We start from the raw sequence: 115,343 nt of genomic DNA on the forward strand, positions 1-115,343 counted from the left end.
GTAGCTACTAATACCTTACCTGCTTTATTCACCACGATACCAACAGTTGCAACCATCTTATCGTATACAACGCTAGAATCTGTGCCACGGATTTCTTCTACATGGTAGAGATGAGTTCCTTCTTCACCACGTTTGAATTCAAGATTTGAGAAGGTGATCTTACCAGCCGCATCATTGGTTACGGTTTCGATCACATTTCCTTTTTCGTCCTTAAGAACGAAGCTGAATTCACCAGCCTTCAATGCACGACCTTCCAATTTCTTAGTGAATTGGAATTGAACCTTAACTGGAATGTTGACTACACGTTTTTCAGTTGGTTTTTCTGGTTTTTCTACAGTCTTCTTAGTTGGATCGTATTGGTGTACGATTTGTGAAGCTGTATTTTCAATGTCCACACCATCTTGAGCAGATTGTTTAATTTCTGCAGGAATTTCAAACTTGTAGTAACGTCCGAATGCCAACTTAGTTGTGTCGATGACTTGTGTATTTTCTGCGTCTCCAAGTGACTTAGTCAAGTCTGCTTTAGAAGTTGCAGTAATCACACCGTTTTCAACCTTGATATCAAACTTAGCTGTTACATCTTCTCCTGTTACAGAGTCGTATGCCTTAATATCAGCTCCGTTGACAGTCAAGTTCGCACTGTCATATTTATCTGTAACACCAACAGATTGAATATTGTGTGCTTCAGTGAATTTAGTTGTATCCAACCATACTTGGTAGTATACTTTATCACCTTTCTTGAGTGTCTTCGTATTGATGTTTTGAGCTTCGTTGTTGGCAGTACCATCCGCATATGGGTTGGCATTTGTGTCCGCAACTTTATGTTCTAACTCGTTATCATCATCGAGAAGTTTCACACCTGTAAGATCGAATTTAGATTCATTCAGGATATACTTCTCTGGGTTGAATTCTGGAGTTTCTGGAGGTGTTACACGGTTGTTGAACTCTTTATCCGCTGGATCTGTTACGTTAGTGATGAGAGCTTTCGCTGTTCCGTCATGTTTAACTTCTACAGTTACTACTGCTTTCATCGCATCATAAGTGACAGTTCCGTCAGTACCTTTGACTTCTTCAACTGTGAACTTGTGTTCGCCTACTTGTTCTTTCTTGAATTCAAGTTTAGAGAACTTAACGTTACCAGATGCATCATTGCTTACAGTTTCAACTTCTTTACCTGTTGAATCTTTCAGTACGAAGCTGAATTCGTTGGCTTTAAGCTCACGTCCTTCTAGACGTTTAGTGAAGTTGAATTCTACTTGTACTGGTACGCTGTTTACACGTTTTTCAGTTGGTTTGTTTGGTTTTTCAACAGTCTTGCTTACTGGGTTGTAGTAGTTGACTACTTGAGCCGCAGTATTTTCGATGTCTACTCCACCTTTAACATCCGCTTTAACAGTTGCTGGAATATCAAACTTGTAGTAACGTCCGAATTCGAATTTAGTTGTGTCGATCACTTGTGTGTTTTCCGCATCGCCAAGTGACTTAGTGAAGCCATCTTTAAGAGTTGCAGTAATCACACCGTTGTTCACAGCGATATCGAATTTAGCTGTTACATCCGCACCAGTCTTACCATCGTATGCTTTAATAGCTGAAGCTTCAACGTCGACTTTTGCCTCATCGTAGTCATCTGAGATTCCTACTGATTGGATATGGTCTTTGTTGTTTGCATCAAATTTAGTTGTATCCAACCATACTTGGTAAACAAGTTTTTCACCTGGTTTAACTGATTTAGTGTTAATGTTTGCTGCTTCGTTGTTAGATGCGTCGTCCGCATATGGGTTCGCATTTGTATCTGCGTACTTGTCTGCTAATTCTTTATCATCATCTAATAATGAAGTTCCTGTTAAGTCAAATTCTTTTTCGTTTAGAACGTATTTCTCTGGGTTGAATTCTGGAGTTTCAGGAGGAGTTACACGGTTGTTAAATTCTTTATCCGCAATGTCGCCTACAGTCGCGATCAGAACTTTAGCTGTTCCGTCGTGTGATACAGTGACTGTTACATTCGCTTTCATTGTGTCGTATGTAACGGTTGCGTCTGAACCTTTAACTTCTTCTACAGTGTAGTTGTGAACACCTTCGTCACCCTTCTTGAATTCAAGAGCTTTGAACTTAACGTTACCAGATGCATCATTGCTTACAGTTTCAACTTCTTTACCAGTTGAATCTTTAAGAACGAAGCTGAATTCGTTGGCTTTCAGTTCACGGCCTTCCAAGCGTTTAGTGAAGTTGAATTCTACTTCAACTGGAACGTTGTTTACACGTTTTTCAGTTGGTTTGCTTGGTTTTTCAACTTTCTTAGTTGTTGGGTTGTAGTAGTTTACAACTTGAGCCGCAGTATTTTCAATATCTACACCACCAGGTACATCAGCTTTCACTGTTGTTGGGATGTCGAACTTGTAGTAACGTCCGAATTCGAATTTAGTCGTGTCAATGATTTGAGTGTTTTCTGCGTCGCCAAGTGACTTAGTGAAGCCATCTTTAAGGGTTGCAGTAATCACACCATTGTTCACAGCGATATCGAATTTATCTGTTACTTCTGCACCTGTTACTGAATCGTAAGCTTTGATCTTAGTAGAATCAAGTTCCAACTTAGTTTCATCGTAGTCATCTGAGATACCTACTGATTGGATGTTGTCCTTGTTAGTTGCGTCGAATTTAGTTGTATCCAACCATACTTGGTAAACCAACTTGTCGCCACGTTTAACAGTCTTGGTATTCAAGTTTTGTTTTTCGTTGTTTGATGCATCGTCCGCATATGGGTTCGCATTGGTATCTGCGTACTTGTCTGCCAACTCTTTATCATCATCAACGAGCTTGTCACCAGTGATATCGAATTTCTCTTCAGAAACAACGTATTTCTCTGGTTGGAACTTAGGTTCTTCTGGAGGAGTTACACGGTTGTTAAATTCTTTATCCGCAATGTCGCCTACAGTTGCCACAAGAACTTTAGCAGTACCATCGTGTTTAACTGTGACTGTTACATTCGCTTTCATTGTGTCGTATGTAACGGTTGCGTCTGAGCCTTTAACTTCTTCTACAGTGTAGTTGTGAACACCTTCGTCACCCTTCTTGAATTCAAGAGCTTTGAACTTAACGTTACCAGAAGCATCATTGCTTACAGTTTCAAGAGTCTTACCTTCTGAATCTTTAAGTACGAAGCTGAATTCGTTAGCTTTAAGCTCACGACCTTCCAAACGTTTCGTAAAGTTAAATTCTACTGGTACTGGGACATTGTTTACACGTTTTTCAGTTGGTTTGCTTGGTTTTTCAACTTTCTTAGTTGTTGGGTTGTAGTAGTTTACAACTTGCGCTGCAGTATTTTCAATATCTACACCAGCAGCAACATCAGCTTTCACTGTTGTTGGAATGTCGAACTTGTAGTAACGTCCAAATGCGAATTTAGTTGTGTCGATAACTTGAGTATTTTCTGCATCTCCTAGAGATTTAGTGAAGCCAGCTTTAAGAGTTGCTGTGATTACTCCGTTATTAACTGTAATATCAAATTTATCTGTTACTTCTGCGCCTGTTATTGAATCGTAAGCTTTGATCTTAGTTGAATCAAGTTCCAACTTCGCTTCATCGTAGTCATCTGAGATTCCTACAGATTGGATGTTTTCTTTGTTAGTTGCTGAGAATTTAGTTGTATCCAACCATACTTGGTAAACCAACTTATCTCCACGGTTAACAGTCTTGGTATTGATGTTTTCTGCTTCGTTGTTGGTATCTTTGTCAGCATATGGGTTGGCATTTGTATCTGCATACTCATCTGTCAACTCATCATCATCGTCAGCAAGTTTTGATCCAGTGATATCAAATTTTTCTTTATTAAGAACGAACTTCTCTGGTTGGAACTTAGGTTCTTCTGGAGGAGTTACACGGTTGTTAAATTCTTTATCAGCAGCATCTGTTACATTCGCTACGATTGCTTTAGCTGTACCGTCGTGAGAAACCACAACTTTCACAGTTGCAACCATTGGGTCGTAAGAAACGGTGCTATCTGTACCACGAACTTCTTCTACAGTGTAGTTGTATGTCTTACCAAGATCATCTTTACCAAACTTAAGTTGAGTGAAGTTAACCTTACCAGTCGCATCATTCTTCACTGTTTCGACAACATTGCCATCTTTCTTAAGAACGAATGTGAATTCTTGATCTTTCAATTGACGACCTTCAAGAGATTTCGTGAATTTAAGATCAAGTGGAACTGGAACACTGTTGACACGTTTTTCAGTTGGTTTGTTTGGTTTTTCAACTGTCTTGCTTACTGGGTTGTAGTAGTTAACAACTTGCGCTGCTTTGTTTTCGATATCAGAACCAGCTACGACATCGTCTTTCACTGTTGCTGGGATATCAAATTTATAGTAGCGTCCAAATTCAAACTTAGTTGTATCAATGATTTGTGTATTTTCAGCGTCGCCAAGTGACTTAGTGAAGCCATCCTTAAGGTTAGCTGTCAGAACACCATTGTTATCAGAGATATCAAATTTAGTCGTAACATCTGCACCAGTAACTGAATCGTAAACCTTGATATCTGAAGCATTAACAGTCAATTTATCCTTGTCGTAGTTATCTGTGATTCCTACTGTTTGGATGTTATCTTTGTTGCTTGCGTCAAATTTAGTTGTATCCAACCATACTTGGTAGTAAAGTTTTTGACCACGTTCAACAGTCTTGGTATTCAAGTTTTCATCTTCGTTGTTGGCAGTTGTATCGACATATGGATTTGTGTTTGTTTCACCATATTTATCTGTCAATTCAGAATCGTCATCAACGAGCTTCGTACCTGTGATATCGAATTTCGCTTTAGAAACAACGTATTTCTCTGGTTGGAACTTAGGTTCTGTTGGTGGAGTGACACGGTTGTTGAATTCTTTATCGGCAGGTTCTGTCACGTTTGTGATCAAGGCTTTCGCAGTACCATCATGACTGACTTTAACAGTTACAACTGCAGCCATTTCATCGTAAGTAACAGTTGAGTCTGTACCCTTAACCTCTGTTACAGTGTAAGTGTAAGTACCTTCTTGACCCTTCTGGTATTTAAGGGCAGTGACAGTTTTACCAGCTTTATTTGTGTAGTCAACTGGAGTGAACTTGAAGTTACCGCTTGCGTCGTTGGTTGCAGTCGCAATCACAACATTGTCGCTATCTTTCAACTCGAATGTGAATTCGCCAGCTTTAAGGTCGCGACCTTCCAATTTCTTAGTGAAGTTAAATTCTACTGAGATTGGAACATTGTTGACACGTTTTTCAGTTGGTTTTTCAGGTTTTTCAACTTTCTTAGTCGTTGGGTTGTAGTAGTTTACAACTTGAGCCGCAGTATTTTCGATATCTGCACCAGCTACGACATCGTCTTTCACTGTTGTTGGAATGTCGAACTTGTAGTAACGTCCAAATGCGAATTTAGTTGTATCGATCACTTGTGTGTTTTCTGCATCGCCAAGTGACTTCGTGAAGCCAGCTTTCAAGTTAGCAGTGATCACACCATTGTTCACAGTAATATCGAATTTATCTGTTACTTCTGCGCCTGTTACAGAGTCATAGGCTTTGATGTCAGCTTTATTAAGATTTAATTTAGCTTCATCATAGTTATCTGAGATACCAACTGTTTGGATGTTGTCCTTGTTAGCTGCATCAAATTTAGTTGTATCCAACCATACTTGGTAAACCAATTTAGAACCACGTTCAACAGTCTTGGTATTCAAGTTTTCTGCTTCGTTGTTGGATGCATCGTCCGCATATGGGTTCGCATTTGTATCTACGTACTTGTCTGCCAACTCTCTATCATCGTCAACGAGCTTGTCACCAGTGATATCGTATTTTTCTTTAGAAACAACGTATTTCTCTGGTTGGAACTTAGGTTCTGTTGGAGGAGTTACACGGTTGTTGAACTCTTTATCAGCGATTTCGCCAAGCTTAGCCACTAAAACTTTAGCTGTACCTTTGTGTTCAACAGTGATAGCTACAGTTGCTTTCATTGTGTCGTATGTCACAGTAGCATCTGTTCCTGCAACTTCTTCAACAGTGTAGTTGTGAACGCCTTCTTCACCCTTTTTGAATGTAAGAGCTGAGAACTTCACATTACCATCTTTATCGTTGCTTACAGTTTCAACAACTTTACCTGTTGAATCTTTCAATACGAAGCTGAATTCGTTAGCTTTAAGCTCACGACCTTCCAAACGTTTAGTGAAGTTGAATTCCACTTCAACTGGAACGTTATTTACACGTTTTTCAGTTGGTTTGCTTGGTTTTTCAACAGTTTTGCTTACAGGGTTGTAGTAGTTGACTACTTGAGCTGCAGTATTTTCGATGTCTGATCCACCTGGTACATCAGCTTTAACTGTTGCTGGGATATCAAATTTGTAGTAACGTCCAAAGGCGAATTTAGTTGTGTCAATGATTTGAGTGTTTTCTGCATCGCCAAGTGACTTCGTGAAGCCAGCTTTAAGAGTTGCAGTCATCACACCATTTTCAACCTTGATGTCGAATTTGTTTGTTACATCGTCACCAGTTACTGAGTCATATGCTTTGATTGCTGAACCATCTACATCAACTTTTGTTTCATCGAAGTCATCAGTAATTCCTACTGATTGAACGTTTTCTTTGTTAGTTGCTGAGAATTTAGTTGTATCTAACCATACTTGATAGTAGAGTTTATCTCCGCGGTTAACAGTCTTCGTATTGATATTTTCTGCTTCATTGTTGTTTGTTTTATCAACATATGGATCAGTATTTGTTTCACCATATTTATCAGTCAACTCAGCATCATCATCAAGAAGTTTGTTATCAGTGATTGAGTATTTAGCTGTATTCAATACATACTTCTCTGGTTGGAACTTAGGTTCTGTTGGAGGTGTTACGGTATTGTTGAACTCTTTGTCAGCTGGTTCAGTTACGTTAGCAACCAATGCTTTAGCTGTACCGTCGTGAGATACTGTTACAGTTACTTCTGCCTTCATTGTATCGTAAGTGACAGTTGCGTCTGTACCTTTCACCTCTGTTACAGAGTAAGTGTAAGTACCTTCTTGACCCTTCTTGTATTTAAGGGCAGTGACTTTTTCACCAGCTTTATTTGTGTACTCTACTGGAGAGAATTTAATCTTACCATCTGCATCGTTGGTTGCCGTTGCGATCACAACATTGTCGCTATCTTTCAACTCAAATGTAAATTCGCCAGCTGTTAGCGCACGACCTTCCAAACGTTTTGTGAAGTTGAACTCTGCAGTGATTGGTACACTGTTCACACGTTTTTGAGTTGGTTTTTCTGGAGTTTCAACAGATTTGCTTACTGGGTTGTAAACGTGAACGATTTGGTTGGCTTTGTTTTCGATGTCTACCCCACCTGCAACGTCTGCTTTAACAGTCGCTGGGATATCGAATTTATAGTAGCGACCAAATGCAAATTTAGTTGTGTCAATAACTTGAGTGTTATCAGCATCACCTAAAGATTTGTTCATAGAAGCTTTAGATGTCGCTGTAATGACTCCGTTAGCTACTGTAATATCAAATTTAGATGTTACATCAACTCCTGTTACGCTATCGTATGCTTTAATGTCAGCAGTGTTAACAGTCAATTTATCTGCATCGTATGTATCAGAAATACCTACAGCTTGGATGTTGTTCTTGTCAGTGAAGTTCTTAGTATCCAACCATACTTGGTAAACTAATTTATCACCACGCTCAACAGTCTTCGTATTGATGTTTTCTGCTTCATTGTTCTTGACTTGATCAGCATATGGATTTGCATTTGTTTCTGTGTACTCATCCTGAAGCTCATCGTCATCGTCCATTAATTTTGTACCTGTTAGGTCAAATTTTTCTTTATTAAGGACGAATTTTTCTGGCTGGAACTCAGGTGTTTCCGGAGGAGTGATTTTGTTGTTGAAGACTTTATCTTCCTTACCATCAGTTGATGCTCCGTTATCATCTACACCACCTGTTGATGATACGTTTGTTACAGTTGTAAGAGCATGACCATTCTTAGCAACTTCAACAGTGATCGTTGCCTTCATAGTGTCATACGTCATACCTACTTCTTTAGTTGCAGGGATCACTTCTTCTACTGTATAAGTATGAGTACCTACTTTAGTGTTGTCAAATGAAATTTCTGTAAAGGTTACAGTTCCATCTTTTTTGTTGGCAACAGTTTCAACTTCTTGTCCGTTTGCATCTTTAAGAACGAATTTAAATTCTCCGTCTTTAAGTTCACGTCCAGCTAATTTTTTACTGAAGTCAAACTTAGTCTTAACTGGTGCTACAACATAGTTGTTGAAGACTTTATCATCTGCGCTTGATTTGAATCCACCTTCAGCACTGTATTTAGTCGTAGCTACTAAATCACCTTGAGCGTTCTCAGTTACAGTAACAGTCATCGTAACTGTCATTGCATCGTAGTCAACGTTTGCATCTGAACCTGGAGTCTCAGTGATGGTGTAAGTGTAAGTTCCCGCTTTGTTAAATGTTAATTTGCTGAATGTAGCTTTACCGTCAGCTTTGTTCGTTACAGTTTCTTCATGAGCTGGAAGCGATTTATTTGGTTGTACCTCTTTTAGTTTGAATGTAAACTCACCATTTGCTAATACACGTCCTTCAAGTTGTTTTTCAACTTCTGGAGTTACTTCAACTGGCTCTTGTTTGACATAGTAGTAAATTGGTTGTTTATATGGTGTTAACGAGTTTAATAAGTCAACGTTTGTACCAATACCTTCTACTCCACGTTCTAATTGAGCGTTAGCTGAACCGTGTCCAATTCCATCTCCTAAGAATGGTACGAATACAGTTTTATATGGTGTATATCCAGAAGCTGTTTGAAAGTTAAATGGAACTTCTTTACCATTAGGATATTGTGTGACTGCTCCAGTTTTTGGATTAGTTTCTGTATGTGGAATAGTTGTAAGAGGTGATTTCTTAACAGCTAATTCTTGAGTATTAGCTTCACCTGGCTTAATTGGTTTAGTTTCTGCGATTAACATATAACCATCAGTACTTAATGATCCATCTGAACGTTTGCTTTGTTGTCTTGGATCTAGCAAGTAAACACGAATAACTACTGAACCGTCTTCTCCAACTACTTCTTTAATACGTTTAATACCATAACGGTCCGCATCCATGAATTTAGTTCCAACTTTGTAAGGGCGACTTACATAACCTGATTTGTCATTTGCGTCAGCTGTTTGATAAAGTTTATATCCATCGAATTGACGTTCACCAGATGCTGTGAAAGTTTGTCCTTCTTCAGCTTTAAGAGTATATCTAGCTAAATCTACTTCATTACCATTTTCTTTATAATCTTGAACAGTTTTATCTGTTTTATTAGCGTTAAATGTTGGATTATTTTTATCAACTACTTTATAGTAAGTTGTTTTATTAATTGTTTCTGGTATTTTAGCATTTGAATCAGTAATTGTACGACCGTTATAAGCTGGTTCTACAACGTTTAGTATATCTGTTGTAGTACGGGCGTTGTAAACCGCAGTATAAAGTGCTTGTTCAGCTGGTGTAAGGGTATGTCCAGTTGCTACTAAATCTGTGATACTTTTCCCAACTTCATAACCATTTTGAATAAATGGTTGAGGGTCTTTACCATTTTCAGTAGTACCAGATTTATAATCTATTTGGAAAGTTAATTGACTATTAGATGCTGCTGTAGTAGTAGTGAATTTTTGAACTCCACTAGATGAAGTAACAGTTCTTGTTTCTACTACATTACCAGTTGTTTTATCAATTAAATCAACAGTTGTATCTGTAGATTCATCAAATCTCTTATACGCACGTGCATAGTATTTTGTACCATAACGTTCATTGAATCTAGTTAAATCCCAGATAGCGTATGTGTACCAGTCTCCTTCTTTTCCTGCGTAACCAGATGGTACAGGTTGAGAGCTTACAGTTGCACCGTTAGCATCTTTAATTTCTGGAGTTACTTTTTCCCCATCTTTTAAGTAAGTACTTACGGCTACCGGGTTAGAGTTGTGGTCTCCAGTGACAGCTTCGTCAGTAACAGCGCGACGACTACGACGACGGCCGCTTATTGCTAATGCTCCTGCATTTGTACGTTCTGTAGCAGCGTTTGCTACAGCCACAGTTGCATCTGCATCTGTACTTGCTGAACTTTCTGCTTGCGTACCAGTGATCGGAGCTGCTGAACTTACAGTAGCTGAAAAAGTAGTCGTTCCTGCTGGTGTAACTGCTTCTTCTCTTGCAGCTGCTCTTTCTGAGCTTTCACCTGCTGCAGCACGAGTTGAAGTTGTTGGTGCTGTAGTAGTAGCTGTTGTAGAGGCAGGTTTAGAGCTTGCCTCTTTTTTCTCAACAGGTTTGCTTGTCGCTGTTGGTGCTTTTGGAACTTTTGGAGCTTCTTCAGCTTTAGCTGGTTTTGCAGCTTCTTCAGCTTTAGCCGGTTTTGCAGTTTCTTCAGCTTTAGCTGGTTTTGCCACTTCCTCAGCTTTATCCGCTGCTTTGTTAGTCTCAGATTGCTCTGAGACTTCCTTCGCAGCACTTGTATTTGCTTGATCGACATTTGTTACTGGAGCATTATAAGATGCTTCAGTAGAAGAGGCAGTTGTTTCAGCTGCTACTGTGCTATCAGATGCAGACTCCGTCGAAGCTGACGTTGATGCACCTGAAGAGGCAGCTGTTTCCTCCGCAGAAGCCGTATTAGCTCCTGCAGCAAAGAGCGCTGTTCCTAAGAGAACAGAACAAACCCCAATGCTATATTTTCGTAAAGAAAAGCGTTGGCGTCTATTGAAAATATCCTTCATTTATAGGATCTCCTTTTTCATATTTCATGATTCCATGATACAAATAAAATTGTAACATTATTGACATCAAGAGTCAATCTGTTGAAATTTAATTGTAATATTCTTGTTAAAATGTTATATTATACCACATATTTTTTAATATTTTGTGCCAAATTGTCACATTTTTTCCTATTTGGTTCAATTTTTTTATGCCAATAAAAAAGAGTTCAAGAAAACAAAGTCGTTTTGTTTTCTTGAACTCTTCTATTTTATTTCACTTCGGAGATCAATCCGGTATCCACATCATACACAGCTCCTGAAATCACTACATCCTCTGGAATCAAAGGGGAAGCTTTTAAAAGCTCCATATCTTCACGGACACTCTCTTCAATGTCTTGAAAGGGGAGGAAGTCGCGCTCTCCCACATCTACTCCCAGTTCTTTCTTTAGATGCTGCCGGAAAGCTTCGTTTTCAAAGGTTTGTGCGCCACAGTCTGTATGGTGCAAGACGACGATTTCGCGGGTTCCCATCTGTTGCTGGGAAATAACCAAGGAGCGGATCATGTCATCTGTCACGCGCCCTCCAGCATTCCGCAAAATATGGGCATCTCCAAGAGCCAGGCCCAGTGCTGGTGCCACGTGAAGGCGGGAATCCATACAGGTCACGATGGCGACTTGTGTTTTGGGCTTAATCGGAAGACGGAGGTCTCCATGCAACGCCACATAAGCTTGGTTGGCTGTTAAAAAATTATCAAAATAAGACATGGTCTCTCCTTTGTTCCTTTGAAATTCAAATCATCTATTATTTTACCACATCTCGCTATTTCTGTCAGAGAGGATCTCCCGTTATCTGTCACATCTGAAAAAAGAGAGTGGGACAGAAATCGGTCATTCGTTAGAATTCGATTTCGTCGTCCCACCTCCGCACAGTTGAGTAGGGCTGTAAAAGCTGATGGGATCAGCGTAGTAGAGCCCACTCAACCACTGCGTCTTGCTCGACAATTCAAAAATAATTGAGAGGCTAGGACTTTCGTCCCAGCCTCTTTTCTTCTATTAAAATACTTTCTTCAAGACTTCAGCTAGTGTACTCACTCCGACCACTTGGATACCTGATGGTGTCGTGATCCCCGTCAGAGAATTTTTAGGTACATAAATCTTGGTAAAACCGAGCTTAGCAGCTTCATTGATTCGTTGTTCGATCCGATTGACTCGGCGGACTTCTCCGGTCAAGCCCAACTCTCCAACGAAACACTCTTGCGGGTTGGTTGGCTTGTCCTTGTAGCTGGAAGCAATGGCTACGGCTACGGCTAGGTCGATAGCTGGTTCATCCAACTTGACACCACCTGCAGACTTGAGGTAGGCATCCTGATTTTGAAGGAGCAAACCCGCTCGTTTTTCTAGCACTGCCATGATGAGACTAGCTCGGTTAAAATCAAGCCCTGTTGTCGTCCGCTTGGCATTTCCAAACATGGTCGGTGTCACCAAGGCCTGCACTTCAGCAAGAATTGGACGTGTCCCTTCCATGGTCACTACGATGGACGAACCAGTCGCACCGTCTAAACGCTCTTCTAGGAAAACTTGACTCGGATTAAGAACTTCGACCAGCCCACCTGATTGCATCTCGAAGATCCCAATCTCATTGGTGGAGCCAAAGCGGTTCTTGACTGCTCTCAGAATTCGGAAGGTATGGTGGCGTTCGCCCTCAAAGTAGAGGACCGTATCCACCATATGTTCCAGCATCCGAGGACCTGCCAAGGTTCCTTCCTTTGTTACGTGCCCGACGATGAAGATGGCGATGTTATTGGTCTTGGCCAGCTGCATAAGCTCAGCTGTCACCTCTCGTACCTGAGATACTGACCCCTGCATCCCTGAAATTTCAGGAGACATAATCGTCTGAATGGAGTCAATGATCAGAAAGTCAGGTTGGATGCGCTCTACTTCTGCTCGCACACTCTGCATATTGGTCTCGGCATAGAGATAAAACTCACTGTCGATATCCCCCAAGCGCTCTGCTCGAAGTTTGATCTGCTGGGCTGATTCCTCTCCACTAACATAGAGAACCGTTCCCACTTGAGATAGCTGGGTCGACACTTGAAGGAGAAGGGTCGATTTCCCAATCCCAGGATCCCCACCGATGAGGACGAGACTTCCTGGGACGACACCGCCTCCAAGGACGCGGTTGAATTCCTCCATCTCGGTCTTAGTACGATGGACATTAATAGAAGTTACTTCAGCCAATTTCATAGGCTTAGTTTTCTCACCTGTCAAGGACACCCGGGCATTCTTAACTTCTGCAACTTCGACTTCCTCCACAAAAGAAGACCAAGAACCACAGTTAGGACAGCGCCCTAGGTATTTGGGTGAATTGTAGGCACAATTTTGACAAATAAATGTCGTTTTTTTCTTAGCGATGATAAACCTCTTTCTAAATCTCTATCTCACACTCAATCACTTGGCAAAAATCAATGGTTTCATTCGGTACAAATTGACGAATGAGCATGCGATGGGCTACAACTACCACAGTTTGATGTTCCCGATACTTAGCCATGCATTCTAGAAAACGAGACTTCATCTCTACAGCTGTCTCATATTGAACAGGAGAATTTGGGAGCAACTCCCCCTTGTTTTCTAAAAACAGACATCTAGCTGTCTCAAAGTTCTCTATACCTGTTTCATAAACCTGCCATTCGTGCAATAAAGGCTCTACCCTCAAAGGAAGGCCCGTAGCACAAGCCAGATAAGAAGCTGTTTCTAAAGCTCGCGTCACTGCTGAAGCTACTAGCAGATCAGCTGATTGGAACAAGGGGTTTTGGCAAAGGTCCTGAGCCTGTTTCCTTCCCTTCTCAGATAAGGGCGCCAAGTCTATCCCAAATCCCGTATAAGAACGCTCCTCTAACTCACGGTAATCTGGCTCTCCATGACGGATAAAAATAATTTTCATATTAAGATCCCCATAAAACTATTAATTCTCCTTGGTAGCTGACAAAACGGAAGCCTTAACACAGCCTTTGCCATCTACCCCTATAAACTCTATGCTTTTAGCACCGTTTTCCTCTAAAAAATCTTTTAAATCTGGATTAGTAAAGCAAGAAGCCCGACGCTTCTCAAAGATACGAGAAGATACAAGCAGCAAGCCGGTCGCAAATTTCTTCTTTCTGTCTTTTCTCCCCCGTCAAGGACACACGCGCATTCTTGACCTCTGCAACCTCAACCTCCTCAACAAAAGAAGACCAAGACCCACAGTTTGGACAGCGCCCTAAATACTTGGGGGAATTATATTCACAATTTTGACACACAAATGTCGCCTTTTTCTTTGCGATAATAAAGCTCTTTCTACATCTCTATCTCACATTCAATCACTTGGCAAAAATCAATCTTCTCGTCTGGTACAAATTGGCGCATGAGCATTCCGTGAGTTACAATGATAATAGTTTTATAATCTTTATATTTTTCCAAAGCTCTTAAAAAACGATGACGCATCTCTAGATCAGTTTCATAGCGATAAGGAGAATCTTCAGATAAAACTCCTTGATGTTTTAGATAATATTCATGAGCTACCAATACACTAGTTAAATCAGAGTTAGTACCATCTAAGTCTGGACGCCACTCATGAAAAAACGGCTCCACAAATAAGTCCAATCCTGTTTCAACTGCTATATAATGTGCTGTTTCTAAAGCCCTCGTCACAGACGATGAAATAATAATCTCTGCCTTTCCAAAACATGCAGTTTTAGCAACTTCTTTTGCCAGACTGCGACCTTTTTCTGTCAATGGTGCTAAATCACGACCAAAACCACTATAGAGTCGCGGATTTTCAAGTTTATCAAGCATACTATAATCTGGCTCCCCATGACGGACAAAGATAATCTTCATCCTAGTGCCCTGTGCTTCCAAATCCACCAGTACGAACTCCGTCTGCTTCATCTCCATCTACGATTAAAAATGGTGCAAAGACAGCCTGAACCACACGTTCGCCGACTTCAAGAACAACTTCCTGATCGGTAATATTTTTCATCTGAGCAAAGATATGGCCTTCATTTCCTGGATTACCATAGTAGTCGCCATCAATAACCCCTACAGAGTTGATCAAGACCAGGCCTTTTTTGCGAGGGTTAGAGGAACGGTCATAGAGATAGAGCACCTCCCCCGCTTGCATATAGGCCTTGACCCCAGTTGGGACGAGGACGATTTCTCCTGGTGCAATCACTGTGCGCTCGGCTACCTTCAAATCATAGCCAGCCGCATGGGCCGTCTCCCGTTTTGGAAGCAAGTCCTGATTGGTATAGCTTGATACAAGTTCAAATCCACGAATTTTTGTCATCATGATTCCTCTTTCATTCTAAATAGTTTCTATCTCTTCTATTATACCATCACTTTGCCCTAGCGTCTCCTCAATTCTACTATTCGTATTCTTTCAATAAAAACTTACTTTTCCGTCCTTCTTTTTTGTAAATCGGTTGGTATTTTCATGGTTGTTTCCTGAAAGAGAACAAAAGTTGATGAAATCTCTTAAAAGTTCGTAATTCCTGCCTCATTTCATCAATTTTAGCTTGAAGCTACTCATTATTTTTGCTATAATTCCCTGTGTAGGGAATAATTTTAAAAGTAAAATATTTTACCCTATAGAATTATTTTATGGAGGTCGTGTCTCAGCACTCAATTCTTATTACCAACAGATTGGATTTGAACGTTCCTATCTTTAAAAGTAATCAGGCATTGATAACTAGGCACTAATTTTTTATGAAAAGGGAAGATAAGATGAAGAATAGGAATATCAAAATTTTCTCATTTGTCCTTTGTTTAGTGGCCATGCTTTTCGCTTTAGGTCTGAATCGCACTTCAGCAGAAACTCCTGGAGTGACAGTAAGCGGAAAATGGGTCGATACAATTTCAAACATACAAGTTTCCAATAATGAAGGCGGCAACCTTGATTGGGAATTAGGACAATGGGCAACGTTCCGTATTAATGCAACATATGATTTAACAGGTAAAAATGTTAAAGCAGGTGACCAAACTACAGTTACCGTACCAGATGCATTAATGATCACATCCGATAGTTTTGAAATTCGCGATATTAACACAAATGAAATTATCGCTCATGCTACTGTTGATGCTGAAAATAAAAAATTAACATTAACGTATACAGACTATGTTGAAAAACATTCCGATACAAATGGATCGTTCTTCTTCTATGCCCGTATCGACTTCAAAAAGCACCCTCAACAAGGAGAAATTCCGGTTGAAGTGACGGTTAACAACAAAACAATTATTGCAGGTAAAGTTACCTTTAAAGGGGTTGGTGATGGTGATCCAAACCTTTTAAAGAAAACAAGTTGGGTTCACAAAGATGACCCTAAGACTATTTCCTATACCATTTCTGTGAACCAACTAAAGCAAAATATTAAAGAGGTTACAGTAGAAGACACATTGCAATTTACCAATGCTTCTTATGTTAAAGATAGTTTTCGTGTGACAAAAGGTGAGATGTCTTATGTCGATGGTGGATGGCAATTTAATAATACTAAGGATGTAACCAATGAACATCCTGTAACTGTTGGTGAAAATGGTCAATCATTTGTTGTGAATCTTGGAGATATTAGTGAGACGGATCAATACCGTATTACGTATGATGTTCATTTAAATTACTCACCAGCCGATGGGGAAGTCTTAAATAACCAGGCTACTTTAAAAGGTAAGAACATTAAGACTAAAGAAGCAGTAAATAAAGCTGCCGTTCAAATTGCTGGTGGTTCTGGTGTTGGTTATGTCTTTACCATTCATATTCACAAAGTAGATGATGCTAACCAACCACTTGCTGGAGCTAAATTCAAAGTGGTACGTCAGGCCAACAACCAAGTAATCGGGGAATATGTAACAGATGATAAAGGTAACATTACAGTCAATGGTCTTTTAAAAGATAAATACATCTTAACTGAGTTACAAGCACCTGAAGGTTATACCATTACTACTGCTGATACCCCAGTTAATGCTGAAGACTTTAGTGGAACTGATAAATCAGTGACGAAGACAATCGTCAATCCAAAAGCAAAACCTAAAGCAACTCAAGCTACCATCGAATTAGATAAAACTCTTATAGGACGTGATCTAACAGATGGTGAATTTAGCTTTGAATTGTACGAGGGTGCTAACAAGCTTCAAACTGTTACAAACAAAAACGGAAAAGTAACATTTGCACCAATTGAGTACACCGAAGAAGGTGAACACACATACACTGTTAAGGAAGTAGCTGGAAATACCCCAGGTATTACCTATGACAAGACTGATAAACAAGTAACTGTTAAGGTGAAAAAAGATGGCGACAACCTGAAAGCAGATGTTGCTTATCCAGAAAATAAAACCTTCTCAAATACTTATACGGCTCCTCAACCAGCAAAAGCTAAAATTTCAGCTAGCAAGATTTTAGAAGGTGCTGAATTGAAGAATGGCGAATTCAATTTCCAATTGTTGGATGAAACCGGAAAAGTTCTTCAAACAAAACAAAATGCTGCAGATGGTACAGTAACCTTTGATGATATTTCATATTCATCAGAGGACGCAGGAAAAACCTTCCACTACACGATTAAAGAAGTCATTCCTGAAAGCAAAGCAAAAGGAATGACCTACGATGAAGGAAGTATTGATGCGACTGTAACTGTCACAAAAGATGATGCAAGCAATACACTCAAAGCTTCTGTGACATATGGTGATAAGAAATCATTCACTAACAAATTGGTAACAACTTCAATTCCACCAACTCCTCCGACGGTTGACAAACCTGAATTGAAACTCTACAACATTCAATTGCACAAAGCTAACGCAGATGGAAATGCTCTTGCAGGTGCTGTATTTGGTCTCTTTGAAGCCGATGGTACGACTCCTGTAGCAAATCCTTATGGAGAAGGGCAAGCGACCGCAACTTCTGATTCAAATGGTCTTGTAACTTTTACAGGATTTGAAGCAAAAGATTATGTGGTGAAAGAATTGACTGCTCCAGAAGGTTATCAACTATCATCAGATGTGATTAAAGTTTCTGCTAGCGAGTTGAATGCTGCGACTAACCTCGTCGTAGACAAAGGAACAGTGGTCAACAAACCGTTCACTTCAATTCCACCAACTCCTCCGACTGTTGATAAGCCTGAATTGAAACTCTACAGCATCCAATTGCATAAAGTGAACCAAGAAGGGAAAGCTCTTGTTGGTGCTGTATTCGGGCTCTTTGAAGCTGATGGTACGACTCCTGTAGCGAACCCTTATGGTGCAGGTCAAGCAACTGCTACCTCTGATGCGAATGGTCTTGTAACCTTTACAGGATTAGAAGCAAAAGATTATGTGGTGAAAGAACTTACAGCTCCAGATGGCTACCAGTTATCAGATGAAGTCATCAAAATCTTAGCTAGTGATTTGGTTGTTTCAAATAGTGTAGTGGATAAAGGAAATGTCGTTAACAAACCATTTACTTATATCCCTCCAACTCCTCCAACTGTTGACAAACCCGAGTTAAAACTTTACAACATCCAATTGCATAAAGTGAATCTAGTAGGTCAAGACCTTGCAGGTGCTGTATTTGGTCTCTATGAGGCAGATGGTGTGACACCAGTTGCCAACCCATATGGCGAAGGCCAAGCGACTGCTACATCCGATACCAATGGTCTTGTTTCCTTCACTGGATTGGAAGCAAGAGATTATGTTATTAAGGAGTTGACAGCGCCAGCTGGCTACCAATTATTAACGGATGTTATTACTGTATCTGCTAGCGAATTAAAAGCTGCACCTAACCTTGTAGTAGACAAGGGGACAGTTATAAACTATCTAACACCACCAAACACACCACCAAACACACCACCAACTCCGCCTACTACACCGTCAACAGACAAACCAAAAGGAGATAAACCTTCTGGAAGTCAACCAAAAGAAGATAAGAAACATACCCTTCCTTCTACAGGTGAAACAGTAAGTGCTGGACTTGTTGCAGCAGGACTTGCGCTTGCAGGAGCTGGAAGCATGCTCGTTGCCAAAAAACGCGACGAATAATTCTAAAACAGGTTTTCATCTAGCATTGCTAGATGGACCTGTTTTTTTATTGATGACCGTCCTGTTTTCTGATCTTATTTCCAGTATTTTTGCGTCCTTTCTAAGACACAAAAAAGAGATCGGCTCAAGTCCAACCTCTAATTTCATTATAATTCCTGTAATAAATAACGGAAGAGTTCTAAATTCCCTTTTTCTTCATTGACCAAGTATTCTGGATGCCATTGCAAGCCCATAATGCGATGACCATCTACAGCTTCAATGGCTTCGATGGTGTGATCGCGCGGATCAAAGGCGGTCGCACGGAAATTCGGTGCGAGATCCTTGATACTTTGACGGTGCACGGAATTAATCCGACTGGCCTGACCAAAGAGTTGTTCCACCACACTGCCTTTTTTAGTCTGGATAGAATGGGAAGTCCCAAACGGAAGTCCTTGCCAATGCCCTTCGATCTCTTGGTTGAGTGTTCCTCCAAAAGCCACATTGATCAACTGAACCCCACGGCAGATTCCTAGAACCGGTTTGTTTTGGCGTACTGCTTCCTTCAGTAGGGCAAGCTCAAATTGGTCCCGTTCGATATTGTAATCATCACTTTCGATGGTTTTTTCTTCGCCATAGAGACGAGGATCGACATTTTGGCCTCCACTTAAGATCAATTTGTCAATCGTTTCAACATAGTCCTTAACTAAGGAAGGATCCCCCATCGGGATGACCATTGGAAGTCCACCTGCTTGACGAATCCCTTCCGCAAACTGACTAGATACAGAGGAATGAAGGTTTTTCCCTTCCGGGTCCACCGGACAGAGATTAGCGGATACTCCAACAATTGTTCTGCACATATTCATTCCTCCTTCATTTTTACTAATACTTATGTTACCACCCATTAGTGATAGTGTCTAATATGTATTTTTTAAAACCGTGATAGATTTTATTTATCACCCTCACCTTCCTCACAAAACAATTGATGATCATACAAGTTTTTTTACCTATATTATGTTAAAATAAAGAGGAAAATAGAATCGTCCTTCAAGGCACACATTCGGCCGTTTCGAAGGCGCAAGCGCTAGATTTCTAGCCTTGTTGAAAAAATAGACATAGAAATGGAAGATACAATGGAAAAACAAACCGTTGCAGTATTGGGTCCTGGTTCATGGGGAACAGCCCTTTCACAAGTCCTCAATGATAACGGCCATGAAGTCCGTCTCTGGGGAAATATCCAAGAACAAATCGATGAAATCAATACCGCTCATACCAATCAACGCTATTTCAAAGACATCGTTATTAGCGAAGAGATTACTGCTACGACCGATTTGAAAGCAGCTTTGGACGGTGTGGACGCTATCCTCTTTGTCGTTCCTACAAAGGTGACCCGTTTGGTGGCGAAACAAGTCGCTGAAACACTGGATCACCCTGTAACAGTCATGCACGCTTCCAAGGGACTAGAACCTGGTACACACAATCGGATTTCTCAAATCCTTGAAGAAGAAATTCCTGCTTCTCTTCGCAGCGAGGTGGTGGTCGTTTCTGGACCTAGTCACGCCGAAGAAACTATCGTACGGGACATCACCCTCATTACAGCTGCCTCAATAGATTTAGAAGCTGCACGTTATGTTCAAGAACTCTTTAGCAATCACTACTTCCGCCTGTATACCAATACCGATGTTATCGGAGTGGAAACTGCTGGAGCCTTGAAGAATATCATCGCTGTCGGAGCTGGGGCCCTGCACGGTCTTGGTTATGGTGACAATGCCAAAGCAGCTATCATCACGCGCGGTCTCGCTGAAATCACGCGCCTTGGCGTTAAGCTAGGAGCTAGCCCCTTGACCTATAGTGGTTTGTCTGGGGTTGGTGACTTGATCGTTACCGGTACTTCTGTTCATTCCCGCAACTGGCGAGCTGGGGATGCTCTCGGACGTGGTGAAAAATTGGAAGACATCGAAGCCAACATGGGCATGATCATTGAAGGGATCTCTACGACCAAAGTCGCCCATGAACTGGCACAAGAATTGGATGTCTACATGCCGATTACACAGGCCATTTACCAAGTCATCTACGAAGGAAAAGATATCCGCGAAGCTATCCACCACATGATGAGCAATGAATTTAAAGAAGAAAACGAGTGGAAATAAGTCAACCACCCTAACACCAATCCTACCTTTTAGAAAGGAAACTATATGACTAAAGTTAGAAAAGCAGTCATTCCTGCGGCTGGTTTGGGGACACGCTTCCTCCCAGCTACCAAAGCTTTGGCAAAGGAAATGTTGCCAATCGTTGACAAACCTACGATCCAATTCATCGTAGAAGAGGCTCTGAAATCTGGAATTGAGGAAATTCTTGTCGTAACAGGGAAGGCCAAACGTTCGATCGAAGACCATTTCGATTCTAACTTTGAATTGGAATACAACCTCGAGCAAAAAGGTAAGACTGACTTACTCAAGTTGGTCAATGATACAACAGCGATCAATCTTCATTTCATCCGCCAAAGTCACCCTCGAGGTTTAGGAGACGCTGTTCTTCAGGCGAAAGCTTTTGTTGGGAATGAGCCTTTTGTTGTCATGTTGGGAGATGACCTGATGGACATCACCAATGATGATGCCTTGCCATTGACCAAACAATTGATGAACGACTACGATGAAACCCATGCATCCACTATCGCTGTGATGGAAGTCCCTCACGAAGAGGTTTCTTCTTACGGTGTGATCGCACCTCAAGGAGAGGGCATCAATGGTCTTTATAGCGTTGAAACTTTTGTCGAAAAACCAGCTCCAGAAGATGCACCGAGTGATCTCGCCATCATTGGCCGCTACCTCTTGACTCCTGAGATCTTTGATATTCTTGCAAATCAAGAACCAGGTGCTGGTAATGAAATTCAATTGACGGATGCGATCGACACCCTCAATAAGACCCAACGAGTCTTTGCCCGTGAATTTAAAGGCCAACGCTACGATGTAGGTGACAAGTTTGGTTTTATGAAAACATCGATTGATTATGCTTTGAAGCATCCACAGGTTAAAGAGGATCTCAAACAGTATATCATTGATCTTGGAAAACAATTAGAAGAAACTGAACAAACTGCAGACTAATCATTCCCAAATCAAAAGAATACAAAAAGACTGGCCATATCATGTAAGGGCTTTGCTACCTTACAATGGTCAATCTTTTTTTCGTAAAAAAGAGGCTGGATAAAAATCCGGCCTCTTTTGTTTCATTGGACTTGGTCCAATTCACATTTTAATTCTTATTGTTTAAGGATGAACATTGTAAGAATAGTTTGTATTTGAGTAAGTTTCAATTTCACCTGGATTGAAATTAGATCCGAAGCGATTATTGTTGTTTACACTATTTCCTGCTACAGGAGCTTCAGTTGGAGCTTGAACTTTTTCTTCTGGCTTCACAGGAGTCTCTACTTTAGGAGATACAACTGGTTGTTTCTCCTTGTTAGCAGCATAGCCAAAGCGATTGTTTGGATTTCCTTCTGCATTAGCAGGAATATCACGTGTAGAAGATGTTGCTACATAATTTGGCGCTGGGATGTAAACTTTGTTCGCATCTTCACGGATTTGTGGTTTTTCTGGAACCGTTGGTGTGTCTGGTTTCTTAGGTTCTTCAGGATCTTTATAGTTATCTGGTTTAGAAGCACGATAAGGATCAGACTTACGTCCAGCTGCCTCTAATTGTTTTTCCATTAATTTTTCATAATCTTTGAAGTGTTGGAAGAGACGATCAGACAATTCAAGGGCATCTTTTGTCACCTTATCTTCAGCAGCTTTTGCAGCTTCAGGTTGATCTTTCAACGCATAATATTCAATATCTTTCTTCTCTTGATCAACAATAAATTGTTTTTCCAGAGCTTTCCAGTGATCTTGAACTGTTTTTCCAAAGACATCTTGGTTATTGATCGCCATGTTGTCAATGTGCCATACTGTCCAATACCATGAATTTGGATCATAAGTTGCTGTTTGAGGTTTGAAGGCTTCGTAAGTATCTTTTAGATTACCATAGAATGGAACATAAGGTGTGTTCCGAGATGGTCCCATACCAAGCCATAAAGTACCACCAAATGATTTTGGAAGTTTTGGATTGATTTGGTAGACATGGGCATCAATAACGTTTTCATTTCCTAAAGCATACTTGTATTGGTCTTTACGAACAGCATCATTGCTACCATTATCACCTTGTTTCTTCACTCCAATTTGATCGTCCGGTACGAAGCGACCATTTAAGTGTTCAAAGCGATTCCGTTGCATAGCAAAGGCATCTTCTAAAGTAAATTTCTTATTTGGATCAGTTGGAGAACGGAATAGTTCGTATTCGTCATCCTCGTAAGTCACTTTCGATTTTGGATCCAAAAGGGTGATTCCTGCGTAAGTACGTGAACGGTCTCCTTCAGCATATTTTTCTGGTCCATAAGATTTAGCGATATGGAAGTTACCATCTTTATCTGTCTTGTAGTTACCAGATTCTTTAGCTACTTTTTCGACATCTTTCGAAGCGATCACATTTTCCTTGTCATTCAAATCTACATGACCAAGGTAGTAGGTATTGGCAAAGACTGCATATTTGTCTTCTGGGACTTTAACAGCTACATATTGGTGACCAGAAAGAATTTCCATATACCAAGTTTCTTTTTGGTCCGCAATAACAACTGTATTCCCCTCAGCTGAACCTTTTTCTTCAATGACTTTCGCAAGTAATTCGATTCCTTCACGAGCAGATTTTGCACGAGGTAAAATTACATCAAGCATGGCAGCTTCTGGGAGACCGTTTTCTGTCAATGGGTCAGTCTTCAAGACTTTTTTGTTTGGAATGGCTGTAACAGTTGAGGTCATAGAAACGCCGGCTTCGTTAAATCCATGTTCCCCAAAGGCACCGTTACTACCATCTCCACGAGCAGAGTCATAAGTCGCTGTGTATTTCATTTCACTGGCAGCATGTGGATAGGTAAAACCATTAGATTCGTCTTCCAGTTGATCCCCTTCCTTATAGTTCTTCGCATCAACAACTACAAAGTTTTTGTTGTGCTTTCCACCATTTGGATAGTAAGGGTAGTCTTCTGTCCGACCAAAGAGAGTGGTCCCATCCTTGGTCAATTGGCGACCAATGATAAAACCGCAACAGGCTTGAACAGCTTGAATTGGTAGGAGTAAGAGTGTCATCGCTACCAATGAGAGTTTTAACAACCATTTTTTCATGGCAAATCTCCTTTGTTTTTGCACTACTTTTGACAAAATAGCACTATTTTTGGTTTTTATATCTCCAGTTTACACCTTTCTCAATCCTTTTGCAAGCGCTTTCTAATTTGCGTTTTTATACCTTTTTACCTATGATTACCTTCTCTATGGGCCTACCAATAGTGGGTTCACTCGGCTCCTGCAAGTATATTATGATAAATATATACAATTCTTTGTATTTCAAACAATTTTCTGTTAGTTTACGATTTCGCTACATTTTTTAGAAAAAAAGCCCTTCTCTGTGAGAAGGACTTCTTAAAATAGATTCAAGATTTTACCTAAGAAATAAAGGAAAAGCAGGAGATAAGATAAAGCTGCACTAATCTGATAGGTTCGGTTCATAAAGCGCGCCTCTCCTCTTACTGGAAAGACATAAGCCAACATGACTCCAGCCACTAAGCCACCGATGTGCCCCGCCATACTGATTCCTGGCATGAAGCTAAAGATCAAATTGACCACAATCAAGCTGGTATAGGACTGACTCAAGTGACGAATATAGGGGCTTTGGACAATAAAGCGCAAAGCACCAATGGTCCCAAACAGTCCAAAGAGGGCTGTAGAAGCTCCTGCTGCAATCACATCTGGCGTAAAAATAGCAACAAAGACATTACCCATCATGCCTGATAAGAGATAAAGAGCTAAGAAAGCCTTCGATCCAAAGAGATCTTCTGCCAAACGTCCTAAGTAATAGAGGGTGATCATATTGAGCACAAAATGTTCTAGGCCGATATGAACAAATGTAGCTGTCACTATTCGCCATAACTGGCTAGGATCGACTTTCACAACCTCTCCAATAATACCACCGCTATAGTAAATAGCAGCACCTGTTTGGTAGTCGCCTCCAAATCGGATAAACATGGAAAGAAAGACTGCCGTTGTGACGAGCAACAAGAGGCTGGTCACAGGATAACGACGATCAAAGAGTAACTTCATAGACTAGCACCTCCTGAACTGCCTGATCAAACGTATCTGGCTGGAACTCCTTCTGCTGGATGGAATAAATCGTACTAACCGTTTTTCCAGTAAAATCTTCCAAATAACGATCATAATAGCCACCACCATAGCCAATTCGGTAGCCTTTTGACTGGAAGACCACGCCTGGTACATGGATCAGATCAATCTCTGACTGTTCCACAAGCTTTCCTTTTTCATTGGGCTCCAGCAAACCAAAGCGTGTCTTTTCCAAAATGTCAGGATCGTATTCCACAAATTCCATTCGCCCTTGTGGATAGGTACGGGGAACACAGACGCGTTTTCCAAGTTGAAGAGCTGCTTGAATCAAGCCAGCTGTGGAAAATTCATGCCCCATGGACAGATAGGTGGCTAGGGTCTTGGCTTCCTGAAAGGCTGGAAGCTGGATGAAACGCTGGGTTAATTGGCTATCTGCCTCCGCTTTCACTGATTGAGGCAACTCTTTCATGGCTGCAATGGTTTCTTTTCGTAGTGTTTTCTTCATGCCTACTCCTTTTGTCTAGCTTTTATTGTATCATTTTTTAGGAAAGATCCGAACAGTTTTTATACAACAAAATAAAAATCCAACTCCAGACGGAGTTGAATCATTCCTTTATTGGTTAGCTTTCATTTTCAAAAATTTACCAATGTTTTCCACAGCAAAGGGAAGGGCAGCCTCATTTGGGCTCATCTTCGGATGGTGCAGGGCATAAGGGGTATCAATTCCCAGCCAGAACATGACCCCAGGGACCTTGCTCAAGAGAAAGCCAAAGTCTTCTCCTGTCATCGCAGGTAGGATATCAATCAGGTTCACATCTTCCTCAGCTGTGAAAAAGTCCATGAGTTCTTTGGCCAACTCTGGTTGGTTTTCCACAGGCAAGTAACCTCCTTGCTTGAGTTCCAAATCTAATTCTACCTCAAAAGCGGCTGCAACCCCTTCCGCAATCGTTTTGACCCGTTTTTGAGTCAGTAGGTTCATCTCCATGGTCAAGGTCCGGATGGTCCCATGAAGGAAGGCTGTCTCAGCAATCACATTATTGGTGGTTCCTGCATGCATGGAACCAAAGGTCACCACAGCCCCTTCAATCGGATCGACATTTCGACTCACGACCGATTGGACTTGGGTAATGAAGTAAGAGGCTGCTACAAGAGCGTCATTGGCCTCATGTGGAAAGGCGGCATGCCCTCCCTTTCCTGTAAAGGTGATCTTGACTTCACAGGTCCCCGCAAAAAGGGTACCCGTATTGGTCGCAATGTCCCCCACCTTCAAATCAGGGCGCACATGCAGACCATAAAATTCATCAGGGAGCCAGTCGCCAAAAGCATTGTCCTTATACATGAGCATTCCACCAGCCTCATTTTCTTCAGCTGGTTGGAAGAGAAAGAGCAGGTTATTTTTGGGTTGCACTTGAACCAGTTGATCTAAAAGTCCAAGGGCTGTCGTCATGTGCATATCATGACCACAAGCATGCATCCGTCCTTCATGTTTGGAGGCAAAATCAAGGCCCGTTTGTTCTACAATCGGTAAGCCATCGATATCCGTCCGCCAGCCGATAGTTTTTTCAGGTGCAGACCCATGGAGATAAACTAGGATCCCTGTCCGCCAAGTCCGTTGCTCTACAAAGTCCTTGCCTGCTGTGATCTCTGCGATCCGCTCTAAGAGGTAGGCTTGGGTTTCAAATTCTTCTAAGCCAATTTCAGGAATTTGGTGAAGGTCTCGTCTGATTTTGATCAAATCCAGTGTCATAGTTGTCTTCTTTCTATTAGAAATAGAGACCTCGTGGCCTCTATCTTTCATATCTTATAAATTACGCAAGGCGTCTTCCAAGGCTGTTTTTTGTTGTGTTTTTTCATCAATTTCCTTGATGATGCGAGCTGGTACACCAGCTACAACCACATTTTCAGGGACATCTTGAGTAACGATCGCGCCAGCGGCAACGACAGAACCGTTTCCAACTTGAACCCCTTCGATCACAACAGCATTAGCACCGACCAAGACATTATCACCGATCCGAACAGGCTCAGCAGAAGCTGGCTCAATGACACCCGCAAGAACGGCACCCGCACCGATGTGGCTGTTTTTACCAACTGTTGCACGGCCACCAAGAATAGCTCCCATATCGATCATGGTTCCTGCACCGATTTCAGCACCGATGTTGATCACAGCCCCCATCATCACGACAGCATTATCTTCGATGGTCACTTGGTCACGGATGATAGCGCCTGGTTCAATCCGCGCATTTAGGTAACGTTTATCCAGTAATGGGACAGCTGAGTTACGGCCATCTTGTTCGACCACATAATCCTTGTTCTCTGTTAAGTTGGCAAGAAGGGGCTCGATATCTTTCCAGTCACCGAACAACACATTGCCAAGCTTGGTGACAGAAGCTGGAACAGCTATTGCCAATTCCCCTTCAAAGGTTACTTTCACATTTGTTTTCTTTTCTGCATTTCCAATAAAAGCGATAATTTCTTGAGCAGACATTTTTTGTGCTGTCATGAGATTCTCCATTCATTTCAATTAAAGGTATCCATATTATACCACAATCCCAAAGAGATGAACACCTAAGGCGATGTGGATGTCGCCGGATCTTCGAGACCCTTGATTTCACTAATAGTTCGATTACTTCCAAAACGAATAATGACTGATCGCGAATCAGAAAGCTTATAGTAAAAGGTTAAGAAGGACTCTGAACCCAGCATACTCCCAAGAAACACTGCTAGGAATTCCTACTGTATTCACAAGATCTGAATAGCTCGTTCCTATTTTCATATTGGCAAAATCTTCTCTGTTTAAGCTACCATTTTTATTGGCTAATCGCTCACTGTTTAAGTTTTTAAAATCAAGAGAAGATAAACGATCAACACCAATTTTTGAAAGTAAAACGGTTACGGAAGAAGGGGACCCTTCAGACTGATACTCCAATTGTGTCATAAAAGGACTGACACCACCTTCTTGGTAGGTTTCTTCTCCACTGCTAGCCTTCCCCAGTACAGCTACCACATCCTGTGGAGACAGAGAAGTTGAAGAGTAACGTTCTTGATCTCCCTCACTTAAACCAGGAATCAGGGAAATGGCCTTCTCATAGGTCACTTGAAACTGAAATTCCCTCTCCGGAGCAATCAAGCTACTCGTACCACCTCTCAAGGTTTCCTTTCTAGTTCCATAAGACAAGCTAGTGCTTCCGTATTCACTAGTAGTAGAAGAAGGATGTTCCTCGCTATGAATACCTCCTGAAGCCAGATAGGCAAATAATCCCAGCATGGCCAATAAACCAAAAAAGGCTGCCAGCGAAGACCCTTCACTCTTAGAGGAAGGGGAGTAGGTTTTCGTCCTCTCCGATTGGGAGTCTAGTACCGTTTGTCTTGGTTCTGAATGCCTGCCTCCCCCTATTGAAGCAAGGTCAGCTTCTGAAATCAAGCGGCTCCCACCCTGGTGAGAGGAAGCTGCCTTGATGTCTGTCCGTTGATCGTCCAATGATATCTCCTTTCTTATACCAACACTAATTTCTTGGCTTTTTTCTTGAATTCCATCACCACTTCTGGCTGCCCTGGTAGCTGGTAAGTCGCGCGATAGCCCATTCCGCCATCTGGCATTTCCCCCCAGACCAAGCGTTGAGGATTTCCTAGTTGCTGAATAAGCTGGGCGAATTCTGTACCTTTTTTCTCTTTTTCAGTAGTGATTTCTTTCTCACTGCTTGTCTTCTCTTTTGCGTCCAACAAATTCGTCGCATCCACTGTCGTCAAGCGATACCCCTGGTCTTTTTCCTGTTCAAACCACAAGGCTACACTTTTCTTTCCCTGATCGGTTTGCTTAGCCGCATAGGTCAAGACGAGAACCGTTTTATCCCCTTGAGCTGTCTTTGTATACTTAACTTTTTGGGCTTTCCCCCATTCCGTCACAACTGTTTCCAAGCGGGTTCCTGGTTGCTGAGTCTGCTTGAGACGAACTTTCAAATTCGCCACAGCTTCGATGGTCCATTTAAACTGCTTGATTTCTTGTTCCTTGCTGACCAAATTCTGATAATCCTTTGGCTGGAAATGGGCAAGTGTTTGGTCCTCCTTGGTATCGGTTCCTTGCTCTTGCACCTGGATGCTTGCAATCGCAAGTAACACTCCTAAAACAAAACACAAAAACGGCAGCAAGAGTTCTTTTCGATTCTTTTTCATCCACTCGATCATCTGCTTCACCCCTTCTTCGTCAAACGATACTGACCAGTCTGGTCACGTTCAAAGGTTAAAGAGACCAGTCCATCTGTCACCTGATAAGACAGGGCTAGGACTTGCTTGTCCTTTTCAGAGGTCAAACTAAGAGAATTGGGAAGACCTGATTTTTTCAAGACATCTTCTACTGCTGTCCCCTTTTCCTTTTTTCCATCTAGTGTCTGATAGCCTGTAAAATCTACCAGTTTTACGTTCTTTTTGCTCTGATAGTGAGACGACTTTGGTGCAAATCCTTGAATCGAGCTCAAATAAAAATCATCATCCTGCTTTTGAAATTCTATGGTATAAGGATAGAGCCCCTTCACAGAAGCCCCATAGCCTAACTGGACTTGTGCTCCAAAACTCGTATCTTCTTGTGTAAAGCTCGCTGCTTTTCCAAATTTTTTGACGAATGCAGACAAAGTCACCCAACTTTTTTGTACCTTTCCTTCTCCCCTTGCAAGCTCTAATGACAACAAGTCTTCTAGAGCCGGCTCTTTTGAAGAAGGAGCGACAAATTGTTGGCTTGCTTCTTGCATTCGAGATAGGCTCAGCAAACGGTCTTTTGGTAAGGTTTTAACCGGATGAATCATAAACACCAAGCAAGCCCCAACGACAAAAGCTAGCAAAGCCCCTGCAGCTTTTTGGAGGATCCGCTTATGACGTTCTATCCACTGTTTCATTTCTTCCATCCTTCATGCTCTTTCTATTCAAACTCTTTCTATTGTATAGAAAATTAGCGTATTTGTCTCGTCTTATCCCAAAAAAGAGGCGCTTGCCTCTTTCTTGTCTTATCCTTTTAATAGCTGTCTTTACTACTCAAGAGGAAATCTCCATTTTCTTGGCGAATAAAGGTCAAATCTACATAGTCCCCGTTTTTCTTTTGGAAGTCCATGACCAACTCTATCTCGTCTGAATCATCAGATGAACTCACCGTAAGATTGACCGCATCACCGTATTTTTCTAAAAGCTCTTTGTAAGAGGTTCCTCCAGCACCGGTCTCACTATTTCCAACTTTGAATCCATCTGCAAAGTTGTCCTCAACCGTAAGATTTTTCCCAAATTGATTAAATTCAAATTTGACAAGCTGGAATTCTTTCCCGTTCTTAGAGTAAGTCGCTTTGACCTCTTTATTATAAGAGTTATCATCCCAGAATAATTTCAATTCTCCACTTTCAAATTGAACGGAGCTAGCTTTCCCATAAGCTTCAATCATTTCCTCAGGAGTCTCCCCAGCATCCTTTCTAGTCAAAAACTGAAGTTGTTCGATATCAGATTGTTCCCAGCTAAAATCAGCTTCCGCATCTTCAGAAGTCAATTGCTCCAAATCGATATTGGAAGAAGAACCAGACTGGTTACCTGACCAAGAAGTCTGCTTTCTAGATGATGACGTGCTAGGGCTAGCATGACCAATCAAATAGCCACTGACTCCACCGATAAGAATCCCAACTAAAATCCCAAGGGCAAAACGAATCGCCTTCTTGTCTGCAGTATCCATCGGTCTTCCAACAGGAGAAAGAGGAGCTTGTGGAATAGGTGTCTCAGGAACAGGCACTGTTTGCGGACCAATTGGTTCAGCTGCCATGTTTTGAGGAGCTTGAGGCGCAGGCTGAAATGGAGGAGTCGATTGGGGAGCAGCAACTACATCCCGATGTTCTCCAACAGTTGCTTCATCCACCTTTGGAGGCTCCACTGTTTCTGAAATAACTGGCTCGTCTGCTTCTTCTTTCATTGCTTTCGTCTCCGTCACTGAAAGGCCACTAGCTTCTGGAACGACCAAGTCTTCGGCTTCTTCTTTTGGGACAAAGGCTGGCGCAGCCACATCAAATTGAGGCGCACCCTCTACGGGAGTATGTTTCATAAATTGTTCTTGATCTTTCTCGGACATTTCGAATTCTCCTTTTTATTCTTCTCTTCTACTATAACATAAAACCAAGCAAGGACCAACTCCTGTCTTGATAGACTAAAAAAGATCGGAGAGATATCCGACCTTTTAGAAACTTATCTTAAAATTTCTTGCGAAGGGAGACAATAGCAATCAGTTAACCATATGATTGAGAAACATAACTAGATCGTGTTTTTATAATTGATTCCAGGGGACAAAAATATGAGTTTGTTTAGCAAGTAAAAAAACGACCTCTTGCGAGATCGTTTTGTTGTCTATTATAGACGAGCGTTGAGTTCTGCTCCAAGTTCTTCAAATCCTGGTTTACCAAGAAGAGCAAACATATTTTTCTTGTAGGCTTCAACACCTGGTTGGTCAAATGGGTTGATCGCGTTCAAGTAACCTGAAAGGGCGATGGCCAATTCGAAGAAGTAGATGGCATAACCAAGAGTGAAGGCATCTTGCTCAGGAAGAGTCACGTACATGTTTGGCACGTCACCGTCAGTATGGGCAAGGAGAACTCCGTCAGTTGCTTTTTTGTTTACGAAGTCAACGTCTTTTCCTTGAAGGTAACCAAGTCCGTCAAGGTCTTCTTCCAAGGTAGGGATGATCACGTTCTTACGTGGTTTATCCACACGGACAACTGTTTCAAACATGATACGAGTTCCTTCTTGGATAAATTGCCCCAATGAGTACAAGTCTGTTGAGAAGTTTGCTGAAGTTGGGTAAATACCTTTTTGGTCTTTTCCTTCTGTTCAGGCACTCCTTGTGGATCCATCTGCTGGGAATTCCCTTGCACTGGCTGGCTAGTTTGATTGACTTGCCAATCAACCACTGCGTCATCTATTTTTTCTAATTTAGACCCAGAAGCCTGGACTTTTTGTCCAAGCTCTGAATCAATTTTTTAGACTTTTATTTTTCTAAATTGCTTGATTTTAAATTTTGTTATGGTCAAGCAGTTTCGAAAATCTGAATGGTAGAGTCCTTTTCAATTACTACTGCTTGGTCTGCTGCAACATGGAGAGTGCCCGGCAGGCTGCCCTCTTTTGAACCATCAAAAGAAATCGTGATATGGCCCAGTCCAGTTAAATTTTTTTCTACTACATTTCCTACGGCAGTAATCGAATATTCCTGACTATCTACCACCAGCTTTCCACCTTCTAGTATTGCACCTAGAAGATTTTTGTTATCGATTTTAAAACAATACTCTGCTAAGTCTTCCGGAGCTTCTTCTCCAAACAAAATGAGCATATTGGCATCTTGAATCATATTCTGAGCTTCAGGCCCCACTTGAATTACTTTAGCTTCAAAAATTTTCTTCATCTAATTCCTATTCATCCTTTCTCAAATCTGTCATAAACTTATGCTTATAGATAAGTTTAACATAATAGTTGCTATGTTTACGTGCATCTATCAAAAGTTTACTGATAAAGGCCAATACTAGCTATCCAAGCTACTAGCACCCGCGGAACACCATTGAGAAAGCGTGAATAAAGCACAGAAGGGACACCAACCTCAACTGTTTCAGCCTTGGCTTCAGATAGACCGAGTGCTACAGGAATGAAATCACAACCGTTTTGAGTGTTGATAGCAAATATAGCTGGCAGAGCCATTTGGGGCGGAATAGTCCCTTTGCCGATTTCAACTCCAATTAAGGTTCCAATAATCTGACTGATAACAGCTCCGGGGCCTAACAAAGGAGATAGGAATGGCAAGGAACAGATAAAGCCAATCAAAATGAGTCCCCAGATGTTCCCAGCTAGGGGAACCATTAATTTTGCCAGCCAATTTCCAACACCTGAACCTTGAATAACCCCAATCAGCAAGGAAACAAAGGCCATGAAAGGAATGATCGTGTTGAGCATTGTTTGGATGGCTTCACGAGCAGCCTGGTTGAAAGTCGCAACGACCTTCCCAGCGCCCATCCCAATTCTTGCTACAATACTTGTTTCAGCTTTTTGCTCTGTAATTTTTTTACTAGTATCGTAAGTTGGCTTTTCTGTTACCACAGTTGTCGCTTTTTCGTCTTCATTAGCAGCAGAAATTTGATTAAGGCCAACTGCTGACACATAGATTTCCTCGGTTATATATTGAGCTAGAGGCCCACTTTTCCCTGTAGCGACAATATTTATTGTAGGGATCCCCTTTTTAGGATAAATACCACAGCGAAGAGTACCGCCACAATCCACGATTGCTAAAGCAATTTCCTCATCTGGGATAGAAGTTTTAAACCCATTAACAGCTTCCATACCGGTCAAATCAGCAATTTTATCTACAATATCTGGCTTTTCTCCTCCGCCAGTGATATAGATGAATTTATGCTTAGCTTCACTAGGTGTAATGACCAAAGGTCCTCCGAAACCGCCATTTCCTTTAACAACTTTTATACTCTTATATGACATAATTTCACTCTTTCTATCAATCAAATGTTTTACTCAAGGTAACACCTTGCTGTTTTGCTACATAAGCAGTTGTAAAATCGGTCACCCAACCGCCTACAAAGTTCATGACAAGCCCAACAAGCATGTAACGAATGGCTAAGTCCATTTGACTTAAACCTAAAGTTTGAATTCCTGTTGCAATTCCCATCCATACAAACAATTCCCCAGGATTGATATGCGGAAATACACCATTTGAAGTGTGGCAGAACTGCATCTGAGCTGCTACAAAACTAGGTTTATAATATTCTGGTAAGAAACGTCCCATACTGATTGCCATCGGATTCCCCAGCATAAAGGCTGAAATGAAAGGTAAAATCATATACCGGCTAACAGGATTTTTGGCAGAAATCTTAGCCAGGGAATTGACCTTCTCTTCTCCCAAGAAAGCGATAAGGGTATTCATTGCAATCAATAGCATTAAGACAAGCGGTACAATATTTGTCATCCAGCTAATAAAGGTTTCTCCACCTAATTGGAAGAGTTTCATAAAACTCTCTGCAAAATTTGTAATGTGATTCATAAGGAACTCCCTTTCTTATTTTTTTTAAATAACTGTTTAATAGATAATTGTAAGTAATTCGCATAAAAGCCGAATCCCAGAAAAGAATCAGATGAACTTGTCTCTTTCTCAATACCTGCCTCATGCCAAAGATAGACTTTTCTAGCATCTTCTATGGCTGATTGCATCAACTTATTTTCTTTTCTCACAAGAGGATTATACTTGTCAAAATAATGGATGTCTTCTCCAACATAATCGTCCATATTTTGAAAACGTGCTAAGATTGTGACTCCTTGCATTTTGCTAGCTTTAAGAACCCGACCGTTTTCATCAACCGCGAACATGACAATCGTACCGGATTTGATTCTTCCGGACTTCCTGCCAATCGCTACGCGCCCCAGTCTTCGGAGCATCGTATAGGTCTTATTGAAGTCTTTGAGTTGCTGCCAGCCGAGGAACATTTGAAATATATAAGCTGCCATGACAAATACAGCGAAAATTATTAGCGAATTCATTAAAATACTCCTTTGCTCTTAGAAAATGATAGAAACTCTGTCTCTGTTTCTACAGCCCTCAAAGCTTCTTTTAGAGAAGGCTCTCCTGCAATTCGAAAAATGTCGTCATACAATTCCAGCAATTCACTCTCCATTTTGCTTTCAATTTCTGAGGGAATGGCGACTAGAAAGATAAATTCAATCCAATCATCTCCTTTTTGATAAGGCTCTTCTAGCTTTCCAAACATTAAAATAGTCTTTGCATAACCCTGGTTAATTGTATGGGGGAAGGCAATTCCTCCACCAAAAATGGTTGATTGTTTTTTCTCCCTATCAATTATCCGATTTCTAAAACCTTCATCAATCATCTGAAGTTTCTCTAACTCTGCAACCATATTTAGCAAGTATTGCTGATAGGTTTTTTGGGGACTCAACCGAAGAAAACGTAAGCTGACTGTTTCTAGATTTTTTTGATGAAAAGCATTGGCCCTCTGCCATTCTTCCCGCAGCCATTGATCATCAAAAAGATGATTAACTTGAATGACTGGAGATTTAGAATCTTTATATTTTAGAGGAACTGTCGTAAAAATCGCGAAATAGTCCTGATTCAAATCCAGATTAAAATCCTCTTCAGAATACTGAGTAATGTCTACATCATTTCCAAGGATTCGTCTGAGTTGCTGAATAATCATCGCAGCAGTTCCTCTTCCTGTTGTGCAAACTACTGCTATCTGCTTGCGAGAACCATTTACAACAGAGTTTTGCTTTCTTAAAATCATTTCAAAATACAAAGCCAGATATCCGATTTCAGATAATTCCAATTCAGAACCAAAAATTGCAGACAGTTCTTCTCCAGCAATTTTCGCCATTTCAAAAGCAAAAGGATATTGAGTTTGAACCTCGCCATGGAATATATCATTAGCTTGCACATGGAAAATCAGTCGATTGATTAAGGGGCCTAGATGAGACTTGATTTCTTCAAATAATTCTTCATCATCAAAGTTAACCAACATTGTTTCTTTGACTTTCTTGACAATCCCTTGAAAAATGTTTGCAAGCTGTTCAGATTGATAAGACGGCTTGCTTAAAGTGTCAATAAAACGGATATTAAACGGAAAACACAAAAAGTCTATTTCAAACTGACTGAGGGAAATCTTATAAGTCATCTCAATATGATAGATTAATTTTTCAACCAAAGGTGTCTCTGTTAAATCATTCCTATAGTAAGGAATAGGGCAACTCAACACCCTAGATGCATAAATACGCTCCACCATAATTGAAATTGTCTTTCGAAGGAGTTCCTTTGTTTCTTTCGGGATTTTATACTCCTGGAGTAGCGTCTCCAGAAAAGAAGATGTTGCCTCGGTGAGTGTCTTTCCTTCAAAGTAAGGGGCCACTTGGTGAATATAGAGCAAGCGCAAATTCAGCTCGGACCCCAAGACCTCCAGCCCACGGTTGGGCTTTCCTGAAATAGTGATAGAGTAACTCTCTGCCAAAGATTTTACTTGTTTTAAATCCTTATTAAGGGTACTTCTACTAACACCTGCCTCCTCAGCCAAGTCGTCAATAAGAAGAGGGGAGGTTGACTTAATTAAACGTTTTAGTAAATAGGCAATTCTTTTACTGGAAGAATTGAAGTCACTCTCCCGTTTTAAACTACCAGATAAAATCCTTTCCAACTCAGTATAGTCATACACCTCTAACATTAACTTATCATCTTGTGAGATAATCTGGATACTCGGAGCCAAAACATCATTTAATTGTTGGATACTCTTTTGCAAGGTTTGCATACTAATATCCAGCTCTGAGCGCATATCTACCAAGGAATAAGTTGGCTGTGAGACCATTTTTTCTAAAATGTTATACCATCGATTTACTATGGTCAACTCTCTTCCTCACCTTCATTTTTTTAACCGCGAGTTTTCCCCCCGGCAATATTTGTAGTGACTCCAGTTATATAGCTAGAACGGTCTGAAATATAGAATGCTACAAGGTCAGCTACTTCCCGTAGTTTACCACTTCGTCCCAAAGGAGTTGTTGAAGTTGAAGCATAACCAGCTCGAATATCTTCTACCGTCTTTCCACGGGTATAAGCAAGAGCTTCCTCATAAGAAAGAGTTCGAAGTCCCGTAGCTTCCATAATTCCTGGAGCAATTCCAACCACACGTACACCATGCTTACCCAGCTCTTTTGCCCATGAACGAGTGTAACTATAGACTGCTGCTTTTGTGGCAGCATAGGCACTTTGTCCTTCAGAACCTTCCAAGCCTGCTTCTGAAGCCATGTTCACAATTACACCTTTTCCATTTTTCACTAAAATACGTCCCACTGCCTGACTAACCAGATACAAACCTTTTTGATTAATCATCGTTACTTTTTCGAACGTCTCATCGTCCAATTCGTAAGGACCTTTAGGATTTTCTGCATCGATTAATAATCTAGGGATATTAATCCCTGCATTATTGACCACTGCATCAATATTGCCAAATCTTTCAACTATTTTGGCAACACCCTCTTCTACTTCAGAGCGAGAAGTTACATCAACTTTTACAAATAATAGATTTGGATGACGCAAATCGTTGTCGCTAAGATCGAAATTCGCTACATTGACTCCTAATTCCAGCAATTCTTCAACGATTGCCTTACCGATCCCAGATGACGCGCCAGTCACAAGAACTGTTTTGCCTTTTATGTTTAACCAATCATTCATTTTGATACCTCTCAAATTTTATTTACAAGGCAATTATACAGCGCTTTCATAAAAGAATTAAGACACTCTTTTTTATACTGTTCAAAAAAATAATAAACTAATTATGAGGCTTGTACTAAAAAATCCACAAGAAATGAACTTGTGGATCTCTTTTTATACTCTAAATGAACTCAAGGCATATAAGAATCAAAGGCGTGCATTCAGCTCAGCACCCAGCTCTTCAAAGCCTGGTTTTCCAAGAAGGGCAAACATGTTTTTCTTATAAGCCTCAACTCCAGGCTGGTCAAATGGATTGATACCATTCAGGTAGCCAGAAAGAGCAATAGCCAACTCAAAGAAGTAAATAGTGTAGCCCAAAGTGAACTCATCTTGCTCAGGCAGTGTCACAAACATATTTGGAACTCCACCATCAGTGTGTGCTAACAGCACTCCATCTGTAGCTTTTTTATTGACAAAGTCAACATCTTTTCCTTGCAAGTAGCCAAGACCGTCCAAGTCTTCTGCCAATTCAGGAATCAGCACATTTTTGCGAGGTTTATCTACACGTACAACTGTTTCAAAGAGGATACGGGTACCTTCCTGGATAAATTGTCCCAGAGAGTGCAAGTCTGTTGAGAAGTTGGCTGAAGTTGGGTAAATCCCTTTTTGGTCTTTCCCTTCTGACTCACCAGCCAGTTGCTTCCACCACTCAGAGAAGTATTGTAGAGATGGTTCATAGTTAGCTAGAACTTCTGTCAGATAACCTTTACGGTACAAGATATTGCGTACAACTGCATATTGATATGCTTCATTTTCAGCCAACTTATCAGAAGCATAAGCCTTGCGAGCAGCATTTGCTCCTTCCATTAACTTGCTGATATCAGCCCCTGCAGCTGCGATTGGCAAGAGTCCCACTGCTGTCAATACTGTAAAACGACCACCTACACTATCAGGCACTACAAAAGTATCCCAGCCATTAGCATCTGCTTCAACCTTAACTGCACCTTTAGCGCGGTCTGTAGTTGCATAAATCCGTTTATTTGCTTCTTCCTGACCATACTTCTTAACCAAGAGTTCTTTGAAGACACGGAAAGCAATAGCAGGCTCTGTAGTCGTTCCTGACTTAGAAATAACGTTGACAGAGAAATCTTTGTCTGATACATAGTCTACCAAATCAGCCAAATAGCTTGAAGAAATAGAATTTCCAGCATAGAGGATTTGAGGTGCCTTGCGTTCTTCCTTGCTTTGTAGATTTACAAAAGAATTATTCAAGAAATCAATAGCTGCACGAGCTCCTAAATAGGAACCACCAATACCGATTACGATCAATACCTCACTATCAGATTGGATTTTAGCAGCAGCCTTTTGAATACGAGCAAATTCATCTTTGTCATATTCTTCAGGCAAGTTCAACCAGCCAGTCATTTCTGCCCCAGGACCTGTACCATTTCGCAGAGCAGAATCTGCAGCAGTCACTTGAGGCTGCATATAATCTAGTTCATGTGGTGCTACAAATTTATCTAACACCTTTGAGTAGTCAAATTTAATATGTGACATGTTTATCCTCCAATTGTTCTTTTCTTTTATGATAACGCTTTAAGAAAAAATAAGCAAGTGCTTTCGCTATTTTAAAACGTTTACATTTGTATTCTATACTATTTTTCTAAATAAGCTAACCTTAGGACATAACCGAGAGCACTCGTTTGCGTAAGTCAACAAATTTTAGGCCTATTTAGGCCTATTGAGAAGAACAATTTTGATTGACAAGAAAACAAATATGCTTCTTAAGATTGGATGTCAGCTGAATTCATTTCAGGTCCGTTCAAACTAGATTCGCTGCTCCAATATTCATCTGCACCTTTTAGGCTTGACTCATCAAGAGCAATAGAAAAGAGCACACAGCTCACTTCGCTTAGGGCTGCTGGATTCCTCCCCTGACCCGCTTCACGCAGAACTGTTGCTCCGATAGGTATTATATCATAAATTGTGGATTTTGCAAAGGTCTGGTTTTTATTCTTGTGTTTCGGCCTTAGCTGCGAGCTTGGCTTGTTTTTTTCGTTCTCGACCTTGGCGGAAGAAGGTCTGCATGATGGCTGCACATTCTGCTTCCAAGATTCCTGTTTCCACTTCCACCCGGTGATTGAGGCGCTCATCTGTCAAAATGTCGTAGAGACTTCCTGCTCCGCCAAACTTCTGATTGGTCGCCCCGTAAATCACCTGGGGAATCCGAGCTAGACCAATGGCACCACTACACATGACACAGGGTTCAATGGTCACAAACAGAGTCGTATCCAGCAAACGCCAGCTCTCTTCATGCTGATTGGCTTCCTCGATCGCCATGATTTCCGCATGCATGACCGCCCGCTGCAGCTCCTCACGCGCATTATGTCCACGCCCGATAATCTGACCATCCTTGACCAAGACACAGCCAATCGGTATTTCATCATTGGCGAGGGCAATCTCCGCCTCCTTCAGGGCTTCCCTCATAAACATCGCTTTTTCCTCTATCGTGTAGTCCATCTCTTCCTTCTTCCTTTTAGTTTCTTTGTTCATTATACCATAGGCAGCTTACGACTCACAAAAAAAGCCGCCGATTGGGCGACTCTTATGGGAGATTATTATGAAAAAGTTTAGGAGGTTTAAACAAAGTTAGGAGGTCTTTGTTTATGCTTCTAGTATAGCTGGCCTATCTTAAATAAAGCTTAAGTTCTCTGAGTATTGATGATTTTGGAAATATCACCACTTAGAATCTCAAAAATATCTGACAAATTGCTGGCTTACTACTATCCGCTTTGTCGCAGAACCAACTATTGTGGCATCGCTCATCCTTTACGTAACTCAAGGATTTGGTCATAGCGCTCTTCTTCATCAATATGATGGGCTATTTCTAGTACCGTGATCGGCAAAGAAAAGATTAGGTCTCTAACCAGACGACTATTTTTTTCGTCCAAAGCTGATGTCACTTCGTCCGCTAATAAAATATCCTTCTCGCGTAAGAGAAAACGAGCCAACTCTAATCTGACACGCTGACCTCCTGAAATGTTTTCACCATTATTATGAATTTCTACATTCAAAATATCCTGAAATTCATCTATTAAGCCAACTCGGTCCAATACCTCCAATAATTCATGGTCCTGAAAGGGCTGACCAAAAGTTAGATTATAGCGGATAGTATCGTTAAACAGGAAGGGATGCTGGCTAATTAAACCGATATTCCCTTGGAAATGACTCGTTATTTGATTTCCATCATACTGAACGAAAATGTCACCCTCATCACATACTTCTTCTCCTAAAATCAAACGAAAAAGAGTCGTCTTTCCAGACCCGCTCGGTCCTTTGATTAAGACCTTCTGACCTACTGAAATCGTCGCCGTCAAATCAGAAAAAAGCTGACGTTCAGCAAAACTTTTTGAAATATGATTTAAGCGCAACGATTCGAGATTTTCAACAAATTGATCCTTTGTCTCTTCGAAATCAGGTTCTTCCTCGATAATCTTAAACAGGCGGTTCGCAGTCGGCAAGGCACCTTGGAGATTGGCTGCACTGTACATCAGAGTTTGGATCGGTTCTACCAGCATCCCCGCAGCAACATACATAGAGATGAGGCTTGTAATAGAAATAGAATTTCCCTGTAAACTCAAATAAAAGCCTAAAGCAAGAGGAACAACCTGACTAAAAAAGACTATAAATCCATTAAAGAAAAAAATAATATTATGTGTGAAACAAAATCTTTGGATGGCTTTTTGATATTCTCCGTTTAAATCATTCACGCGCTCTTCATTCAGCCTCATGGCCTGATTAATCCGTAAGGTTTGGCTGCCTTGCATACTATCCGAGACAAGCCCATGTAATTTCGTTCTAAGCTTGGACCAGCTGTCTCCCGAATCTTGTAAACGACGATTCATGATGAACTGAGGAATAGGTCTCATAATCGTAAAAATGACAAAAATAAGTCCTAAGAGAAAATTTTGTGAAACAATATAAATGGCTGTAACAAGGGCGACAAATCCCCAACTCACCATAACATTTATATTTTCCAAATAATTATCGCCCACATATTCCATATCTTGAGTTAGCAGACTAACTTTTTCATCATTGGAAAATTTAGGATTCAATATGACTTTCTTAAATAAAAGGGCACGGACACTTTTGTTGATTTCTCTTCGGAATATATTGTGCGAATAGTTTGAAAACAGCATCAGACTATAAATAACAAGATAGACAGACAAACCAAATAAAACAAAATTGAGAATTTTTCCATAAGAAAGGCCGTCTTGATCTAACTTCAAGGCCTTCGTTAAAATCAGAGGTTGCGCCAACACCAAACCACTATTCACAATACGCCCTAAAAAAATAGGAAAAAGATACTTCTTATCAATGTACTTATAAATATTTCTCATAATTATCATCCATCAAAATAGAGGGCTAGCACAACCCTCTTCTCTAATTTATTTAAAATCGTGATTATTTACAATCACAATTATAGTTAAATACTCTAGGTTTAGCATTCATTTTGTCATCGAATTTGTTATTCACTTTAACCTTCACCGAAAATTACAATCTCCATGTGTCAAAATTGTTAGTTCCAATAATTCAGCATCTGTATCGCTTATTTTAGATAGATACTTTTCGACCTCATACTCACCCTCACTTAAATATTTATTTTTATCAAGATAAGCATGAAACTCTTTCCTAATCACATCATTGCTGTCGACTACTCTATTCAATTCATTCGTAAGAAAAAATGAATGATTGGTTTTAGTATTAAAATACAACGTACCATCATCAGTACTATATTTTAATATATATCGTGACAAATTCATATTATCACCTCTTAATCTGTGTGACTTAACCTACAGTAAGTATACACCGATAGAAATATTAAATAAAGCAATATTCAGCAGATTAGAAAAGTTCCAACTTTTAATATTTTGGAAAAGGTTATCCTATAAAAGCTGCAATTTCGCCAACTTCTTGAGCAATATAGGTGGCGCCGGCTTCTTCCAATTCTTCCCTGCTTCCAAAGCCATAAAGGACACCGATAGAATCAAACTTTTGCGCTTGAGCGCCAAGCACATCGTGCTCCCTGTCTCCAATCATGATGGTATGCGCCAAATCTGTAATCCCATTTTGCTCCAAGGCATACTGGATAACATCGCTTTTTTTACTACGTTTTCTATCCATGGTCGCACCAGCGACAAAGTCAAAATAATCATACAAACCAAAGTGTTTGAGAATTTGAATGGAAAATTCTTCAGGCTTTGACGTAGCTACAATCAACTGTTTGCCAGCCTGCTTGAGAGAAGCCAGCAAGTCAGGAACGCCTAGATAGACCTCATTTTCATAAAGGCCTTTTTCGGAAAAATACTCATGATAGTAGTCAATGGCCTTTAAACATTCTTCCTTAGAAAATCCATAAAAGCGCTCAAAAGACTCCTGCAAGGGCGGACCGATGAAAACTCTCAATGCTTTCTTGTCTGGCACTTGAATCCCATATTTTCCTAAGGCATAGGCCACCGAGTTGGTAATCCCTAGTTCTGAATTGGTCAAGGTGCCGTCTAGGTCAAATAAAATCGTTTGATACATTTTTTCCTCTTTCTGCTTTCAAAAAGAGGCTGGGACAAAAGTCCTAGCCTCTCAATTGTCTTTGGATTGTCGAGCAAGACGCAGTGGTTGAGTGGGCTCTACTACGCTGATTTCATCAGCTTTTACAGCCCTACTCAACTGTGCGGAGGTGGGACGATGAAATCGAATTCTAACGAATGACCGATTTCTGTCCCACTCTCTTATCTTCATTTGCTTATAAACTAGACCAAACACTTTCCAAGATATTGGTTTGCTCGCGACCTGGTCCGACTGAGAAGGTCGAAATGCGGACTCCAACCAGTTCGCTGACACGGCGAACATAATTGCGGGCATTTTCTGGAAGCTCATCCAAGTGGCGGACACCTGTGATGTCTTCTGACCAGCCTGGTAATTCTTCATAGATTGGTTTGCAACGTTTGAGTTGCTCCAAGCTTGCTGGGTAGTGGTCGATGCGTTCCCCATCCAAGTCGTAGGCTACACAGATTTTCACTGTATCCAAGCCGGACAGAACGTCGATCGAGTTCAAGCTAAGGTTGGTAATTCCTGACACGCGGCGGCTATGGCGCATGACAACTGAGTCAAACCAACCAACACGACGAGGACGACCGGTTGTTGTCCCATACTCATGCCCCACTTCACGGATCCGGTCCCCCACTTCATCAAAGAGTTCTGTAGGGAATGGTCCGTCACCGACACGGCTGGTATAGGCTTTACATACACCGACAACCTTGTCGATCTTGCTTGGGCCGACACCTGATCCGATGGTCACCCCACCAGCAACTGGGTTTGATGAAGTAACAAATGGATAAGTTCCTTGGTCGATATCCAACATAACCCCTTGGGCTCCTTCAAAGAGCACGCGCTTGCCGTTATCCAAAGCATCGTTCAAGATGACAGAAGTATCGGTTACATATTGTTTGATTTGTTGACCATATTCATAGTATTCTTCGAAGATATCGTCAAAGGAAAGAGCCTCTGCTTCATAGAGTTTGGTAAATTGACGGTTCTTTTCTTCCAAGTTGATGCGCAGGCGTTCTGCAAAGACGTCGCGGTCCAAAAGATCCGCGATCCGGATTCCCACACGCGCAGCCTTGTCCATGTAAGCTGGTCCAATCCCTTTGATGGTCGTTCCGATTTTGTTGTCCCCTTTTGACTCTTCTTGGAGACGGTCCAATTCGATATGGTAAGGGAGGATGACATGGGCGCGGTCTGAAATGCGCAAACTGTCTGTTGTCACACCTTCTTCATGAAGATAAGCCAACTCTTTGACCAATGATTTAGGATTGATCACAACCCCATTCCCAATGACAGAAATCTTTTCAGGGAAGAAGATACCTGAAGGAATCAAGTGCAACTTGAATTTTTTGCCGTCGATCACGATGGTGTGACCGGCATTGTCCCCACCTTGGTAGCGAGCAATGACTTCTGCATTGGCTGATAGGAAGTCTGTAATCTTCCCTTTTCCTTCATCTCCCCACTGGGTTCCTACAACAACTACTGATGTCATATCTTTGTCTGAGCTATATAGCTCGTCCTTTCTTGAAAAGCAGGCAGGAATCTCACCTGCGATTATGTTTTATACCTCATTATATGAAAAATTTGACAATTTTTCAAGGAGGGTTCATCATTTCATTTGTTTTTTCTCTTATGTAGACGAATTACATTTTTACAAAATATGTATTTTCTGAATTTTAGTACTTAATTTAAAATAAAAGTTCGGAATTTTTGTAAAATCGTAGCGGAAATTTGCTTTCTTTTTCCGTTTGTAATAGACTAAAATAACTACCATAGGACGGTGAAACGATGACGATTAATCAATTACTGCAGAAACTGGATACATCAAGCCCTATTCTCCAAGCGACCTTTGGTCTGGAGAGGGAAAATCTGCGAGTGACAACTGATGGACACTTAGCTCAAACTGCTCATCCGAGTCAGCTTGGTTCCCGCAATTTCCACCCGACCATCCAAACAGACTTCAGCGAACAACAACTGGAACTAATTACACCTATTGCTCACTCTACTAAGGAAACGCGGCGCTTACTGGGAGCTATCAGCGATGTGGCAGGCCGCTCAATTGACCAGAGTGAATGCCTGTGGCCTCTGTCCATGCCACCGCAGCTGACTGAAGAAGATATTATCATCGCCCGTCTGGAAAACGAATACGAACGCCACTACCGAGAGGGTTTAGCGAAAAAATATGGCAAAAAACTACAGGCCATCTCTGGCATCCACTACAACATGGAGCTAGGGAAAGATCTGGTCGCTGCTCTCTTTCAAGTCAGCTCCTATCATTTACTCAAGGACTTTAAAAATGACCTCTATCTCAAACTGGCTCGAAACTTTCTGCGTTTCCGATGGCTCTTAACCTATCTCTACGGTGCTGCTCCTCTGGCAGAAGCCGGCTTCTACAGTCAGGAATACCCGCAGCCTATCCGCTCTTTTCGCAACAGCGACTATGGCTATGTCAATGACGAGAATATTCAGGTGTCCTACACTTCTTTGGAGCAATATGTAACCGATATTGAAAACTACGTTCAGTCTGGCGAGCTCAGTGCTGAAAAAGAATTTTACTCAGCCGTTCGCTTCCGTGGACAGAAGCACAATCGCGCCTATCTGGAGCAGGGTATCACCTATCTGGAATTCCGCTGCTTCGATCTCAATCCTTTTGACCATTTGGGCATTAGCCAAGAGACCTTAGATACTGTCCATCTCTTTTTACTGGGCCTGCTCTGGCTAGATGATGTAGAAAATGTTGATGCAGTATTAAAAGCTGCCCATGATTTGAACCAGAAAATTGCTTGTAGCCACCCGCTGACTGCCCTGCCAGATGAGGCAGACAGCTCAGCCCTTCTCCAAGCCATGGAAGAGCTCATCCAGCATTTTGAACTGCCAACTTACTATCAAACTTTGCTGGACCAGATGAGAGAGGCTCTCTTACATCCTCAGCTGACACTGTCAGGACAGCTCCTGCCCCATATCCAGCAAGATTCCTTAACAGCTTTTGGTCTAGAAAAAGCAGAAGAATACCACCGCTATGCCTGGACTGCTCCTTATGCCCTCAAAGGCTACGAAAATATGGAACTGTCCACCCAGATGCTACTCTTTGATGCTATTCAAAAGGGGCTAAATGTCGAAATTTTAGATGAAAAGGACCAATTTCTCAAGCTTTGGCATGGTAGTCATGTAGAATATGTCAAGAACGGCAATATGACCTCCAAGGATAACTATGTCATCCCTTTGGCCATGGCCAATAAAACAGTCACCAAAAAGATTTTGGCAGCAGCTGACTTTCCCGTTCCGGCTGGAGCAGAATTTTCTTCTCTAGAAGAGGGACTGGCCTACTACCCTTTGATTAAGAACCGAGAAATTGTTGTCAAACCCAAGTCAACTAACTTCGGACTGGGCATCTCTATCTTCCAAGAGCCAGCTAGCCTGGAAGCTTATCACAAGGCTCTGGAGATTGCTTTTTCAGAAGATGTCGCCGTCTTAGTGGAGGAATTTATCGCTGGAACGGAGTACCGCTTCTTTGTCTTAGACGGACAATGCCAAGCAGTCCTCTTGCGAGTGGCGGCCAATGTCGTCGGAGACGGTCAGCATACCGTGAGAGAATTGATTGCCATCAAAAATGACAATCCTCTGCGGGGCCGAGATCATCGTTCACCGCTTGAAATCATTGAACTGGGGGACATTGAACTGCTCATGCTGGACCAGCAAGGCTATGGACCAGATGATATCCTGCCTGCTGGAGTCAAGGTTGACTTGCGGCGCAATTCCAACATTTCTACTGGCGGAGACTCGATTGATGTCACAGACAGCATGCACCCATCTTATAAGGAACTCGCTGCGGACATGGCAAAGGCTATGGGAGCCTGGGCCTGTGGCGTTGATCTCATCATCCCTGACAGCTCTGCTATTTCCACAAAGGAAAATCCCAACTGTACCTGCATCGAGCTCAACTTCAATCCTTCTATGTATATGCACACCTATTGTGCTGAGGGGCCGGGACAAAGCATTACTCCGAAAATACTAGCTAAACTTTTCCCAGAAATGGACCTATAAAGTAAGAAAACGCAGAAGATGTCTCTGCGTTTTTGTTTTGTAACCGAGGTAGAGTTTTAGATGATAACCTAAAAAGATTAAGCATGGTCCTCCTACAAGTTTAAAATAGCAAGTCATTTGCTGTAAAATCATCCTCTAACAAGCAAATTTCAAACCTCTCCTGCATATAGCAGAGGAAATCTTCCCTTTTTCCCAAAAAGAATCATAGGCCGCGAATACAAGGCTAGTATCATCTGAACAAGTTCCAGCCAGTTACTGTTGGCTTCCATAGCCCACCATCTCAATCGCTTTAAAACTGCCTCGGGTTAAAAATTCATACGGAACCCCTAATGCATCAGCTACCGCCAAACCATAGACTGCCGCTTTCAAAGATTGGTTCATGCTAGCCTCCTTTGTTTTATTATACTATTTTTGGTCTTAAAATTCTTCCTAACCCCAAAAAACAAGCGCAGGCCTGCGCCTGTTTTTCTATTTTGTGTTAAAATAAAAGGTATGGACAAAATTATCAAAACTATCTCAGAAAGCGGCGCTTTTCGTGCCTATGTACTAGACAGTACAGAAACCGTACGAACAGCCCAAGAAAAACATCATACACAAGCTAGCTCCACGGTCGCACTTGGCCGTACCCTGATCGCTAGTCAAATTCTCGCAGCCAATGAAAAGGGAAACACCAAGATAACAGTGAAAATCCTGGGCACTAGCTCACTTGGTGCTATCATCACTGTGGCAGATACTCAAGGAAACGTCAAAGGCTACGTGCAAAATCCTGGTGTGGATATCAAGAAAACAGCGACCGGTGAAGTCGTGGTCGGACCATTTGTCGGAAACGGGGAATTCCTAGTGATTACCGACTACGGCACAGGCAATCCTTATCATTCCATGACACCTCTCGTCACTGGAGAAATCGGTGAAGACCTAGCTTATTACTTGACTGAAAGCCAACAAACGCCATCTGCGGTTGGGCTCAATGTCCTCCTTGATGAAGAAGACAAGGTCAAGGTTGCCGGTGGTTTCTTGGTGCAGGTCTTGCCAAATGCCAAGGAAGAAGAAATTGCCAGCTTTGAAAAACGGATCCAAGAAATGCCGGCCATTTCTACCCTTTTAGCCTCTGACGACCATATTGAAGCCCTTCTTACTGCCATCTATGGTGACGAACCATACAAGCGTCTCTCAGAAGAAGAGATCCGCTTCCAGTGTGACTGTAGCAAGGAACGCTTCATGAATGCCTTGGCAAGCTTACCAGCCAAAGACCTTCAAGAAATGAAGGACGAAGACCATGGCGCGGAAATCGCTTGCCAATTCTGTCAGACAACTTACCACTTTGATGAAAACGACTTGGAGGAACTCATTCGTGACAAATCTTAATACACCTTTTATGATTGGGAACGTCGAGATCCCAAACCGGACGGTCCTAGCCCCCATGGCCGGAGTGACCAACTCAGCCTTCCGGACCATTGCGAAAGAACTGGGGGCGGGGCTCGTTGTGATGGAAATGGTCTCTGACAAGGGGATCCAGTACAACAATGAAAAAACTCTGCATATGCTCCATATCGATGAGGGAGAAAATCCTGTATCGATCCAGCTCTTTGGGAGCGACGAAGATAGCTTAGCACGCGCAGCAGAATTTATCCAAGAAAATACCAAAACTGATATCGTGGATATCAACATGGGCTGCCCGGTAAATAAAATCGTCAAGAACGAGGCGGGTGCTATGTGGCTTAAAGATCCCGATAAGATCTACTCTATCATTAACAAGGTTCAATCCGTCCTTGATATCCCTCTCACTGTTAAAATGCGGACAGGTTGGTCTGACCCTTCTCTAGCAGTTGAGAATGCCCTCGCTGCCGAAGCTGCAGGTGTCTCTGCCCTTGCCATGCATGGACGGACTCGGGAGCAAATGTATACAGGTCATGCGGATCTTGAGACCCTTCACAAGGTTGCACAAGCTCTGACCAAGATTCCATTTATCGCAAACGGAGATATCCGTACGGTTCAAGATGCCAAACAACGGATCGAAGAAGTCGGTGCCGATGCGGTCATGATTGGTCGCGCTGCTATGGGCAATCCTTATCTCTTCAACCAAATCAACCACTACTTTGAAACAGGAGAAATCCTGCCTGATTTGACTTTTGAAGACAAAATGAAGATTGCTTACGAACACTTGAAACGCTTGATCGATCTCAAAGGTGAGCACATTGCCGTTCGTGAATTCCGTGGTCTCGCCCCTCACTACCTCCGTGGTACCTCAGGTGCAGCTAAACTACGCGGCGCCATCTCCCAAGCTAGCACTCTGGCTGAGATTGAAGAACTCTTACAATTAAAAGCATAGAAACGCAAAAAACAGGACCTCATGTGAGGTCCTGTACTATTTTTAAATAAGTTAAGCAATTCGGCAAAGAAATATAAATATGTTTTAATTTTTTGAGCGAATCAAAAAAATACCGAAACTTTCCGCTGTGAGAAAAGTGCCTGAAACACGATTGTTTCAGGCACTCGGGAGTTTTGAGACCTTAGGCTCAAAACTAAGTCATGGAACTTCTTCGAAGTTCGCTGACGTCCGTACTCACCTAAGGAAAGTTTCTAAGATGGCTTTGTCATTAATCTAAAACAGGACCTCACACGGGGTCCTGTTTCTATAGATTGTCTGTTTGCAGGCCGAGTTGTTTGACTCTGGCGGTGTAGTAGGTCATGATCAAAAAGAGGTTCACTGTGATCAGCCAGATGGCCCATTTGTGAATAAAATGCATGAGGATGGCTACACTAATAGCTCCCGCAACAAAGCTTCCAACGACAATCCCGTAATTCATAGCCTGCCTGCGATACTCGTCCAAATCTCCCTTTCCTCGAGTGATTCGGTACAAGGCCGTCAGCATCTTGCGATAATTTCCGGAAGTCATAAAGATCACATAAGGGTGATTTTCGATGAGGCTCCCTGTAAAGGTCAACATCATCATCCCTGTTCCAAAAGCAATAAAGGGAACTTCTACAGGTGGTATGACAGACACCAAGGGAATCAGGAGTGTTACCACAAACAAAGGAATCAACATCTTGGTCCGCCAAAAGGCTGTCTTGCGATACTCTTTGATATGGAGGGCAACCAAAAAGCCGATCGAGAAAAATAGAATAGATGAAAAACGCATGATGGTATTTTCGACACGGGGATCGTGCCAATCAGCGATGAGAAGCAGGAGGTTCCCCGTTTGGGTCGCGACCAAACTCCGGTAGTGCATGTGGCAAAAAACATCGAGGCCCCCTCCGATAAAACCAAGCAGAGCCCCCATCAGTCGTGTATTTTGTGGTAAAATTATTTTTTCTTCCATAGTCTTGTCTCTTTTGATTTCAATTATGATTATTATACCACTTTGCACACAAGTGGAGCAGGAAAAATCAGAAAAAGCCCTTCCGTTACTAAAAGTAAGGGAGGGCTGGTAGAATGAACCCCGCTCGATCTACTGTTTTAAGCGATAGGTCTTGCGTGGTTTTTTCTTAGGAACCCGCTTGACACCCACTTCCTCCACGAATTCTCCGAATTTTACGAGGAAGTTATTGCTAACGATGGGGCGTCCAGGATTGATCAGATTGACCAACTCGGTTGCTTCATAAACGGTGAAAGGCTCCTCTAACAGATAGAGGAAGGTTGGATTCCAGTCTAGACGACCCTGAATCCGCTTGATCGATTCTTGAATAATCTGATAGTGGTCAAAGGCAAAATCAGAAGCAGCTAAGGATTCTCCATCGAGCAAGCACTGGGACTTTTTGAAGTCGACATCGAGAAAAACGACTTCCTTGGCATCGTCACCTGCATGAGCTAAGTCTACTGCTTCTGCTGGCAGATAGACCAGATGGGCAATGGTAATGACCCAGCCTCTGGGGTCCCGCCCAGGGGTGGAAACTGTCATGAGTTGTTCCACCTTATTCACTGGAAGATCGAGCCCAACTTCTTCTTTGACTTCTCGGATACAGGCATGAGTCGCATCTTCATCCTTGTTCACAAAGCCCCCCACCAAGGCGAGGCGGTGTTGATAAGGGTGGGCCTTGCGGCGAATGGCTAAGAGCTTGAGCTGGCCTTCAACAAAACAGTAAGCTACCATGTCCGCTGTGACACTTGGAGTTTCATAAGTCGGCAGGTCTTGCTCCTTGTACCACTTGAGAAAGTCTGCTTCACTAGCGGCCGTCTCAAAATACTCTTTCTCCGTCATTCCTGCTGGAATTGAGAGACTTGCCATCTAAGCCACCTCCTTCTTGAGGGCTTTGGTCCATTGGTACCAGCCCACTAGGCTATTCAGCGTGTAGACCCAGTACATCCCTTGGATGTGAAGGCTCTGATCCCACCAGAGATAGATACTAAAGACGTTGGTCGCAATCCAGAAGATCCATTGCTCCCGGTAAAGGCGAGTCATTAGGAGCTGACCGACCCCATTGGTCGCATCGGTGATACTATCGCGGAAAGGGCGAGCGCTATGGATGCTCTGATACGCAAAGCCCATACCAATCCAAATAACAGCACACAAGGCCAAGTAGCGCATCCACTCAATCAAGTTCAATTTCTTGGCTTCAAAGTGAGATTCTTCGACCTTACCTTGATCATTGATCCGATTAGAGAGCCAAACATAGAGACCGATCGGTTGCATGATGAAGAAATAAAGAGTTGTCAGAACTTCCCCGTAGAAGTTCTTATTGAGGGCTAAAACGAGGTAGATCGCTGAATTCACTGCTCCAAAAAGGTAGTTACTAGCACGCCCTTCTGCAACCAGGATGACGCAGACAATGCCTGTCCAAGAGGCAAACAGTCCCAGCCAATCATGCTGTCCTGTCCGATTGGTCCATTCTAAGAAGAAGGGAACACTAGAAAGAAGGAGGAGATAAATCCATTGAAAGGCTGTGCGTCCTACAAAAAGGTCCTTCCATAGAAGTTTCATAATATTGACAAAGCCTTGCTTTTTCGCTTCTCGGTGAACATTTCTAAAGTCTTGGCTAAAAGTTGCGAATTTTTCAGATAGGTTTTTCATAAGCTGCTCCTTAGTCGGCTTGGTAAATGGCATCGATCACCTTCTTGGCTTCTTCGTAGTTGCCGAGGTAGTCTGATGCGAGGAAAGTGGTCGGAATGTTTCCTAGGTATTGCTGGCGCAATTGGTCCAGGTAATTTGAAAAGCTGGTGCGGATCTCTTCGTCAGCCATGGTCATGTCTCGGAAACCATCATTGACATAGGAACCGATCGGCTGGACAAAGAGGATCAAATCCCATTTTTCTTTGGAGAGAATACTGACAAAGAGGTTGTCAAAGGTATCAGTCATGCTGGTATCCTGACCTTCGACCTCCATGTAGTAGTCGTAATAACCCTTGGTCACTAGGGAATTGGTATCTGCGATGACAAGGCCTCTATTGGCACTACTATCGATGAGCTTAGAGGTTTGATCATACTGTCCTAAGAGTAGATAATAGTAATCTTTTGGCGTGAGCTCATCATCTCGAACATTGTTCTTGATCTGGTATTCACGGGCATACTCAAGACTAACAGGTGCATCGTAAAAGCGGGCTAAGTCCTTTGCAAGGGTCGTTTTCCCGTTGCTGGCGCTCCCCATGATCAAGACTTTTTTCGTGAACTGGCGACGGAAGGGCTGGGCAATGTATTTCCAGTATTTGCTGGGATTTTCCCGGATCATGGTAGCAGAGATCCCGAAGCGACGCTCTTCTAAGTGAACTTCAAACCCTCTAGCTTCCAACTCTTCCTTGTAGGCTTTCTCCCCTACATAAAAGATCAACTCTTCTGTCTCTGTTTGATACTGGATGGTGTCTAGGGCTGTCTGTAACCAAGGCTCCCAGCCCAAGGGATAACGAGGAAGTTCTGTCTCATCTAACTTATAGACTTGGGTCAACTCATCATTTGAGAAAGCTTCGCGGATATAACGGAAGCGTTTTTGTAAAGGCAGTCCCACTTCTTCGCCACGATCCCCTTCGTAACCAGAAACGATGACACGAACGCGATCACACTGACGCTTGGCCCGCTGGATCAGGTCAATATGCCCTTGATGAAGAGGCGCAAAGGTTCCAAAAACCAGGGCAATTCTTTCTTTTTTCATATAAGCTCCTTTTTATAATTTTTTATAAATAGATTTTCTTTATGTTTTTATTATAAACTATATTTTCTATCTGTCAATAGTTTTTTATAAAAAAATATATTTTTATTCAAATCAACAAAAAAAGATCTGAAAAGAGATGCTTATCCTTTCAGATCTTTCGAATTTTATTCACGAGTGAGGGAGTGGCTGACACCGTCTTTCAAAACCGTCACACTAGATACCGAGCCATCTTTTCCAACTACGATATCTAGAGTCGCTGCAGATCCATCGCCTGCTGAGAGATTAGCATGGTAATGACCATCATCCAAGGTATAGTTATAAGCGCTGATACCATAGGCTACGGGTTGGCCCCCAGGAAGTTGGATGGTCACTTGACCACCTTGGCCAATAGTGACTCCAGTGTCGCGTTTGTCAGACCAATTCCCAGCTGCTGCAGAGAAATCCCCTGCTGCTACAGAATAGACTCCCTTGTATTGGGCATTCTCTGTAGCAGAAGCTTGCTTCTTAGCATGGGCATGGCCGTCTTCTAGACTTGGCAATTTTGCTTTCGCTGGTGTTGCTGGAGTGGCTACTTCTTTTGTTACGGGTGCTGCTGGTGTCGCTTCTTTAGCTGGAGCAGGTGTTTGACTAGCTGCAGCTTGGTTATTTTTGCTACCAACGGTATGACTTTCTTCTGATTTGCTATCAGAGGATGAAGAGGCAATGGGATCTTTACTAGTGATCACTTTTTTCTTAGAAGAAGAGCTGGTTTGTTTAACCAGACTGGTCTTTGAACTACTTGCTTCTGAAGTTTTTTCTTCTTTATTCCCGCCACAAGCTCCTAGGAAAAGACTAGCTGTCAAAGCTAGGGCTGCTAGGGAAATGATTTTTTTGTTTTTCATAACAGAACCTCTTTTTGTAACATTTGTAATATTTTGTAACGTTATTGTAACACTGTTATATGAGGCTGTCAATAGTTTCTCAAATATTTTTCTAATTTGAAAGAAATTTTAGGTAAGTTCCTAAACTTTGCAAAAAAAGCCGGACATACTGTCCAGCTTTTCTTATTTATACACTTCTTGATAGAATTCGATCTTGTCCCCTTTTTTAACGGTGGTTTCTGCAGCACCTTTTGGAGCCATTTCGCCATTGATCTTGTACATCCAGTAAAGACCTTTGGCTTCATCTTGGCTGTGACCGTCAATCGAGGTGATCATGCCATTTTTTTCTTCAATCTTGTAGTTGGCTTTGAGCACTTTCATGAGGTTGCTCTCTTCTGCTACTTTCAAGGTTTTCGATTGCGCTTTTTGACCTTCTGGCGTCACGCTAATCGTAATCGAAATTTCGTTTTTCTTGGCAACTTCTGTGCTAGAAGCACTTGTTTGATGGTTTGTGCTATGAGACGAAGCGCAACTCGCTAAAAGAAGAGCTGCAAGTAAGGTCATCAAGCTAGAAATGGTTTTTTTCAACATAAAATCTCCTAAAGATTTGATAGATAATGGGATAGAAAATGATCGTCGACAGAGCATGGGCAAGGTTAAAACTAAAACCATTGACCAAAGCATAGGTCCACCAAGGAATATGGTATATCAAGGCATAAACACTATCGATCAAGACCCCATAAGCAAAGGACAGTAGGCCCACAAAAAGGATCTGAAGGACAAAGGGCAACCACTTGTAACTGATGCGCCAAATGAGCATCAAACAGCCAAAGGCGACAATCTGAAAGAACACAATCAGGCTCATCCCCAGGAAAAAGGCGGAGACAAACATGGTGATCATCATCACAAGAAAAGCAAAGCTATACCCTTCAAATATCACCAAGAGAAAAAAGATGGCAGAAATAGGTTGGACATTTGGGAAAGGGGCAAAAGCCTGACGTAGAGCGACACAAAGGGCCGCCAAAAGCGAAATACGGGTTAATCGCTGAAGCGTCATGACATCCTCCTAGACAATCTCAAACTTGATCGTTCCGGCTGTCGTTCCAACCTTGATCGTTTGTCCTTCTTGGGCTTGGCCTTTCAGCAATAGCTCTGCTAGTTGATCTTCCACTTCGGTCTGCAAGACACGACGCAGTGGGCGAGCTCCCATTTCTGGATCGTACCCTTTGGTTGCTAGCAACTTGAGCGCTGAAGGCTGGAATTTGAGGGTCATGCCTTGTTCTGCCAAGGTCGCGATGAGCGGTTTGACCATGACTTTCACTACCTGCTGCATGTCCTCGCTTGAGAGACTATGGAAGACCACCTTTTCATCAATCCGGTTGATAAACTCTGGACGATAGGTCTTCTTCAACTCTTCAAACATGCGTTTTTCCATATTGGCTTGGTCAAAGCGGATATCTTTAGCACCAAAGCCAACTGTCTTATCATCCCGAAGGGCTGTTGCTCCCAGGTTTGAGGTCATGATGATGATGGTATTGGAGAAGTCGATCTTCCGGCCTTTGCTATCGGTTAAGACTCCGTCATCCAAGACTTGCAAAAGGACATTGAAAATATCTGGGTGGGCTTTTTCCACCTCATCAAATAAGAGAACTGAATATGGTTTGTTGCGGACTTTCTCGGTCAACTCGCCTCCTTCTTCGTAGCCCACATAGCCTGGAGGAGCTCCGTTGAGGCGACTCGCCGCGAATTTTTCCATGTACTCACTCATATCAAAACGGATGAGGGCCGATTCATCATCAAACAGAACTTCTGCCAAAGCTTTGGCTAACTCTGTTTTTCCGACACCGGTAGGTCCTAGGAACATGAAAGAACCGATCGGACGTTTATTGCTACGGATACCTGATTGATTGCGTCGAATAGCCCGACTGATACTCGAAACCGCTTGGTCTTGACCAATCACGCGCTTGTGCAATTCTGCTTCTAAGTTTAGGTACTTCTTGGCATCGGTTTGAGTCAGTTTTTGAGTTGGAATACCAGATAATTGGCTCAAAGTCACCAAGACATCTTGGTCAGTGACTTCTTTTTTGTAGACAATGGGAGCGGCCTCTACTTCTAAGAGCTGGGCTGCTTTCTTCCACTTGCCATCCATCAAAGCCCGGTCTAAGGCGGTCAACTCTTCTTTTACGTGACCGTTGGAATCGCGGTTTTGTACAGTAGCTGCCGCTTCATCCAAGAGATCAATGGCTGAATCTGGCAATTGACGACTGGTCAAATAGCGGTGGGCATATTTGACAGCTGTTTCGATCGCTTCATCGGTAATGGTCACATGATGGTGGTCCTGATAGGTCTCTTTCAAGCCTTGGAGAATTTGGATGCTATCTGCAACACTTGGCTCTTCAATGGTGACTTTCGCAAAACGTCGAGAGAGGGCTGCGTCTTTTTCGATATGCTTTTGGTACTCATCTTGAGTCGTTGCTCCAACTGTACGCAAGGTTCCCCGTGCCAGGGCTGGTTTTAGAATATTGGCTGCGTCTAAGGTCGAATCAATACCGGATCCTGACCCCATAATGGTATGCAGTTCATCGATAAAGAGAATCACGTGACCGTCTTCTTCGATGTCCTGGATGATATTGTTCATCCGTTCTTCGAAGTCCCCACGGAAGCGCGTCCCTGCAACGACATTCATAAGATCCAATTCAAGGACACGCATTTGCGCGATTTCAGCTGGAACATTGCCACTAGCGACACGCTGGGCCAGACCTAATGCAAGGGCGGTTTTTCCGACCCCTGCTTCTCCCACCAATACAGGATTGTTCTTCGTCTTGCGGCTGAGGATTTGGATCATGCGTGAAATCTCTGCATCCCGGCCGATCACAGGCTCAAGCTGGCCTGCACGCGCCATTTCTGTCAAATCACGGGTATAATCTTCAAGACCTCCACTGGTGCTTGGGGGCATGCCCATCATATTTCCCATGGTTTGGCGGTTAGGGTTTTGGGCTCGATAGAGACTCCGAATGGCTTTGATATCATTCTTGTCCCAACCTGCCTTGTCCTCAAGATTCTTTCGAAGGGAGGCAATAGGAACTCCCTTGTCTTGCTCTGTAAAGGCAAAGCCAGCAAACTCCATGACTTGGCTCGCCAAGGTCCCACGGTCTGCTAGAAGAGAGAGGAGCACATGCTCTGTTCCCAAGGTCTTGGCATGAAGGACCTGGGCAATCTCTCTTGCGTGTTTCATAATGGCTTCCATCCGATAAGAAAATGGGAAGATTTCATACCGATTGTCGCTTTGAAAAGCTTGGCCTGTGATATGCTCCGCTGCATCCTGAAACTCATCGATCTGCATAGGATAATCGTTCAGTACAGAACCTGCCACGCTATAGGGATTATTGGCCATAGCCGTCAGGAGATGCCAAGTATCTAAGGTATGCCCCTGATAGTGGCCTGCTAGTATTTGGGCCGCTTCTATACTTTCTAACAGTGCTGTTGAATAGTTCATCTAGTCGGTATTTCCTTTTCTATCTACTTGTTGAATGATTTTTTTCAGCATCGTTGCTCGTAGGATGAGAGCATCTCGACCTAGGACCTCATCGGAGGTCGTCGCAAGCAAGAGCTGAGTCTCACGTTTTGTCAATAATTTTTCTTCATAGAGCATCTGGAGGATATCATTAAAGACCTGCTGGCTGATGGTCTCTCCAATATTGGCTGCCAAGTCTTGGAGCATCTGATGGTGATCTGAAAACTGGACCTTGCCAATGCGGATATAGCCCCCACCACCCCGCTTGCTCTCTACAATATAGCCTCGACTCTCGGTAAAGCGAGTCTTAATGACATAGTTAATCTGACTGGGTACAACCTGAAAGACATCGGCTAACTCACTTCTTTTGAGCTCTGCCATGCCAGCTTGAGCCAGCAAGGCCTTGATATAAGCTTCAATGCTATCAGATGTGTTCTTATTTGCCATGATGCTCCTTTCTGGCTTGTTTTTTTCTAGATGGATGCTCTGCTCTTTGGCCCATAAAAAATGGCCTTGGAGTGTTCCTTCTCATCATTGACCTTATTTGACTATTATACAATTTTTACGGCTGTAAATAAAGCAAAGACTCCATGGAAATAGGAATCTCTTAAGAAGGCAAAACAAAAGAGGCTAGTGAGAACTAACCTCTTATGCGAAGAAGGAACTACTCTTTGCGACGAGCGAATTTGGCGCCTCCACCCAAGAAACCTAGACCAAGAAGGCCTAACCAAGCAAAGAAACCACCTTCTTTTGTACCGGTTTGAGGAAGTTTTCCTTCCGATTGTAGAGAAGGACTTTCAACATCTTCTTTTTCCGGATGGTCTGAAGTCGAAACAGAAACTGCTTCTGGGGTTTTCGGTTGCAAGAGAACCGGTCTTTCTTTTTCTTTTTTGTCTTCAGCTTGAGAAAGAGTCATAACTTCTGGTTGCACCTTACTTGGAGTTACAGGAGTGGTTGGAGTCGGCATATCAGCTATCAACGGACTTTCTTCCGCTTCCTTCGTTCCGACTTCTGTGATCTGGTCCTGGGCCTCCACTTCGACAAAGGCATCGACTTCTGTCCGAATTTCTTTGCCTTCTTCTTGTCGGACTTCGATCAATTTCAACCGGCGTCCGACCTTCCCTGCTTGAAGGATCCGGCTCTCACCCTTGGTCAAGTCCTTGTTCTCACGCGTTTGACTCTCAAATGGAATCTCCTCCGCTTCGATGAGAAGTTCTGGCTTTTCAAGAATCAGATCCCGAACACCTTGATCTGGTCGTGTCTGCGTCAGGGGTTCATAATTGCGAGCATCTTCTAAGATGGTTTCAAGGGCTTCCACTTGATTAGCTGCAGCAACCAAATCTGGTTGCTCTTGATTCAACAACTGAGTCAAGTCCGTCAATTGTCCTTGAACCTTCGGTTTGAGGTCTGCTTTCAAACGATCGAGAGAGGTAGCCTTGATCTTTTCTACTCCTTCTCTGATGATCTGTTGCAGCTCTTCTTGACTGAGCAACTGGCTATCTTTCCCTGAGAGGATAAATCGGTCTACCTGGATGGCTCGAGATGACTGAGGATCATTGAGGGCTGGATCTAAGTGCAAGCGTAGCTGGTGGTAGCCTTTTGCTAGGCCTTGCAGATTGACCAAACTCTGGTCGAGCTTGCGTTGGTCTCCATAGCCACTGAAATAATGATCGCCGTCGATCTCATAATCATGGCCCCGACCTTCTTCGAAGGCCATTTCTTTTCCATCCAAAGTGACGCTGTAGAGACCATGACTTGGATCAACCACTCCTCGGACCTCCACGCCGGTGCCCTTAAAGGTAATGGTCACTTCAATGTGTTTCTTGCCTTCTTCATCGGTCACTTGGTTAAAGCTCGACCAAGATTCTGTGCCATTTGAGAAGTTTGGATTGTCTGTCTCATGGTGCCAACCCTCACTGTAATGCAGTTTCGGATCTTGGTCATCCACTTCTTTGCGATTTTCTGGCAACTGGTCTTCATTCATCACTTGAACTGTCAGTTCTGGAATAAAGCCGACAAGGCTTCCTTGATCCGGATGGAGCAATTTGACCTTAAAGTCATAGACGTCGGTCGCTTTTCCTGCAAAATCAAGGGTTGGAACTTGGACTGTTTTTTCTGTCTCGCCATCTGCGAACTCAAGGGTGACGTTGGTATCTTTGTAGACCTTGCCATGAACCCCTGTTCCTGGTTCTGTGATTAATTTGAGACTGGCACTTCCTTTAGAGCCACCTTTTCTCTTGACGACAACTTGCGCTGGGTCGCCTTTCTTAACGGCTAGGGTTGGCTGAGCAAACTCAAAGAGACCCTTTTCTTGGTTATTGAGGGCATAAATCCCTTCCGTTGCGATCGCATCTCCCTTGCTATTGACCAAGGTCAAGGTGTGGGATCCTGCTGCCAAGTCCGGTGTTTCATAGACCTTTTGGCTGCGTTTGCGGCTTGGGCTTTGGGTATTGACCGTCGCTAGCTTTTGGCCATCGACATAGATATCCATTTCCCCATGACCAGGGTCGACAGTTGCGACCACATAGGCCTTGGTGCCTTCAAACTGATAGGTCACCGAAGCCCCTTTTTCCTTGGTCCACATAGAGGTCCCTCGAACACCTTCTCCCTCTTCATTCCATTGGCCATTGGCCCGCTCTGCTGCCCGGTCAGAATGATAAGTCAAACCAAGCGGATAGCCATCGGTTTCTTCAATGCTAGCGGGTGTCTTATAGACAGAGACTCCGTTCAAGATTGGAGTAGCTTGGGCATCGGTGATGGACACCCGGATATAACGACTATCAACTGGTTGCCCTTTGATCAATCGGCGATATCCTACGGTTGAGCCAGCCCCATATGGAACCCATTGGCCATTCACAGCCACATCAATGGTGAAACCAGAAATCCGTTGGCCTTTCTCGATGGTTTCTTTAAGCTCTACCACATCAAAATGCTGTTCTTTTCCAAGATCGAGGACAAAAGAGCCGGTCTTAGCATCATCTGCAGGTGCCCAACTGGTCTTTTCATCGCCATCTGTCAAATGGCTGGCCTTGTAGAGCGGATTGCGTCGTGTCGAGTCAGCTTCTACCAAAGCTCCTGCCGCATAGTTCACACTGTAGAGTTGGTCCAAGGTCTGACGAAATTCTTTCAAACGGGCCACATCGGCATCCGCAAATTTTCCGTCTTGGTTAGGTGGAATATTGAGCAAGAGTGGAGTTCCACGGCCGACCGATTTGAAGTAAATGTCCATCAATTCGCGCAAGGACTTAGGCTCTTGGTTGTCATGGTAGAACCAGCCGGAGCGAATAGAGACATCGGCTTCTCCCACTGAGTATTGCTTCCCTTCCGGATCCCCGTGATTGAGGTAGCTATTGGATGGATTGTTGCGGATCTTATCTGGATTGACCTTTTGCCAAACCGGATCTCCGGCAATCCCCTTTTCATTTCCAATCCAACGAACATTGGTCGGCTCAGCTGAGAAGATGGCAATATCCCCTTGGGCCTTGCGAATGGCTTCAAACCACTTGTCAAAGGTATAGGTGACCTTTTGAGCCCCATCGCCACGCGCTCCATCCATCCAGACTTCTACGAACTTGCCCTTGTTACCATATTTTGGATCTTCAAGGATTTCCTTAAGCTGGTTGAGATAGTATTCATTGTATTGGTCCTCTGTATCCACATGGTAGAGTGGGCTGTGAGCATCCCAAGGCGAGAGGTAGACCCCCATGTCCATGTCATACTTGCTGGCAGAAGCAGAAACCTCAGCTAGAACATCGCCTTTTCCATCCTTCCAACCGCTTTTAGCAATGGTATGGTCGGTGTATTTGGATGGGTACAAGAGGAAGCCATCGTGGTGCTTGACGACCATGATGGTTCGTTTGAAGCCCGCGTCTTTCAGGGTTTTGATCCACTGATCGGTATCCAGATGCTCTGGATAGAAATAATAAGGATCTTCTTGCCCATCCCCCCACTCACGATCATAGTAAGTATTCATCCCAAAGTGGATGAAAGCTGCTAGTTCTTCACGGTGGTATTGCATCTGAGCCTTGCTTGGAAGTGGTCCGTAATCCGCAATCTCAGTCTCCTCGTTTAGAGAAGTGGCTGGTTGGCTTGCTTCTGTCCCTTGACTGACTGTGCGATTTTCTTTCTCACTAGTAGCTGCTGAGGGCTGTTCTGATTCTTCTTGGGGCTCGTTCACAGTTTTCTCCTCCTTTCCTTGATCTCCTGCATTGCTTGTTTCAACCCGTTCTTCACGCGGTTCATTATTCTCAGCTTGTTCCTCTGCGTAACTGGTAGTAGCTCCTAAAAAACAAGTCGCTACGACTACCGAGCAGACGCCTACTGAGAGTTTACGAATGCCAAATTGATTTCTCTGATCAACTAATCTTTTTCCCATATTCCATTCCTTTATGTCACCAGGTAAAGAGGGTGGGGCTTCCCCATCCTCCTTCTTTTTACCTGTGAACTTTTCACCGTTTTTTGCTAGTTTCTCTAGCTGTTTTACTTGGCCTTATCGGCTCTTTTTTTCTGATCGTCCAGCACAGCACTGGCAAGGCCTGCTGCTAGGATTCCAGCAACGAGGCTTGCGATGCTTTCTTCCGTTCCTGTATTTGGTAATCTACCTTCGGAAACTGGAGCAGCTGAAACTGCTGGTGTTTGAGCTGTTTTCTCGACTTCCTTCCCTTCTGAAACGATTCCTTTCTGACTGACAGGTTCCACCCCAACAGATGACTTAGAAGTTTCTGTTGGCTCTGGTCCTTCTGAGACATGAGGGCGCTCTGGGTTCGGAAGCGGTTGTGGTTGTGGTTGCGGCTGTGGCTCTGGTTGTGGTTCTGGTTGCGGCTGCGGTTGCGGCTGTGGCTCTGGTTGTGGAGTGTCTGGAAGCACTTCTTTCGTGCCCACCTCTGTAATTTCTGCCACTGGATCTAGCTCTACAAAGGCATCTAGTTCCTTCCGGCTTTCCACACCATTTTCTTGAGAGAGTTCCACTAAGCGCAATTTGCGGCCTTTTTGACCTTCTTGAACCACACGTTTCTTACCTTTTGGAAGATCCGTATTTGGACGTTCTAAGCGTTCAAAGTCCATCTCTTCTGGCTCAATCACCAACTCTGGTTTGGTGTGGACCAGATTCTTAACCCCTTCTTCAGGGATGGCTGAGCCTGTAGGTGCTTTTGCGGAGAGAGAAAGTTGATATACTTTTTCGAGCTTGCCATCTTCTGAGACAACCTTGACAAGAACCGGAGCATTGCCACTTTTAGCATCCACGACCGTAACGGCTGTTCCATTCTTGCCTTGTGCTGAAACGATTGGACGGTCTCCCTCATACTCTAGATGATAATCTGTCACATCTGGTTTAAAGCCTTCTAGGTCTTTGCCATTCACTTGGATGGTGACGTCTGTTGTTGCCTGGGCCTCTTCTGTTGGGGCATAGGCGCTCAATTCAACGATTCCGATTCCTTTTAGATGTTCATCACGGACCATTCTTAAACGGATGGCTTTGGTTCTAGTTTCATTGAAGCTGAGGTTAGAGATATAGCCAGCTTCAAAGTCATAATCCAAGCTATAAGGAATTTCTTCCCAGTTAGAGGCTTGGTTAAATGGATGATCTGGAAGATTCTTCAGATTGCCATAATCATCCGGAACCTCAAAGTCTGGACCAATATAGCGTTCAAGAACGGTTTTCGTTGGCAAGCCTGTTTCTTGATCCGCAAAGAAGTCGACCGCTACTTTATTGACCAAACGCTCTGTTACCTGGCCATTTTTCTTGAAGATGAGACCAGCAAAGGCTTCGGTTTGATCCGGTTCTCTCTTCCAGTTGGTCCAACGGTAATACTCGTTGTAGCCACCATCGTTGATGTAATCGATATAGTCGATTTGATTTGGATCGAGATCATTGGTTTCACTGGCAAATGCCCTGGTATCGTCTGCATTGTAATCACGGTTTACAGAAAGGTTTTCTCCTGTCTTTTCTGACACCCGGACGGTCAGCTGAGCTCTCAGATCATAGCCAATGACTTTTCCTTCCAGCGTGAAGCTTCCTTCATGAGAAAGCGCATCAGCTGGGACAGCCTGCCAATCCACCGTAAGCTCCTTGCGTTCATAGCCTGTATCCCCTTGGAAGTAAACGCCTACGGTAGATGGTAGAACCAGATCTTGACCAACTTTCACAAAACGGCTACCTGCTTCCACTGCTACTGGGGTAGCTTGTTTCAGTTTTTCTGCATCGCTTGTGAGATGGAGGCGGTATTCTTGTAAGATGGTACCATCTTCCGCTTTATGGATGACACGGATTGGCTCCCCTTCATGGACACTTGGCACAACCGTTGCAAGACCGTGATGGCTAGCTGTCGCTTCCACCTGTGGATAAGCTCGATCACGCGCATCGATGTAGTAATCGGTCACACTTGGGTTGACACCTGGCAAGACATCGCCATTGACACGAATGGTCAACTGGCTCTTCTCTTCTGCCGCAACCTTATTGGCAAAGATCTGAATCTCTGAAATAGAGCTTCCACGCTTGCCTTCTGGCGTCTTCATACGGATACGAACAGCATAGGTGTCGACTTTATCAAAACTGAAATGATTCATCTTACCAGCTGCTACCGGTTCTTCAACGGTTAGGTTGCTGACTTCTTTCCAGTTAGCTGGATTGTTAAATGGATGGTCTGTTTCGTCTTTGACACGATTTGGATTGCTTGGAACTGTTGGGATTTGTTCCCCTGTATAGTACTCAATCACATACTCACTTGGAGCCCCAACGCCGTGGTCTTCGTGGAAACCAACATGGAGGTTGTCCACTGCTCGCTTGGTCAAGATACCAGAATCCCCAAACAAGATACCGACAGAATCTTCCGCATTGTTACGGCCCCAGTTGGTCCAACGGTTAGCTGGAGCATCGGTAAAGGAGATGACCTTGTCATTAACCTTAGCAACTGGATCTGCATCGTTAGAATCACTTGCAAAAGCGAGTGGCAAGACAGATCCTGTCCATTGCTCTGCTACATTGGCACCCTTGACTGTGTTTGCGGAAACACGAATATGAAGACGTGTTGGAAGATCCGTTCCTTCTACACGACCGGCTAGGACAACTTCTCCTTCTTTGGCCAAGAGTTGCGGATCGACCGCATCCCAGGCCACCTTGGCAGCATAGGTCTTACCATTAGAGTGATAGGTCCGCACGCTTTCTGGAAGAGCTGGTTTTTCTCCGACTGGAGTGGTAGTGCTGACTTCTTCTACAGCGATAATGCCTTCAACCGTCACTTGAGCTTGGGCTTCTTTTTCCACACCCTCTACATGACCTGTGACTGTAAAGCTATGGTAATCCTTGACTTGATCTGCGGTTACAGCATCCCAGGTCACGCGTTTTTCTTTCGGGAATCCCTTGTCATACTCGACCAAGACGGTCTCTGGAAGAGCTGGCAAAACATTTCGATCCGTACTGATCCGTACAGGACGCACCTTCACAACCGTCTTTTCTTCTGGATTTGGCGTGATGGTAAAGCTGACTTCTCCTGTTTGTCCTTGGAAGTTAGCTTCTAAATGAACCAATCCTGCTTCTCGCAATTCCAAACCTTTATTGGTTGCGACGGCTTTTCCTTGGCTACCAGCTCTTGTTTTCACATCGATTTGATCTGCTTTGAGACTTGCCTGGCTACCATCTTGGTAATGGGCAATGACTTCAAGTGGTACCGTTTGGTCTTCCTTGAGTTCCTGTCCTTCTGGCAGACGCAATTCTAGGCGCTCAATCTGTGGACTTTCTTCTTGGAATTGGACCACATAGGTCTGTACAGCTCCCGTATCCTGAGCAGTCACAAAGATTTGAGCCTTCAAACCATTTTCACGATTAGCTTGGAGGACCGTCACTTGAGCATTTTCTGCACTTGCTGTGACTTGACCTGGCTCTTGACCATAATCGAGGGAACGGAAAATAGTATGGTTGCCACTACCAAATTTTGGAAGGGCTATCCCATCTAGCTGAACCGTTGGTTTCTTAGCCTTGGCTACATCTCCTCCTGCAACCACTAGTGTCGCTTGGACCGTTTCTCCATTGCCTAGGAGTCCTGTCGCTTTCAAGCGTGCTCCTGGTGTAGACAATTGATCTTCTTGACCAGCTTCCAAGGTCCATTGATCGACCTCATAGTGGGCAGTGGTCCCATCAGTGAAGACTAATTGCACAGCCTTATCCACTGTTGCTAGATCTGCTCCCTGTGGGATTTGTTTGATGACTGGAAGGACTTGTTCCACGCCGATCACATCGACCAGAGCTTCGACCGTGCGTCCTTGAACATGACCTGTCACACGGACTTGGCCAGCACGGCTATAGTCTGCTGCATCCCATTCAACGGCTTCTTCTTGGGCCTTGCCATCACTATAGACCACATTGACCTTACTTGGTAAGGCTGGCTCTTCTCCTAGATAAGCACTTTGTCGAATAGGTTCCACACCTAATACAGTTCGTTCTGCTTGGTCCTTCTTACCTGTAAAGAGGCTGACTTGGTCTGATTGCAAGCGATCTGAGTCTGCATACAGAGTAAAGGCACCCGCCTGCTCAGTTGATTTGACAATCACAACCCCTTTGCCATTGAAGGCTTTGCGTTGCCATGTGCCATCTTCCTGCGCTTTGTAGCGTTCACGGCTGGCTTGTTCTCCATTATCGACACCGACAATTTGGCCTTGTCCATGCAAATGGAAATGCACCAAATTATTGGCAGTTGGTACGACACGACCTGCTTCATCGACGATTTCGTAGGTAATATAGGTCAAATCTTTGCCGTCCGCTGCAATCGCGTGTTCTTCTTTCAACAAACGGACACCCGCAGGCTTGCCGGCTGTTTCGACTTGATCTTTCGCAATCACTTCACCCGCTTCGTTGCGCGCAATAGCTTCCACTTTACCTGGTACATAAGGTACCAACCACTCTAGATAGAGTTCATCTGGTTTTGCCCCTTCTTGGTAGGTCCGGCCATCAGCTGTGGTCTTCTTGGTAAAGGTCTTGACTCCTTGTGATTTCCCATTGACAATCAATTCCACACTGTGGGCATTGGAGAAGGTCCGAACAGGAATCCGTCCTTCTTCATCCATGACACGATTGGCTAATTCTGGATTGTCCCAGTTCCAATGTGGTAAGAGATGGACCATTGGATGTTTCTCGGCCGATACCCATTGACTTTGGTAAAGGTAAAAATCATTCTTTGGAAGGCCGGCAGTATCGACAATACCGAAATAAGAACTTTTCACAGGTGTGTCATTTTGGTTGTGCCATGGGGTTGGCTCACCGATATAGTCCGTACCGGTCCAGATAAATTGTCCTGCATAGCCGGCATGATCACGGTCAAAGGTCCAAGAGGCGGTTGCTGTCCGACCCCAACCAACCCGGTCATTGCCGTAGTCTGATTGTTCATAGTGGCGGTCTTCTTGGTTGCTTCCTACCCATTCTCTTTCAGGGTGGTAGTATGAACCCCGTGTCCGCGTCGCAGAAGAGGTTTCCGAACCATAAATGAGCCAGTTTGGATGTTTCGCCCGTAAGCTTTCATAGTTGGCTTCTGAATAGTTGAAGCCAACCGCATCAAGCTCTGCTGCTACCTTTTCATGGCCTCCTGATCCATCACCAAAGCGGAATTTATCAGCTCCCATGGTGACATAGCGGGTTGCATCCACGTCCTTGATGGTCTTGACCAACCGACGAACAGTTGCGACAGATTTGTCTGAACCATCTGCTTCACCGACTTCGTTACCGATTGACCACATGACAATGGCTGGATTGTTCTTGCCCCGCTCTACCATGGTCCGTAGATCGTAATCGGACCAAGTATCCCCCTTACGAGCTTCTGGGTGAGTGGCATCTTTTTCAAAGAAACGACCATAATCGTATTGTTTCTTACCACCATACCAGGTATCAAAGGCTTCTTCTTGGACCATCAAGCCCAACTCAGCCGCAATGTTTAAGGTTTGTTCACTGGCTGGGTTGTGGGTCGTCCGAATCGCATTGACCCCCATGTCCTTCATCTGTTTGAGACGACGGTATTCAGCCTTGTAATTTTCCTCAGCTCCAAGAGCCCCGTGGTCATGGTGAAGGGATACCCCGTGGAATTTCGTCGCCACCCCATTCAGGAAGAAGCCACCTTCTGGCGTCCAGTTCAGATAGCGATAACCAAAGCGTTCCTTTTGCACATCGACCAACTGCGAATCCCGATAAACCCGCGTATACAAGGTATAGAGAGCTGGATGATCCGTTTTCACATCCCAGAGGGTTGGTTTTTCAACATGCAAGGTTTGAGATAGGTTGATCTCTTGACCTGCTAGAACAGCTTGCGCTTCACTGCGCGTTTTTTCGCTCACCACTTGGCCATTTTGATCGACAATTTCATATTCCGCATAAATACTATGGGCTTGATCATCCTGGTTGACAATGCGGCTCTTCACCACTGTATCTACTGCCCCATTTTGCTGTTTTTCTAACTGAGGGGTCGTAATCGTAGTCCCATACTGCGCTAAATGAACCTTGTCCGTTACACTCAGCTTAACATCCCGGTAAATCCCACTACCAGAATACCAACGGCTACTTGGTTGTTGATTGACCACATGAACGGCGATGGTGTTCTCGCTTCCATCCGCATTCAAATAAGGAGTAATATCATAAGAAAAGGCATTGTAGCCATTTGGATAATGACCAACGAATTGTCCGTTTACATAGACTTTAGAATCCATATAAACCCCGCCAAATTCCAAGCGGACCTTCTTATCTAGATCTTTGTCGTCCAAACGGAAGGTCTTACGATACCAAGCATCCCCTCCGTTTAATTGCCCCCCTTCATTTTGAGCAGGAGAGTTGTGATCGAAATCAAAGAAAATAGACCAGTCATGAGGAAGATCTAATTTTTTCCAATCCTTGACATCCACTTGACGCCCTTCTGCACCAGGAGCTGCATTTAATTTAAAATACCAATCTTTATTAAAATCACGTTCTCGATCTTGCACAATATCCTCCGCTACACGATTTTGGTCTGGAGCAGCTGTTTCTTCCGTTCCTGTAGCACGCTCAGATGAAGCTGAAACGGGCTGGCCTTCGCCTTGATGCGCTGGCTTTTCCTCAACTCTGGTAGGGGTGATGACAGCTGGAGCTTCTGAAACCCTTGCACCAGCTCCAGGAACTTCCGCTTCTGAGTTTTCCGTCACAACACTTGGTGTCTCCATCGAAGTCGGTTCACTTTCGAGGGCTGGCTTTTCTTCCGCATGGACCCTTGAAAGACCCAAGGCAGAAATCCCAATCACAACAGAACAAGCTCCAACTGAGAGCTTACGAATACTAAAAACAGGACGCTTTTCAAAAAAAGACTTTCCCATAAAAACCTCCTCTTAGGATTAACAATTAAATTTGTAAGCGCTTTCTTCTGTCTGCGAACACTTACAGAAAATCACATATTAACTATACCAAAAAAATAGGAGCGATAGGCCTCGATTTCGCTCTAACTATAGTTAGATTAAGAATTCCTTTAATTAGTGGAAATCCCCTACGAGGCAAAAAATAGAAGCCAACGGCTCCTATTGAGAGCATAGACAAACTGTTCTTTTTTACAAATCTTATAAATTCTATAATATAAAAAAATTTATTCGTTAGAATTATTCAATCATCTACTGAAACTTTCCGCTGTGAGAAAAGTGCCTGAAACTATTCAGTTTCAGGCACTCGGAATTATTGAGACCTTAGGCTCAATAATTAGTCATGGAACTTCGTAGAAGTTCGCTGACGTCCGTACTCACCTAAGGAAAGTTTCTAAGAAGACTTTGTCTTCAGTCTGAAATAGAAGCCAACGGCTTCTATTTTTTATGATCTTATAATCCTGGTTCTTGACCAAGTTCAGCAGCCACCATCCAAATGTTCTTTTCAAGTTCTGCTTTCGCCCCAACAAAGATATCGTTGGTTACATCGTCGCCTTCAGCATCGGTAACATCCAAAGCTTTTTGGTAAAGGCCATCAAGGTAATGGAAGATTTCAAGAACACGTGTCAAGCTTTCTTCTACATTTTTTGTAAATGTTCCACGGCGTTCTTCAATATTGCTGTGTTCCAAAAATTCAGTCATGCTAGAATATGGCGCACCACCAAGAGTGATCAAGCGTTCGCTCACTTCATCTAAGGTTGCATCCAAGCTGTCCATGTATTCGTCCATTTTTGGATGCCAAACCATAAAGCCACGTCCACGCATATACCAGTGTACTTGGTGAAGGGCAATGTGAGCCACGTAGAGATCTGCTACGACTTGGTTCAAGAGAGCTTTTGTTTCTGGAAGAGTTTCTTTATTTGAAGGTGCAAAAGTTGCTACATCAGTAGCTGCTTCATGTTTCATAGTTGTCATGTCATTTCTCCTTTTTATAATGATTCTAATTAACTATGTCTTTATTATATGCTTCCTCCACCAGAAAGTCAAGATAAAAGATTAAAAAAGATCATAGTTGTCAATTGAGAAAAGATACGATAGAATGAAGAAGACTAATCGAAAGGCTTGACTAATGAAATATATCTTTACCTTCCTGATCTCCATGGTGCCCCTTGTTGAATTGCGCGGGGCCATCCCTTTTGCCATTGCAAATGGTATTCCCTTATGGACAGCGCTCCTGATCGGAGTGATCGGAAATCTTCTCCCTGTCCCTCTGATCTTCTTTTTCGCCCGCCATATTCTTACTTGGGGGGCAAAAAAACCAATTATCGGAGGCTTTTTTAGCTGGTGTCTCAATAAAGGCCATAGAGGCGGACAGAAATTAGAAAAAGCTGCAGGAGACAAGGGAATCTTCTGGGCCTTATTGCTCTTTGTTGGAATCCCTCTTCCGGGAACTGGTGCCTGGACCGGTGCCCTTGCAGCTTCTATCCTTGACTGGGACTTCAAACGCAGTAGCCTCGCAGTCATGCTCGGAGTGATACTAGCCGGCCTCATCATGGGAACCCTGTCCCTGCTTCTAGGAATCGATACCTTCGCACATTAACCAAAAGACTGAAGCAACGGCTTCAGTCCTTTACATACAAAAAAGAGGTTTCGAAGGAAACCTCTTATTTTTTTATTCTTAGTTGTTAAGAGCTGCTGCCATTGTAGCTGCAACTTCTGCTTCAAAGTCATTTGAAGCTTTTTCAATACCTTCACCAACTTCAAAACGAACGAATTCGATAACTGAAGCATTTACTGATTCAAGGTAAGCTTCCACTGTCTTGCTGTCATCCATGATGTAGACTTGTGCAAGAAGAGTGTAGGCTTGGTCAACTTTTGTGTTGTCCAAGAAGAAGCGATCCATTTTACCCGGGATGATTTTATCCCAGATTTTTTCTGGTTTACCTTCAGCTGCCAATTCAGCTTTGATATCTTCTTCAGCTTGAGCAACCACTTCGTCAGTCAATTGTGCTTTTGAACCGAATTTCAAGTGTGGAAGAGCTGGTTTACCAACCATTGCACGGCTTTCGTTATCTTGGTCGATGACGTGGTTCAATTGTGCCAATTCATCTTTCACAAATTGTTCATCCAATTCTTTGTATGAAAGAACAGTTGGTTTCATTGCAGCGATGTGCATTGAGATTTGTTTAGCAAGTGCTTCGTCTCCACCTTCGATCACAGAGATAACACCGATACGTCCACCGTTGTGTTGGTAAGCACCGAAGTGTTGTGCATCTGTTTTTTCAAGCAAAGCAAAACGACGGAATGAAATTTTTTCACCGATTGTAGCTGTTGCAGATACATATGCAGCTTCAAGAGTTTCACCTGAAGGCATTGTCAAAGCAAGAGCTTCTTCGTTGTTAGCTGGTTTACCTTCAGCGATCACTTTCGCTGTTGCGTTTACCAATTCAACGAATTGAGCGTTTTTCGCAACGAAGTCAGTTTCAGCATTTACTTCAACTACTGCTGCAACGTTACCATTGACATAAACACCAGTCAAACCTTCAGCGGCAACACGGTCAGCTTTCTTAGCTGCTTTAGCCATACCTTTTTCGCGAAGCAATTCGATCGCTTTTTCGATATCACCTTCAACTTCAACCAATGCCTTTTTAGCGTCCATGACACCGGCACCAGATTTTTCACGCAATTCTTTTACAAGCTTAGCTGTAATTTCTGCCATTTTTGTTCTCCTATATTTTTTAATAAAATAAGAGGGTCGGGCTGAGCCCTGCCCTCTTAGGTTCGTTACTTATTGAATGAAATTAAGCGTTGTCGCCTTCTACAACTTCAACGATTTCTTCGATTGAATCAGCTTGACCTTCAGTAGCTGCCAATTCAACTTCTACTGTAGCAACACTGTCTTCACCTTGACGTCCTTCGATAACAGCGTCAGCCATTTTCGCAGTGATCAATTTAACAGCGCGGATAGCGTCATCGTTCGCTGGGATGATAACATCGATATCATCTGGGTCAGTGTTTGTGTCGACCATCGCTACAACTGGGATACCCAATTTCTTAGCTTCTTTAACAGCGATTTGTTCTTTATGTGGATCCACAACGTACATTACGTCTGGGATACGAGGCATGTCTTCGATACCGCCCAAGAATTTTTCAAGACGAGCGCGTTGTTTGTTCAACAATGCAACTTCTTTCTTAGGAAGAACTTCAAAAGTTCCATCTTCTTCCATGCGTTTGATTTCTTTCAAACGAGCGATACGTTTTTGGATTGTTCCCCAGTTAGTAAGAGTTCCACCCAACCAACGGTGGTTGATGAAGTATTGACCTGCACGAACAGCTTCTTCTGCAACAGCATCAGCAGCTTGTTTCTTAGTACCTACGAACAAGATAACTGCATCGTTTGCAGCTGCATCACGCATGAAGTCGTATGCTTGGTCTGCGTATTTTACAGTTTGTTGCAAGTCGATAACGTGGATTCCGTTACGTTCTGTGAAGATGTACTTAGCCATCTTAGGGTTCCAGCGACGAGTTTGGTGACCGAAGTGTACACCAGCCTCAAGAAGTTGTTTCATTGAAATTACTGCCATGAGTAGTTTCTCCTTTTTTGTTTTTTTCTCCTCTCTCAGACGTCAACTTGCAGCACGACCACAAGGGCAACGGTGCCACAATGGATCCGAGATGAGTATTTGCTGTCTTAGACAACTCTATAAGTATAGCAGAAATCCCTAGAATTCGCAAGCTATTTGAGAGATTTTTTCAATCCCTACGATGAAATGGTTTTCTAAAGTTGTTTGACGTAAAAAGTTTTTCTTGACCTATCTTGTTTTTTAGGTTACAATATTATATGTTATGGCGGTATAGCCAAGTGGTAAGGCACGGCTCTGCAAAAGCTTGATCGTCGGTTCAAATCCGTCTACCGCCTTGATAATAAAATTTTTTATCATCTTTTATCTTTTAAAAATTCCCCTAGCAATAGGGGGTTTTTTTGTTGCCATTTGCTCCTTTCCTTGATTACTGATATAATAAAACCTCGCCTGATTGGCGAAGCACATTAGAAAGGGTATTTATGAAAAACATTCGTTTCTTTACGATCGGCCTTCTTTCACTAGTAACACTAGCAGCTTGCTCACCTGCCAATTCTGGGCAACCAGCAAAAACTGCTTCTAGTTCTAGAAAACCGATCAAACAATCTTCAACCAAAAAATCATCTAGTAAACCGTCGAGCACTTCTTCAGACAGCACTAGCTCAAATGATTTTTCAGATCGCTACAGCATGGATCCAGATGATGGTTCTTCTCTCCAATATGTGCCGGGAGCTGCATCCATTCCTGAGATCGAAAAACTCAAGAATCTCCACCCTACCACTGGTTTTGTATTAAGAACCGAAGATGGACAAGAGGTTGGTGGGCCAAAAGAAAGAAGCAGTTACGATGATATGGTGGCAGCCTTTGGTCAACCTGTAAGTAGCACAGACAGTGCGAATCCTGGAGATGGGGTTAATGTTTGGGTAACAGATAATGGCGATATCATGGCTTTCTTCCACAATAATGTCCTAACAGATATCACCTTCCGTTTAAAAGAGGGCGATGCCAACCACCAGTCTACTGGCGCCATTTCCAAATCCGATACACCAAAAACAGCTCTCGAGCGTCTCGGAAAACCCTATGCCATTATGCGTTCTGAACGTTGGACCAGCTATGTCTATAAAGATAGTAACGGGGACGAATCTAACTTCTCTACACAAGGAGACAAGATCGTTAATGTTATGTCTGCTGCAGAAACCAAGCGCTTAAAAGGCATCACCGGTCTGGATAAAAATCAATAACGATCCATAAAAAGAGGCTGGGACAAAAGTCCTAGCCTCTTAATTATTTTTGGATTGTCGAGCAAGACGCAGTGGTTGAGTGCTCAAAGCACTGCTTTGAGGTGGTGGATAGAACTTGCGAAGCAAGTATCCTAAGTCTTTGTTCGCTTTTTAAGCTTCAAAAATACCCTATGTTGACGGAAACTATGTTTCCTTTATCTGCAAGTCTCCCAGACTGTTGAAGCTGTCCCACTCTCTCTTTCTTACAATTCAGCAATTTGGTTCAAATTCACTTCTGCAACCGTATCGTTACCGAACATAGAAATGACCATTTTGACCTTGTTGTTATCAATTTCAGTGATCTTACCAGTATAGTCTGTGAAGGCACCGTCGATGATACGAACTGTATCACCTACCTTGACATCCAAATCAAACTCTTGAACAGTTTGACCCATAGAGAGCAAGATACTGCGGATTTCTTCTTCCAACAATGGAGTTGGTTTTGAACGGTTCCCGTGGGATCCGACGAAACCAGTAACGTTCGGTGTATTCCGAACAACAAACCAAGCTTCATCTGTCATGACCATTTCGACCAAGACATAACCTGGGAAGCGGTTTTCTTCGATTTCTTTTGTTTTACCGTTTTTCTCAACTTGTACGGTTTGAGTTGGAATCTCTACGCGCAAGATGTTTTCTAACATATTATAAGTTTGCGCACGTTGCAAAAGATTCTCTTTTACCTTGTTTTCATATCCTGAGTAGGTTTGTAGTACAAACCAGCCTTTATCAAAACTGTCCATTTGGGCATCCTTTCTTTCTGTTTAGCCTGCTCGAGCTTTTGTGAACACACTAAAAAAAGCCTCTTGGCTTTCCTTTTCCTAGCTTCATTATACCACATTTTGCCGGAATGCAAAGAGGTTTGCTGATTTATTTTTAAGAAAAGGCCATAAAAAGCAGGACCCTTGGGATCCCGCCTGGCTTCTTTTCTTAAAAGAAATTGATCATGTGCAATAGGCCACGTGCAATGACTTTGTCAAACAAATAAATCAATGCAACAAAGAAAGCGGTGTACTCAATCACTGAGATAAAGTTTTTCCATCTTTCCTTGCGATTTGGCCAAGTTGTATCTTTTAGTAAGACGAAAATATCTTTAATGAATTTCACAACTCTCTCCTATCGTGTTTCTTTATGGATGGTATACTTGCTGCAATGTTTGCAGAATTTATTGACTTCTAGACGTGTTGGTTTTGGCGTCCCACTCAACTTAATGGAGTAATTGCGTGACCCACAAACCGTACACGCTAGACTTGCTTTTTTTAATGCCATAACGCCTCCGTTCACCCCATTATAGCAAGTTTTCCACGTTTTGACAAGGACAGAAAATCTACTGTCAATAAAAAAGCAAATCTAAAGCGTTATCACTCTAGTTTTTTCCTCATTTTTGGTAAAATAAAACAAAAGGAGACGAATATGAAAAGTGATAACTTAAAAGAAAGTAGAAATATTGAAGACCGTCGAGGGCAAAGCTACTCCCAGTCTTCAGGCAACAGTAACCTTGGCGGGGGGATTTTACAGATCTTACTATCGCCTGGAAGCTTCAAGAGTAAGATCATCATTATCCTCCTCATAGTCTTTCTAGGAGGAGGAGCTAGCCTTGGGGGTCTCTTTGGAAATGGGACTTCTTCTCAACCTTACCAATCCACCCAAGTCACGCGCACCAACAAGACCCATGTCGATGATGCAGATGCTGAGTTCGTCAGCAAGGTCCTTGCCACAACAGAAGATCATTGGCACAAGGTCTTTCAAGCCGAAGGACGGACCTACCAGGAGCCCAAACTAGTCTTCTATACCGGACGGACAAAGACAGGCTGTGGAGTTGGGCAAGCATCGGCTGGTCCCTTCTACTGTCCAACCGACAAAAAGATTTATTTGGATATGAGCTTCTACAAGGAATTAACAACCAAATACAAGGCTAGCGGGGACTTCGCCATGGCCTACGTGATCGCTCACGAAGTCGGCCACCACGTGCAAAATGAGCTGGGAATCCTTGGTAAATACCATCGGATGCAACAAGGTCTTTCTGAAAAGGAACGAAATGCCATCAGTGTCCGCATTGAGCTACAAGCTGATTATCTAGCCGGTGTCTGGGCCCGCTCCATTCAAGACCGAAACCTTCTAGATATCGGCGATATCGAAGAAGCCATGAATGCGGCTCATGCAGTTGGTGATGATACTCTCCAGGAGCAAGCCTACGGCTACTCGGTACCAGATAGCTTTACCCACGGGACTTCGGAACAACGCATGCGCTGGTTCAAACGAGGCTACCAGTACGGGGATCTTCAACACGGCGATACCTTTAGCTTGTCAGATAGCGAACTCTAAACAAAGGTCTATTCAGAAATCCTTCTGAATGGATCTTTTTAGAATATAGACAAATTGCATTTTACATAAAACAATCTAAGTAACGTTGAAAAATTAAAATAATTAATACTATTAGGATCATTTCAACAGAAACTTTCCGCCGTGAGAAAAGTGCCAGAAACACTGTTGTTTCTAGCACTCGGGAGTTTTGAGACCTCAGGCTCAAAACTAAGTCATGGAACTTCTTCGAAGTTCGCTGACGTCCGTACTCACTTAAGGAAAGTTTCTAAGAAGACTTTGTCTTCAATCTGCAAAAAACGATTCAGAAATTCTTCTGAATCGTTTTTTTGATTAGAAACCAAGCCAGCCCTTGAAGGTATCCCAGGCGTTTTTCGCTTTTCCTGGAATATCGGCCTCGTCGATTGCTTTTTTCGCATCATCGACCATATTCGACGCCTTTTCTTTGACATCCTCAAAGAAACCTTTGTCTTCTTTGCTATCTGTTTCTGTCGTTTCTTCTCCGACTGGCGCAATGCCGTTTTCAGCATAAGAGTTCTTCACCGAGTCAAACTGGGTACCGTCTGTATAAGGCAGGACACTGTTGGCAACATTGCGGAAGATCTCGGACGCCGTTCCAGCACTACTGTCCGTCAGGTAGTGATTTTCATCGGTCGTTGGGAAACCAAGCCATTGACTGATGACCACATCTGGCGTGTAGCCGATCACCCATTGGTCTCCAGAGAGGTCCTTGTTAAAGCTGGTCTCTGTCGTACCGGTTTTCCCTGCCATAGTATAGCCATAAGGCGCAGCGTTGACCCCTGTACCATTACTGAAGGTTCCCAGCATCATATTGGTCATCTTATCCGTTGTGGATCCACTAAGCACCCGGGTTGATTTCTGACTGTGGCTCTTGACCACTTGGCCACTGGCATTTTCGATCTTGGTAATGAGGTGGGCATCATTCATGACCCCGCCATTGGCAAAGGTTCCATAGGCTTGGGCCATCTGCATCGGATTGGTTGTCACACCAGCTCCCAAGGCAACAGCAAGCGACTTATCCACCTTATCCATGTTGAGACCGAATTTTTTTCCGTACTCAAAGACAGTATTGAGGCCCAATTCATTAGCGGTCGCCACTGCTGGAAGGTTGAGGGATTCTGCCAAGGCCTGGTACATCGGTACCGTTGGGCTCGACTGGATTCCTGCATAGTTATTGACTTCATAACTTCCGTATTGGGTGGTACTATTATCCAGTTCCTTATTGGTCGACCAACCTTCTGCAACAGCTGGACTATAGACCACCAAAGGCTTGATGGTCGATCCCGGACTACGGGCAGCCTGGGTGGCATAGTTGTAAGTACGGAAACCTGGATTTTGATCGCTTCCGACGCGTCCTACGAGAGCCCGAACCCCCCCGGTCTTAGGATCAAGGGCCACACTACCGGACTCTGCGCGCGTGCCGTCTTCCGCTACCGGGAAGAGGGCTGTATTGTCATAGATTACCTGCATGCTTGCTTGGTAATTTTGATCCAGCTCGGTGTAGATCCGGTAGCCATTTTTGACAATATCTTCTTCGGTGAGACCGTATTCGTTGACCGCTTCATTGATGACCGCATCAAAATAGGATGGGTAGCGGTAGTCCTCTGACTTGCCTTCATAGGCATCGACTAGCTGGCCATGGATATCAACAGCAGCAGATTGATCGGCTGTTGCCTGGTCAATATAGCCAGCCGCTACCATATTTTGAAGGACCGTATTGCGGCGGTTGGTCGCATTCTCTACTGAATAGAGCGGGTTATAGATCTCCGGTCCCTTGAGCATGCCTGCGAGAACCGCTGACTGATCTAGACTTAATTGACTGGCTGAAACCCCAAAATACTTTTTGGAAGCATCCTCAATCCCCCAAACCCCATTTCCAAAATAGGCATTGTTGAGGTACATGGTGAGGATCTCTTTTTTACTGTATTTCTTATTGATTTCAAGTGCCAGGAAGAATTCCTTGGCCTTGCGCTCCACCGTCTGGTCTTGGGACAGATAAGCATTTTTAGCTAGCTGCTGGGTGATGGTCGACCCACCACCTGAGCGACCCAAAGTCAAAATGGCTAAGAAGAAGCGACCATAGTTGATCCCACTATTCTTGTAAAAGCTCCGGTCCTCTGTTGCGACCACGGCATTTTGCAGATTCTCACTAATGGCATCGAGTTCGACATAGGTTCCTTTTTGCCCGGTCAAACTTCCAGCCTGGTCGCCATTCTTATCATAGATAATCGTCGTCGCCTTGAGTGCATTCTGCAAATCCTTGACGTTGGTCGTCTTAGCAAGATAGAAGAGATAGCCCCCTGTCAAGAGGCTAAAGCCTAGCCCAATGATCAGGAGAATCTTGGTCAAATGGAATCGGCGCCAAAAACGACGGAAGGGGTGCTGAGAGAGAGGCTTGCTTCTGTGCTTGCCTGAGCGACTATAGGTCGGCTCTACTGTCTCTTCCGGTAGTTCCGTGCCTGGCACTTCTTCTGCCACCGCTTTGGGCGGATGATCCTTTCTAAAAAAAGTGATCAGGTTTTCAAATAATTCTTTTATTCTATTCATACCTGTTATTGTAACACCTTATCCTTGTCCTAGCAAGAAAAGATAGCTCATCCACTTCTCCCATTTAGTTTTCTTTAAGCTTAGATTTTGCTACAATAGGGTCATGAACTATCAATTTACCATTCCACAATCCTTTCCCCAGATGACTGTGAAAGAGTTGCTTGAGGACTACTTCCTCATTCCCCGTAAGATCCGGCATTTTTTACGAACCAAGAAGCACGTCTTGGTCAATGGCGAGACCATCAACTGGCAGAGCCCCGTTCAAAAAGGAGACCAGATCCAGCTGATCTTTGACGCGGACGATTACCCTGAAAAAGAGCTCCCATCCGGAGACCCGAGTCTGGTCGAAGAACTCTATCAGGATGAGCATGTCATCATCGTCAATAAGCCTGAAGGCATGAAAACCCATGCTAATGAGCCGACAGAAATTGCTCTTCTTAACCATGTTTCCAGCTATGTTGGATCTACCTGCTACGTCGTGCACCGCTTAGACAAGGAAACCAGCGGAGCAATTTTATTTGCCAAAAATCCTTTTATTCTGCCCATTCTCAACCGCATTTTGGAAGATAAAAACATCCAACGCGAGTACTGGGCCTTGATCCAAGGTAGCTTAGCACAAAAAACCATCGTCTACAAGGATAAAATCGGACGCGATCGCCACGATCGGCGCAAGCGCCTGGTCGATCCACGCAAAGGTCAGTACGCAGAAACCCAGGTGACGCAACTGAAAAAAATCGGGCGAAACAGCCTGGTCAAATGCCAGCTCAAGACGGGGCGTACCCATCAGATCCGGGTGCATCTCTCCCATCATGGGCACCCGATTGTCGGGGATCCTCTCTATAACCCTGAACGCGGAGAGCGACTCATGCTCCATGCCCATCGCTTGACCTTCACCAATCCATTAACCCTTGAAACCATCCAAGTCGAGGCCCCTTCTAAGAGTTTTGAAGAAGGGTTGAAAAAATGAGAAAAGAACCGAAATAGTCTTCTTAGAGACTTTCCTTAAGTGAGTACGGACGTCAGCGAACTTCAAAGAAGTTCCATGACTTAGTTTTGAGCCCCAGGTCTCAAAACTCCCGAGTGCTTGAAATTCTAATATTTCAAGCACTTTTCTCACTGCGTAAAGTCTCCAGTCATAATCGAATATTTCAAAAGATAAAAATCATTTTAAACAATTGACAGAATCTCTCATTTTATTTTAAAAACTTATCTGCATTCAAAAAAGAAGCCACAAAAAGAGGCTGGACAAAAACTGTTCAGCCTTTTTATATTTGATAGAAATAACTGTATGACGCAGTGGTTGATTGGCATCTTTGTTCGCTTTTTAAGCTCCAAAGATGACCTAATCAACTGCGCGGGGGTGGGAAGACGAACTCTTTTTAACTAGTCAGAGTTCTTTCCCACTCCCTTTTTATTATTGATAGCGTGGGGTTGCAAATCCACGAATATTGCCATGTCCGATTCGGTAGGTATTGCGACGGACTTGGTTGTTGGAGTTTCCTTCAATGGTGTGAATGATCCCATTTGAGACGCTCTCGACAATTCCGATGTGATCCGCAAAGCCATTGTTTTGTTGGGTATTTTGATCCCAGTTAAAGGTGATGATGTCCCCTGCTTTTGGTGTAGTGGTACCATCTTCATTCCAGATGCCCAAGCGTTTGAAAATCTGGATGTGACGTTCGACTCCACATTCACGGCCAATCAAACCGCTCAAACCTTCCCGCTGGAAGACTGTTGTGACAAAGATATCACACCAGTCATCGGTCGTCTTCACTGCATAACCAACCGGAAGTGGTTTAACACTGTTATAATCATTGACCAATTGATGGTGAGCTGCAGTGCCGCCACGAACGCCCACTAGACTAGCTGCTGCCCGTAAGACACGGTCCCGTTGTCCATTCGTTACACGAGGACTAAAAGCAGTTTGATCTACAGTCGCACGGGGATGAAGGGCTGTTTGACCAAGGTTAAAGCCTTCAACGCCACCATCGACATAATCCACATAGACGTGAGTGGTATAGTTGCCTGATTGGTACTGGTGATTTGCTGCAGAGACCTGCACTTCTGTATGCATTCCAGAAGGTGCTGTTGAATACCAGAAAAGATTTTCTTGGTGTGCTTGAGACCAGGCTGCGACACGGATGTTCTTAATCCGACGGCCCTGAGGCGCTTGATCCACCGTTACCGTATAGGTTCCAGCACCAGAATTAACATTCTTGATCCCTGTTTGTGTCTTCGTCTGAGCATTTCGGAATTCAACTTCTGTAGTCGTTGAACCGACACCCACACGAGAACCATCATTTTGAATATAGTAAAGGTGAATATGGTACTTACCAGTAGAGTTTTTATGATCGCTCGCTTTGACCGATACCTTGTAGTCTCCATTTGATTGACGAGTCGCTTCATACCAGCGAATATCGTCTTGGCCATCCTTATCAGACCAAGTTGGGACTTGAACCGTCCGCACACCTTTAGGACTGTAGACATCCTTGATGATGACGTCAAAGGTACCCGCATCCTTGTTGTTGTTTTGGATTAAGAAACTAGCAGTTGGACGTGACTGATTTTTGAAATCAATAAAGGCTTTCTTGACAAACTTGTTTTGTCCTTTGGCATCTACATAGAAGACTTGCGCTTCATACTGGCCATCAGCGTTTTCGTGGTCACTAGCTTTGGCTGTTACAGTATATGAGCCATCTGCTTGACGAGTTGGAGTGTACCAGATGATATCTTTCATTCCATTGGCATGAGACCAGAATGGAATCTTCACTTCTTTATAACCATCGAAACCTTGAAGGTTCTTAGCTGTAATAGTGAAAGTCCCGTCTGACTCTGATTTTGTAATGGTCAGATCGGCTGACGGTTTAGGAGCTGTGTAGTCAATAAAGGCTTTCTTGACAAACTTGTTTTGTCCGTTAGCATCCACATAGAAAACTTGCGCTTCGTATTTGCCATCAGCGTTTTCGTGGTCACTAGCTTTGGCTGTTACGGTATAAGAACCGTCTGCCTGGCGAGTCGGAGTGTACCAGATGATATCTTTTATCCCATTGGCATGAGACCAGAACGGAATCTTCACTTCCTTGTAGCTGTCGAAGCCTTGGAGGTTCTTAGCTGTGATGGTGAAGGTACCGTCTGACTCTGATTTCGTAATGGTCAGATCAGCAGATGGTTTAGGAGCTGTATAGTCAATAAAGGCTTTCTTAACAAACTTGTTTTGACCTTTAGCATCCACATAGAAAACTTGCGCTTCATATTTGCCATCAGCGTTTTCGTGATCACTAGCTTTGGCTGTTACAGTATAAGAACCATCTGCTTGACGACTTGGAGTGTACCAGATGATGTCTTTCATCCCATTGGCATGAGACCAGAATGGAATCTTCACTTCTTCATAACCATCCAAGCCTTGAAGATTCTTAGCCGTAATGGTAAAGGTGCCGTCTGACTCTGATTTTGCAATAGTCAAATCTGCGGAAACCGGAGATTCCTGTTGAGGAACACTCTCATTTCTTGCTGCTACCACTCGTGCGCGTGCGCCATATGGTGCACGACTAGCTACCACAGCTGGTGCTGGTTGCTCTGATACAACCTTGTCGCTAGTGCCCTTGTCAGAAGACTGGTTATTGCTAAGAGTCGGTGTGACAGGTGCTGCCTCTGTTGCAACGGTATTTTCTGTCTGAATACCTTTCTCAACTCCCACTTCTTCGCTCGCGGTATTCTGTGCTTCTGATGAAGTTGTTGTTGCAACGATAGCTGATGTATTTTCTGGTGTTTGATCAGACGCATGTTGCTCATCGGCTTTGACTTGTTGTGTCGAAAAAGCCAACAAAACGGCTGTCCCAGCATAAAAAATAAGATCTTTCTTTTTCATGTATCTTCCTTACAATTTTTTATACGGTTGTACCCACATAGTAGTATTATAGCACAAACCGCCGGATCAAGAAACAATATCATGAGAAGAATCCTATTTTTAAAGAAAACAGAAGGCCAGATTGGCCTTCTGATTAGCTTATGCAAAAATTGAGAAGAAAGGTGCTCCAAGCTTGTTATCCATCGGGTCCTTACTCTTAATAGAGTGAAGATAATTGATGGAGTACCAGCCGTTGTTGCCGCTATTATATGGATCGCGAACATAGGTTCTTCCATTGTCATAACCATGCAAGACCAATTCATGAGTATAAGGATCACTAGTAAATTGGCTATTACCTACTGCAGCAAGTACATGCTTGCCAGCCATGAGGGCTTCTGCAATGCCTCCAGCTCCATTAATCAATTGGCTCTTCAAGCCCCAGTTACGAGTGGCAGCTACAATCCCATCAGAATCTGTTCCTGCTTCACCTTTGTTGAATGAATCAGTATTGTTGTAGAGATAATCAGCTACTGTTGTTGGCAAAATAGTTCTACCAAGGATATCTGTGAAGGTCATAGCAAGAGAGGTTGGCACACAACCTGACTGATCGACATTGCTCACACCATAATATTTCCCAGCCCAACGAGGATCCCGTTGAGAATAATAGGTTGTTTGTGGATTCACCTTTTGATTTCGTGGAGACAAGGCTGTCTGACCGAGGTTAAAACCTTCAACTCCCCCATCTTTGTAGTCTACATAGACGTGAGTGGTATAGCTGCCCGCTTCGTTACCGTGATTATTGGTAGAGACAGTGATCTCTGTGTGCATACCTGTCGGTGTTGCGGAATACCAGTAAAGATTTTCTTGATGAGCTTTAGACCAAGCTGCGACACGAATATTCTTAATCTGACGTCCCTGAGGCGCTTGATCTACAGCTACTGTATAAGTCCCGTTCGTTGCATTGACATTCTTGATAGAAGCCTGCGTCTTAGTCATGGCATTTCTAACTTCTACGTCTGTTGTTGTGGTACCAATACCAATCCGAGAACCATCATTTTGAATGTAATAGAGGTGAACATGGTACTTACCAGTAGAGTTTTTGTGGTCACTAGCTTTTACAGATACCTTGTAATCTCCGTTCGCTTGGCGTGTTGCTTCATACCAGCGAATATCGTCTTGGCCGTCCTTATCAGACCAAGTAGGAACTTGCACAGTCTGCACCCCTTTAGGGCTGTAGACATCCTTGATGATGACATCAAATGTCCCCGTATCCTTGTTGTTGTTTTGAATCAAGAGAGTGCCGGTTGGACGAGATTGATTTTTGTAATCAATAAAGGCTTTCTTGACAAACTTGTTTTGGCCTTGAGCGTCCACATAGAAGACCTGCGCTTCGTACTTGCCATCAGCGTTTTCGTGGTCACTGGCTTTGGCTGTTACAGTATATGAACCGTCTGCCTGGAGAGTTGGCGTGTACCAGATGATATCTTTCATCCCATTGGCATGAGACCAGAATGGAATCTTCACTTCCTTGTAGCCATCGAAGCCTTGAAGGTTCTTGGCTGTGATGGTGAAGGTCCCATCTTTTTCTGATTTTGTAATGGTCAGATCAGCAGATGGCTTAGAAGCTGTGTAATCGATAAAGACTTTCTTGACAAACTTATTTTGGCCTTTAGCATCCACATAGAAGACCTGAGCTTCATACTTGCCATCAGCGTTTTCGTGGTCACTAGCCTTAGCCGTTACAGTATATGAACCGTCTGCCTGGCGAGTCGGAGTATACCAGATGATATCTTTCATCCCATTGGCATGAGACCAGAATGGAATCTTCACTTCCTTGTAGCCATCGAAGCCTTGAAGGTTCTTAGCCGTGATAGTGAAGGTGCCGTCTTTTCCTGATTTTGTAATGGTCAGATCAGCTGCGACAGCATTGGCCGGTTTTTTCGCCGTATAATCGATAAAGGCCTTTTTCACAAATTTGTTTTGACCTTGGGCGTCTACATAGAAGACCTGCGCTTCGTATTTGCCATCAGCATTTTCGTGGTCACTGGCTTTGGCTGTTACAGTATAAGAACCGTCTGCCTGGCGAGTCGGAGTATACCAGATGATGTCTTTCATCCCATTCGCATGAGACCAGAATGGAATCTTCACTTCCTTGTAGCCATCGAAGCCTTGAAGGTTCTTAGCTGTAATGGTGAAGGTACCGTCTTTTTCTGATTTTGCAATAGTCAAATCAGCTGACACTGGTGTCTGATTTTTCTTTCCAATGGCTACTGTCGTCGTTGTTCCGCCCACACCCGTCATTTGTCCATTATTCTGAACATAGTAAAGATGGACATTGTAAAGACCGGTTGAGTTTTTATGGTCCGCTGCTTTTACATTGACGGTATAGGTCCCATTGGCTTGACGGTTGGCTGTATACCAAACAAGGTCATCTTGACCACCTGTTTCTGACCAGATTGGGACAGAAACGGTTCGAACTCCATTTGGCGCCTTAACATTTGAGATGACAACGTCAAAGCGGCCCGTCATAGTATCGTTATTGACAATGTCAATCTTCCCACTTAAGCTGCCTTCTGTTGGATCCGCTGCAGGTTTTGCGTTCGCTGTAAAGCGACCGGTATAGTCCACACTGTGGTCAAAGAGGTGTTTTCCTGGAAGCAATTCCGCTTGAGAAGTGAACTGCCACGCGCCAGCTTTCCCATTGTAACGCAAGCTTTTCGCATCGTTTTCAGACAGTTTTGGAGAAGGGTATTGAGCAACCCAGAAATTCTGAAGCCCAAATTGAGCGGTGTTGACAGGACCTTTCTTTCGAAGGTTGTTTTCATCCAACCAGCTGGCACTGGTGTAGAACATCAAGTTGGTGTAGCCATTTTTGCGCATTTCGTCAGCCCAAGCTTGGGTGTTGCGGTTAATGTTTGGCTGCATCTTGGCATCCTCAAAGTCATTGACCATGAGGGTGTTCTTTGGCAAACTCAAACGTTGTGCAGCTGCAATGTAGAATCGCGCTTCTGCACGCGCTGCTTCCTCAGAAGTATAGCGAGAGAAGTGGTAGGTCGATACTTGCAGACCAGCTGCTTGCGCATTGCGAATTTGGTTTTCCGCATTCGGGTTCTTGTACCAAGTATCTTCTGTCAATTTGACAACGACACCGCCCACGCCCTTATTAGCTAGGGTACGGTAGTCGCCAATACTAATATCACCGTTGTGACTACTCACATCAACGAATGATTTTGGCTGAACCGCTACATCTGTTGAGCGACCAGCAGGAGCGTGAGCACCTGTATTAAAGAAGGTCGTGCTTCCTGTATCAGACGGAAGAGGGATTTCTTCTTTCTCAGTAGTCGATGCTTCTACAGCTTTCTCTACAGATGGTGTACGACTGTCTGTAACAGTGGTACTGCTCGCAGAAACCACAGGCTGCTCGGTCACATTTGCTGGTGCAGCATAGTTACTTGCGACAGGCGCTACAGTCTTTTCAGCAATGGCTACTTCTGGCGCTGTTTCAGCTTGGACTTGGTTACCTTCAGTAGTAGCTTCTTTTGAAACCAGCTCATCTGCACTGACTCCCTGAGCAGATACAGCCATCAAGACTGCCGCTCCAGCATAAAAAATAAGATCTTTCTTTTTCATATAAACTTCCCTTTATACAAATTTTATACGTTAATCATTTTACCACACGCTTTCAGCGATGAAAAGTTTTATGAGGCAAATTTTTAAAATTAGTGATATTTTTTTGAAAAACTAAAAAAAGAAGTCCGTCTGACTTCTTTTGATCTTATGCTAAATGTTTTAAGGCCGTCTTTAGATAGTGACCCTCTCGAATTTCCTGACCAACACGCTTGGCATTGTCCACCAAGTCTTGGTAATCAGCATCTGAAAGATTGTCGATTATCTCCTTCAAATCATGAAGAGACTCTACTGCAATCCCACAGCCCTTCTCAAGCACAAAGTGAGACAAGGCTGACTGTTTCCAAACCACAAGCGGGAAGCCCGATGCTAGATAAAGTGACGCCTTGTGAGAGTTGTTGTAGCGAAGATACTCGCCAAAGACACCACTACAGGTTTCTGCACTATCCCCATCCCAGACAAGCCCAAAACCACCCTCAAGGGCTGCAGGAAGTTCATCCGGTAGGAAAGAACCAAAGTAGGTCTCGTTTTCAAGTGCTCTACTCTCGTCAAAACCGACGCCATAAAGGTTATAGGCAGGTTCTGCAGGAAGACCATAGAGATATCCAGCTTTTTCCTGGGCCAAATTACCTGCCACAATCATCGGCTGGTCTTTTGTTTGGCCACTCTTCTCTTGGAAATTTGGAATCAAATAGTCGAAAATGCCCAGGCTAACAATCTTATCTTCCGCAATCCCTTTATCCACCAAAACAGATTTCATCACCGGGTTGTGGGCAATGATCCCATCAGCCGCTTTGAGAAAACTTGCTTCTTGAAGGAACATCCGAATTCTGTGTTTTAAAGGTAGTGACGTCATATTGGCATGGCGGAGCACTTCTAGGTCATGAATCAAGAGATAGACTTTAATCCCTCTTTTTTGTGCTTTTTTAACCAAATGGGTTGAGAAAAAACTATGGTGAAGCATTGGAAACTGGATCAGCAACTCATCTCCTTGCTTTAGTTGATCCAAGGCTTGACCGAAAGCCTTCGCCTTATGGCGTTGAGCCACAAGGGTACTCATCTGATACCAATTGTCGACAGAAAGGACCAAAGGATGATAGCCTTCTTCTTTCACAATACTTTCTACGTCATTGCGTGCTTTATTTCCTGCGTTCTTTGCGTTGACATCATGCAGGAATTCTTCTTTTAAGTAGTATTTCATAGATTATGGTTTCTTTCAATCAAACTCATTTGCTACGACTTCTAGAGCACGCTCAATGACCACGTGCATGTCGTAGTATTTATAGTCTGCTAGCCGTCCACAGAAGATGACCTTATCATTTTTAGCTGCTTCTTCTTGGTACTTGGCAAACATAGCGTTGTTCTTTTCATCATTGATTGGATAGTAGGGTTCATCTCCTCGTTTCCAGTCAGCTGGGTATTCGCGGGTGATAACTGTCTTGGGTTGTGTACCATACTCGAAGTGCTTGTGCTCAATGATACGAGTATAAGGAATCTCACGCTCTGTATAGTTGACGACCGCATTCCCTTGATGATTTTCTTCATCTAAGATTTCGTGTTCAAAACGAAGACTACGGTACTCCAACTCCCCATGTTTGTAGTCAAAGTACTGGTCAATCATTCCTGTAAAGACAACTTTATCAGCTGAAGCTTCAAGCTCTTCACGATTGGCAAAGAAGTCAACTCCAAGTTCTACTTCTACATCACCCAGCATGTTTTCAATGATAACGTTATAGCCACCGATTGGAATCCCTTGGTAACGGTCATTAAAGTAGTTATTATCAAAGGTCAGACGAACCGGAAGACGTTTGATGATAAAGGGTGGAAGGTCTGTGGCAGAACGTCCCCATTGTTTTTCTGTATAGCCCTTAATCAACTTTTCGTAGATATCTGGACCAATCAATTTGATGGCTTGTTCTTCCAAGTTTTTCGGTTCAACATCTTTCATGTCAGCTGTTTGCTCGGCAATCTTGTCCTTGACTTCTTGAGGAGTCTTGGTTCCCCACATAGCATAAAAAGTATTCATGTTGAAGGGAAGATTGTACAGACTGCCCTTGTAGTTAGCTACTGGTGAGTTGATATAGTTGTTAAACTCAGCGAATTGGTTGACATAGTCCCACACTTTTTTGTTGGAGGTATGGAAAATGTGGGCACCGTACTTATGGACGTTGATGCCTTCAACCTCCTCGCAGTAGATATTTCCACCGATGTGATCTCGCTTGTCAATCACTTTTACTTTTTTACCACGTTTTGTAGCTTCATGTGCGAAAATGGCTCCAGACAAACCAGCACCAACAATCAGATAATCGTACATAGTAGACTCCATTATTTTTCTATTTTAAAATATATCTAAACTCTCAGCTGTATCATAGACTCATAACTATAGATTAGATCTTCAAATCCCCCCAATTTCCTCACTATAAGAGAGGGAATTGGCCGGCTTTTTCTTGACAACTTCTGTCGCAAAGAGTGTGAACATAAAGATGTTATAAGTCGGTACAAACCAAAATGCTTCAATCATACAGTTAATCGCAATAAGGGATAAAATCGCAACAAATAAATAACGCCCCTTCTTGAATTCATATTTTGAAACAATGACATAAATGCCGACTAATAAAGCAACCGGTACGATACCATATGTAAATAACATCTGAACATAAGACGAATCGACATAATTATAATTGAGGACAGACTCTGTGCTTCCTCCGGATCCAATAAACTGAACCTCTCTTGTTCCAAACCAATTCAAAGGGTATAAATTAAAAGCATTTTTACCCAAGGCTAACCGACCTGTAATGAATTGATTAATTTGAACATAAAGTGGAGAAGACCAGGAGAAATGATAGGTCAAGTAGATCATCCCACTTGAAAAAAGAATGATCGAATAGGGCAACAAGTGATACAACTTCAACTTTTTCTCTTTTGTAAAATAAAAGAAGAGAAAGAGCAAGACAGCGACCAAAAGCGAGATCGCATTCATACGAGCGTCACAGAACTTGATAATAAAGAGAGCTAGAAGAACGCCACCCAGAGATCGTAAGCCAATATAACGATCTTTTAGCAAATAGGAGATCGCAACATAAAGGTAGAAACAATGGGCTGCGAAATCTGTTGGATAGATAAACCCAAATGAATTACGGATAACAGCACCCCGACTATATTGTAAGTTTGGAACTACCTTTAACAGTGACAATAGAAATACTGTAAGGACTATCGTACCTGCAACACCTACATAAGTTTTTAAAATGACTTTCCTATCCGCATTGACCAGTAAAACCATTAAGAGAGAATAAACTAAGAAATTTAACTTATCCGTCTTGAAATAAACCATAACAGCTACCATCAATAACATGGCAGACAAGATTAGATAATGATAGGGAATCGAGATTTTATTAAAAAAACGAAGTAATAAGAGAGCTACAACCACTAAGAGGGAGCTCGCACCAACATGCAAAAAGCCCTTATTTAACATCGTAGTGGATATTGTATTAAAGAAGATCACAATCGAGACGACAAAACCAACCAGTAGATCGTCAAATTTCATTTTTATCATTAAGTTACCTGATAAAGAATTTTTAAAGAAAAGCTCATTCTGTCTAGATTGGAATGCCTGCTTTGGGAACACCTGTGCTATAGCATTCTTTTCTAAAGATTTTGTTTACTTAAAAATTCATATCCTTCCTTTCTACTCTCTACTGTTTATTTAAAAATTGTTGTTTTAATTCTTTCACATCTACCACTCTCAGAGATAGGATAGCGATCAGATAAATGATCCCACCAAGCACCGCATACACGAGTACATTCAGAGTAGGGGTGAAATGTAGGAATGGTTTTACAAGTAGCAAGAGGCCATACATCACAGCAGATGCAAAAATAATTTTTGTCATAGACCCGATAATTGGAACTTCCCTGAGGTAATGACGGGTATAGTACAATTGAATCAGCCATACCAAGGATTCTGTTAAGACGGATACAATGGCTGCACCGATAAAACCAAAATGGGGTAAGAAGAGCACATTCAACCCGACACTGACGATAGCAGGAATCGTAGTTGACAGCATAAATTCTTTGTTCTTATCATGCGGGATGAGAATTTGAATCCCCATGATATTGGTCCATCCGATGAAGAACATACGGAAGATCATGATAGCGATGGCATAGCGAGCATCTTGGAAATCCTTCCCTAAGAAGAATCGAACAAAGTCATCGTTGACGATCAGCATACCCGCGATGATTGGGAAGATGACCAAATTATAGATCAAAAAGGACATTTGGTGCATCTTATTGACAGCCTTGTGGTCTCCTGAAGCCAAGAGACTCGCCACGCGCGGAAGCATGACACTTCCTAAAGACGTCACAAGGGTCAGCAAAATATTAACCAATTTCAAGGCCTGGTCATAAATCCCTACATCCTTTGTAGAGGCGAGAGCCCCCAACATAGTCCGATCCAAGGTAACATAGAGGGAAATAGCAATCTGCGGTAAAAAGAGCAGAATGACCGGTTTTAAGTGCACCCGTGCATAAGCCAAATCAAAATGGGCTTTCCCAATGAACTCCCGAGCGGGTAGCCACATGCTGAGCTGACCTAAGAGTTCAAAGATGGTGAGTAAGAATACATAGAGATACAGATCATTGGCAGATTTGACAAACAAGAAGATGGAGATGACTCCAACCAGTTTGACCGTGATATTTCGAACGGTAATCTTACGAAAATCCTCTAACCCCTGAAAGAGCCAGGAGATGTCGAGTCCCTTTGAAACCAAACTAAGCCCTAAGATATAGGCCACAGGGTTTTGCATAGAAGGGAGCGCCAAGCACAGCAAGACATAGAGCAGGATGGAAACAAAGGTCGCACCTAACTGGAGGGTATAAATCCCCCAGAAATTCTTTTGGATGTCTTTGCGGTGTCCTGAAATCTCCTTGGTTCCATAGTTAGCCACTCCTAAGGTCGCTAATAGAATAAAATAGGTGACGATGGAGTTGAAATAACCATAGGTTCCTAAGTCATTCGAACTAAAGACCCGTGTCACATAAGGAGTGGTAATAATCGGCAAGATAATCACCAGCAACTGGTAGGAGAGATTATAGGCGTAATTTTTAAGAACTTTCATGACTGTCTACAATCCCCACTTGAAGACCGTTTTAAACGGTGTGATCAAATCCGTCGCAAAAGCTCGATGAATATCTGGAATGGTTTGAACTTCTCCATCAACGTGGATAATGTTTTTCAAACGACTTTGGACCCGACGATTAGCCAGCATCTCTACAGCCCGCTCAAAATCCTCACGACCTGAGCGAGAAGACCCTACAAAAGTCAAGCCCTTTTCAAGAACATCTCTTGTATTAACTGCTACCCGGTTGTCACTAACCCCCATTAACATTACGGTTCCTTGAGGCTTGATATGATCAATAATATCATTGATGGCTGGTTCACTTCCTTGGCCACCAGTACACTCAAAGGCGTGGTCAAACCGTTGATCGTCTGTCAACTCGCTGGTCAAAATTGCTTGATGAATGAAATTAAACAATTGCAGTTTATCATTGTTGCGCCCAACTACAGTTATCTTCAAATCTGGGTAAAGATAGTGCAAAGATGTCGCAACCACATATGAAAGACTACCATCTCCTAAAATCAAAACGGACTCTCTTCGTTGGTGGGCAATGAGGTCAAAGCGATGAATGGCATGCATGGCAACACTACTAAATTCTGCTAAAGCTGTGACTGGGCCCCGAACTTCCTCTGGGTAAGCCACTACACGATCCAGCGGTAAGGCAACGACTTCCTGCATAAAACCATTAAAGCCACTAGACAAGAAGTGCGTCCCCTCCAAATAATTTTCAAAGAAGACACCCTCTGTTTGATGAGGAGGTTGATTGGGAACCATGGCCACAATCTGTCCTGGTTGATAGGTTCCCGTAGGATCCGCTACCACGATACCAGACGACTCATGGATCAGGGCCATGGGTAATTTCTTTTTAAGCACCTTAGGATCCCGTTTCCCTTGATAGTAACGTTGGTCCGCATGACAAATAGCCATGTAATAAGGGCGTATTAACACCTTGTCTTCACGGCTCATGTCTTCTTCTTGGTATTTGATGGTAATATTTTTCGGCTGGGTCAGCTGAAAGATTTGGTTCAACATATTAATTGTCCTCAATCATACCGCGTGCAATTTTCAAATCTGTAATCGTCGTAATTTTAATATTGGAATATTCCCCTTTAGCAAGAGCAACTTTTTTACCATTGATGACAAAGATCTTGCAGGCATCTGTCAAGACTTCTTTTTGCTGGTCACTTAAATCATGATACAAGGTAAGAAAGTCTTTCATTTTGAAGGTTTGAGGGGTTTGACCCTGATAGAGGTATTGGCGTTCAGGGATATCCGTGATAAAGGTATTGTCCAAGCTTTGAACAATGGTATCGGTCGCTTCGACCACTGTATCTACAACATCATGGCTCTTGGCTAGTTCAATGTTTTCTTGGATAGTTTTTAGGCTAACAAAAGGACGAACCGAATCATGGGTGACGATAATATCCTCTTCTGTCAAAGGCTGCACCTCATCGATAGCCAGGATGATGTTTTCGATGGTAGAGTTGCGGTCACTTCCTCCCTCTACAACCAAGATCCGGTCCTTATATGAAGACAAGTACTTGTCTACCAGATCTTCCGTATAGGTCACCCAGTCCGGATGAATCCCCAATACAATCTTCTGAATCTCATGGACCAATAAGAACTTCTCAACCGTGTGGATTAAAATAGGACGTCCACCCAAATCCAAAAATTGTTTGGGCATATCCGTAATCCCCATCCGTGAGCCTGTTCCACCTGCTAAAATCCCTGCATAAATCATCCTAAACCTCCTGATGTTGTCTCTTTTCCTTCTCTAGAACATGGCTATTTAGCAATCTAGCCTAGTTTTGCTCTCACCTTTTGATACAAATGAGGAGAAAGGAGCAAAAGAAGGTATTTGAGTTTATTTTTTCTTGTAATATGTGAATTGATTAGAATATCTTTCCAATAGCGACGATACTCTTTGCGAATCTTGTTAACTTGCTCATACATTTGAGAGCCTAGTAAAGCATGGACTACATGTAACCCCTTAAAAACATAGCGTACAGTAAGTGCTTTCTTCATTTCCTGATCATTAGGATAGTCTCTCTCAACATATTCTCTATTCAACTCTATAGCCTTATAGAAGTCTAAAAATTTATCACTATATGAAGAATTGACAATACTTCCAGGTCTTCGATAGTATTTGTATAAATTGATGTATCCTACGGCAATTTCATTACATGCTCCAATATGCTCAAAAGAGACAGCCAAATCTTCATAGATCATACCCTTTGGAAAAGGAAACTTCATTAATATTTCTTTTTTGTATAGTTTTCCCCCTGGATGGGTTCCCACTATATTTCCATAAAACATCTCCTTCAAAGCTGTATAGCGATCTAATTTCAAAGAATCTATGTCAGTCAATGAACCTATAAAATCATCGCTTTGGAAATCCCTAACTTCAATAACAGAAGTTGCCACAAGATCAACAGCATACTTCTTTTGAAGCTGCACTAAATATTCAACAGTTCTACGGTCATAGTAATCATCAGAATCAATGAAAATAACCCACTCAGCAGAAGCAACATTTACACCCGTATTTCGAGCATTAGATAGGCCTCCGTTCTCAATATGCAAGACTCTAACACGATCATCTTCTTGGGCGTACTCATCACATATTCTTCCAGAATCATCCGTAGAGCCATCATCTACCAAAATAATCTCAATATTCTTGTACGATTGATTAATTAAACTATCAACACAATATTTCAAGTAATCTTCAACGTTATAAACTGGTACAACAATCGAAACCTTTTCCATTATGCTAATCCCTTCATGATAATTTCTACAATCTGTTGACAAGCCGTTCCATCCCCATAAGGATTACTTGCCTGGCTCATCTTCTCGTATTCATCTTGGTCTTCCAGAAGGAGCTTGAAGTTGCGATAGATGTTTTCTTCTTCTGTTCCGACCAATTTCAGAGTCCCCGCAGCCACACCTTCTGGACGTTCAGTTGTATCTCGCATGACAAGGACAGGCTTTCCTAAAGAAGGTGCTTCTTCTTGGACGCCACCTGAGTCCGTCAAGATCATATAGCTTTGGTTCATGAAATTATGAAAATCAATCACTTCCAAAGGCTCAATGATTTTCATTCGCTCATTCTCTCCAAAAATCTTGCTAGCCAATTCTCTGACCTTTGGATTTTTGTGAATAGGATAGACCACCTTGACATCTTCAAACTCTTCTAAAATCCGGTTGACCGCACGGAACATGTGCTCCATAGGTTCTCCAAGATTCTCGCGACGGTGGGCCGTCAACATGATGAGCTTGCTTCCTTTTGCCCATTCCAATATAGGGTGGTCGTAGTCTTCTTGGACTGTAGTTTTTAAGGCATCAATAACGGTATTTCCTGTAACGAAAATATTGGTCCGACCTTCTTTTTGAAGATTCTCTTTTGAAACCTGGGTTGGAGCAAAATTGTAATCTGCCACTATGGAAGTAGCTTGACGGTTAAACTCTTCAGGATATGGGCTTTGAAGATTGTAAGTCCGAAGGCCTGCTTCCACATGCCCCACTTTGATGCCCATATAAAAGGCCGCCAAAGCTGTTGCAAAGGTGGTTGTGGTATCCCCATGGACGAGGACAATATCAGGTTTTTCCTCTTCTAATACCGGTTGGATTTTTTCCAATATAGAGGTCGTGATGGTAAATAATGTTTGATTGGCCTTCATAATGCCTAGATTATAGTCTGGAACAACACGAAAAACGTCTAACACTTGGTCCAGCATTTCCTTGTGCTGCCCTGTTACACAGACTACGGTTTCAATGGTATCGTGTTGTTTGAGTTCATTGACCAAAGGACACATTTTAATGGCTTCTGGGCGCGTTCCAAACACTAACATTACTTTTTTCATTTTGAACCCTTCCTCATCGATTGGTAAAAGTTGCGATAGTTGTTTAAAAAGATCGGATAGCTAAACTTGTTATCATAATCTCTCTTTGCTTGAGCAGCTAAAGAGGCTCTTTCCTCAGGATTCTCTGCCAATTTTTTAATTGCTTGAGCTAAGGCTTGCGGATTCTCAGCTGGGACGAGGAGCCCATTCTCAGAATTCACTACTTCGTTCACACCTGGAATATCTGTTGCAATCATCGTTTTGCCGTTCATAAAGGCCTCGATTGCAACCAATCCAAATCCTTCAAAGATCGATGGAAGAACACAAAAGTCAAAGCTATTGATACACTCTACCACGTCACTCCGGTAGCCCAAAAAATGAATTCTTTCTTCTAGGCCGAGTTCTTTTGTTTGATCTATCAAATCATTTTTTAATTCTCCGTCACCGATAAGAAACAAGGACACACTTGGATTTGTCACTAGTGACATAGCTTCGATCAGATAGGGTAACCCTTTTTGTTCGGACAGGCGAGCGATACAGCCTATTTTGATACCGTCACACTGAGTAATTTCATTTACTGTATGCTCACTTTGTTTCATTTTCACTCCATTATAAATCACAATAGAGTTTTTTGACCTTACATCATTAAGGATATTTTCCTGGACAGCTTGACTGACAGCAACCGTTCGAGCCTTTCCTAGGGCAAATTTATAAAGTGGTAATTTATCCTTGAAAACATTATGGGCTGTATAGACATGGATCAAGTTCGGATGGCGCATCTGCAGCAAACGAATATAGAAAGCAGCCATCCGGTGATGGGTGTGAACAATAGTGATCTCATTTTCTTTGATGATCTTGGAAAGACTAGCAAGAATCTTAAGCACAGTAGCTGGTTGTTTGCTATCGACGTCTAGAATACGATGGTGTTGAATCCCATTCTCTGCTAATTTTTCTTCCCACAATCCACCAGTTGACGCGACATGAACCTGGTCAAATTCATCCTTGAGGTCTGTCGCTAACTGATAGACAATGCGTTCTGCCCCACCGATATCCATGGTCCGCGAAATGTGCAGAATATTATTTTTTTGCTTTCCGTTTTTCATGTACTACTCTCTTAATAAAAGTGGCATTTCCCACAAAATAGCGCTTAAAGAGGCGTTTTGGTTCATTGGCCACACGGAACAACCATTCCAGATTGGCCTTTTGCATCCACATAGGTGCCCGCTTGATATGACCTGAGAGGACATCAAAGCTTCCTCCCACACCCATAAAGACAGAATTGACTCCATTGTCCATAAACTTCTGGATCAAGTACTCTTTTTTAGGAGAGGTAATGCCGACAAAGACAAAATCTGGATTCTTCTCACGAATATCCTCTTGAATGGCCTCCTCCTCTTCAGCAGAGAAATAGCCATTGCGATGGCCCACTACTCGGAGATTTGGAAAATCCTTTTTAAAGATGGCCAACATATCTGTCAAGACTTCCTCTTTTGCCCCGAAGAAATAGACAGAGTAGCCTTTTTCATTGGCCAAGCGGAGCAATTCCTGCATCAAATCGATGCCTGCTACGCGCTCTGGCACAGCATAACCTAAATAGCGTGCAGCGAGAACGACAGAAGCACCGTCTGCATTGATGATTTCAGACCCATTGACAATCTTCTTGATGGCCTCATCTGTCGCACACTGATTGAGCTTATCTGCGTTGACCCCCATCAAATGGAGGGGTTTTTTATCTCGTACGAATTGTTCAGTAGCAGCAACGGTTTCAGCCATTGTTAAAGGGTCAATTCTGACCCCCATCATTGTAAAACTTTTCAAGCTTATTCTCCCCAAGTGGATTCAAAGTGACCTTTTTGCTCTGATTCTTCTGGCAACTTCATATAATCGCCATAGATCTTTGTCAGATAAGCATCCGGATCAGCATGACCACTGATTTTAATAGTTTCAAAATCAAGGAGTTGTGGCTCCCCAAATACCTCTTTGTAGGCCAATTCTCTCTCGCGATAGGATCCTAAGACATTTCCCACGAGATCACTTGTCTCAAAGTCATATTTTTTAATCGTATTTTGCAACTTTTGATTGATTTTTTCAGTATTTAGTAATTTGTCTAGGTGAAGGATCTTAGAAACCTTCACAATTGAATTTTCAAAGAAACCTCGGTCGCGATTGTGCAATCGATTGATGACAGATATTTTGGAAAGGGCACGGTAATACTTAATTTTATTGGTGTGCAAGAAATAGTGGAAACCATCTGACGGGTAACCATCTAAAGGAAACACATCGATAAAAGGACTACACACAACCCCACCAAATTCAATTTGAAGCGAGGTATCCATGATAGACGTATTGCCTAAATTATCATCATGGATTCTCAAGATGACATTGCTTGGTAATTCGTTTTGGCAAATTCCCAGAAACTTTTCATAGTCTTTTCTAGGCATGCCCAAATCCATATCGTCATCCCAAGGGATAAAACCTTTGTGACGAATGGCTCCCAATAAAGTGCCCCCTAAAGCATAGTATCGAAGATTGTGTTTTGTGCAAATCTCAATATACTTTTCTAATAAGGATAGTTCTCCTAATTGAATCTGTCTAACTTTACTCACAGCCTACTTCGCTCCTTCTTTTTTAAGTACAACCTTCACGGTCTTGAGCAGGATCTGAATATCTCTCCAGATCGTCCAACCATCCATATACGCAACGTCGAGTTTGACCACTTCGTCAAAATCTGTAATCTCACTGCGTCCGCTCACTTGCCAAAGGCCGGTAATCCCTGGCTTGAAACTGAGGCGACGTTTTTGAGCTGGCGTATAGTCTTGGTATTCGTCTACCGTTGGAGGACGAGTTCCGACTAGACTCATATCACCGATCAACACATTGTAAAATTGTGGCAATTCATCAAGACTGGTCTTACGGATAAAGCGTCCGATTGGGGTTACCCGCGGATCATTTTCCATCTTGAACATGCCACCCGTCATGGTATTTTGTTCCATGAGATCTTTTTTAATCTCTTCGGCATCCACGCGCATGGAGCGGAATTTATAGAAGTTGAAATACCGACCATTCTTTCCAACCCGCTTCTGTACAAAGAAGGCAGGGCCGCCATCTTTACGGATCAGAGGGACTAAGACAATACTTACCAGTCCACAAATCAAGAGTCCAAAGAGAGCTCCTACAATGTCCAAGAGACGTTTAGCAAAGACGTGACTCGGCTTGTAGAAATTGGTTGAGAAAGTGACGACACTTAATCCCCCGACTTCTCGAACCCGCTTATTGCCCAAGGAAGCGAAGTTAAAGGCATTGAGATTGACCGATACATCGATCCCCATACTCTCAAACTCCGAGACGAAGTCACTAATATTGTAGTCCTCACTTGGCAGGTTGATAAACACTTCATCCACCACTTCCTTGGTCACAAAGTTCATCATTTGATCTGGCTGCACCACCCGTACACCTGAATGAGCAAAATCCGTATCGTCCATGACAGTGACACCGATTAGTTCTCCATGATAAAGGCTAGGCGAATGCAAAATATCAAAAACTTTTTCCATCCGGCTAGTCGCTGTAATCAGGAAAATCTTTCGCGAGCTTTTCCGCCGTGGTGAAACAGACTTCCGGTATCTCTTGAGCAAGAGATCCATGACATAGACAGAAAACGTATTCAAAAGAAAGAAGTAGATCATCCCCCGACGAGAGATGGAAAAGACCCCATCCAGCATAAAAGAGGTAAAGGTGATCCCAACAGCGAAAAATACATTGTATTTCAAGACCTGAAAGAGCCCATCTAGATAGCCTCTGCTGTAAAAACGATAGGCAGTATTGCTAATGTAAAAGGATACAAAATGTAAGAGATAGAGAATAGCGATTGTCTGCGACGTGTATTCTGCATCCTTAAAAAGACTCACAATGTAAGCTGAAAATAGGACAGCCAAACTTTGAAAGAGAACAATATTTAGTTTTTCCAGTTCGATTCTTTCTTCTCCCATTTTCCCTCAATCCTATTCTTTACTTTTTCCCATACTCTCCGTAAGATCCATATCCACCATACGAACCATATTCAGCAGCTTTAATGTTGAATTTGTTAAGCACTACTCCCAAGAAAGGTGTGCCTGTTTGTTCTAATTGGTCCTTAGCCTTTTGGACAGCCTTGCGTCCATTGGCGCCAGATTCTGTGATCAAGACAGTTCCATCACAGCGTTGGGCGATAATGGCCGCATCGATCACGACCCCGATTGGAGGCGTGTCGACAATGATGTAGTCAAAATGCTCACGCAGGGCATCCATCATCACGGTGAAGTTCTTGCTTTGCAAGAGACCCGTTGGGTTTGGCGCTACCTGTCCAGACTCGATGATATCCAAGTTTGGAAAATCAGTCGCATACAAAATGTGGTCCAATTGGCTACGACCAGATAAAAAGTCGGTCAAGCCTTGGATCTTAGTACGACTACGGAAAATCCCTGTCATGACAGAGTTTCGGATATCACAGTCGACCAAAAGGGTCTTGTAACCCGCACGCGCAAAGGCAACGGCCAAGTTGGTTGAAGTGGTTGATTTCCCTTCATTTTCTTGAACAGATGAGATGGCGATGACTTTTAAGTCTACCCCACTCAATTGGATATTCGTCGCCAGGGCATTAAAGTACTCTTCGGCCTTCCGAACTTCTTGCAATTTGTTTTTTGAAATTTCTAACGTATTCATGCGATCCCCAGTCTACAGTTTCTTAATATCTGGCACAATACCAAGTAAGGTTAAGCCCATCAACTCTTCGATATCTTCTGGTCTCTTAACACGATCGTCCAAGACTTCTACTACGACCATGAGAACCACCATCAAGCCCGCTCCAGCAATAAAACCAAGAAGGACATTGCGTCGGATATTTGGTGAAGAAGGTGTTTGAGGCACTTCTGCTTCATCCAAGGTCGTAACATCTGACACCTTGGTCACAGCAATGATCTTTTCAGCTGCTACATTTCGAAGGCCATTGGCAATACGAGCCGCTTCTTTTGGATCTCCGTCCTTAGCCGTGATCGAAAGGATACGAGTATCTGTCGGAACGGACACACTGATCTTTTTCGACAATTCAGCAGGTGTCAGATCGAGTTTCAATTCTTCGATGGCTTGGCTCAAGACATTCTGAGAAAGAATGATCTCACGGTAGTCCTTAACCAAGTAAGAACCCGCCTGCAAATCAGAGTTTGTCAAGGCATTGTTGTCTTGGTTTTGACGACTGACCACGTAGATCCGGCTAGTACTTTGGTATTCTTTCTTGGCTAAAAAGGCACTGTAGCCAAATGCTGCAATGGCAAAGACAAGAGCGACCAAAACGATCGAAAACTTGCGTTTCCATAGGGTCTTCAGCATAGCGAAAACATCAATTTCCACTGCTTGATTTTCTTGATTGTTCATTTCCTAATTACTCCTTCATGTGGATCTCTCCACCTGTTTCCTGGTTAGATTAATTCATCCGCTAACAAGAGTTCTTGATTGCTGACAAAGAGAGCTTGTGCTCGTTGTTCTCCGTATTCTTCCTTGATCAAGCGATAGGCTTCTGCCATATAAGGCGGTCGTTTATCCACATTGTGCATATCACTGGCCACAAAGTGCACTAAGTCTTTTTCTAAGAAGTACCGAGCTCGTTTTTTGAGTTGTTTTTGCTCATCCCCAAAGAGGCGAGGCTTGAGAACGCTGGAACTATTGATCTGCATGTAGCAGCCCATGTCAATCATCTCTTGCACGCGCTCCTCATTTTTCTCCAAGCACTTGTAGCGCTCGATATGGGCCACCACCGGTGTGACGCCTAGATGGAGCAAGCGGTCCAAGGCCGTATGAATGTCCTTGTAAGGTGTTCCCATACTGAATTCAATCAGCGCAAAGCGCGTCTCTGCCAAACGTGGAATGATCTTTTCTTCCAGTTTTTTCAAGACATCATTGGTAAAGTAGATCTCTGCCCCGTAATGAATCGTTAAATCTGGCGCGACCTCTGCCGCAATTTTTTTCACTTCTTGAAAATTTTCAGAAATCTTTTCTTCGGGAGTTTCAAACATCCCCTTGCGACGATGAGAAGTGGAGATAATAGTCCGTACCCCTTGGCGATAGCTTTCTTCCAATAAGGCACGCGTATCTTCTCTTGTCTTTGGTCCATCATCCACATCAAAGACGATGTGCGAGTGGATATCAATCATTTTTCTTTTCCTTCCATTACTTTTTGAATGGTTTCCTTAGCCTTGGTCAAGCTGGCTTGATCCAACTCCATGACATAGAGGTTGGATCCAGGCATAGCATAAGATGGCAAGTCATTTCGTCCTTGACCGGTAATCGCTTGAGAAGTCACCTCATAAGAACCACCCGTTTCTAACTGGGTATTGATCAAGTTCATCATAGTCGGCAACTGCATATTGGTTTGGACAGAATCTTGGAGGTTTCCGATAATCTCATTGTAGTTGCTTAAGACCTTGGTAGAGGTCAACTTTTTGATAATGGCCGCAATGACTTTCTCTTGGTTTTTCCCACGGTCATTGTCACCACCTTGAAGGGAGTAGCGTTCTCGGACAAAACCAAGCGCTTGCTCTGAATTCAAATGGACCTTTCCTACTGGGAAATGGAACTTCCCGTGCAGGCTCGTGAATTCTTGGTCATTTTCCACATCGATTCCCCCTAGAAGGTCAATCAATTTGAGGAAGGAGGTGAAATTGAGACGAACATAGTAATTGAGCTTGATATCATAGAGATTCTCAAGGGTATGAATGGAAGCATCCACACCGTAGATCCCCGCATGGGTCAACTTATCATTTTGGTTGTTACCACCATCTGCAATCGGTACATAGGCATCCCGCGGCGTCGTTGTCAACAGAACTTGCTTGGTCTTCCGATTGACGGTCATGATGATATTGACATCTGATCGAGAAACCGAAGTTACTGGGCCATAGGTATCGATCCCGCTGACATAGATGTTAAAGACATCCGCATTGGCAGACACCTTGCTCGTCGCTGCCACTTCTTTTCGAATCTTGTAGGAATAGATTTTCTTCAACTTCTTCGCATAGTCGGCATCTTCAGCAACGATAGTATCTTCAAAGGTACTGTTGAGGACCATGGCAGAAGCATTCCCTTCTTGCAGGCTCTTATAGGCATCTAGATAAGTTGGTGCATCCACTACAGAAATTTCCTGACCCTTGGTCTTTTTGATATTGTCCAAGAGGGCCGTGAGATTGGCTTCATTATTGTTGCCCTTTGGCGCCACCACTTCCTTGATTTCTTTGATATCTTTGATGTCACTGTCTTTCTTGACATAGACAGCCATCTCAAACTCTGTATAGTTAGAATGGCCATTGACATTGCTCGTCAGATTTAGCAGCTGTTGACTAGCAAACAAAACTCCTGAACTAGCCAATAAGCCGACAAGAAGCAGGACCAAAGTTGTCTTTTTGGCCTGATTTTTGATCACAAACCAAGCTGACAAGAGCACGAGAACAGCTAGTAGTACCATCACGAGAACATTAACATAGCGAAAAGCCAAGATGTTATTGGCCAACATGGTATAGGTCGCCCAACTCGCGGTCATAAGCAAAAAAATAAGCAATACGGAATTAACGATTCGCAATTGCCCCCACTTATGCTCTGAACGACGACTCCGTCTCCTTTGTGACATAAATACCTCCAATTAGTCCTAATCATATTTATTGTAACATATTTTTAGCAAAAAATGCATTAATTATCACTTTTTTGTCCGTTATGGACATTCGGAAAGTAAGCGCTTTCTAAAACAAGCAAAAATCCCTTGTATACTTATGCAGAGAATTCAAAAAAACCGAGTGAAAAACTCGGTTTTTGAAGATCCTACAAAAGATCATCCCGCTTGACTTGCTCAAAACTTTCCTTGCCATCATTGAGCTTGTCCCAGATGACAATTTTTCCTTCTTTCAATGATTTTTGAACATCAATAATCCGCTGGTTGGAAGAACCACGAAATTGCAACATGAGGTTGCGTTTGCTCTTATCATAGCGCCCATCGACCAGGATATCAATCAGCGACAAGAGCTCCAGTTTATCAGGCGTTTCTAACATCATTTCTTCCCAAGTGTAGCCCGTCCATGACCAGATGTCTTTTTCCGGCAATTCTTTCCGAATACGTTTTACAAGGGGTAAAAGTATACCTGTATTAAGAAATGGCTCTCCTCCTAGCAAGGTTAAGCCTTGGACATAGGGTTGGGCCAGATCTTCCATGATCTGCTCTTCTAACTCTTGGGTATAGGGAATACCTGCATTGAAAGACCAGGTCGCTACATTGTAACAACCCTCACAGTGAAACATGCAGCCTGCTACGTAAAGGGAGTTGCGCACCCCTTCTCCATCCACAAAGTTAAAGGCCTTGTAGTCGATGATGCGTCCTTGACTCAGTTCCTCACTCTTCCATTCTTGAGGTTTGGGATTGTTCATCTTCATCCTCCAAATCAATCCAGTAGCGCTGACTTCTGTCGATTGTGTTTTCGTAAACACCGCCAGCAGAGAGAATGGTGCGACGACTGGCTTCGTTGTCTTCATCACAGGTAATCAGTACTCGTTCCAATCCTTGCTTTCGAGCCTCTGCTAGTCCTAGCTCTAGCTGCAACTTAGCCAAGCCCTTTCTGCGTTGACTGGGCCGGATGGAATAGCCAATGTGACCACCCTCTACAAATAATTTGTCATTCAAGGACAAGCGCAGGGCTAAAAAGCCCAGAGGGTAGCCAGTCTCATCAAAGGATAAAAATTGAATGGTAGGAACCCAGCCTTCTGGCAGATTCTCAGTATCCTCCTGCTGCTCTACGATTCGCAACCAATCCGCAAAATCCTTTGCTCGCTTCCAAGTGGAGCCCATGCCACCGTGCATATAGGATTTTGCAGCATCGAACTCAGCAATCATCTCTAAAATCGCGTCTTTATCTGCTAAAGTTGGTCGTTGTAACTTCATAAACTTTCCTCAATCTAAATCAATCCAATAGCGCTCTTTCCCGCCTCGAACATCCTCTAAAGCTCCGCCATTAGTCAGAATCACTGCTCGACTGGCAGCATTGTCACTATCACAAGTCACTAAAGCACGTTTGATATTTTTACTTTTGGCTACTTGCAATCCTTGCCGCAGCTGCTCTTTTGCCAATCCTTGCCCACGCGCAGAGGGACGGATGGAATAACCAATATGCCCACCCTCCTCTAGGAGATAGTCACTCAGACGCAATCGGAGGTTGAGAAAGCCAACCGCTTGACCGTCTCTAGCAAAAGCGACTAACTGAACAGCAGGCACCCAACCATCAGGGATCCCTAGCCCCATTTCCATATCACGGTTGCTTTTCAACCAGTCTTCATAAACAAAAGCTTCAGCATCCCAAAATCCACCGTCATGGGCTGATTGGGTCTCTTCAAACTCTGTCATCATGTCTAATACAGTTTCTTTATCTGCTAGAGTTGGTCTGCGTAATTCCATCTTTACCTCCCCATACGAGAAAAGCGAGAGCGAACTCTCACTTTTATTTTTTCTTAGCTTTCTTTAAAAATTGCTCTCTCAGGCTGGCTACCCGGTCTTTTTTATTGATTCCGCCTGTCGAATGTTTTTCGTGGAATCGTTGTACCTGAGCCTTGCCCTTATCGTCTAATTGGTATTTTCCCATAATCTTCCTTTTCTAATCTTTCACTTGGTGTCCAGCTGATTTGATAGTAGACCCGTTCATGTGTTTAACCCGCGCAGCGATTTCCTTATGGCGGCCATTGACCATGGGGCGAGCTTGAGGATTTCCTAGATAGCCACAGGTCCGTTTGACGACATCCACTGTCTTGGGGTCACTATTGCCACAGTTTGGGCAAGTAAAACCACGTTCGGTTGGCGCGAAGTCCCCTTCGAAATCACACTTGTAGCAACGGTCGATTGGCGTATTGGTTCCGAGATAACCGACCCTGTCATAGGCATAATCCCAAACCGCTTCAAGGGCTTTTGGATTTTGTTGGAGAACTGGGTACTCACAATAGTGGATAAAGCCACCCGTCGCTCCAGCTTCTGGATAGACTTTTTCAAAGTCCAATTTCTCAAACGGGGTTGGGTTCTTGCGGACATCGTAGTGGAAACTATTGGTGTAATATTCCTTGTCTGTGATATCCGGAACCTTCCCAAATTTCTCCGTGTCCAAGCGACAGAAGCGGTCTGTCAAGCTTTCTGACGGTGTCGAATAGATGGAGAAGTGGTAGTCATACTGATCGGACCATTCTTCGACCCGTTTCTTCATATCCTTAATAATCTCGATTGTAAATTGTTTGGCTTCTGGATTTTCTTCCCAATTAGGCCCATAAAAGACCGTCGCCACTTCATACAATCCAATATAGCCGAGTGAAATCGTCGCTCTACGGTTGCGGAAAAGTTGGTCTACCTGGTCGTATTTGCCCAAGCGTTTCCCAAAAGCGCCATATTGATAAAGAATCGGTGCATTAGCTGGGGTTGCTTCCTTGGTCCGCTCTACCCGATAGACCAAAGCATCTTCCGCGATGTTCATCCGCTCATTAAAGATTTCCCAGAACTTTTCCTTGTCTCCGCCAGATTCCAAGGCAATCCGGGGCAAATTAACCGTCACAACTCCCAGATTCATCCGGCCAGAATTGACTTCGACACCATTTTCATCCTTCCACCCTTGAAGGAAAGAACGACAGCCCATGGGTACCTTGAAGGAGCCCGTCAATTCGACAATCTTATCATATGAGAGGACATCCGGATACATGCGTTTGGTTGCACATTCCAAGGCCAATTGCTTGATATCATAGTTAGGGGTTCCAGGTTCTAGGTTGAGCCCCCGCTTGAGGGTAAAGATCAGTTTTGGAAAGATCGCTGTCCGATGTTCCGATCCAAGTCCCTTGATTCTAATTTCCAAAATCGCCTTTTGGATTTCCCGCTCGAAGCGATTGGTTCCAAGACCAAAACCAAGCGAAGTAAAGGGAGTTTGTCCGTTCGAGGTAAAGAGGGTATTGATCTCATATTCCAGCGATTGCATGGCATCATAGATATCTTTTTGAGTCTTGCTCCAAGCATAGTCCTCTTGCTTTTCAGGAAGCACCCACTCTTTGGCATCTGTCAAGTGTTTTTGGTAGTTCTTTTCTGCATAAGGGGCCAAGACTTCATCGATCCGGTCAGCTGAGCAGCCCCCATACTGGCTAGAGGCCACATTGGCAATAATCTGCGAGATTTGTGCCGTTGCAGTTTGGATAGACTTAGGACTTTCTACTTCTGCATTCCCGATCTTAAAGCCATTTCTGAGCATGCCTTCAAAATCAATCAAACAGCAGTTGGTCATTGGTGTATAAGGGCTATAGTCCAAATCATGGTAGTGGATGTCCCCTTTTTGGTGGGCATTGGCTACGTGTTTGGGCAACATTTTAAGACCAATAGACTTACCAACGATCCCTGCCGTCAAGTCCCGTTGCGTGTTAAAGACATCACTGTCCTTATTGGCGTTTTCATTGACGACGGCTTGGTCCTTATTGAGGAGTTTGCCAATCGTAAAGTTGATATCCGTCGCTTTTGAGCGCTCAAAATCCCGCTGGGTGCGATAAGTAATGTAGCTCTCTGCAATCGCATATTCATTAGCTTGAAGCAATTCATGCTCGACGACATTTTGAATCTCATAGATTTTCACGCCATTTGGAAAACGTTCCAAAATCTCTGCGATCACACGATCGACAATGGCTTCTAGTTTGGCTTCCATCACGGGAGTGAGAGAAGTCACTTCTTCTGTCGCCTTCAACAAGGCTTTATAAATTTTTTCAACATCGAATGGAACACGACGGCCATCTCGTTTTTCAACAAAAATATCCGGGGCCATTCTCAGTTTTTCTTCTCTCAAGGTGATCATACCAAACATGCCTCTCTTCATTTATTTACATACAAGTTGTATTATACCACTCCAAAAATAAAAATCAATATCTTGTGGTGAAAATTCTAAAAAACTTTCTAAAACACAAGATATTGATTTTCTTAAGAGCGTTGATAGAGTTTGAAATGACGGTATTTCTTCTCAACGAGACGATAATTTTCTTTGAGCAAGTCCTTCATTTTGGAGGTCAACTCCACCTGATTATTGACCACAATATACTTGGGTTCAGACCGATTGATTTGTTGGATCACATTGGTCCGATTTTCATTAATTCCCAGATAAGACGTCGGGGTCAATAAGGCAGAAGCTGCCAAACGATCGCTTTCTTGATAGAGAGTAGCTGTCGCATCCCATGCATAAATGGTATCTTTCGACTTGGTGTGATTTTTAATGTAGCTGGCAATAGCGCTCCGTTCACTGGATTGGCCAGACTGAAGCACAACATCTTGAACCACTGGATTCGCCAACAGATAGACAAGGGCTACTAACGGTAAGAAAACTTGGCTCGTAAAGTAAGCGGCCCAAACTTCCTTGTTTTTCTTCTTCCGACCACGACGTTCGATCCCATCGTTTTCTTCCCCATCTCGTGAGAACCAGATCGCAAACAAAGGAAGAACAAATGGCAACATTGGCAACAATTGGTAAGCGCCTTGTTCAGGAAGACCAATAGACACGATGAGGACTACCAGGCTACCTGCCCATCCCATAAAGCGGAAGATCCGTCGAGCACTGCTATTTTGCTTGGTAAAGGACATCAAAAAGGCAGAGACTAGGCCAAAGGCCAGCGCCAACAGTCCATAATAAATGGCATTACTGAAGGTCTGTCCATTGCTAAAATTCAAGGCATTAAAGACATAGGTTACTTGGTTAATGGCATAGCCAAAAGTCTGATTCAAAACGGTGATATAGCCAATTGGATAAAAGACGAGTGAAAAACCAAGGAGAGCTGCTAGCAGTTGATAAAAGCCACGCGCCCATCTCTTCTGCTTGATGTTAAAGGCTGTTAATCCAAGGAAGGCCAACAAATAAAACAGGGCACTGGTCATCGGATCAATCAAGAAAGCCACAGCAGCAATCGCACCATAAAGTATAAAGCCTTCGTCCTTACGATGCCCAATCAAATAAGCCAAAATGAAATTCATGCTAGCAAATAGGATTGGAAGGCTAAAGAGAGTCACATAAGTCCCTCCAAAACCAAGGCCTAGCACCAAGAAATAAAAGAGTAACTGGACATTCTTCGCTGTATCTTTATCAGACACCAGCAAGCGCACAACCCGATAGAGGTAAGTCCCCGCAAAGAAGAGAGCAATCGCTTGGAGAATCATCAAGATCCAATGTCCACCAGCCAAGCTTCCCAACCAGTTGATCGCATAATAGAGCAGACCATTGGTTCCGTAAAAATCACCAAACGGTACTTGACCCTTGGTCATTGCCCAGCCAGCATACAAGTTTTGCGATTGTTGATTGGTTGCAAAACGGGTTAAAAATGGCACCCCGACATGCAGCAAACTAATCAAGAGACTCAACACAAAAGGAATCGCTAGGGGGACTGGACGCTTGGATTGACGACGGATCGGCTCAACTGCCACATCCGCTTCTAGCTCTTCCGTATCCTCTTCTACCTTAGATGCTTCCACTTTTGCCGCTTCAACTCCCGCCTTACGGGAACGACGACTCATCCGACTGAGCGGTTGCTCCGCTTCCTGTTCTGGTTCTTGCTTAGGCTCTGTTACTGGTTCTAGCTCTGTTTCCACTGCTGGCTCCACATCACTCATTTCCTCTGATGCCTCCATTGCAACCGGCTCCTCCAAGACTTCTGCCTGTTGGCTATGAGTCGGCTCTTCTTCGCGAAAGACCGACTTGTCTAGCACTTCGCGAATTTCACGTGTATCCTGGAAACTATCCCCCACGTGAAGCCCTAGTTTTTTCGAAGTCATTTCTTGCTCTTTTTCGCTCATTCTTTTTCCTTTTCTTCGCTATTCCTCTGCTCTTTCCTTTTAGAAAAAAGCCCATTATCTTTTCTAGTATACCAAATTCTGCCGACCATGTCAGCCTCTTGCCACATAGTCCTATGGAAAAAGAGTCAGGCATCTCGATTCCTGACTCTGATTTTCGTTTTTATACATTTACAACATCGGTGCGAACAATTGCATAATTTCCTTGATTAAGCTTTGGTGCCAGGTAAAGTGGAAGGTATCTTCAGTGATCTCTTGAGATACTTTAAAGATGTGGTCAAAGTCCGCTCGGATCTCTTTCAGAGCAGGCGTCCGATACATCCAGACCGCATTTTCATAGTGATGGACCAGACTACGGTAGTCAAAGTTAATCGACCCTACAACCGCCATTTCGTCATCTGCCAGAACTTGCTTACTGTGGACAAAACCAGGCGTGTACTCATAGATTTTCACACCAGCATCCATCAGATCCAAGTAAGCCCCACGCGTAACAATTTGGATCAATTTTTTATCCGGAATATGCGGGGTCACGATGCGAACATCCACCCCACGAAGGGCCGCATTGCGGATATCTTCTGTCAAATCATAATCGATGATCAAGTAAGGAGTCGTGATATAGACGTAATCCGTCGCTTGGTTGATCATATTTTGATAAACCGTCTTTCCGACCTGCGACTTGTAAATTGGCTTTGGTCCACTCCCATAGGGAATATAGAGCCCTTCTCCTTCGACTGCCTTGTTTTCAATATGATAGCGGTCAAAATCCTCGATTTCCCCACGGTTGATGTACCAGTTCATGAGGAAGAGTCGCGTTAAGGCCTTAACAGCTCGTCCATCTAAACGGATGGCACTGTCCTTCCAGTGACCAAACCGCTCAATGTGGTTGATGTACTCGTCTGCCAAATTGACACCACCCGTATAGCCGATCTGCCCATCAATGACCAGAATCTTGCGGTGGTCTCGGTTGTTATATGCCACTGTTAGACGGGGGATCACCTTGTTAAACTTATGGGCATCAATCCCCATCTTTCGCAATCGTTTGGTATAGTTCCCAGCCAAGGTTGCCATACAGCCGATATCGTCATAAAGGAGTTTGACTTCAACCCCATCTTTCACTTTCTGCTCTAAAATCTCTAGGATACTGTTCCACATCAAGCCCTCATCAATGATGTAAAACTCGATGAAGATAAATTTTTTCGCTGCTTTTAGATCCTCTAGTAGTTGCTCATACATCTCCTCCCCTAGAGGGTAAAAGGTCGATGCTGTCCCATTGTAGAGATCCGCATTGTGGTCCATGGATAAAATCGACTTGACCAAGCCATAAACCGCTTTGCTTTCTTGCTTGAGCTCCTTACGCAACTGATGACTATTGTCCTCTCGAAACTTCATGGACTCCATATTTTTCAGCTGGATCATTTCCTTTTTGGACAAACGCCGCTCGCCAAACATGAGGTATAAAAGCGATCCAAAGACAGGAATGACGGCAATTAAGAGCCAGGTCACCTTATTTTCAGGCGGGGTATTTCGATTAACAATAGCTAAGATTGTCGACACATATAAGAGCCCAATGACTGCAACAGATAGCCAATGAGGGAACCATCTATTGAGCCAAAAGAAGGCCGCAAAGGAGGCCCATAGTTCAAAGCCCATAAACAAAATACTAAATCCATATTTGGACATTAATAGACGTAATTTTCGAAAGGTCACAGCATCCTCCTTGTTTCTTTCTACTAGTATACCAATTCTTTTTACCCGTTGCAACGACCAACCAAACCCCTTCTAGACAAACAAAAAGAGAGTGGGACAGAAGTCCTAGCCTCTCAATTATTTTTGGATTGTCGAGCAAGACGCAGTGGTTGAGTGGGCTCTACTACGCTGATTTCATCAGCTTTTACAGCCCTACTCAACTGTGCGGAGGTGGGACGACGAAATCGAATTCTAACGAATTACCGATTTCTGTCCCACTCTCTCTTGTTTCGTCCCTTATTGCTTGGTCAAAACGATAATCCCTTGATCATCCTCTGCTTGCTCTAGGTCTTCTAGCGACAACTGATCTCCTTCGATCCGATAGCGATAAGGCTCATCCCCGATACGCATGGATTGATTGACCGGATCAATGCTGACCTCTTTGGTCTCTTCTTCTCCATCAGCATCTTGTACCGTAAACGTGCCTTTTCGCCCCGTCACAACTAAGAGAATCGTATTTTCCTCGTCCTGTCCTCGATAACTGCCATCTATGGACACTCCTTCTTTCTGTTCTTCACTCGCCGAAGTCATAGTCTGTGATGAAGTTGACGTCTGTTTGCTCGAAGTCTGTGTTGCTTTTTCTTGCTGGCTACAAGCAGTCAGGAAAAGAGCTACCGCCAAGGTCAGTATAGACATGATTTTTTTCATTAAGATCGACTCCTTTCGCCATAACCGTATACTATCTACCACCAGTATACGCCAAGAAAGTCTTTAGGTCAATTGTTTACCCCTCTAATAAAAATGCCCTTACTTCTGCAATAAAATACAAGGAACCTGTCACAAATAAAACCTCATCTGGATGGCTCTGATCCATAAACTCTTTGATATAGGCCTTGTAGTCAGCCACATAAGGCAGGTCTTGTCGATCACCCTGCGCCACCACTTCACCGTAATGAAAGGTCGTCAAAATCAATTCAGCTTCTGGCAATCCCGCTTGAAGCGTTTGGAGCATCCCACTATAATCTTTTCGTTTGAGAGCACCGAATAAAATCTTCACGCGTTTTCCTGCTAAGCTATTGGCAAACTCAATCAAGCGCAACATAGCATGAGGATTATGAGCGCCATCCAGATACACCTGGTCTCCAAACAACTCTAGACGTCCCGGCCACCGCGTCTCTTGCAAGGCGTGCTTGACCTGATCTATATCCACTTCTTGATCTAGACCTTCCATATAGAGGAGAAAGGCCTCCAGAGCTACTGCAGCATTTTCCCGTTGGTAATCACCCTTCAAGCCCAGAGACGGCAAGACAAGTTCCACACGTTCATTCCAAAAGCGATCCTGCTCTATGCCAAAATCTTTCTGGAAGGCGTGGAGACCCACAGCCAATTGCTCCGCTTTTTCTTGACAAACAGCTATAGCATCATCCGATAAGGGACCCACCACAGCTTTCTTGCCCTTCTTAAAGATTCCTGCCTTTTGCTGGGCGATTTCCGCAATCGTCCCTCCCAGTGTTTCCTGGTGATCCAGGCCAACCGAAGTGATCACTGCGATCTCTCCCGTCACTACATTGGTCGTATCTAGAAGCCCACCGATGCCAACTTCCAACAAGACTACATCCACAGCTTGTTCCTTAAAATACAAGAGGGCCATGAGGCAGATAATCTCAAAATAAGAGAGTTGGTCCTGGGTTTGAAGCAAGGTCTGCTCCATTTGTTGAACTTCTTGACCAATCCGAGTAAAATCTTCATCTGAAATCGGCTGATCCCCAATACAAATCCGATCATGGATACTGATCATATGAGGAGAGGTAAAGGTCCCAACCTTCTTTCCGTGAGCCATCAATAATTGACGCAGAAAGGCGATTGTGGATCCCTTCCCATTGGTTCCTGTCACATGAAGGATCGGGTAAGCCTTATCTGGCCTCCCTAAAAGGCTCACTGCCTGCTCCATACGATCCAGTCCCGATCGAAAATTCAGACCGATCCGACTATTCATCCATTGCTCAATCTTATTCACATCTTCCTCCTAAAAGAAAAAAGCGACAAAACCTCTTCTGACGTTTGCGCTCCTTTCTTTTGTAGTTATTTCTTTCTCATTTTTACAGCAAGTCCATCGGACTTCCTGCTTTTTCTTGTTTCTTGAAGCAGGGCTAAAAACGTCCCCCGGACTTACCAACTCTTTCCAATTTCTTGGAGTTGGGGTAAAAACATCCAGTGGATGTTTTTACTCCTCCATGAAGCTGTTGAAGACTTCTTCGATCATATCCCATTCTGCATCTGAGTCTTCTGGGATTGGTTGAAGGTCGCCTTCTGTTCCGTCTTCGTTTTCTGTAAATGAATAAGCTTGGATTTCAACTTCGCCGTTTTCATCTTCTTCTGCATTTGCAGGGATCAAAAGGACATAGTTTTTCCCAAATTCTTCTTTGCCATCAATGGTCAAAAGAATTTCAAACAAGGTTTCATTTCCTTGTTCGTCCACCAATGTGATTAATTCACGTTCTTCATGGTCGTGGTTATGATCATGTGCCATACTATTCTTCCTCGTTTTCTTTCTAAAAATTGCGATCTAAATAATTTTGTAAAATAAGCTGCGCCGCTAACTTATCAATAACTTTTTTGCGTTTGCTACGGCTAATATCTGCTTGCTCAATCAACATCCGCTCTGCAGCAACTGTCGTCAACCGTTCGTCTTGGTAGTCGACTGGCAACCCAAACTTTTCAGCAATCATCGTGCCGTAAGCCTGACTGGCTTCCACACGTGGTCCGCTGGTATTGTTCATGTTTTTCGGCAAGCCCACAACAAAACGGTCCACCTTGTATTGAGCTACTAATTCGGCTAAGCGCTCCAAACCGAATTCTTTTTTGTCTTCATCGATTTGGATGATTTCAAGACCCTGAGCTGTAAAACCGAGAGGATCACTCACAGCAACCCCGACAGTCTTTGAGCCAACATCCAATCCCATAATTCTCATTAGAGGTCTATTCCTTGCCCTTTCAAATAATAACGTACCAATTCTTCCACGATCTCGTCTCGTTCATATTTACGAATTTGGTTCCGTGCATTATTATAACGAGGTACATAGGCAGGATCACCACTGAGTACGTATCCTACGATTTGATTAATTGGATTGTAGCCTTTTTCATCCAGTGACAAGTAAACATCTTTCAAGGTCTCGCTAATTTCCTTACGATTTGAATCATCAAGATTAAAACGTACTGTTTCATCTGTAAATCCCACAAGAACACCCTCTTTCCTTAGAATATTACTATTATACCATAATCAAGAGTTTTCCACAACGGTCAAGCCCTTGATTTTACAGCTTTTTCAAGCATTTTTGAGCTATTTCAGTTAAACTGTTTTTTTATTTTTGCTCACTTGCTCCAGCATTGATGAGATTGTCCGCAAATTGACTCGGTGTCAGCTTCAACAACTCTGGTAAGTGATTGTTTTTGAAGTAGGTCATACCTTCAGCCTTCTTCACATCCATCGCTTCAAAGTCATAGGTGATGGTTACCTTGTATTCATTCTCATTTTCCAAGGTCAAATCAGCTGTGAAACCTGGCACTGTCAAAGCTTCTTTAAAGGCATCATCCTTATTAAAGGATTCTCTCAATTGCTTTTGCGCTTCCTCTACTCCAACCTGTTGGATCCCTTTTTTCAACTCCTCATCGGTTGCCGTCACATTGATGGTCTCCAATTTTTTAAAGGTATTCCCCACATAGGTGACGATTTGCGTCTGTTGTGTCCCCTTGTCATCTTTTGGAAAGACAAAGGTTCTAGTGATGACTTTATTTTCTTCAGCTTTTTGCAGGATACTCTTATTATCCTTTTGCAGTTGCTCTGCTTTTGCTTGGATTGCCTTTTGTTCACTTGAATTTGGCGTTTTCGCTTGTTTTTTTTGACCGCATCCCGTCAAACACAAGGCAAGTGCACCCAATAAGAAGATTTTCCTTTTCATTTTCCATTCCTTACTAGTTATTGTTTTCTAAAATATTGTATCATAGATTTGGTAAAATGGCGCAGTAAACTGCTTTCCATTTCGATTTTTAACAAGAAAAAATCAGAAACAAATTGTTTCTGATTTTCAATCGTTTTAAAGAGCTGCACGCATCCGCGCTTCTGCATTTTCTACATTTCGAACTGATCGTGGCAAGAAGGCACGAATATCATCTTCTTTGTAGCCCACTTGGAGACGTTTGTCATCTACCAAGATCGGACTTTTAAGAATACGAGGTGTTTCCATGATGATGTCAATGACTTCATTGACACTCAAGTCTTCAATGTCCACTCCTAGATTTTTAGCGTATCGATTTTTTGAAGAGACAATACTTGCCACTCCATTTTCAGTCTTTGTAAGGATATCCAATAATTCTTCTTTGGTGATCCCTTCCTTACCGAGGTTTTGTTCTTTATAGGTTAGCTGATGAGCGTTGAGCCAAGTCTTTGCTTTTTTACAGCTGGTGCAACTTGACACTGTATAAATTTTAATCATGCCTGCACTCCTTTCGCTACACGATAATACTATCGTATTAAATTATAACACAAAAACCATCAGTCTAGCGACCTATTTTGAAAAAAATTAATCTTCAATTTCAATCGCGTCATCTAAATCTAGAGTTACTTCTTCTACGACAGGAGCTGCTTCTTCAGTTTTATCAAGGGTTTTCACTGCTTCGTCTTCTTCGATCAAACCAAAATGAACCCGAACCTTGTGGTCGATTTCGTCAAAAATTTCTGGGTGGTCAGCCAAGAATTTCTTAGCATTTTCAGATCCTTGACCAATTTTTTCGCCATTATAGGAGTACCACGCACCCGCTTTTTGGATGATATCCAAATCTGTTGCAATCTTCACCAATTCACCTGTACGTGAAATTCCTTCCCCGTACATGATTTCAACCATGGCTTCTTTGAATGGTGGAGCTACCTTGTTCTTCACAACCTTGATCTTGGTTTCCTTACCAACGTTGGTATCTTTTTGGTCCCCAGTCCCCTTGATTTGAGTATTTCCACGAACATCTAGACGGACAGAAGCGTAG

90 protein-coding genes, 1 tRNA gene, 1 other RNA gene and 3 pseudogenes (2 of these 95 cut by a window edge) are annotated in these 115,343 nt (G+C 43.1%); 11 read left to right on the top strand and 84 right to left on the bottom strand.

Translation table 11 applies throughout. The features are described 5' to 3' along the window. From SM122_RS06630 to SM122_RS06665, 8 genes and pseudogenes are all read right to left on the bottom strand, one after another. On the bottom strand, nt 1–10,754 hold the 5' portion of the coding sequence (locus SM122_RS06630) for an SspB-related isopeptide-forming adhesin (RefSeq protein ID WP_324737910.1). The gene continues 346 nt to the left of window position 1, outside the view; only the first 10,754 of its 11,100 coding nucleotides appear in the window; the start codon lies at nt 10,752–10,754; the stop codon falls past the left edge of the window. Between the two features lie 248 nt (nt 10,755–11,002). After that, nucleotides 11,003–11,497, bottom strand: coding sequence for a beta-class carbonic anhydrase (locus SM122_RS06635; protein WP_049491763.1), 495 nt, complete (start codon nt 11,495–11,497; stop codon nt 11,003–11,005). A 288-nt stretch (nt 11,498–11,785) separates the two neighbouring features. Continuing rightward, nucleotides 11,786–13,147 (bottom strand): DNA repair protein RadA, encoded by a 1,362-nt coding sequence (gene radA, locus SM122_RS06640; RefSeq protein WP_324738366.1) that lies wholly within the window; start codon nt 13,145–13,147, stop codon nt 11,786–11,788. Nucleotides 13,148–13,157: 10 nt separating this feature from the next. After that, a complete protein-coding gene (locus SM122_RS06645) occupies nt 13,158–13,673 on the bottom strand; it encodes a histidine phosphatase family protein (protein ID WP_049475021.1) in 516 nt (171 codons plus the stop codon). A 24-nt stretch (nt 13,674–13,697) separates the two neighbouring features. Continuing rightward, nucleotides 13,698–13,898, bottom strand: a pseudogene (locus SM122_RS06650) (isochorismatase family protein); the annotation flags it as partial. After that, nucleotides 13,894–14,055 (bottom strand): annotated as a pseudogene (locus SM122_RS06655) (DNA repair protein RadA); the annotation flags it as partial. The pseudogenes SM122_RS06655 and SM122_RS06650, both read right to left, overlap by 5 nt. Nucleotides 14,056–14,065: 10 nt before the next feature. Beyond that, a complete protein-coding gene (locus SM122_RS06660; protein WP_049475022.1) occupies nt 14,066–14,605 on the bottom strand; it encodes a histidine phosphatase family protein in 540 nt (179 codons plus the stop codon). Between the two features lies 1 nt (nt 14,606). Then, nucleotides 14,607–15,053, bottom strand: coding sequence for a dUTP diphosphatase (locus SM122_RS06665; protein WP_049475033.1), 447 nt, complete (start codon nt 15,051–15,053; stop codon nt 14,607–14,609). A 437-nt stretch (nt 15,054–15,490) separates the two neighbouring features. Here SM122_RS06665 and SM122_RS06670 point away from each other — a divergent pair, with 437 nt between their 5' ends. Beyond that, on the top strand, nt 15,491–18,763 hold the full coding sequence (locus SM122_RS06670; protein WP_324737911.1) for a SpaA isopeptide-forming pilin-related protein: 3,273 nt from the start codon (nt 15,491–15,493) through the stop codon (nt 18,761–18,763). A 146-nt stretch (nt 18,764–18,909) separates the two neighbouring features. Here the strand turns inward: SM122_RS06670 and SM122_RS06675 are convergent, their stop codons facing one another. Continuing rightward, on the bottom strand, nt 18,910–19,599 hold the full coding sequence (locus SM122_RS06675; protein ID WP_155170452.1) for a gamma-glutamyl-gamma-aminobutyrate hydrolase family protein: 690 nt from the start codon (nt 19,597–19,599) through the stop codon (nt 18,910–18,912). Between the two features lie 273 nt (nt 19,600–19,872). On the opposite strand from SM122_RS06675, the gene SM122_RS06680 reads away from it, so the two are divergent. Continuing rightward, a complete protein-coding gene (locus tag SM122_RS06680) occupies nt 19,873–20,889 on the top strand; it encodes an NAD(P)H-dependent glycerol-3-phosphate dehydrogenase (protein ID WP_155170468.1) in 1,017 nt (338 codons plus the stop codon). Between the two features lie 45 nt (nt 20,890–20,934). Beyond that, nucleotides 20,935–21,843 carry a UTP--glucose-1-phosphate uridylyltransferase GalU gene (galU, locus tag SM122_RS06685; RefSeq protein WP_155170450.1) on the top strand — a complete coding sequence of 303 codons (909 nt, stop codon included), beginning with the start codon at nt 20,935–20,937 and terminating at the stop codon, nt 21,841–21,843. Between the two features lie 162 nt (nt 21,844–22,005). On the opposite strand, the gene SM122_RS06690 is transcribed toward galU, so the two are convergent. The 23 genes and pseudogenes from SM122_RS06690 to SM122_RS06800 form a co-directional block, all read right to left on the bottom strand. Further along, nucleotides 22,006–23,952, bottom strand: a complete 1,947-nt coding sequence (locus SM122_RS06690) for a C69 family dipeptidase (protein WP_155170449.1) — start codon at nt 23,950–23,952, stop codon at nt 22,006–22,008. 294 nt (nt 23,953–24,246) lie between these two features. Beyond that, nucleotides 24,247–24,924 carry a rhomboid family intramembrane serine protease gene (locus SM122_RS06695; protein ID WP_195327018.1) on the bottom strand — a complete coding sequence of 226 codons (678 nt, stop codon included), beginning with the start codon at nt 24,922–24,924 and terminating at the stop codon, nt 24,247–24,249. Next, nucleotides 24,908–25,447: a 5-formyltetrahydrofolate cyclo-ligase gene (locus tag SM122_RS06700; protein WP_324737912.1), complete on the bottom strand. Its 540-nt coding sequence runs from the start codon at nt 25,445–25,447 to the stop codon at nt 24,908–24,910. The genes SM122_RS06695 and SM122_RS06700 overlap by 17 nt, the downstream gene beginning before the upstream one ends. Before the next feature lie 108 nt (nt 25,448–25,555). Then, nucleotides 25,556–26,689, bottom strand: a complete 1,134-nt coding sequence (locus SM122_RS06705; RefSeq protein ID WP_195327020.1) for an N-acetyldiaminopimelate deacetylase — start codon at nt 26,687–26,689, stop codon at nt 25,556–25,558. A gap of 54 nt (nt 26,690–26,743) precedes the next feature. Continuing rightward, nucleotides 26,744–27,442: a 2,3,4,5-tetrahydropyridine-2,6-dicarboxylate N-acetyltransferase gene (gene dapD, locus SM122_RS06710; protein ID WP_049483070.1), complete on the bottom strand. Its 699-nt coding sequence runs from the start codon at nt 27,440–27,442 to the stop codon at nt 26,744–26,746. Nucleotides 27,443–27,607: 165 nt separating this feature from the next. Continuing rightward, the gene (locus SM122_RS06715) at nt 27,608–28,420 is read right to left on the bottom strand and encodes a hypothetical protein (protein ID WP_229042355.1); all 813 of its coding nucleotides are present in this window, start codon (nt 28,418–28,420) and stop codon (nt 27,608–27,610) included. A 14-nt stretch (nt 28,421–28,434) separates the two neighbouring features. Then, the gene (locus SM122_RS06720; protein ID WP_049486375.1) at nt 28,435–29,124 is read right to left on the bottom strand and encodes a hypothetical protein; all 690 of its coding nucleotides are present in this window, start codon (nt 29,122–29,124) and stop codon (nt 28,435–28,437) included. Nucleotides 29,125–29,129: 5 nt separating this feature from the next. Beyond that, nucleotides 29,130–29,837, bottom strand: coding sequence for a hypothetical protein (locus tag SM122_RS06725; protein ID WP_049483074.1), 708 nt, complete (start codon nt 29,835–29,837; stop codon nt 29,130–29,132). Nucleotides 29,838–29,944: 107 nt separating this feature from the next. Beyond that, nucleotides 29,945–31,033: a hypothetical protein gene (locus tag SM122_RS06730; RefSeq protein ID WP_195327021.1), complete on the bottom strand. Its 1,089-nt coding sequence runs from the start codon at nt 31,031–31,033 to the stop codon at nt 29,945–29,947. A 275-nt stretch (nt 31,034–31,308) separates the two neighbouring features. Next, nucleotides 31,309–31,785 (bottom strand): annotated as a pseudogene (pgi, locus tag SM122_RS06735) (glucose-6-phosphate isomerase); the annotation flags it as partial. Between the two features lie 196 nt (nt 31,786–31,981). Continuing rightward, nucleotides 31,982–32,353 carry a PTS glucitol/sorbitol transporter subunit IIA gene (locus SM122_RS06740; RefSeq protein WP_008808177.1) on the bottom strand — a complete coding sequence of 124 codons (372 nt, stop codon included), beginning with the start codon at nt 32,351–32,353 and terminating at the stop codon, nt 31,982–31,984. A gap of 98 nt (nt 32,354–32,451) precedes the next feature. Further along, nucleotides 32,452–33,432: a PTS glucitol/sorbitol transporter subunit IIB gene (gene srlE, locus SM122_RS06745; RefSeq protein WP_038804194.1), complete on the bottom strand. Its 981-nt coding sequence runs from the start codon at nt 33,430–33,432 to the stop codon at nt 32,452–32,454. Between the two features lie 16 nt (nt 33,433–33,448). Next, the gene (srlA, locus tag SM122_RS06750) at nt 33,449–33,991 is read right to left on the bottom strand and encodes a PTS glucitol/sorbitol transporter subunit IIC (RefSeq protein WP_023024625.1); all 543 of its coding nucleotides are present in this window, start codon (nt 33,989–33,991) and stop codon (nt 33,449–33,451) included. Continuing rightward, a complete protein-coding gene (locus tag SM122_RS06755; protein ID WP_001086645.1) occupies nt 33,988–34,485 on the bottom strand; it encodes a transcriptional regulator GutM in 498 nt (165 codons plus the stop codon). The genes srlA and SM122_RS06755 overlap by 4 nt, the downstream gene beginning before the upstream one ends. Beyond that, nucleotides 34,485–36,311, bottom strand: coding sequence for a BglG family transcription antiterminator (locus SM122_RS06760; RefSeq protein ID WP_080981318.1), 1,827 nt, complete (start codon nt 36,309–36,311; stop codon nt 34,485–34,487). The genes SM122_RS06755 and SM122_RS06760 overlap by 1 nt, the downstream gene beginning before the upstream one ends. A 62-nt stretch (nt 36,312–36,373) precedes the next feature. Further along, nucleotides 36,374–37,174 (bottom strand): SDR family oxidoreductase, encoded by an 801-nt coding sequence (locus SM122_RS06765; protein ID WP_001000837.1) that lies wholly within the window; start codon nt 37,172–37,174, stop codon nt 36,374–36,376. 186 nt (nt 37,175–37,360) lie between these two features. Continuing rightward, a complete protein-coding gene (locus SM122_RS06770) occupies nt 37,361–38,710 on the bottom strand; it encodes a glucose-6-phosphate isomerase (protein ID WP_008808173.1) in 1,350 nt (449 codons plus the stop codon). 319 nt (nt 38,711–39,029) lie between these two features. Further along, nucleotides 39,030–39,125, bottom strand: an RNA gene (ffs, locus tag SM122_RS06775) — signal recognition particle sRNA small type. 38 nt (nt 39,126–39,163) lie between these two features. Beyond that, nucleotides 39,164–39,673, bottom strand: coding sequence for a tRNA adenosine(34) deaminase TadA (gene tadA, locus SM122_RS06780; RefSeq protein ID WP_195327022.1), 510 nt, complete (start codon nt 39,671–39,673; stop codon nt 39,164–39,166). A gap of 302 nt (nt 39,674–39,975) precedes the next feature. Further along, nucleotides 39,976–41,553 (bottom strand): ATP-binding cassette domain-containing protein, encoded by a 1,578-nt coding sequence (locus tag SM122_RS06785; protein ID WP_195327023.1) that lies wholly within the window; start codon nt 41,551–41,553, stop codon nt 39,976–39,978. Nucleotides 41,554–41,697: 144 nt separating this feature from the next. Beyond that, the gene (locus SM122_RS06790) at nt 41,698–41,976 is read right to left on the bottom strand and encodes a hypothetical protein (RefSeq protein WP_003009004.1); all 279 of its coding nucleotides are present in this window, start codon (nt 41,974–41,976) and stop codon (nt 41,698–41,700) included. A 118-nt stretch (nt 41,977–42,094) separates the two neighbouring features. Then, a complete protein-coding gene (locus SM122_RS06795) occupies nt 42,095–42,739 on the bottom strand; it encodes an HAD family hydrolase (RefSeq protein WP_031575622.1) in 645 nt (214 codons plus the stop codon). A gap of 214 nt (nt 42,740–42,953) precedes the next feature. Further along, entirely contained in the window at nt 42,954–44,246 is a 1,293-nt protein-coding gene (locus tag SM122_RS06800) for an adenylosuccinate synthase (RefSeq protein ID WP_195327024.1), read from the bottom strand. A 296-nt stretch (nt 44,247–44,542) separates the two neighbouring features. Here SM122_RS06800 and gshAB point away from each other — a divergent pair, with 296 nt between their 5' ends. After that, on the top strand, nt 44,543–46,798 hold the full coding sequence (gshAB, locus tag SM122_RS06805) for a bifunctional glutamate--cysteine ligase GshA/glutathione synthetase GshB (protein WP_324737913.1): 2,256 nt from the start codon (nt 44,543–44,545) through the stop codon (nt 46,796–46,798). Between the two features lie 252 nt (nt 46,799–47,050). Here the strand turns inward: gshAB and SM122_RS10920 are convergent, their stop codons facing one another. After that, nucleotides 47,051–47,179, bottom strand: a complete 129-nt coding sequence (locus tag SM122_RS10920; RefSeq protein ID WP_003002006.1) for a hypothetical protein — start codon at nt 47,177–47,179, stop codon at nt 47,051–47,053. A gap of 111 nt (nt 47,180–47,290) precedes the next feature. Between SM122_RS10920 and hslO the strand changes: the two genes are divergently transcribed. Both hslO and dusB read left to right on the top strand, forming a co-directional pair. Continuing rightward, a complete protein-coding gene (hslO, locus tag SM122_RS06815) occupies nt 47,291–48,163 on the top strand; it encodes an Hsp33 family molecular chaperone HslO (RefSeq protein ID WP_308012660.1) in 873 nt (290 codons plus the stop codon). After that, nucleotides 48,150–49,127: a tRNA dihydrouridine synthase DusB gene (dusB, locus tag SM122_RS06820; RefSeq protein WP_049471951.1), complete on the top strand. Its 978-nt coding sequence runs from the start codon at nt 48,150–48,152 to the stop codon at nt 49,125–49,127. Before hslO ends, dusB begins: the two co-directional genes overlap by 14 nt. A gap of 304 nt (nt 49,128–49,431) precedes the next feature. Here dusB and SM122_RS06825 read toward each other — a convergent pair whose 3' ends face one another. From SM122_RS06825 to SM122_RS06880, 12 genes are all read right to left on the bottom strand, one after another. Beyond that, nucleotides 49,432–50,118 carry a YoaK family protein gene (locus tag SM122_RS06825; RefSeq protein WP_118096107.1) on the bottom strand — a complete coding sequence of 229 codons (687 nt, stop codon included), beginning with the start codon at nt 50,116–50,118 and terminating at the stop codon, nt 49,432–49,434. A gap of 129 nt (nt 50,119–50,247) precedes the next feature. Continuing rightward, entirely contained in the window at nt 50,248–51,024 is a 777-nt protein-coding gene (locus SM122_RS06830; protein ID WP_150906669.1) for an NUDIX domain-containing protein, read from the bottom strand. Next, the gene (gene pnuC / locus SM122_RS06835) at nt 51,025–51,807 is read right to left on the bottom strand and encodes a nicotinamide riboside transporter PnuC (protein ID WP_049498178.1); all 783 of its coding nucleotides are present in this window, start codon (nt 51,805–51,807) and stop codon (nt 51,025–51,027) included. Nucleotides 51,808–51,817: 10 nt separating this feature from the next. Further along, a complete protein-coding gene (locus tag SM122_RS06840; RefSeq protein WP_049498179.1) occupies nt 51,818–52,879 on the bottom strand; it encodes an AAA family ATPase in 1,062 nt (353 codons plus the stop codon). Between the two features lie 164 nt (nt 52,880–53,043). Next, nucleotides 53,044–53,760 carry a hypothetical protein gene (locus SM122_RS06845; RefSeq protein ID WP_125826657.1) on the bottom strand — a complete coding sequence of 239 codons (717 nt, stop codon included), beginning with the start codon at nt 53,758–53,760 and terminating at the stop codon, nt 53,044–53,046. Between the two features lie 162 nt (nt 53,761–53,922). Next, nucleotides 53,923–54,330 carry a DUF4430 domain-containing protein gene (locus SM122_RS06850; protein WP_155170439.1) on the bottom strand — a complete coding sequence of 136 codons (408 nt, stop codon included), beginning with the start codon at nt 54,328–54,330 and terminating at the stop codon, nt 53,923–53,925. Then, on the bottom strand, nt 54,308–54,796 hold the full coding sequence (locus SM122_RS06855) for a hypothetical protein (protein ID WP_003002175.1): 489 nt from the start codon (nt 54,794–54,796) through the stop codon (nt 54,308–54,310). The genes SM122_RS06850 and SM122_RS06855 overlap by 23 nt, the downstream gene beginning before the upstream one ends. A 9-nt stretch (nt 54,797–54,805) precedes the next feature. Continuing rightward, nucleotides 54,806–57,235: an ATP-dependent Clp protease ATP-binding subunit gene (locus SM122_RS06860; RefSeq protein ID WP_049485777.1), complete on the bottom strand. Its 2,430-nt coding sequence runs from the start codon at nt 57,233–57,235 to the stop codon at nt 54,806–54,808. Then, entirely contained in the window at nt 57,236–57,700 is a 465-nt protein-coding gene (locus SM122_RS06865; protein ID WP_049472688.1) for a CtsR family transcriptional regulator, read from the bottom strand. A gap of 217 nt (nt 57,701–57,917) precedes the next feature. Further along, complete coding sequence (locus SM122_RS06870; protein ID WP_155170438.1) at nt 57,918–61,628, bottom strand: alpha-L-fucosidase; 3,711 nt, start codon at nt 61,626–61,628, stop codon at nt 57,918–57,920. Nucleotides 61,629–61,732: 104 nt separating this feature from the next. Continuing rightward, on the bottom strand, nt 61,733–68,575 hold the full coding sequence (locus tag SM122_RS06875; protein WP_155170437.1) for an Ig-like domain-containing protein: 6,843 nt from the start codon (nt 68,573–68,575) through the stop codon (nt 61,733–61,735). Between the two features lie 489 nt (nt 68,576–69,064). Next, the gene (locus tag SM122_RS06880; protein WP_003001978.1) at nt 69,065–69,586 is read right to left on the bottom strand and encodes a Dps family protein; all 522 of its coding nucleotides are present in this window, start codon (nt 69,584–69,586) and stop codon (nt 69,065–69,067) included. A 154-nt stretch (nt 69,587–69,740) separates the two neighbouring features. Between SM122_RS06880 and SM122_RS06885 the strand changes: the two genes are divergently transcribed. Beyond that, complete coding sequence (locus tag SM122_RS06885; RefSeq protein WP_003002130.1) at nt 69,741–70,211, top strand: COG2426 family protein; 471 nt, start codon at nt 69,741–69,743, stop codon at nt 70,209–70,211. 78 nt (nt 70,212–70,289) lie between these two features. On the opposite strand, the gene tsf is transcribed toward SM122_RS06885, so the two are convergent. Next, the gene (gene tsf, locus SM122_RS06890; protein ID WP_003001949.1) at nt 70,290–71,330 is read right to left on the bottom strand and encodes a translation elongation factor Ts; all 1,041 of its coding nucleotides are present in this window, start codon (nt 71,328–71,330) and stop codon (nt 70,290–70,292) included. Between the two features lie 82 nt (nt 71,331–71,412). Beyond that, nucleotides 71,413–72,195, bottom strand: coding sequence for a 30S ribosomal protein S2 (gene rpsB / locus SM122_RS06895; protein ID WP_324737914.1), 783 nt, complete (start codon nt 72,193–72,195; stop codon nt 71,413–71,415). 264 nt (nt 72,196–72,459) lie between these two features. Between rpsB and SM122_RS06900 the strand changes: the two genes are divergently transcribed. Together SM122_RS06900 and SM122_RS06905 are read left to right on the top strand one after the other, a co-directional pair. Next, a tRNA-Cys gene (locus tag SM122_RS06900) sits at nt 72,460–72,530 on the top strand. A gap of 144 nt (nt 72,531–72,674) precedes the next feature. Next, the gene (locus tag SM122_RS06905; protein ID WP_155170435.1) at nt 72,675–73,433 is read left to right on the top strand and encodes a hypothetical protein; all 759 of its coding nucleotides are present in this window, start codon (nt 72,675–72,677) and stop codon (nt 73,431–73,433) included. A gap of 242 nt (nt 73,434–73,675) precedes the next feature. On the opposite strand, the gene nusG is transcribed toward SM122_RS06905, so the two are convergent. From nusG to rpmG, 3 genes are all read right to left on the bottom strand, one after another. Next, nucleotides 73,676–74,212 (bottom strand): transcription termination/antitermination protein NusG, encoded by a 537-nt coding sequence (gene nusG / locus SM122_RS06910; RefSeq protein WP_003002077.1) that lies wholly within the window; start codon nt 74,210–74,212, stop codon nt 73,676–73,678. Between the two features lie 187 nt (nt 74,213–74,399). Next, a complete protein-coding gene (gene secE, locus SM122_RS06915; protein WP_003002261.1) occupies nt 74,400–74,576 on the bottom strand; it encodes a preprotein translocase subunit SecE in 177 nt (58 codons plus the stop codon). 9 nt (nt 74,577–74,585) lie between these two features. Further along, nucleotides 74,586–74,738 (bottom strand): 50S ribosomal protein L33, encoded by a 153-nt coding sequence (gene rpmG / locus SM122_RS06920; protein ID WP_003009043.1) that lies wholly within the window; start codon nt 74,736–74,738, stop codon nt 74,586–74,588. 144 nt (nt 74,739–74,882) lie between these two features. Between rpmG and ypfJ the strand changes: the two genes are divergently transcribed. Then, nucleotides 74,883–75,794 carry a KPN_02809 family neutral zinc metallopeptidase gene (gene ypfJ, locus SM122_RS06925; protein WP_023919834.1) on the top strand — a complete coding sequence of 304 codons (912 nt, stop codon included), beginning with the start codon at nt 74,883–74,885 and terminating at the stop codon, nt 75,792–75,794. 330 nt (nt 75,795–76,124) lie between these two features. On the opposite strand, the gene pbp2a is transcribed toward ypfJ, so the two are convergent. Further along, nucleotides 76,125–78,359: a penicillin-binding protein PBP2A gene (gene pbp2a, locus SM122_RS06930; RefSeq protein WP_324737915.1), complete on the bottom strand. Its 2,235-nt coding sequence runs from the start codon at nt 78,357–78,359 to the stop codon at nt 76,125–76,127. A 103-nt stretch (nt 78,360–78,462) separates the two neighbouring features. On the opposite strand from pbp2a, the gene SM122_RS06935 reads away from it, so the two are divergent. Then, nucleotides 78,463–79,326, top strand: a complete 864-nt coding sequence (locus SM122_RS06935) for an RluA family pseudouridine synthase (RefSeq protein WP_324737916.1) — start codon at nt 78,463–78,465, stop codon at nt 79,324–79,326. 447 nt (nt 79,327–79,773) lie between these two features. Here the strand turns inward: SM122_RS06935 and SM122_RS06940 are convergent, their stop codons facing one another. The 33 genes from SM122_RS06940 to recA all read right to left on the bottom strand — a co-directional run. After that, nucleotides 79,774–82,227, bottom strand: a complete 2,454-nt coding sequence (locus tag SM122_RS06940; protein ID WP_155170427.1) for a GBS Bsp-like repeat-containing protein — start codon at nt 82,225–82,227, stop codon at nt 79,774–79,776. Between the two features lie 138 nt (nt 82,228–82,365). Beyond that, nucleotides 82,366–85,836, bottom strand: coding sequence for a GBS Bsp-like repeat-containing protein (locus SM122_RS06945; RefSeq protein ID WP_324737917.1), 3,471 nt, complete (start codon nt 85,834–85,836; stop codon nt 82,366–82,368). 145 nt (nt 85,837–85,981) lie between these two features. Beyond that, nucleotides 85,982–87,034 carry a sugar transferase gene (locus tag SM122_RS06950; RefSeq protein WP_195327027.1) on the bottom strand — a complete coding sequence of 351 codons (1,053 nt, stop codon included), beginning with the start codon at nt 87,032–87,034 and terminating at the stop codon, nt 85,982–85,984. A 15-nt stretch (nt 87,035–87,049) separates the two neighbouring features. Continuing rightward, nucleotides 87,050–88,147, bottom strand: a complete 1,098-nt coding sequence (glf, locus tag SM122_RS06955) for a UDP-galactopyranose mutase (RefSeq protein WP_125826762.1) — start codon at nt 88,145–88,147, stop codon at nt 87,050–87,052. A gap of 81 nt (nt 88,148–88,228) precedes the next feature. Beyond that, nucleotides 88,229–89,386: a polysaccharide polymerase gene (locus SM122_RS06960; protein ID WP_155170422.1), complete on the bottom strand. Its 1,158-nt coding sequence runs from the start codon at nt 89,384–89,386 to the stop codon at nt 88,229–88,231. A gap of 139 nt (nt 89,387–89,525) precedes the next feature. Next, nucleotides 89,526–90,944, bottom strand: coding sequence for a flippase (locus SM122_RS06965; protein WP_125826764.1), 1,419 nt, complete (start codon nt 90,942–90,944; stop codon nt 89,526–89,528). Nucleotides 90,945–90,950: 6 nt separating this feature from the next. Continuing rightward, nucleotides 90,951–91,976, bottom strand: coding sequence for a zinc-binding dehydrogenase (locus SM122_RS06970; protein ID WP_049492589.1), 1,026 nt, complete (start codon nt 91,974–91,976; stop codon nt 90,951–90,953). Between the two features lies 1 nt (nt 91,977). Further along, the gene (locus tag SM122_RS06975; RefSeq protein ID WP_155170420.1) at nt 91,978–92,685 is read right to left on the bottom strand and encodes an IspD/TarI family cytidylyltransferase; all 708 of its coding nucleotides are present in this window, start codon (nt 92,683–92,685) and stop codon (nt 91,978–91,980) included. Nucleotides 92,686–92,741: 56 nt separating this feature from the next. After that, entirely contained in the window at nt 92,742–93,707 is a 966-nt protein-coding gene (locus SM122_RS06980; protein ID WP_125826766.1) for a glycosyltransferase family 2 protein, read from the bottom strand. Then, entirely contained in the window at nt 93,707–94,801 is a 1,095-nt protein-coding gene (gene wecB / locus SM122_RS06985; protein WP_070665022.1) for a non-hydrolyzing UDP-N-acetylglucosamine 2-epimerase, read from the bottom strand. Before wecB ends, SM122_RS06980 begins: the two co-directional genes overlap by 1 nt. Further along, nucleotides 94,798–95,883: a glycosyltransferase family 4 protein gene (locus SM122_RS06990; protein WP_125826767.1), complete on the bottom strand. Its 1,086-nt coding sequence runs from the start codon at nt 95,881–95,883 to the stop codon at nt 94,798–94,800. The genes wecB and SM122_RS06990 overlap by 4 nt, the downstream gene beginning before the upstream one ends. Continuing rightward, nucleotides 95,858–96,583, bottom strand: a complete 726-nt coding sequence (locus SM122_RS06995; RefSeq protein ID WP_376738727.1) for a WecB/TagA/CpsF family glycosyltransferase — start codon at nt 96,581–96,583, stop codon at nt 95,858–95,860. The genes SM122_RS06990 and SM122_RS06995 overlap by 26 nt, the downstream gene beginning before the upstream one ends. A 17-nt stretch (nt 96,584–96,600) precedes the next feature. After that, nucleotides 96,601–97,386: a LicD family protein gene (locus SM122_RS07000; RefSeq protein ID WP_195327028.1), complete on the bottom strand. Its 786-nt coding sequence runs from the start codon at nt 97,384–97,386 to the stop codon at nt 96,601–96,603. 3 nt (nt 97,387–97,389) lie between these two features. Beyond that, the gene (locus SM122_RS07005) at nt 97,390–98,766 is read right to left on the bottom strand and encodes a sugar transferase (protein WP_324737918.1); all 1,377 of its coding nucleotides are present in this window, start codon (nt 98,764–98,766) and stop codon (nt 97,390–97,392) included. A 19-nt stretch (nt 98,767–98,785) separates the two neighbouring features. Continuing rightward, nucleotides 98,786–99,478: a tyrosine-protein kinase gene (locus tag SM122_RS07010; protein ID WP_045760014.1), complete on the bottom strand. Its 693-nt coding sequence runs from the start codon at nt 99,476–99,478 to the stop codon at nt 98,786–98,788. 12 nt (nt 99,479–99,490) lie between these two features. Further along, nucleotides 99,491–100,186 (bottom strand): Wzz/FepE/Etk N-terminal domain-containing protein, encoded by a 696-nt coding sequence (locus tag SM122_RS07015; protein WP_247926098.1) that lies wholly within the window; start codon nt 100,184–100,186, stop codon nt 99,491–99,493. A 44-nt stretch (nt 100,187–100,230) separates the two neighbouring features. Further along, nucleotides 100,231–100,962, bottom strand: coding sequence for a capsular polysaccharide biosynthesis protein Cps4B (cps4B, locus tag SM122_RS07020; protein WP_049492611.1), 732 nt, complete (start codon nt 100,960–100,962; stop codon nt 100,231–100,233). Further along, a complete protein-coding gene (gene cpsA / locus SM122_RS07025; protein ID WP_155170416.1) occupies nt 100,959–102,428 on the bottom strand; it encodes an LCP family glycopolymer transferase CpsA in 1,470 nt (489 codons plus the stop codon). The genes cps4B and cpsA overlap by 4 nt, the downstream gene beginning before the upstream one ends. A gap of 188 nt (nt 102,429–102,616) precedes the next feature. Then, complete coding sequence (gene nrdG / locus SM122_RS07030; protein WP_155170414.1) at nt 102,617–103,216, bottom strand: anaerobic ribonucleoside-triphosphate reductase activating protein; 600 nt, start codon at nt 103,214–103,216, stop codon at nt 102,617–102,619. Continuing rightward, nucleotides 103,182–103,727 (bottom strand): GNAT family N-acetyltransferase, encoded by a 546-nt coding sequence (locus tag SM122_RS07035; protein ID WP_155170412.1) that lies wholly within the window; start codon nt 103,725–103,727, stop codon nt 103,182–103,184. Before SM122_RS07035 ends, nrdG begins: the two co-directional genes overlap by 35 nt. A gap of 9 nt (nt 103,728–103,736) precedes the next feature. Next, on the bottom strand, nt 103,737–104,237 hold the full coding sequence (locus SM122_RS07040; protein ID WP_324737919.1) for a GNAT family N-acetyltransferase: 501 nt from the start codon (nt 104,235–104,237) through the stop codon (nt 103,737–103,739). Between the two features lie 43 nt (nt 104,238–104,280). After that, nucleotides 104,281–104,421, bottom strand: coding sequence for a hypothetical protein (locus tag SM122_RS07045; RefSeq protein WP_006595204.1), 141 nt, complete (start codon nt 104,419–104,421; stop codon nt 104,281–104,283). 12 nt (nt 104,422–104,433) lie between these two features. After that, nucleotides 104,434–106,644, bottom strand: coding sequence for an anaerobic ribonucleoside-triphosphate reductase (nrdD, locus tag SM122_RS07050; protein ID WP_324738367.1), 2,211 nt, complete (start codon nt 106,642–106,644; stop codon nt 104,434–104,436). A 122-nt stretch (nt 106,645–106,766) separates the two neighbouring features. Next, a complete protein-coding gene (locus tag SM122_RS07055; protein ID WP_324737920.1) occupies nt 106,767–108,623 on the bottom strand; it encodes an MFS transporter in 1,857 nt (618 codons plus the stop codon). 168 nt (nt 108,624–108,791) lie between these two features. Further along, nucleotides 108,792–110,327 (bottom strand): cardiolipin synthase, encoded by a 1,536-nt coding sequence (cls, locus tag SM122_RS07060; RefSeq protein WP_324737921.1) that lies wholly within the window; start codon nt 110,325–110,327, stop codon nt 108,792–108,794. Nucleotides 110,328–110,603: 276 nt separating this feature from the next. After that, the gene (locus tag SM122_RS07065) at nt 110,604–111,014 is read right to left on the bottom strand and encodes an SP_0198 family lipoprotein (RefSeq protein WP_070675840.1); all 411 of its coding nucleotides are present in this window, start codon (nt 111,012–111,014) and stop codon (nt 110,604–110,606) included. Between the two features lie 76 nt (nt 111,015–111,090). After that, on the bottom strand, nt 111,091–112,323 hold the full coding sequence (locus SM122_RS07070) for a bifunctional folylpolyglutamate synthase/dihydrofolate synthase (RefSeq protein WP_070675841.1): 1,233 nt from the start codon (nt 112,321–112,323) through the stop codon (nt 111,091–111,093). Nucleotides 112,324–112,530: 207 nt separating this feature from the next. After that, entirely contained in the window at nt 112,531–112,836 is a 306-nt protein-coding gene (locus SM122_RS07075; protein WP_003001941.1) for a DUF1292 domain-containing protein, read from the bottom strand. Nucleotides 112,837–112,858: 22 nt separating this feature from the next. Further along, nucleotides 112,859–113,278, bottom strand: a complete 420-nt coding sequence (gene ruvX, locus SM122_RS07080; protein WP_003014525.1) for a Holliday junction resolvase RuvX — start codon at nt 113,276–113,278, stop codon at nt 112,859–112,861. Next, nucleotides 113,278–113,544: an IreB family regulatory phosphoprotein gene (locus SM122_RS07085; RefSeq protein WP_003002070.1), complete on the bottom strand. Its 267-nt coding sequence runs from the start codon at nt 113,542–113,544 to the stop codon at nt 113,278–113,280. Before SM122_RS07085 ends, ruvX begins: the two co-directional genes overlap by 1 nt. A 124-nt stretch (nt 113,545–113,668) precedes the next feature. Further along, the gene (locus SM122_RS07090) at nt 113,669–114,265 is read right to left on the bottom strand and encodes an SP0191 family lipoprotein (RefSeq protein WP_031576799.1); all 597 of its coding nucleotides are present in this window, start codon (nt 114,263–114,265) and stop codon (nt 113,669–113,671) included. A 135-nt stretch (nt 114,266–114,400) separates the two neighbouring features. Continuing rightward, nucleotides 114,401–114,799: a transcriptional regulator Spx gene (gene spx / locus SM122_RS07095; protein ID WP_003009108.1), complete on the bottom strand. Its 399-nt coding sequence runs from the start codon at nt 114,797–114,799 to the stop codon at nt 114,401–114,403. Between the two features lie 87 nt (nt 114,800–114,886). After that, on the bottom strand, nt 114,887–115,343 hold the 3' end of the coding sequence (gene recA, locus SM122_RS07100; RefSeq protein ID WP_024054712.1) for a recombinase RecA. It continues 689 nt past the right edge of the window; 457 of the gene's 1,146 nt are visible here — the last part of the coding sequence; the start codon falls outside the window, past its right edge; it ends in the stop codon at nt 114,887–114,889.

Source organism: Streptococcus gingivalis, assembly GCF_035544715.1.
Lineage (GTDB): Bacteria > Bacillota > Bacilli > Lactobacillales > Streptococcaceae > Streptococcus > Streptococcus gingivalis.

Bases quoted from the DNA above. Each gene is read 5' to 3' on its own strand.
- SM122_RS06635 (WP_049491763.1), bottom strand. From the start codon at position 11,497: ATGTCTTATTTTGATAATTTTTTAACAGCCAACCAAGCTTATGTGGCG.
- SM122_RS06645 (WP_049475021.1), bottom strand. From the start codon at position 13,673: ATGAAAATTATTTTTATCCGTCATGGAGAGCCAGATTACCGTGAGTTA.
- SM122_RS06660 (WP_049475022.1), bottom strand. From the start codon at position 14,605: ATGAAGATTATCTTTGTCCGTCATGGGGAGCCAGATTATAGTATGCTT.
- SM122_RS06665 (WP_049475033.1), bottom strand. From the start codon at position 15,053: ATGACAAAAATTCGTGGATTTGAACTTGTATCAAGCTATACCAATCAG.
- SM122_RS06670 (WP_324737911.1), top strand. From the start codon at position 15,491: ATGAAGAATAGGAATATCAAAATTTTCTCATTTGTCCTTTGTTTAGTG.
- SM122_RS06675 (WP_155170452.1), bottom strand. From the start codon at position 19,599: ATGTGCAGAACAATTGTTGGAGTATCCGCTAATCTCTGTCCGGTGGAC.
- SM122_RS06680 (WP_155170468.1), top strand. From the start codon at position 19,873: ATGGAAAAACAAACCGTTGCAGTATTGGGTCCTGGTTCATGGGGAACA.
- galU (WP_155170450.1), top strand. From the start codon at position 20,935: ATGACTAAAGTTAGAAAAGCAGTCATTCCTGCGGCTGGTTTGGGGACA.
- SM122_RS06690 (WP_155170449.1), bottom strand. From the start codon at position 23,952: ATGAAAAAATGGTTGTTAAAACTCTCATTGGTAGCGATGACACTCTTA.
- SM122_RS06695 (WP_195327018.1), bottom strand. From the start codon at position 24,924: ATGAAGTTACTCTTTGATCGTCGTTATCCTGTGACCAGCCTCTTGTTG.
- SM122_RS06700 (WP_324737912.1), bottom strand. From the start codon at position 25,447: ATGAAGAAAACACTACGAAAAGAAACCATTGCAGCCATGAAAGAGTTG.
- SM122_RS06705 (WP_195327020.1), bottom strand. From the start codon at position 26,689: ATGACACTGGATTTGATCAAAATCAGACGAGACCTTCACCAAATTCCT.
- dapD (WP_049483070.1), bottom strand. From the start codon at position 27,442: ATGACAGCACAAAAAATGTCTGCTCAAGAAATTATCGCTTTTATTGGA.
- SM122_RS06720 (WP_049486375.1), bottom strand. From the start codon at position 29,124: ATGATCGAGTGGATGAAAAAGAATCGAAAAGAACTCTTGCTGCCGTTT.
- SM122_RS06725 (WP_049483074.1), bottom strand. From the start codon at position 29,837: ATGGAAGAAATGAAACAGTGGATAGAACGTCATAAGCGGATCCTCCAA.
- SM122_RS06730 (WP_195327021.1), bottom strand. From the start codon at position 31,033: ATGTCCGAGAAAGATCAAGAACAATTTATGAAACATACTCCCGTAGAG.
- SM122_RS06740 (WP_008808177.1), bottom strand. From the start codon at position 32,353: ATGAAGAAAATTTTTGAAGCTAAAGTAATTCAAGTGGGGCCTGAAGCT.
- srlE (WP_038804194.1), bottom strand. From the start codon at position 33,432: ATGTCATATAAGAGTATAAAAGTTGTTAAAGGAAATGGCGGTTTCGGA.
- srlA (WP_023024625.1), bottom strand. From the start codon at position 33,991: ATGAATCACATTACAAATTTTGCAGAGAGTTTTATGAAACTCTTCCAA.
- SM122_RS06755 (WP_001086645.1), bottom strand. From the start codon at position 34,485: ATGAATTCGCTAATAATTTTCGCTGTATTTGTCATGGCAGCTTATATA.
- SM122_RS06760 (WP_080981318.1), bottom strand. From the start codon at position 36,311: ATGGTCTCACAGCCAACTTATTCCTTGGTAGATATGCGCTCAGAGCTG.
- SM122_RS06765 (WP_001000837.1), bottom strand. From the start codon at position 37,174: ATGAATGATTGGTTAAACATAAAAGGCAAAACAGTTCTTGTGACTGGC.
- SM122_RS06770 (WP_008808173.1), bottom strand. From the start codon at position 38,710: ATGTCACATATTAAATTTGACTACTCAAAGGTGTTAGATAAATTTGTA.
- tadA (WP_195327022.1), bottom strand. From the start codon at position 39,673: ATGGACTACACGATAGAGGAAAAAGCGATGTTTATGAGGGAAGCCCTG.
- SM122_RS06785 (WP_195327023.1), bottom strand. From the start codon at position 41,553: ATGAGAAATATTTATAAGTACATTGATAAGAAGTATCTTTTTCCTATT.
- SM122_RS06790 (WP_003009004.1), bottom strand. From the start codon at position 41,976: ATGAATTTGTCACGATATATATTAAAATATAGTACTGATGATGGTACG.
- SM122_RS06795 (WP_031575622.1), bottom strand. From the start codon at position 42,739: ATGTATCAAACGATTTTATTTGACCTAGACGGCACCTTGACCAATTCA.
- SM122_RS06800 (WP_195327024.1), bottom strand. From the start codon at position 44,246: ATGACATCAGTAGTTGTTGTAGGAACCCAGTGGGGAGATGAAGGAAAA.
- gshAB (WP_324737913.1), top strand. From the start codon at position 44,543: ATGACGATTAATCAATTACTGCAGAAACTGGATACATCAAGCCCTATT.
- SM122_RS10920 (WP_003002006.1), bottom strand. From the start codon at position 47,179: ATGAACCAATCTTTGAAAGCGGCAGTCTATGGTTTGGCGGTAGCTGAT.
- hslO (WP_308012660.1), top strand. From the start codon at position 47,291: ATGGACAAAATTATCAAAACTATCTCAGAAAGCGGCGCTTTTCGTGCC.
- SM122_RS06825 (WP_118096107.1), bottom strand. From the start codon at position 50,118: ATGGAAGAAAAAATAATTTTACCACAAAATACACGACTGATGGGGGCT.
- SM122_RS06830 (WP_150906669.1), bottom strand. From the start codon at position 51,024: ATGGCAAGTCTCTCAATTCCAGCAGGAATGACGGAGAAAGAGTATTTT.
- pnuC (WP_049498178.1), bottom strand. From the start codon at position 51,807: ATGAAAAACCTATCTGAAAAATTCGCAACTTTTAGCCAAGACTTTAGA.
- SM122_RS06840 (WP_049498179.1), bottom strand. From the start codon at position 52,879: ATGAAAAAAGAAAGAATTGCCCTGGTTTTTGGAACCTTTGCGCCTCTT.
- SM122_RS06845 (WP_125826657.1), bottom strand. From the start codon at position 53,760: ATGAAAAACAAAAAAATCATTTCCCTAGCAGCCCTAGCTTTGACAGCT.
- SM122_RS06850 (WP_155170439.1), bottom strand. From the start codon at position 54,330: ATGTTGAAAAAAACCATTTCTAGCTTGATGACCTTACTTGCAGCTCTT.
- SM122_RS06855 (WP_003002175.1), bottom strand. From the start codon at position 54,796: ATGACGCTTCAGCGATTAACCCGTATTTCGCTTTTGGCGGCCCTTTGT.
- SM122_RS06860 (WP_049485777.1), bottom strand. From the start codon at position 57,235: ATGAACTATTCAACAGCACTGTTAGAAAGTATAGAAGCGGCCCAAATA.
- SM122_RS06865 (WP_049472688.1), bottom strand. From the start codon at position 57,700: ATGGCAAATAAGAACACATCTGATAGCATTGAAGCTTATATCAAGGCC.
- SM122_RS06870 (WP_155170438.1), bottom strand. From the start codon at position 61,628: ATGGGAAAAAGATTAGTTGATCAGAGAAATCAATTTGGCATTCGTAAA.
- SM122_RS06875 (WP_155170437.1), bottom strand. From the start codon at position 68,575: ATGGGAAAGTCTTTTTTTGAAAAGCGTCCTGTTTTTAGTATTCGTAAG.
- SM122_RS06880 (WP_003001978.1), bottom strand. From the start codon at position 69,586: ATGACAACTATGAAACATGAAGCAGCTACTGATGTAGCAACTTTTGCA.
- SM122_RS06885 (WP_003002130.1), top strand. From the start codon at position 69,741: ATGAAATATATCTTTACCTTCCTGATCTCCATGGTGCCCCTTGTTGAA.
- tsf (WP_003001949.1), bottom strand. From the start codon at position 71,330: ATGGCAGAAATTACAGCTAAGCTTGTAAAAGAATTGCGTGAAAAATCT.
- rpsB (WP_324737914.1), bottom strand. From the start codon at position 72,195: ATGGCAGTAATTTCAATGAAACAACTTCTTGAGGCTGGTGTACACTTC.
- SM122_RS06905 (WP_155170435.1), top strand. From the start codon at position 72,675: ATGAAAAACATTCGTTTCTTTACGATCGGCCTTCTTTCACTAGTAACA.
- nusG (WP_003002077.1), bottom strand. From the start codon at position 74,212: ATGGACAGTTTTGATAAAGGCTGGTTTGTACTACAAACCTACTCAGGA.
- rpmG (WP_003009043.1), bottom strand. From the start codon at position 74,738: ATGGCATTAAAAAAAGCAAGTCTAGCGTGTACGGTTTGTGGGTCACGC.
- ypfJ (WP_023919834.1), top strand. From the start codon at position 74,883: ATGAAAAGTGATAACTTAAAAGAAAGTAGAAATATTGAAGACCGTCGA.
- pbp2a (WP_324737915.1), bottom strand. From the start codon at position 78,359: ATGAATAGAATAAAAGAATTATTTGAAAACCTGATCACTTTTTTTAGA.
- SM122_RS06935 (WP_324737916.1), top strand. From the start codon at position 78,463: ATGAACTATCAATTTACCATTCCACAATCCTTTCCCCAGATGACTGTG.
- SM122_RS06940 (WP_155170427.1), bottom strand. From the start codon at position 82,227: ATGAAAAAGAAAGATCTTATTTTTTATGCTGGGACAGCCGTTTTGTTG.
- SM122_RS06945 (WP_324737917.1), bottom strand. From the start codon at position 85,836: ATGAAAAAGAAAGATCTTATTTTTTATGCTGGAGCGGCAGTCTTGATG.
- SM122_RS06950 (WP_195327027.1), bottom strand. From the start codon at position 87,034: ATGAAATACTACTTAAAAGAAGAATTCCTGCATGATGTCAACGCAAAG.
- glf (WP_125826762.1), bottom strand. From the start codon at position 88,147: ATGTACGATTATCTGATTGTTGGTGCTGGTTTGTCTGGAGCCATTTTC.
- SM122_RS06960 (WP_155170422.1), bottom strand. From the start codon at position 89,386: ATGATAAAAATGAAATTTGACGATCTACTGGTTGGTTTTGTCGTCTCG.
- SM122_RS06965 (WP_125826764.1), bottom strand. From the start codon at position 90,944: ATGAAAGTTCTTAAAAATTACGCCTATAATCTCTCCTACCAGTTGCTG.
- SM122_RS06970 (WP_049492589.1), bottom strand. From the start codon at position 91,976: ATGTTGAACCAAATCTTTCAGCTGACCCAGCCGAAAAATATTACCATC.
- SM122_RS06975 (WP_155170420.1), bottom strand. From the start codon at position 92,685: ATGATTTATGCAGGGATTTTAGCAGGTGGAACAGGCTCACGGATGGGG.
- SM122_RS06980 (WP_125826766.1), bottom strand. From the start codon at position 93,707: ATGGAAAAGGTTTCGATTGTTGTACCAGTTTATAACGTTGAAGATTAC.
- wecB (WP_070665022.1), bottom strand. From the start codon at position 94,801: ATGAAAAAAGTAATGTTAGTGTTTGGAACGCGCCCAGAAGCCATTAAA.
- SM122_RS06990 (WP_125826767.1), bottom strand. From the start codon at position 95,883: ATGAAAAACGGAAAGCAAAAAAATAATATTCTGCACATTTCGCGGACC.
- SM122_RS06995 (WP_376738727.1), bottom strand. From the start codon at position 96,583: ATGATGGGGGTCAGAATTGACCCTTTAACAATGGCTGAAACCGTTGCT.
- SM122_RS07005 (WP_324737918.1), bottom strand. From the start codon at position 98,766: ATGGGAGAAGAAAGAATCGAACTGGAAAAACTAAATATTGTTCTCTTT.
- SM122_RS07010 (WP_045760014.1), bottom strand. From the start codon at position 99,478: ATGAATACGTTAGAAATTTCAAAAAACAAATTGCAAGAAGTTCGGAAG.
- SM122_RS07015 (WP_247926098.1), bottom strand. From the start codon at position 100,186: ATGAACAATCAAGAAAATCAAGCAGTGGAAATTGATGTTTTCGCTATG.
- cps4B (WP_049492611.1), bottom strand. From the start codon at position 100,962: ATGATTGATATCCACTCGCACATCGTCTTTGATGTGGATGATGGACCA.
- cpsA (WP_155170416.1), bottom strand. From the start codon at position 102,428: ATGTCACAAAGGAGACGGAGTCGTCGTTCAGAGCATAAGTGGGGGCAA.
- nrdG (WP_155170414.1), bottom strand. From the start codon at position 103,216: ATGAACAATCCCAAACCTCAAGAATGGAAGAGTGAGGAACTGAGTCAA.
- SM122_RS07035 (WP_155170412.1), bottom strand. From the start codon at position 103,727: ATGAAGTTACAACGACCAACTTTAGCAGATAAAGACGCGATTTTAGAG.
- SM122_RS07040 (WP_324737919.1), bottom strand. From the start codon at position 104,237: ATGGAATTACGCAGACCAACTCTAGCAGATAAAGAAACTGTATTAGAC.
- SM122_RS07045 (WP_006595204.1), bottom strand. From the start codon at position 104,421: ATGGGAAAATACCAATTAGACGATAAGGGCAAGGCTCAGGTACAACGA.
- nrdD (WP_324738367.1), bottom strand. From the start codon at position 106,644: ATGATCACCTTGAGAGAAGAAAAACTGAGAATGGCCCCGGATATTTTT.
- SM122_RS07055 (WP_324737920.1), bottom strand. From the start codon at position 108,623: ATGAGCGAAAAAGAGCAAGAAATGACTTCGAAAAAACTAGGGCTTCAC.
- SM122_RS07065 (WP_070675840.1), bottom strand. From the start codon at position 111,014: ATGAAAAAAATCATGTCTATACTGACCTTGGCGGTAGCTCTTTTCCTG.
- SM122_RS07075 (WP_003001941.1), bottom strand. From the start codon at position 112,836: ATGGCACATGATCATAACCACGACCATGAAGAACGTGAATTAATCACA.
- ruvX (WP_003014525.1), bottom strand. From the start codon at position 113,278: ATGAGAATTATGGGATTGGATGTTGGCTCAAAGACTGTCGGGGTTGCT.
- SM122_RS07090 (WP_031576799.1), bottom strand. From the start codon at position 114,265: ATGAAAAGGAAAATCTTCTTATTGGGTGCACTTGCCTTGTGTTTGACG.
- spx (WP_003009108.1), bottom strand. From the start codon at position 114,799: ATGATTAAAATTTATACAGTGTCAAGTTGCACCAGCTGTAAAAAAGCA.